The organism is Bacillus sp. FSL K6-0994, assembly GCF_038630815.1.
In the GTDB taxonomy this organism is placed as follows: Bacteria; Bacillota; Bacilli; order Bacillales; family Bacillaceae; genus Bacillus; species Bacillus safensis.
In genome coordinates, this window is record NZ_CP152043.1 from 629,597 (window position 1) to 744,939 (window position 115,343).

Consider the following 115,343-nt stretch of genomic DNA (forward strand, 5'->3'; position numbering starts at 1 on the left):
TAAAGGATGTCCGTATCGGAAAATACATGGAGCTTGTCATTGAAAAATCAGATCGTGATTTAGACACAGTCGTCAAAGAAATGTGCGAAAAATTACTTGCCAACACGGTGATTGAAGATTACCGCTATGAGGTGGAGGAGGTTGTCGCACAGTGAAGTTTGCAGTGATCGTCTTGCCTGGCTCTAACTGTGATATCGATATGTACCATGCGATTCAAGATGAGCTAGGTGAACAAGTTGAATATGTATGGCACGACGAAACGAGTCTTGACGGATTTGACGGTGTACTCGTACCAGGCGGTTTCTCTTATGGGGATTACTTAAGATGTGGTGCGATCGCCCGCTTCTCAAACATCATGCCGGCAGTGAAAAAAGCAGCTGAGGAAGGGAAACCTGTTCTTGGTGTTTGTAACGGGTTCCAAATTCTTCAGGAGCTTGGCATTCTTCCGGGTGCGATGAGACGAAATAAAGACTTGAAATTTATCTGTCGTCCAGTTGAACTCATTGTAGAAAACAATGAAACGCCATTTACAAGCGGTTATCAAAAAGGCGAATCCATTAAGATTCCTGTAGCGCACGGTGAAGGCAACTTCTACTGTGACGAAGACACTTTAGCGAAGCTCATTGAACGCGGCCAAATCGCTTTCACTTATGGAGACGATATTAACGGCAGTGTGAATCGTATTGCAGGTGTAACGAATGAAGAGGGCAATGTACTCGGCATGATGCCGCACCCTGAGCGCGCGGTTGATTCATTACTAGGCAGCGCAGACGGACTTAAATTGTTTCAATCTATCGTGAAAAATTGGAGGGACACTCATGTCACTACTGCTTGAACCAAGTCACAAGCAAATTAAAGAAGAGAAATTGTATCAGCAAATGGGATTGAGTGATGAAGAATTCGCTTTAATCGAATCCATTATTGGCAGGCTGCCAAACTACACAGAAACGGGCATTTTTTCTGTCATGTGGTCAGAGCATTGCAGTTATAAAAACTCAAAGCCTGTTTTAAGCAAATTCCCGACAAAAGGAGAGCACGTCCTTCAAGGTCCTGGGGAAGGCGCTGGAATCGTTGATATTGGAGACAACCAAGCGGTTGTATTTAAAATCGAATCACATAACCATCCATCTGCAATTGAACCGTATCAAGGAGCGGCGACAGGTGTCGGCGGAATTATCCGTGATGTATTCTCCATGGGTGCGCGTCCAATTGCTGTATTAAACTCTCTTCGTTTTGGTGAACTGACTTCACCGCGCGTGAAGTACTTGTTTGAAGAAGTAGTGGCAGGGATCGCAGGCTATGGAAACTGTATCGGAATTCCAACAGTCGGCGGAGAGGTTCATTTCGATCAAAGCTATGAAGGCAACCCGCTCGTAAATGCGATGTGTGTTGGATTAATCAACCATGAGGACATCAAAAAAGGGCAGGCAAAAGGTGTCGGCAACACGGTCATGTACGTTGGTGCCAAAACGGGACGTGACGGGATTCACGGTGCAACATTTGCATCTGAGGAATTTTCTGATGAATCAGAAGAAAAACGCTCAGCTGTTCAAGTCGGTGATCCGTTCATGGAAAAACTGCTACTTGAAGCGTGCCTTGAAGTCATCAAAAACGATGCACTCGTTGGAATTCAGGATATGGGAGCGGCTGGCTTAACAAGCTCAAGTGCTGAAATGGCGAGTAAAGCAGGTTCTGGTATCGAGATGAATCTAGATCTCATACCGCAGCGTGAAACAGGCATGTCAGCATACGAAATGATGCTGTCTGAATCTCAAGAAAGAATGCTTTTGGTCATTGAAAAAGGCCGTGAACAAGAAATCATTGATATTTTTGAAAAATACGATCTTGAAGCGGTATCAGTCGGTCATGTGACAGACGATAAAATGCTTCGTTTACTTCATCAAGGTGAAGTGGTATGTGAGCTTCCTGTTGATGCACTTGCAGAAGAAGCGCCGGTTTATCACAAGCCGTCAAGTGAGCCTGCATACTATCGTGAGTTTTTAGAAACAAAAGTTGAAGCACCTGCTATCGCAGATGCAGCCGACACGTTAAAACAGCTCCTTCAGCAGCCGACAATTGCAAGTAAAGAATGGGTTTATGATCAATATGACTACATGGTTCGGACAAATACAGTCGTTGCACCAGGCTCTGATGCGGGCGTTTTAAGAATTCGCGGAACGAAAAAAGCCCTTGCGATGACAACCGATTGTAACGCACGTTATCTTTACCTTGATCCAGAAGTCGGCGGGAAAATCGCAGTCGCAGAAGCAGCACGCAACATTGTGTGCTCAGGCGCTCGTCCGCTTGCAGTAACAGATAACCTGAACTTCGGTAACCCAGAGAAACCAGAAATTTTCTGGCAAATTGAAAAATCTGCTGACGGTATTAGCGAAGCGTGCCGCAAGCTAAGCACACCAGTTATCGGTGGTAACGTCTCTTTATATAACGAATCAAATGGAACAGCGATTTACCCAACACCAGTCATTGGAATGGTTGGTTTGGTTGAAGACACAGCTCATATTACGACGCAGTCGTTCCAGCAGGCTGGCGATGTGATTTTCATCATAGGTGAGACGAAGGAAGAATTTGCAGGCAGTGAGCTTCAAAAGATGACAGAAGGCCGTATTTACGGAAAAGCACCAGAAATTGATTTGGATGTAGAGCTCACGCGTCAGGAAGCCCTTCTTGCTGCGATTCAAAACGGACTTGTTCAATCAGCACACGATGTGTCTGAAGGCGGTCTTGGTGTCGCACTTGCTGAAAGTACATTTGGAACAGATGGTCTTGGCGCTCATATCCAAATTGATTTAAACAGCGAAGCTTCATTATTCAGTGAAACACAGTCACGTTTTGTCGTCACAGTGAAACCAGAGCACCGCGAAGCGTTTGCTGCGGCTGTCAAAGATGCGAAAGAAGTTGGAACGGTCACAAATGATGGTGTATTCACTGTCAAAAATCAAGAAGGACAACAATGGATTCATGCAGCGGTCAACGAGCTTGAACGCGCATGGAAAGGAGCGATCCCATGCTTGCTGAAATCAGAGGCTTAAACGAAGAGTGTGGCGTCTTTGGGGTTTGGGGACACGAAGAAGCCCCGCAAATCACATATTACGGATTGCATAGCCTTCAGCACCGAGGACAAGAGGGTGCGGGAATCATTGCAACAGATGGTGAAAACCTGACGGCACATAAAGGCCTTGGACTGATTACGGAAGTCTTTCAAAACGGTGAGCTAAAGGATCTGAAAGGCAAAGGAGCGATCGGACACGTTCGGTATGCGACAGCAGGCGGAGGCGGCTTTGAAAATGTGCAGCCCCTCTTCTTCCGCTCGCAAAACAACGGCAGTCTTGCCCTTGCTCATAATGGGAACTTAGTGAATGCAACGCAATTAAAGCAGCAGCTAGAGAACCAGGGGAGTATATTCCAAACATCTTCTGACACTGAAGTGCTCGCTCATTTAATTAAGCGCAGCGGCTATGTTGAATTGAAAGAGCAGATCAAAAATGCCCTGTCCATGCTTAAAGGCGCATATGCTTTCTTAATTATGACGGAAACAGAAATGATTGTGGCACTTGATCCGAACGGCTTACGTCCGCTTTCACTTGGTATGCTTGGGGACGCGTATGTTGTTGCTTCTGAAACATGTGCATTTGATGTTGTCGGTGCCACGTATTTACGAGATGTGGAGCCTGGCGAAATGCTGATCATTAATGATGAAGGCCTGAAATCTGAACGCTTCTCCATGAACATTAACCGCAGCATGTGCAGCATGGAATACATTTATTTCTCAAGACCTGACAGCAATATCAACGGCATCAACGTGCATAGTGCGAGAAAGAACCTTGGCAAAAAGCTTGCCGAGGAAGCGCATGTCGAAGCAGATGTCGTGACAGGTGTACCAGATTCGAGTATTTCTGCAGCAATTGGATATGCCGAAGCAACAGGTATTCCATATGAGCTCGGTTTAATTAAAAATCGTTATGTCGGACGGACCTTTATCCAGCCGTCTCAAGCATTGCGTGAGCAGGGCGTGCGCATGAAGCTGTCAGCTGTGCGCGGGGTCGTCGAAGGAAAACGTGTCGTGATGGTGGATGATTCCATCGTACGCGGAACTACGAGCCGCCGCATTGTGACGATGCTAAGAGAAGCGGGTGCGACGGAAGTCCATGTCCGCATTAGTTCACCGCCAATCGCACATCCATGTTTTTATGGAATTGATACGTCCACACATGAAGAGCTGATTGCTTCTTCTCATTCAGTGGAAGAAATTAGACAGGAAATCGGTGCAGACTCCATTGCATTTTTATCTGTAGACGGTTTAATGGACGGGATTGGCAGGAAGTATGATGATCCGCAGCGCGGTCAATGTTTAGCATGCTTTACTGGGAAATACCCGACTGAAATTTATGAAGATACTGTTCTTCCGCATGTGAAGGAAACAGCACTGACGAAATAATCGAATAAAGGAGCAGCAGTCAAGATGATTTGATATGCTGCTCTTTCATTCTGCTGAAAATAAATGGAATAGAAGCAGCTAAAAGGAGTGAATGGGATGTCAGAAGCATATAAAAACGCCGGTGTCGACATCGAAGCAGGATACGAAGCCGTCAAACGAATGAAAACACACGTAGAACGTACAAAAAGAGCAGGCGTCATGGGTGCTCTAGGCGGATTTGGCGGTATGTTTGATTTATCTGAGCTGCCATACAAAAAGCCCGTTCTTGTCTCAGGAACAGATGGTGTCGGAACAAAATTAAAGCTTGCCTTTTTAATGGATCAACACGATACGATCGGTGTTGATGCCGTGGCAATGTGTGTGAACGATGTGCTGGCACAAGGGGCAGAGCCGCTCTTTTTCTTAGATTACTTAGCAGTTGGTAAAGCAGATCCGATAAAAATTGAATCAATCGTCAAAGGTGTGGCTGACGGCTGTGAGCAGTCTGGTTCAGCGCTTGTCGGCGGAGAAACAGCAGAAATGCCGGGTCTTTACACAGAAGATGAATATGATATTGCTGGTTTTTCAGTAGGCGTCGTTGAAAAGGATGAAATCGTGACAGGAGAGAGCATTAAAGAGGGGCACTTGCTTATTGGACTCAGCTCAAGCGGAATTCATAGCAATGGGTACTCCCTCGTTCGTAAAGTATTGCTGGAAGACGCTGGTCTGGATCTGCATCAAACGTATGAACCTTTTACAAGACCGCTTGGAGAAGAGCTTCTTGAACCGACCAAAATTTATGTGAAGCCTGTTCTCAAACAAGTAAAAGCCGGCAAGATTGACGGCATGGCACATGTGACAGGCGGCGGCTTTATTGAAAATTTACCGCGTATGCTGCCTGAAGGGCTTGGCGTTGAGATTGATAACGGCTCGTGGCCAGTACCGCCAATTTTCTCCTTTATTCAAGAAAAAGGACAGTTAAAGGCAGAAGAAATGTTCAACGTGTTTAATATGGGCATTGGTTTTGTCTTAGCGGTAAAAGAAGATGACCTTGTCGAAGTGATCAGAGGACTTGAAGAAGACGGAGAGAAAGCATTTCTCATCGGCCGTGTTCAAAAAGGAGAGGGTGTCACATTCGGCGGTGGAAGCCTCTCATGAAGAAGTTTGCGATCTTCGCCTCTGGAAGCGGGACGAATTTTCAAGCCATTATGGATACATTAAAAAAAGAACAGTGGCAGGCAGAGGCCGCCATTGTGATTTGTGATAAACCGGGTGCAAAGGTGCTGGAGCGTGCTGAGAAAGAGGGCATTCCCTCCTTTGCCTTTACCCCGAAGGCTTTTCCGAATAAAGCCGCTTTTGAACAAACGATCATTGAACAGCTTAGGCTGCATGAAGTGGAATGGATTTTCCTTGCTGGGTATATGAGACTGATTGGTCCGACATTACTTGAAGCATTCAGAGGGAAAATTGTCAATATCCACCCGTCCTTGCTGCCAGCCTTCCCAGGGCTGGATGCCATTGGCCAAGCCTATCAAGCAGGCGTCAAAGTGGCAGGCATCACTGTCCATTTTGTCGATGAAGGCATGGATACAGGTCCGATCATTGACCAAGCATCGATTTACATCGAACAAGGGGAAGAGCTTGAATCGATTGAAAAAAGAATGCATGAACTAGAACATACACTATATCCAAAAGTGATCAAATCACTTTTAGAATTATCTTAATGAGGTGACGAAGGCATGACGATCAAACGCGCATTAATCAGTGTTTCCGATAAAACGAATCTTGTACCTTTTGTGAAAGAATTAACAGAACTTGGCGTTGAAGTGATTTCAACTGGAGGTACACACAAGCTTCTTCAAGAGAACGGCATCAATGTCATTGGGATTTCTGAAGTCACTGGATTCCCTGAAATCATGGATGGACGACTCAAAACACTTCACCCGAACATTCATGGCGGGCTTTTAGCAGTGAGAGAAAACGATGAGCATATGGCACAGATTGAAAAGCATGGCATTCAGCCGATTGATCTTGTTGTCGTGAATCTCTATCCATTCAAAGAGACGATTTCAAAAGACGATGTGACATATGAAGAAGCAATTGAAAACATTGATATTGGCGGACCGGGAATGCTTCGTGCGGCATCAAAAAACCACCAAGACGTCACAGTGATTGTCGATCCTCGTGACTATGATACAGTCATTCAGCAAATCAAAGAAGGCGGCGTGTCACTCGAGAAAAAACGTGAGCTCGCTGCCAAGGTATTCCGTCATACGGCTGCATACGATGCTCTGATTGCGGATTACTTAACAAACTTTGTGGGCGAAACAGAGCCAGAACAGTTCACTGTCACGTTTGAGAAAAAACAATCCCTTCGTTATGGAGAAAACCCGCACCAAGCGGCGACTTTCTATGAAAATGCTCTTCCAGCCAAAGGTTCTTTGGCTACTGCAAAGCAATTACATGGAAAAGAACTTTCCTACAACAATATCAAAGATGCAGATGCCGCTCTCCAAATTGTACGTGAATTCACGGAGCCGGCAGCTGTCGCTGTGAAGCATATGAACCCGTGCGGCGTTGGTACAGGAGAAACGATTGCAGAAGCATTTGACCGAGCATTCAAGGCAGATGAAACTTCTATTTTTGGCGGCATTGTGGCACTTAACCGTGAAGTAGACAAACAAACGGCTGAGGTGCTGCATACGATTTTCTTAGAAATTGTCATCGCCCCATCGTTCAGCCAAGAAGCCCTTGACGTGTTAACGGCGAAAAAGAACCTTCGTCTATTAACATTAGATGTAGAAGCGGATCTCGGGAAAAAAGAAAAGCAGCTGACAAGTGTCCATGGCGGACTGCTTGTTCAGGATATTGACACGTACGGATTAGAGGAAGCAACCATCTCTATTCCAACGAAAAGAGAACCAACAGAAGACGAATGGAAAGACTTAAAGCTAGCTTGGAAAGTCGTCAAGCATGTGAAATCAAATGCGATTGTCCTTGCGAAAGATCAAATGACAGCAGGGATCGGTGCTGGTCAAATGAACCGTGTGGGCTCAGCTAACATTGCCATTGAGCAAGCAGGTGAAAAGGCAAAAGGAAGCGCACTAGGCTCTGATGCATTCTTCCCAATGGGCGATACAGTGGAAGCTGCTGCAAAGGCAGGCGTCACAGCGATCATTCAGCCAGGCGGATCTATTCGTGATGAAGAATCGATTCAAAAGGCAGATGAATACGGCATCGCCATGGTCTTCACTGGCGTTAGACATTTCAAACATTAAGGGGATGACAGTGTGAACGTACTAATTATCGGCAGAGGCGGAAGAGAGCATACCATCGCATGGAAAGTGAATCAAAGTGAACTTGTCAGCCAAGTATTTGTCGCACCCGGCAATGATGGAATGACAGATGCTGCGAAGCTTGTACCAATCGACGAAGGCGATCATGAGTCATTAATTCGTTTTGCAAAAGAAAACGAAATCGGCTTAACCATTGTCGGTCCAGAGGTTCCTTTAATCGCAGGTGTCGTTGATGCATTTGAAGAAGCAGGTCTAAAAGTATTTGGACCGAATGCAAAAGCTGCGGTCATTGAAGGCTCAAAGGAATTTGCAAAAGATTTAATGAAGAATTACGATATCCCGACGGCTGCTTACGCTGCCTTTACCTCGTTTGAAGAAGCAAAGGCATATGTGGAAGAAAAGGGTGCGCCGATTGTTATTAAAGCAGACGGGCTTGCCGCAGGAAAAGGCGTCACAGTGGCCATGACGCTTGAAGAGGCGGTCGATTGTCTGCATGATTTCTTAGAGGATGAAAAGTTTGGCGATGCAAGTGCATCTGTCGTCATCGAAGAATTTTTAACAGGCGAAGAATTTTCACTCATGGCTTTTGTCAACGGAGAAAAGGTGTACCCGATGGTGATTGCGCAGGATCACAAACGGGCCTTTGAAGATGACAAAGGGCCGAATACCGGCGGGATGGGCGCTTATTCACCAGTTCCGCAAATTTCAGATGAAGTGGTCCAAAAAGCGGTGGAAGATGTCGTCAAACCGGCAGCTCGCGCGATGGTGCAGGAAGGGCGTCCATTTACAGGCATTTTATATGCGGGCTTAATGCTGACACCAGAAGGCTCAAAGGTGATTGAATTCAATGCACGCTTTGGCGACCCTGAAACGCAGGTGGTTCTCCCTCGTCTTGAATCAGATCTAGTCCAAGTATTCCTCGATATTCTTGATGGAAAAGATGTGGACTTACAGTGGAAAGACACTGCGGCTGTCAGTGTGGTTCTTGCATCAGAAGGATACCCAGAAGACTATGCAAAAGGGACGCCGATCGGTGCCTTGCAAACGACTGTCACTGATGTCGTGACCTTTCACGCAGGAACAAAAAAAGAAAACGATCAATTCGTCACAAATGGCGGCCGTGTAGCGAATGTAACCGCATTTGACGACACATTTGAAGCGGCAAGATCAAGAGTGTATGAAGCGGTTGAAGAAATCATACAGCCAGGTCTATTTTATCGCCGTGACATCGGTGCCCGTGCGCTGAAGGCTGCAGGGAAAAACGTTTAATCAAAACACCTTTCTATCTGACGAGATGGAAAGGTGTTTTTTATTCATGAGAAGGGATGATGATTGAATATGAAGAAGTAGTATGGGATGACGAGTTTATGAGGAGGCAGCATGGTCATTCAAGGAATCATTCTATTTGCAATTGTGTTACTTATTTTATTTATACTGTTCTCCAATCTCATCATGTATGAAGCGAGAAAGCAAAACAAAGCCAAAAAAGGCTCAGCCATTAGGTATATGATCATGTCGATTTTTTCTGGTATCGTCATTGTTTCATTTTCCATTTGGATTTTTTTTATTAGCTGATTTATAAGAGAGGATGAGTATATGGTGCAATTGAAGGAACTTGCAAACGAGCGTTTTTCTGCCTCGATCTGTATTGATTCATTTAATGAGCGCATCCGTTTGGATGACTACAGCGGCAGGGTGAGGGATGTGATTCAGTCGGTTCTAAAGGAAGCGGCAGACTGCAAGGCTTCTAAGGTCATTGTGAAAGTCAGGCGTGAGCATATGCCTCTTTTTTTAGAAAAAGGCTTTCGGCTTGAAGGCGTGTTTTCTCATTATTTCCTTGGAAGTGATGCGTACGGCATGTCGCTCTTTCTGACGGAGGATCGGATGAACAGCCCGTATTGGCTGAAGGAAGATGAAATTGTTGCGTCTATTCAGAAAAAGCCTCTCAAAAAAGACCAAGGCACTTGGCAGGATGAGTATGTGATGAGGAAAGCCGATCCGAAGGATATTCACAAGCTGGCAAAGCTCTATGATACCGTCTTCGAAACGTATCCTACGCCAATGAATGAGCCAGATTACATCCAAAAGGTGATGGAGGAAGGGACCGTCTTTTATGCCGTTGAACATGACGGACACATTGTGAGTGCGGCATCCGCTGAAATCAATGCGCCGTATGGTCATGCGGAATTAACAGATTGTGCGACCCTTCCATCATACAGAAAACTAGGATTCATGCATCATTTGATTCTAGCACTCGAAAAAGAACTTCAATCCATGCACATCTATGTCTTTTATTCTCTCGCACGTGCACTGTCCTATGGAATGAACCAAGTGTTTTATCAGCTCGGCTATACGTATACCGGGCGTTTCCAAAACAACTGCTATATTTTTGACAAAATTGAAGATATGAATCTATGGGTGAAAACGCCGAATGAATCATGAAATGGTTCTCATCTGATCAAGCAGACCAGATAGGCGGTACGCCATGATACTGAGCTGCAGCTTCATCCGGTCATCCGTGGATTTGAGGCTGCAGCCTGTTCTCGTTTCAATTTGTTTTAAGCGATAGCTTAATGTATGCCTGTGAATAAACAATTCCCCCGCAGATTTTTGAATATTTTCATTGTGTGCCAAATACACTTCGAGTGTATGGATCAGGTCAGCCCCCTGTTTTTTCGTATAAAGCAAGGGACTTAACAGCTCCACGTAAAAGTCATGCAAATTCATACCCGCTTCATTCATTTCAAGCAGCATCCCGTATAAACCGAGCTTCTGATAATGAATGATGCATTCGTCTGTCTTTAAAAGTGGAAGAAGCCTTGCTGCATACTGTGCTTCCTTCGCGCTTTTTGAAAAGAGACCGATCTGGTCATAGGCTCTCCCGATGCCAATCACAATCGGATGGACGGGAAAAAAATAAGACCAAGTGCTCCGGCACTCCTCTGCTGCGCGATACCACTCCGCTTCTTGAAATGCTTTTTTTCCTGCTGGCGTAAGAACAAAAATGGAATCGAGCCTTGTTTTAAGTAAAAAAGGAATATGTCGGCGTTCAAATATCGACGTGAGCAATTGAGACAGGCGCTGCATCATTTGGTGATCGAGCTGTGTGTGCTGATGCTGAAATTGAAAGTAGATGACCACCTGCTCATCGCTCATATCGTATTGCAGCTTTGTTGCTTGTTCGACCACATAGCTTTCTTCTGTGTATTGCTGCTGCAAAATATCATCTAACAAATGACCTTGCATTTGGTTTTCTGTATCTTGAATGGCTTTTTGCTTCAGCCATTCAATCGCATACACCGCCCCGGCATGCTCGATGGCAATCGCGTCGAGATGATGCCACGCATCCTTTTTCTTTAAAGATACAATAAATCCGAAAATATCGCCCATCGCAATCACTGGACATGCAGCGAGGACAAACGCACCGCACGTGTCATAAACGAGCCTTCCTTTCTCCTCAGCCTGCTTGAGAAGAGGCGTCGTTTCGATTGGTTCATGATCTGTCAGAAAGCCAAAAGCAGGAGCGTACGTCACTTCATCTTTTATGAGATGAGCTGCTGTTTGATGTAAAAAAACATCAAGCACAACGATGTTCGCCGAAGTGAGGTGTGCCAGCTCATCTGTAATTTGTGTGACATTTTTATTGCTGACATTTAAATGGGTCAGTCTTTGGTGAATGGCTGAAGAATATTTAAGCTGATGGAGCTGGCTGCTGACGATTTGCTCTAGGACGGCTTTTGTAATGTCTGAGAAGTTGACATGTGAAGGAATCTCGATGAGTGGAATGCCGCTGTTTTTGGCAGCTTCGATCAGTGATGCCGGAATTTCCGTTAAGTATACGCCTTTATAAATCGCAATGGCCGATAGACGATGAGATTGAATCAGCTCCTCAAGCCGGGTGCGCCTTTCCTGATTGTCTGCAAGCCCAAAGCCGGTTGTGACGAGCAGTTCCCCTTCTGAAAGCCTTGAAGTATCTTCGATAATTTCCACGATGGTCACCCACTGAATGAGACGGTCCAGTCCATTTTCCCCAGCAAGCAGCTTTGTTTCCTTCATGATATCGAGCGAGAGTGCATCTTTGACGAGAATCGCCATAGACTCATGACCTCCTTTTGAACACTCTTATACACGATGTATAAAAAATGCGTGTGAAATTCGGGCATGTGGCGAATGGAGGATGACTGCCCTCTTGATTAAGCTAATCTTATAACAAGTATACAAAATTTTCTTGCGATTCATGAAAAAAGAAAGATGCAGCTGCTGACGAGAGAGGGAGGAATGACAAAGTGGAGACCCGGGATTACTTAATCAAACCGATGTTGAATCAGCATTATCCTGTGGCTGTGAAAGGAGAGGGGATTTATTTATATGATCGGGACGGGAAAAAATATTTAGACGGCTCATCGGGTGCTGTCACGGCGAGTATTGGACATGGCATACGAGACATCATTGATGCCATGACAGAGCAAGCGGAAAAGGTGAGCTTTACGTACAGATCACAATTCACAAATGAACCAGCAGAAGAACTAGCCTATGAATTGAGTACGCTCTGCCCAGGGAACCTGAACTGGTCTTTTTTTGTCGGAAGCGGATCAGAGGCAACAGAGACCGCCATGAAAATTGCCATTCAGCATTGGCAGGAGCAGGGGAAGGCTGAGAAGAATCACATCATTTCAAGATGGATGAGTTATCACGGCATCACACTCGGTGCGCTGTCGATGTCAGGTCATATTGCAAGGAGAGAGCGCTTTGAACCACTGCTCGAAAAACACCCGGTGCTGTCTCCGCCATACAGCTACCGTTCGTGGCTGCCAAAGGAAGAAAGCAAGCAGGTCGAATGGTATGTACAGGAATTTAAAACCGTCATTCAGCGTATAGGAAAAGAGAGGATTGCGGCTTTTATTGCAGAGCCGATTGTTGGAGCAGCGGGCGCGGCGCTTGTTCCGCCAGATGGATATTTTGCGGCGATGAAGCGAGTTTGTGAGGAAAACGATATTTTAATGATTGCAGATGAAGTCATGACAGGCTTTGGACGAACTGGGAAAATGTTTGCCATGGAACATTGGGGCGTCGTACCAGATATTATGGTACTCGGAAAAGGCATGAGCGCCGGCTATTCACCAATTGCGGCAGCTGTCTCAGCGGATCATGTGATTGCACCGATTCTCAGCGGTTCGGGCTCTGTGATGGCAGGCCACACTTATAGCGGCAATCCGCTTTCAGCAGCCGTCTCACTGGCTGTCATTCGATACATGAAAAAACACCAGCTTTCAGAACGGGCTGATCTGTCTGGCCGATATTTAATGAATGCTTTAAAGGATTTGCAAACAAAACATTCCATCATAGGGGATGTGAGAGGAAAGGGACTGCTCATTGGCATTGAGTTTGTCGCAGACCGATTATCGAAAACACCATTTCCTGCCCATGCTCAAATGACGCATTTAGTTGTGGAGACGGCCAAGCAAAATGGTTTGCTTGTTTACCCAGCAAGCGCTGGAGAGGATGGTGTGGGAGGTGCAGCGGTCATGATCGCACCGCCGCTTTCCATTACGCAGCAGGAGATGGATGATCTGATTCATTTATTCGGGCAGACAATGACGCAGGTCGAGCAAGAAGTCATCAATAGAGGGTTTTTCCCATCTGCCATGTAGGGAGGAAAGATGATGAACAAAACAGCGAACTTTGATCAAGTCATCACGCATTTTAGAGACGGAATGACCATCATGTTTGGCGGCTTTGGCGGTGTGGGGTCCCCGCCATCATTGATCGATGCCATTTTAGAAGCCAATATCAAAGACCTGACATTGATCGGAAACGATGCAGGCTTCCCGCAAATCGGTGTTGGCAGGCTGATCACAGAGGGAAGAGTGAAGAAAATCATTGCCTCTCATATTGGCTCAAATCCAATTGCCGGGCAGAAAATGCAGGCAGGTACACTAGACGTTCTTTTTTACCCGCAGGGCATCCTGGCAGAAAAGATCAGGGCAGGCGGGATGGGTTTAGCGGGCATTGTGACAGATGTCGGCATGGATAGCCTCAATCTTGATGAGAAACAATTGGTTCAGCTGGATGGAAAGAAGTATATTATTGAGCCTGCACTGACTGCGGATATCGCGATTGTGAATGCCCTCAAAGCAGATGAAGCAGGCAACCTGATTTTTGATAAAAGTGCACGGAATACAAACCCGATTGTGGCGATGGCAGGAGACTGGACCATTGCGGAGGTAGAAGAGATTGTGCCTGTGGGCGGGCTTCATCCAGAGGAAATCGTCACACCAGGCGTATTTGTGAACCAGATCGTGCAATCAAAAGGAGTGAACTGGACATGGGCATGGGAGACATCGATTTAAGACACCGCATAGCCAAACGCGCGGCACAGGAAATTGAAGATGGCATGATTGTGAATCTTGGGATTGGCATCCCGACCCTTGCAGCTGAGTACATCCCAGCACATTACGAGGTGTGGCTGCATGCAGAAAACGGCATTATGGGAGCAGGCGGTTCACCAGTACAAGGGGAAGAAGATCCGAATTTGTGCAATGCCGGCGGTTTTCCCATTACGTTAACAAAAGGCGGCTCATATATGGACAGCACAACCGCTTTTGGCATCATTCGCAAAGGGATGCTGGATATGACCATTTTAGGTGCACTTGAAGTCAGCAGTCATGGGGATCTTGCCAATTGGATTGTGCCAGGGAAACGAGTGCCGGGTATGGGTGGAGCCATTGAACTTGCGCAAAAAGCGAAAAAGGTGGTGGTCGTGATGAGCCACCTTGATAAACAAGGACAATCTAAGATAAAAGCAGCCTGCACGCTGCCCTTAACTGCTAAGTCTTGTGTAGATCTGATTATTACGGATATGGCAGTCATTGAAGTCAAATCACAGCTGCTCATTTTGCGTGAAGTCATGCCGCCGTTTCAGCCGGAAGATGTCCTGAGGGCGACAGAGGCGCCGCTCATTTTAGCGCCTGATGTCAAATCTGTTGTGTAGAAAGGATGACCGACTTGCAGCCAACCACACGTATCAGAAACTGGATGAAAGAGCATAAGGAGGAAGCCGTGACGCTTCTTCAGCAAATGGTGCAATGTGACAGCACACAAGGAAATGAGCAAGAAGTACAGCAAATCGTAGCAAATAAACTTTCTGCCATTGGCTTTGATGTTGACGTATGGGACATTGGCGGGGATGACTTGCTGAACCATCCGTATTTTTATTCCCCGAGGCGTTCCTTTAAAGGAAGTCCCAATGTCGCCGGACGATTGAAAGGTAAAGGAGGCGGCAAATCTATTTTATTAAATGGGCATGTGGATGTTGTCCCGGCAGGTGATCACAAACAATGGACATATCCGCCCTACAGCGGGCATATCATAAACGGGAGACTTTATGGACGCGGGGCAACAGATATGAAAGGTGGAAACGTTTCTTTACTCTTTGCACTTGAAGCACTGCATGCACTTCAGATTCCGCTGAAGGGAGATGTTGTGTTTCATAGTGTTGTCGAAGAAGAGAGCGGCGGTGCAGGCACCCTTGCAGCCATACTAAGAGGATATACCGCAGATGCAGCCATCATTCCAGAGCCAAGTCATATGAAAATCTTTCCGATTCAGCAGGGATCTAAATGGTTCAGACTGCATATTAAAGGAAGGGCTGCTCATGGCGGAACAAGATATCACGGCGTTTCTGCTATTGAAAAGAGCACGATTGTCCTTTCACATATAGCGGCACTTGAAGAAGAAAGAAATCAGCGAATCACCGAGCCGCTGTTTCAGCATATCCCAATCCCGATCCCAATCAATATCGGGAAAATTCAAGGCGGTGATTGGCCATCCTCTGTAGCAGACCTTGTCACAATGGAAGGCAGGCTCGGGGTGATGCCCGGTGAAACGGTAGAACAGGCAGAGAAGGAATTAGAAAATTGGATGGCAGGACTCGGAGAAAAAGATGAATGGTTCCAAGAGCATCCTGTTGAGGTCGAATGGTTTGGTGCAAGATGGCTTCCGGGTTCAATCGATACAGATCATCCGCTTTTAGGTTTATTGAAGGAACAATATGAAGCGGTCATGAAGCAGCCGCCGAAAATCGAAGCAGCCCCTTGGGGAACTGACGGCGGATTACTGTCACAGGCAGCAGGTATTCCGATCATCGTGTTTGGACCGGGAACAACGGAGCTTGCCCATTTTCCGAATGAATCCATTGACATTAAGCATGTGATTGAAGCAGCAGAAATTATTGCAGGGACAATGGTCGAATGGTGTGAAGCAGCGGAATGAGATGAAAATGATCACAAAAAAGAAGGCTGCCTTACTCAGCCTTCTCTTTATGTGTGTCCTGCTGCTCACACATATATGTCACTGGACAAAAACGAAGAATGCCAGATCCCAGTTTCATACCGCCAAACATGATGCCCAAAAGCAGCATTTTACTCCATGGTTTTCTAGCATATAAGGATCCAGCCACAGTACATATTGTCATTCCGCATGCAATTCTAATGAGCGCTTCCATTAAGCCGAGATTAGGTTTCATTGAAGGTGAATCTCCTTTTTTAAATTATTTTAAGTGTGATTTCAAGAAATTGTAACGTTTCATTAATGCGTAACGTAGTTCGTTATGTTACGATAGGGCTAATACAAATGAAGGAGAGTATGTGAATGTCCGAACGTACTTTTAATTGGAGAAACAATGACATCCGCACACAAATCGATGTAGTCGACTCAAAAATAGTTCCAACACTCCTTTTAACGAATGGACTCGTGCTTAACCCGTTTTTGAAGCAATGGGTGAAGGCAAATATTTGGATACATGATGATCGAATTGTTTATGTCGGAGCAGAGCTTCCTCAAAATAAATCAGCTAAACGTGTGATTGATTGTGAAGGGAAATACATTGTGCCTGGGTATATAGAGCCTCACGCGCATCCGTTCCATATTTATAATCCCCAATCACTTGCAGAATATGTGTCTCAATTTGGCACAACAACAATGGTCAGCGATAACTTATTTCTTCTTTTGCAAAGCAATGAAAAGAAAGCGCTTTCCACACTATGTGAATTAAAAAAGCAGCCATTTCAGTATTTCTGGTGGTCCAGATACGATCTTCAAACGGAAGTCAGATATGAAGATGAGATGCTGCCAGTTAACTACCGGAAGGAATGGATTGATCATCCTGACGTCCTCCAAGGCGGCGAATTAACAAGCTGGCCAAGATTGATGGACGGTGACGATCTCATTTTATATTGCATGCAAGAAACAAAGAAGCAGAGAAAACGAATTGAAGGGCATTTCCCTGGAGCTTCTGAGAAAACGCTAACAAAAATGAAGCTGTTTGGCGCGGACAGTGATCATGAAGCGATGAATGCCGACGATGTGTTAAAACGCTTGTCCCTTGGCTATCATGTTTCATTGCGGCATTCTTCCATCCGCCCAGATTTAGTGAACATTTTAAGAGAACTGCATGAGCGTGACTTTAGACACTATGATCACTTTTTCTATACAACAGATGGTGCTGCCCCTCACTTTTATGAGGAAGGCATGATTAACCGTTTGATTTCGATTGCCCTTGAAGAAGGCGTGCCGATCATTGATGCGTATAATATGGCGACATTTAACATTGCAAAATACTATCAAATTGATGATTTATTAGGCGTTGTTGGCCCAGGCCGGCTGGCATCTTTGAATATTTTAGATGATCCAATGAACCCAAATCCCGAAACGGTCATATCTAAAGGGGTTATCCTCAAATTAGATGGCGAGAACCAGCATCAATTCCAAGAAACAAAATGGGAAAATGGAGGGCTTGCTCCATTAGATTTAAGCTACGACCTCACGATGAGTGATTTGCAATTCTCTATGCCGCTAGGTGTGAAGATGAGAAATGCTGTCATCATGGAGCCTTATACAGTGGAAATTGATAACTCAATCAACCAGCTGTCATGTGACCATGATCAAAGCTTCTTTAGCCTGATTGACCGAAAAGGTGAGTGGCGTGTGAATACGATGCTAAAAGGGTTCGCAAATAAAGTGCAGGGCTTTGTCAGCTCATTTTCGCTCACGGGTGATATTTTAGTGATCGGGAAAAATAAAGAAGATATGATGCTGGCACATAAGCGGATGAAAGAAATTGGCGGGGGAATCGTACTCACAGAGAACGGGAAAATTTTGCACGAAATCCCGCTGCAATTATCCGGCTGTGCATCGGCTGAACCATTTGAGACTGTTCTTCAGCAGGAACAAACATTACGCGAGCTGCTCATTGAGCGCGGCTATCCATTTGACTGCCCAATTGATACACTTGTCTTTTTCCAAAGTACACATTTGCCGTATATTCGAGTGACACCAAGAGGAATATTTGATGTCATGAAAAAAACTGTACTCTTTCCGTCTATAATGCGTTAAAATATAACAGAGTGGAGCTGTATCATCTTTGCCGCATTTCTGACTGCTGTTATAGGGCAGAAGTGAGCCATGGTTCTCTTCACTGCCATGTAAGTGATCATGATCTTATGTGGAGCTGTTGACAAAGCAGAGGGCTTTGACATGACGAATGAAGTACTCTAATTGTAAAATGAATTTGCCGGTTACGCTGACCGGCCAACATATTTTGAATAACCCGAGCAAGGCGGGGCGCATATTTGTGGTCTCGCCGAGCTTTCCGTAAAGCCTGTATATGAGGGCAGAAGACCTAACCAAGCAGAAGTCATCTTTATACCGGAAGCAAACAAGTTTGTCAGATTGTCATACAAGGAAAATGACAGAACTTGTCGAATTTGTTTACGATAAAGAAGCTTCGGCTTACGAAAGAACCTGACGGCATTTTCAGCGTGGAACCAAACCTGTCATGATCTGTTCAAAGCTCATTGCTGAGGTTTTAAAAAAATTAGTCAGGAAAGATACCGCTTTCTTAGAAGAAGATCGTGCGAAGCGGTGTGGCAATAGTAAAGGAGAAGATGTATTAAGATGCAAATTGATAAATTAAGGGGCAAAAGCTTAGATCAGTTATTCAACTCCATCTTATCCCTTAAAGACCTGGAAGAATGTTATCGATTCTTTGATGATTTATGTACCATCAATGAAATCCAATCTTTATCACAGCGTCTTGAAGTAGCGCGTATGCTTCGTGAGGGAAACACGTATCATAAAATTGAGACGGAAACAGGTGCAAGCACTGCAACCATCTCACGTGTCAAACGCTGCTTGAACTATGGCAACGATGCCTATACGATGGCACTTGACCGCGTAGCAGAACAGCAGGAAAATAACGAAACAAAATAAAGCAGCTTTCACTGTAAACAATCCTTTTTACGAAAAATGGACTTGTTTGCAGTTTTTTTATGAAAAGGCGGGCAGGGGCTGATAAAGTGTCCCTGTTTTTTTACTTTAGCTCGCCCCTCCTTCATAGGAGATGCCGTCTTCGCTTGAGATGATTTCCTTAAACTCTACTGTTTGCAAACTTAGTACGCGATTGATCAAATATATTAACAAAAAAGGCGCGTTTCCGCACCTTTTCGAGCTAGACAGATGGCTGTGTGCCTGAGAACATCGGCACTTCGCTTGTCTCGCCATTCTCTTGTCTAAAGATAATATGTTTTTCATTAAAATGAATAGGCGATTCTATTCCCGCAGCTGCGGATAAATTAAACAAACCTTCTCTAAGAGACAGGATATAATTGCACACTCGGTATTTTTTTTCTTCAATCGATAAACCCTTTTGCAGCTTTGGGTCAGTCGTGGCGACGCCGACTGGGCATTTATTCGTGTGGCAGACTTGGGCACGAATGCATCCGACTGAAAACATGAGACCTCTGGCAATATTCACAAAGTCAGCTCCCATTGAAAGGGCGATCGCAATTTTATCAGGCGAGAGAAGCTTGCCAGAAGCAAAGAGCTTCACCTGATGTCTGACACCGTATTCTTTCAATATTTGATGAACCATTGGGAGCGCCGTGAAAATCGGCAGCCCTGCGGAATCCGCCAATTCATGAAAGGACGCCCCTGTACCGCCTTCTCCGCCATCCACTGTAATGAAATCAGGGTGTTTCCCGCTTTTTTTCATATAGCTGGCGAGCTCTTCAATATTTTCTTTATGTCCGACAACAAGTTTGATTCCAACTGGCTTTCCGCCTATACTCCGCAGCTGTTCAATGAAATCAAACATGTCAGGAATGGAGTGGAACATCTCAAAGCGGTTTGGGCTGTCAATGGATTGGTGAGGCGGTAATTTACGGATATTCGCTATTTCTTCCGTGACTTTTTCGCCGTCAATATGACCGCCGCGTGTTTTTGCTCCTTGTGCCAGCTTGAGTTCAAAGGCTTTGACTTCCTCGTGTTCGCTTTTTTTCTTGAATTCTTCAAAGGAAAATGCGCCATCCTCTGTTCTAACGCCAAATAAACCAGGCCCAATCTGGCAAATGATATCTGCGCCGCCTTTGAGGTGATAAGGAGAAAGCCCGCCTTCACCTGTGTTCATCCACGTCCCGCCGGCCATTTTTAATCCTGAAGATAGAGCTGTAATCGCCCTGTCGCCTAAGGAGCCGTAGCTCATGGCAGATTGACCGATCAGTCCTTTCACATGGAAAGGCTTTTGACATGTATGTTCGCCAATGACTTGTACATCCTCTTGATGAAGAAAGTAAGGATTTGCTTCGACTTCTTTGACATGTTCACTTCTTCTCAGTAAATTGTCTTGATCAATCTGATACACTTTCGTTTTGATTTTTTCAGATTGATCGATGCGAAGTTCATTTCGCTGCTTTGGAAACAAAACGTTTCGAATGTAATAGCCTGGCTTGTCAAAATCACGTTTTGATCCAAAGCCCATCGTCCGGCTTTTGTACTTCCCTGACATGACCGCCTGCTCGTATTCTCTTCTTGAGAAGGGCAGTTCCTCTCGGTCATTCAGAAACAGATATTGGCGAAGCTCAGGTCCTATTTTTTCAAAGATAAACCGCAGCTTTCCAATGACCGGATAATTTCGCAGAACTGAATGTTCTTCTTGTTTTTCATCCCTCATCCAAATCCAGATCAATAGAATGATTGGGATGATCAAACAAATGACTAGCAATGCGCCGATGACAATTAAAGTTGTTGTCACGAAGATCCCCTCTTTTCTCTTTCATTGCTGTTGTTATTCCACTTTTTAATGAAAGAGAAACCACACCAGCATATTGTGACGTTTAGAAATGAAAAGGCGGGGTAACTTACAAATAAGATCATAAGGGGAGGGAACATACATGAATAAGCGTCCAAATGCGTATGTACTTGCAGGATTAGGGGTTGGAGGTGCTGTGTTATTAGCGGTAAAAAATAAACAGCATCTGAAAAAATGGGCAAACATGTTCCGGTCAGATGAAAAGATTCCTGAAAAAGCCGGCCACCCAGATCCATTAGATATCCAAGACAACAAAATGGTCGACGAAGGGGCCATGACATCCGTCCATTACTTTAATGAAGTGAGACAATAGTTTGAAAAAACCGTTTTGAAAGATCAAAACGGTTTTTTTCTTGTTTATCATTTGACGTTATATCGAATTGGATCGACAATAGTAAAACCGATCAGCTCATTGTGATCAGGTGTTGAGAATTGGAATTCAACGCCTGACAGTTGATAGGTTGAGAGAATTTCCTGATCCGTCAAACGTAAAGAAAGCTCATCCTCATAAACCGGTACGTTCCGCAGGACCTTGGATTCTTCTGCAAATAACTCCAAGCCAGCCACTCGGCCCTCTTGGTCGATATCTACATTGACACATTCATTGACATCTAATTCAATGGTTTTTTTGATTTTCATATGCTTCGCTTGCGGGGTGATATAGATGTATCCGATGTCTATATTTTGTTCATATGTAATCGTTCTTTTCAACTGAGTCACCTCTGCTTAATAGATGGTTTTTAAATCTATAGTAAAATATTCCTTTATTGTATAATAGTATGTGACAAAGTGCCAAAATAACAACCTCTTTCAGCTCCTCTTCTAGTGGATTTTTTATCTATTCTCCAGCAATTTTATGTAAAGTCACGATCACCCATTTTCAAAAGAATGAAACTTTTAGCTAAAGGAGGTTACCCATTTTTTGCGGCCTTTGATTTTGTTATAATATTTAAATGGAATGAAACGAATGGAGGAACGTTTTTCATGTATGATGTTACCGAGTGGAAGCATGTCTTTAAACTCGATCCAAATAAAGAAATTTCCGATGAACAGCTAGAAGCGATTTGCGAATCTGGGACGGATGCCATATTGATTGGCGGAAGTGATCATGTGACAGAGGACAACGTGCTTCAATTGATGTCAAAGGTCCGCCGGTTTCTAGTGCCATGTGTGCTCGAAATCTCCACACATGAGATGATTGTGCCTGGCTTTGATCTGTATTTCATCCCGACCGTTTTAAACAGCTCTCACCCTGACTGGATTGTTGGGCTGCACAAGGACGCAATGAAGGAATTCGGTGATTTGATGTCAATGGAAGAGATTGTGCCTGAAGGCTATGTGATCTTAAATGAAGATTGTAAAGCGGCCAAGCTTACAGAGGCAAATACAGCGCTGGATATTGATGACGTCAGGGCATATGCAAGAGTGGCAGAGCATTTGATGAAGCTGCCCATTTTTTATCTGGAATACAGCGGAACGCTTGGAGACATAGAGCTTGTCAAAGAAACAAAAGCAGTGCTTGATGAAACAGTTCTTTTTTATGGCGGCGGCATCCAGAACGCTAAGCAGGCAAAAGACTTCTCGCAGCATGCAGACGTTGTGGTTGTAGGAAACGTCATTTATGACAATTTCAAAGAAGCTCTAAAGACAGTCGAAGCAGTCAAAAAGTCATCATAGTCAAATAAGACGAAACGGGTTAAAATAGAACATAAGTTCGAATTGGCGGTGAATGGAATGAATGAAATATCGAATCATCTATTAGAAGGACTGAATGACGCGCAGAAAGAAGCAGTCAAAGCAACAGACGGTCCTCTATTGTTGATGGCAGGAGCAGGAAGCGGGAAGACACGGGTGCTCACACATCGAATTGCCTACTTAATGGCAGAAAAGCATGTGGCGCCGTGGAACATTTTAGCGATTACATTTACAAATAAAGCAGCACGTGAAATGCGTGAACGTGTCCAGGCAATTTTAGGGCCTGGCGCAGATGACATCTGGATCTCTACGTTTCACAGCATGTGTGTCCGTATTTTAAGACGCGATATTGACCGTATTGGTGTGAATCGCAACTTCTCTATTTTAGACACATCTGATCAGCTTTCAGTTATTAAAAACATTTTAAAAGAACGGAATATCGATCCTAAAAAGTTTGACCCGCGCAGCATTTTAGGTTCCATCAGCAGTGCAAAAAACGAACTCATTGACGCAGAGGAATACGCCAAAACAGCGGGTGATTTCTATGATCAAGTGGTCAGCGATGTCTATACAGATTATCAAAAGCGTTTACTCAAAAACCAATCACTCGACTTTGATGATTTAATTATGATGACAATTCGTCTGTTTGAGCGCATTCCTGAAGTATTAGAGCACTATCAGCGGAAATTCCAATACATTCATGTGGATGAGTATCAGGATACGAACAGAGCACAGTACATGCTTGTGAAACTGCTCGCGCAGCGCTTTCAAAATATATGTGTTGTCGGTGACTCGGATCAGTCTATTTATCGCTGGCGCGGAGCGGATATTACAAACATTCTCTCCTTTGAAAAAGATTATCCATCCAGTGAAGTGATTCTGCTTGAGCAAAATTACAGATCGACGAAACGCATTTTGCAAGCCGCAAATACGGTCATTCAAAACAATGCAAACCGGAAGCCGAAAAATCTTTGGACAGAAAATGATGAAGGAGCGAAGATTGCCTATTATCGTGCAGATAATGAATTTGGTGAAGGACAATTTGTCGCAGGAAAGATTCGTCAGCTTCATCAGAGCGGAAAGCGCAAATTATCCGATTTTGCGATCCTTTACCGGACAAATGCTCAGTCTCGTGTCATAGAGGAAACGTTAATGAAAGCCAACATTCAGTACAATATTGTCGGCGGCACGAAGTTCTATGACAGAAAAGAGATCAAAGACATTTTGGCATACTTACGCCTAGTGGCAAACCCAGATGACGATATTAGTTTTGCACGAATTGTCAACGTACCAAAGCGCGGAATCGGGGCGACATCTGTTGATAAAATTGCAGCATATGCTGAGATGAATGACCTGTCTATGTTTGAAGCACTTGGTCAGGTGGATTTCATTGGACTGAGTGCACGGGCAGCCAATGCGCTTGATGAGTTCAAACAGCTCATTGATCAAATGACGAACATGCAGGACTATTTATCTGTCACTGAATTAACAGAAGAAATTCTAGAGAAAACAGGCTATCGTGAAGCGCTGAAGCTCGAAAAAACCATTGAAGCACAAAGCCGCTTAGAAAATATTGACGAGTTTTTATCCGTCACTAAGAATTTTGAAGAACAAAATGAGGACAAGTCACTTGTGACCTTCCTGACAGATCTCGCCCTCGTCGCAGACATTGATAAGCTGGATGAGAATGAAGAAGAAGATCAGGATGCCGTCATCTTAATGACACTTCACGCTGCAAAAGGTCTAGAATTCCCTGTTGTTTTCTTAATGGGAATGGAGGAAGGTGTCTTCCCGCACAGCCGTTCATTAATGGAAGATGCAGAGATGGAAGAAGAGCGCCGCCTCGCTTATGTAGGCATCACACGGGCTGAAGAAGAGCTTTATTTATCAAGTGCAAAAATGAGAACACTTTTCGGCCGGACAAACATGAACCTTGAATCAAGATTCATTCGAGAAATACCAGCCGATTTATTGGACAACCTAAATGAGAAAAAAGAAACAAAAACACCGTTTGGCCAAACAAGAGAAAGACCGCAGAGACGGGGACCTGTCTCGCGTCCGCAAACTCAAACGATTCAAAACACAGGCGGCGGCAGTATTGGCTGGGCTGTGGGCGATAAAGCGGCCCATAAAAAATGGGGCGTTGGTACGGTTGTGAGTGTGAAAGGCAGCGGAGACAGCACAGAGCTTGATATTGCGTTCCCAAGCCCGACAGGCATTAAGCGTCTTCTCGCAGCATTTGCACCAATCGAGAAGCAATAAACTGATAGGACAAAACGGATGAATTGAAAGGAAGAAGCAGATGGATAAAGAAGCAGCGAAACGCCGGATCGAGGAACTGCACCAGATTTTGAATCAATACAACTACGAATATCATACACTTGATCGTCCAAGTGTTCCTGACGCTGAATATGATGCGCGGATGCGTGAGCTGATTTCTCTGGAGGAAGAGCACCCTGATTTAAAAGCAGCGGATTCTCCTTCACAAAGAGTAGGCGGCGCTGTTTTAGACGCCTTCCAAAAAGTACGTCACGGCACACCAATGCTCAGCCTTGGGAATGCGTTTAATGAACAGGACCTTCTTGATTTTGACCGCCGGGTTCGTCAAGCAGTCGGTGACGATATCGCATACAATGTCGAGCTGAAAATTGATGGACTCGCTGTTTCTCTCCGTTATGAAAATGGCGTGTTTGTCCGAGGAGCGACACGCGGAGATGGAACAACGGGGGAGGATATTACTGAAAACCTCAAAACGATTCGTTCCATCCCGCTTAAAATCAAACGCCCTCTGTCGATTGAAGTGAGAGGCGAGGCATTTATGCCAAAACCTTCTTTTGAAGCATTAAATGAAAAAAGAATACAAAACGAAGAAGAGCCGTTTGCAAACCCGCGTAATGCGGCTGCAGGTTCACTTCGTCAGCTAGATACGAAAATTGCAGCGAAACGAAACCTTGATATATTCGTCTACAGTATAGCGGAGCTTGATGAAATTGGTGTTGAAACGCAAAGCGCAGGACTTGATCTTCTCGACGAACTTGGCTTTAAAACAAACAAAGAAAGACGGATGTGCCAAACGATCGAAGAAGTCATCGAGCTCATTGAAACATTAAAAGTAAAGCGTGCCGATTTTTCATATGAAATCGATGGAATTGTCATTAAAGTCGATTCACTGGCTCAGCAGGAAGAACTCGGCTTTACAGCAAAAAGCCCGCGCTGGGCGATTGCGTACAAGTTTCCGGCTGAAGAGGTCGTAACGAAGCTGCTTGATATTGAACTAAGCGTCGGGCGTACAGGCGTGATTACACCAACAGCGATTCTTGAGCCTGTCAAAGTAGCAGGGACGACAGTGCAGCGTGCATCTCTTCATAATGAAGATTTGATCAAAGAAAAGGATATTCGCTATTTTGATCAGGTGATTGTGAAAAAAGCCGGCGATATTATTCCTGAAGTCGCAGGTGTCCTTGTCGATCAGCGTACAGGCGAAGAAAAGCCGTTTCACATGCCAACTGAATGTCCAGAGTGTCATAGTGAGCTGGTGCGAATCGAAGGAGAAGTGGCCTTGCGATGCATCAATCCAGAATGTCCTGCCCAAATACGTGAGGGTCTCATTCACTTCGTTTCCCGTAATGCAATGAATATTGATGGGCTTGGCGAGCGGGTCATTACACAGCTCTTCAAGGAACAGCTCGTTTCTCGTGTGTCAGACCTTTACCGATTAACGAAAGAAGAGCTGATTCAGCTTGAACGAATGGGCGAAAAATCTGTCGACAATTTACTGCGTTCGATTGAGCAGTCGAAAGAAAACTCTCTTGAGCGTTTACTATTTGGACTCGGTATTCGATTTATTGGTTCAAAGGCGGCTAAGACCTTGGCGATGCATTTCGAAAACATCGACCAATTAAAGCAAGCAACGAAAGAACAATTACTTGAAGTCGACGAAATTGGTGAAAAAATGGCTGATGCCGTCGTCACGTACTTTGAGAAAGAAGAAATACTCGATCTGCTGAACGAACTAAAAGAGCTTGGAGTCAATATGACCTATACAGGGCCAAAGCCGGTAAAAGCAGAAGAAAGTGATTCCTATTTTGCAGGAAAAACCATTGTGCTGACAGGAAAGTTAGAAGAAATGGCTCGAAACGATGCAAAAGCAGCGATCGAAGCATTAGGCGGCAAGCTGGCAGGCAGTGTGAGTAAAAAAACAGATCTAGTCATTGCCGGAGAAGCAGCGGGGAGTAAGCTGACAAAGGCAGAAGAACTCAATATTGAAATTTGGGACGAAGCTAAAATGCTCGAGGAGCTAAAGAAATAAGAGGAGTGTTTTCTATTGAAAAAGTTGTTATTGCTGCTGACAATGCTCACACTGGTATTGTCAGCGTGTGCACCTTTTGGGGGAAAGGAAGAGGAAGAGGTCACACAAAAAACGGATGAAACGAAGGAAACAAAGGAAACAGCCATCATCCCGATGTACAATATCTCAGACTCCTATTACAAAATGGTGCTGCCGTTTAAACAAGGAGCTGCGAGAGGTTTAACAGCGGAGCGTCTCAACACACGCTTGGACATTGATGAATTTGAAACAGGACTCATGCGCCTCGCAACAGAGTCATTTAATACAAACGACTATCTTTTCCAAGAAGGACAGCATTTAGATGAGGACACCGTTCTCAGCTGGCTGGCACGCAAAAAAACAGGCAGTGATCTGAAAAAGGCAGAAAAAGAAGATAAAGACTTTAAGAATCTAGGCTTAAATCCTGCTCTTCCAAACTCAGGTTCAACAAAGTCTAAAAATGAAAATAGTCCTATCTACTTAGCTTCGATGCTAGAGCATAATTACTTAATTCGAAAAGACAAAAACAGCTTACAGCTTGGCGGAGTTGTCATTGGTCTTGCACTGAACTCTGTTTATTATTACCGTGAAAAGATCGGTGACCCGCAGCAAGAGGTGACCATCGATTCATCGAAAAATTCAAAGAAACTTTTGGCAGAGGGTGAAAAAATCGCTGAACAAGTGGTCAAGCGCATTCGTCAAATGGACGGACTGCAAAAAGTGCCTGTCATGATTGCCCTTTATAAGCAAGCACCAAAATCATCTATCGTTCCAGGCAACTTTATCGCCAAAACGGATGTGAAGGCAGGCTCTGCTGATATCGGAAATTGGGATACGCTCAATGAGGAGAATGTATTCTTCCCTTCAGATAATGCGAAAAGCAGCTACAAAGATGATTCAGAGCGATTTGACCGCTTCAAGACAAAGGTCGAAGACTACTTCCCGAATTACACTGGTGTTGTAGGAAAAGGCTTTTACAAAAACGGCAACCTGCAAAAAATGAAAATCGAAATTCCAATGCAGTTCTATGGAAAAACGGAAGTCGTAGCCTTCACACAATATTTAACGGGTGAAGTCATGGATTATTACAAGAGTACCAATATTGAAATCAACATCACATCTTCTGATCAACAAGAAGCCCTGATCACGAAAAATGCTGAAGACAAAGAACCGACTGTTCATATATATGACTAAATAAGAGGGATTTCCAAACTCTTGTCAAAATATTAGTAGAAACCAAGAAGAAAGGCAGGTATGTTGATGCTCGTATAATGCTGATTACCGTCAAGAACATTTAAAAAGACGATAAAGGAGAATCAGCATGCATAAAGAAGTAAAAGCACGATACGATGAACAGAAAGTCTTAAAGAAAGCGGCTCACTTGTATAAATTTCAGCTTGACCAAGTCACATTTCTAGCCGATGCAGAAAATTATGTGTATGAATATAAGGCAATGAATGGGGAGAATTATATATTAAAAATCACCCATACCATTCGTCGTTCACCCACATATATTTTAGGAGAAATGGACTGGATTCGATTCCTGTCTCATCATGGTATTTCCGTAGCAAAGCCGATTTCATCAGCAAGAGGAAAAGACGTTGAAACCATTCCTGATCAAGCCGGAGGCGCATTTTTACTCCGTGTGTATGAAAAAGCACCGGGGAGAAAAGTGAATGAAGGAGATTGGAATGGGGAGCTGTTTGAAGCGTTAGGGTCCTATACAGGACGAATGCATCAAATAACAAAACGATATCAAGTAAAAGATCCTCTTTATAAGCGTCAAGAGTGGTATGAAGAGGAGCAATTAAAGCTTGATCAATATATTCCGTCTGATCAAACGGTTGTTTTGCGAAGAAAAGATGAACTGATGCAAAAGCTTCACCAGCTCCGAATTTCGAAGGATGTGTATGGGCTGGTGCATGCCGATTTGCATCACGGGAACTTCCATTATCATCAAGGAGAGATTATCGCATTCGATTTTGATGATATTGGATATCACTGGTTTATCAATGATATTAGTATTTTGCTATACAATGTTCTTTGGTATCCAGTGATTCCATATGATGATAAAGCTGAATTTACGGCAGAATTTATGAGTCATTTTTTAAAAGGCTATCGACAGGAGAATGAGCTTGATGACGCGTGGCTGGCAACAATCCCTGATTTTCTCATGCTGCGTCATATGCTTATTTATGGGCTTTTACATCAAGCATTTGATCTCCAAACAATGACTTCTGACCAAAAAGCCATGCTGTCATGTTTTCGAAAGGAAATTGAGCAAAAAACACCAATTACTCCTTTTGACTTTCAACAGCTGGCCCGATAAAAGAAACCCCTTGCTGTGTCAAACAGCAAGGGGTTTTTTATGACTACACCGTATCACACTTCACGCCAACAACGCCTTCTAGATCTTTAATATCAAAGTACACATCGGTTGTATAGCGGTCTTTATGCACACGTACGCGTACTTCCATGATCGGATAGTCCTTTTCTTTTAAATCATCAATTCGTACAGAATGAATGCGGATATTGAGGGCTTTCATTTCTTTTAAAATATCGGTCATGCGGTTTCGGTCAGAAAGAGACATTCTGATGCGGATTTCTTTTTCCTGCAGGCGAATCGGTCCGATCCGCTGGAAGAGCCATGGCAGGAATTCGACACTAATGAGAATAAAGAAAAGACTGAGGAAGGCTTCTTTATAAAATCCTGCACCTGTTGCAACCCCAAGTCCTGCTGCTCCCCATATCATCGCAGAAGTCGTGAGTCCTGAGATGACATCATTGCTTTTTCGAAGAATCACACCTGCTCCAATAAAACCAACACCAGATATAATTTGCGCCGGTAACCTGAGTGGGTCCATTTGAAGCTTAGAGACTCGAGGGAAATTGTAGGCTGCATCAATGCTGATGATGGTTAAGACGCAGGAGCTGACAGCAATGACAATACACGTTTTTAAGCCGAGGGGCTTTTTCTTCAGCTCTCGTTCAAGCCCGATAATCAGACCGATTAAGGTGGCCACGGCTAATTTTAAGACTGTATCCCATTCAATTGTCCAAAACATGCGTATCGCTCCTTTCACTTCATGTACGTTTCACAACATGTATATGATCTTTTCACAGCCCATATGGCTGCACAACTCTTATTTTATTCAGTTTCTGAAGAAAGAAAAGCTTTTTATTTTATTTAAAAAGAGAGTCATCCGCATAGGGCAGATGACTCTTCAATTCTTTATTTTGTTTCTTCTTCAAGATGATCTTCCATTTTGTGAAATAGCTGTTTTGATGCTTTTGACGGCTTACGTGTCAATAAGCTCACAATAATGGCAGCTAATCCACTAAGGGTAAAGCCTGGAATCATTTCATAAATACCTGTAGCATGGTTGAGGCCTGTTGTAATCCATGTCAAAACCACAACTGCACCAACGATCATTCCAACTAGGGCACCGTGATGATTCATTCGTTTCCAGTATAGGCAAAGCAAGATGACTGGACCAAATGAAGAACCAAATCCTGCCCACGCATAACCGACAAGGTCAAGAATGGTGTCACTTGGGTTAAGTGAAAGGCAGAGAGCAATCACAGCGACAACGAGTACAGACATCCGGCCGATCATGACGAGCTCTTTGTCTGATGCTGTTTTTCTAAAGAACGTTCTGTATAGATCCTCTGTCATGGCACTTGCTGTGACAAGCAGCTGAGACGATATTGAACTCATAATCGCAGCTAAAATGGCAGAAAGTAAAAATCCAGTGATATATGGATGGAACAATACTTTAGAAAAAACGATAAAGATGGTTTCAGGATCAGCAAGATTCATACCTGTTTCATGAACATAGGCAACACCCACTAAACCGACAGACAGTGATCCAATCACTGAAATAATCATCCAGCTCATTCCAATTCGGCGTGCTGGTTTTAAATCTTTAACAGACGTAATGGCCATAAAGCGCACGATAATATGCGGCTGTCCAAAGTAACCTAGTCCCCAAGCAAGGAAGGAAATAATGCCAATGACGCTCGTTCCTCTAAAAATATCAAGCAATTTAGGGTCAATCTGTTGAATATCTTGGAATGTAGCAACAGGTCCGCCTAATTGTGTAAAGGCAACGATCGGCACGAGCACTAATGCTAAAAACATGATAGCTCCTTGGACAAAGTCCGTTAAGCTCACTGCCAAAAATCCGCCGAACAATGTATACAAAATGACAATACTTGACGTCAAAATCAGTCCAAACATGTAGTGAGCACCGAATGCTGACTCAAATAAACGTCCGCCTGATACCATCCCAGACGATGTATACAGCGTAAAGAAAATTAAAATGATGACGGCTGAAACAGCTTTTAATAAAGCAGATGATCCTTTGAATCGTTTATCAAAGAAATCAGGAATCGTAATCGCATCATCCGCAATCTCTGTATAAGAACGTAAACGAGGTGCAAGAATGAGGTAGTTCAAGTAAGCACCAACGATTAAACCAATCGCAAGCCAGGCTGTCGATAAACCTGTTTTATACATCTCACCTGGCACACCCATCAGCATCCATCCGCTCATGTCCGCAGCACCTGCTGAAAGGGCTGTAACGAACGGGCCAAGCCCGCGTCCGCCAAGCATATAATCATTTAAATCATGTGTTTTCCTGAATGCATACCAGCCAATGGCAAGCATCCCGATAAAATAAATAGATAAGGAAATTGTAACTTCAATACTCATTTTGTGTTCTCACCTTTTTCGTATTAATTTGACATCACCTCAATCAAAATATACAGAAGAGCGATGGCAGCTTTTTTGCCTGACTGTCCCGCTCACTGCTATGGTTACTTAACCTAACAGAGTATTCCCAAGTGATCAACCTGCCTAAACCTCTTCATTTTGAAGAAATAATGGACAGATCGGTGATAAGAACCAGTATGTAAGCGATTACAAAAATAAACAAAAGTAAAAATTTTCTGAAAAATAAAGAGTCACTTGATGAACATTTCATTTATTGGTTTGATAAGAAGACGTTTTCAAGAAAACGAACCTTTCACCGCACCTTCGTAAAGTTGCTTTAGAACAGTAAAATTTGATATGATAAAGTGTATATGACTTATGATCATGACCACGAGTACGCATCATTTTTGGAGGTGAACCTGCATGTCAAGAATTTCAATAGAAGAAGTCAAGCACGTTGCCCATTTAGCAAGGCTTGCGATTACAGAAGAAGAAGCTGAGATGTTTACAGAACAGCTTGATAGCATCATTTCATTTGCAGAGCAGTTAAACGAGGTAGATACGGAAAACGTTGAACCTACTACACACGTATTAAAAATGAAAAACGTCATGAGAGAAGATGTTCCGAATAAAGGTCTTTCCATTGAGGCAGTCGTCAAAAACGCGCCTGATCATAAAGACGGTTATATTCGTGTGCCATCAATTTTGGACTAAAGGAGGCCCGAGACATGTCACTGTTTGATCACAAAATTTCTGAATTAAAAGAGCTTTTACATAAAAAGGAACTGTCTGTTTCTGATTTAGTGGACGAGTCTTATAAACGAATCAATGAAGTAGACGGGAAAGTACAAGCATTCCTTGCACTGGACGAAGAAAAAGCACGTGCGTATGCAAAGGAATTGGACGAGGCGGTTGGTGAAAAGGACGAGCTTGGTCTATTGTTCGGTATGCCGATCGGTGTGAAAGATAACATTGTTACAAAGGATTTGCGTACAACAGCTTCAAGTAAAATCCTGCAAAACTTTGATCCGATTTATGATGCAACCGTTGTGAACCGCTTAAGAGACGCAGAAGCAGTCACAATCGGTAAATTAAATATGGACGAATTCGCAATGGGATCTTCTACGGAGAACTCAGGCTACAAAGCGACGAAAAACCCATGGAATTTAAACACCGTTCCAGGCGGATCGAGCGGTGGATCAGCAGCTTCTGTTGCAGCAGGTGAAGTACCGTTCTCACTTGGTTCAGATACTGGCGGTTCTATTCGTCAGCCGGCATCTTTCTGCGGGGTTGTCGGTCTTAAGCCGACATATGGCCGTGTATCCAGATACGGATTAATCGCATTTGCTTCATCATTAGACCAAATTGGTCCGATTACACGTAATGTAGAGGACAACGCATATGTTCTTCAAGCAATTGCAGGTGTCGATCAAATGGACGCAACAAGCGCAAATGTCGATGTCCCAGATTTTCTTTCTTCATTAACTGGCGACATCAAAGGCTTGAAAATTGCTGTGCCGAAAGAATACCTTGGCGAAGGTGTTGGCGAGGAAGCGAAAGAATCTGTTCTTCAAGCGTTAAAAGTATTAGAAGGACTTGGTGCTTCGTGGGAAGAAGTGTCTCTTCCGCATTCTAAATACGCGCTTGCGACTTACTACTTACTGTCTTCTTCAGAAGCATCTGCAAACCTTGCACGTTTTGACGGCATCCGCTATGGCTACCGTACAGATAATGCAGACAACCTGATTGATTTATACAAAAATACTCGTTCTGAAGGCTTCGGAGACGAAGTGAAGCGCCGCATCATGCTTGGTACATTCGCGCTAAGCTCAGGATATTACGATGCGTACTATAAAAAAGCGCAAAAAGTCCGTACATTGATCAAAAAAGACTTTGAAGATGTTTTCGAAAAGTATGATGTCATTGTAGGACCAACAACGCCGACTCCTGCATTTAACATTGGTGAAAAGACAAGCGACCCGCTAACCATGTATGCAAACGATATTTTAACGATCCCTGTTAACCTTGCAGGCGTTCCAGGAATCAGTGTGCCTTGTGGGTTTGCAAATGGCCTTCCGTTAGGACTGCAAATCATCGGCAAGCACTTTGACGAAGGAACAGTGTACCGCGTGGCTCACGCTTTTGAGCAAGCAACAGATCATCATAAAGCAAAACCTGAACTGTAAGGGGTGAATCAGAATGAACTTTGAAACGGTAATTGGACTTGAAGTCCACGTAGAGCTAAAAACACAATCGAAAATTTTCTCAAGCTCGCCGACACCTTTTGGTGCAGCTGCCAACACGCAAACAAGTGTCATCGACCTTGGATATCCTGGCGTACTGCCTGTACTGAACAAAGAAGCGGTGAACTTTGCGATGAAAGCGGCCATGGCGCTGAACTGTGAAATCGCAACAGATACAAAATTTGACCGTAAAAACTATTTCTATCCTGATAACCCAAAGGCGTATCAAATTTCTCAATTTGATAAACCGATCGGTGAAAACGGCTGGATTGAAATTGAAGTAGAAGGCAAAACAAAACGAATCGGTATTACGCGTCTCCATTTGGAAGAGGATGCAGGGAAACTGACGCACACAGGCGACGGTTACTCACTCGTCGATTTCAACCGTCAAGGCACACCGCTTGTTGAAATCGTATCTGAGCCAGACATTCGCACGCCAGAAGAAGCGTATGCTTACTTAGAAAAATTAAAATCCATTATTCAATATACAGGCGTTTCTGACTGTAAGATGGAAGAAGGCTCACTTCGCTGTGATGCCAATATTTCTCTTCGCCCAATCGGCCGTGAAGAGTTTGGTACAAAGACAGAGCTCAAAAACTTGAACTCATTCGCTTTCGTACAAAAAGGCCTTGAATTCGAAGAAAAGCGTCAAGAGCAAGTATTGCTTTCTGGCGGCTTGATCGAACAGGAAACCCGCCGTTATGACGAAGCGTCTAAAAAGACGATCCTGATGCGTGTCAAAGAGGGATCTGATGATTACCGCTACTTCCCAGAACCGGATTTGGTGGAACTATACATTGATGACGAGTGGAAAGAACGCGTAAGAGCATCGATCCCAGAGCTTCCAGACGAGCGCCGCAAACGCTATATCGATGAGCTTGGACTCCCTGCATACGATGCAATGGTACTCACGCTGACGAAAGAAATGTCTGATTTCTTTGAAGCGACCATTTCAGAAGGTGCAGAAGCGAAGCAAGCATCGAACTGGCTCATGGGTGAAGTATCTGCTTACTTAAACTCTGCTCAAAAAGAGCTGGACGATACAAAGCTAACGCCGCAAGGACTTGCTGGCATGATCAAGCTTATTGAAAAAGGAACAATTTCCTCCAAGATTGCGAAAAAGGTATTCAAAGAGCTCATTGAAAATGGAGGAGATGCAGAAACAATCGTCAAAGAAAAAGGACTTGTCCAAATTTCTGACGAAGGTGCACTGCTCAAACTTGTCACAGAAGCACTTGATAACAACCCGCAATCCATTGAAGACTTTAAAAATGGTAAAGACCGCGCGATTGGTTTCTTAGTCGGACAAATCATGAAAGCATCGAAGGGCCAAGCTAACCCGCCGATGGTGAACAAGATTCTCCTTGAAGAAATCAAAAAACGCTAAATCGCAAAAAAACCGCCTGATGAAATAGGCGGTTTTTTTGCTTGAAATGACAGGGTCTTAACATAGATTCAGACCACCGCCGTATATCAATTTAGAGAATCTTTTCTTATAATGAAGCATAAGCGAAAGTGCACATTCGAAGGGGGAAAGGTGAGCTAAATCGAAAAACAGCACGACATGTTACTGAAGAAACAGCTTCAATTGCTCCACTGCTCTTAGAACAGCAGGCTCCTCACACTTTTCTAAATTCGTCAGCATTCCTTGGATGACTGGCTTTCGAGGTTCAGCTTTTGCCAGCTCTTCTTCAATCACTTCAATGGATACAACGGTATCATCTGAAAGCAGATGCTCAAGCTTTAACAAGCGAAGCTCCTCTTGAAGGGAAGCAGCACTCGGCGCTTCATCATCCCAAATGCTTTGCTTCAAAATCGGCTTCGTCTGAGAACGAAGCAAGCCGTGAACAAGATCATCAAACCGTTCGAGTATAAAGGATGAGAGCTCATCAAATGATAATTTCATTTGATCCTGTAAAAGCAGAACCTGCACATATGATTGGATAATTCCTTGAATCATGACTGACAGGTCAGTTATATATGGTTCGATTTCCTGTCCATAAGTGGTCAAGATGGAAATTTGAATTTCATCGTTCATTTGCTTTTTCACAGTTTTTGAATACTTTTTAATCTGCTGGTTTTCCGGAATAATGTTCTCGCTGAGGATCAGAATGATAAAATCCTTGTTCTCAGCAAAATGCTGAAACTGTTCAGCGATTTGTTTCTGAAAGATCTCTCTCGGCGCGAGATGCTGATTCTCTTTTCGAATCATTTCGATAGTTTGCATCGAAGTGTCGATATAATATTCAAACGCTCGGTTGAAAAGCTGTTCTTTTGATTTGAAATGTAAATAAAATGCGCCTTTTGATATTCCGCATTCATCTGCAATTTCCTGAATGGTCGTAGAAGAAAAACCCTTTTTCGCAAACAATTGGATGCTTGCTTTAATGATTTTTTCTTTTTTTTCGTTCATGAAATAAGGCCCCTTCAGCTTTAGAATGTTACGTCAAACGCAAGTGAAATGGTTGACGGCATTGTATATCACCGTTTATTATGATATAGAATGACCAGTCAGTCAATACATAAAGGAAAATGGAGGATATAATGAATTCGATCATCAATTTTGTATTAAAGAATAAGTTCGCTGTATGGCTCATGACGATTATCGTAACAGTTGCTGGTCTATATGCCGGATTGAATATGAAACAAGAATCAATCCCGAATATCAACACGCCAGTCATTACGGTTTCTACAACGTACCCTGGCGCAACGCCGGACGAAGTATCAGATAAGGTGACAGATCCAATTGAAAAATCGATTCAAAACCTCAATGGGGTCAGCGTGGTCACTTCTAATTCATTTGAAAATGCATCATCCATTCAAATCGAGTACGATTACAACAAAGACATGGATGAAGCAAAAAAGGAAATTGAAGATGCGATTAGCAATATCGATTTCCCTGAAAATGCAGAAAAACCTAAAATCGCACGCTTTAGTATTAATGCGATTCCAATCCTAGCTCTTAGTGTCTCTGGTGATAAAGAATCATTACAAGACCTTACACAAAAAGTAGAAAATGATCTCGTTCCTTCACTTCAAGGATTAGACGGTGTCTCTTCTGTCGAAACTTCAGGACAGCAAATCAAAGAAGTAGAATTTTCGTTTAAACAAAAGAAATTGAAAGAATACGGTCTAAATGAAGATACCGTCCAAAACATGATCAAAGGCTCTGATGTGAATGTACCATTAGGTCTATACACATTTGGCAACAAACAAAAATCAGTTGTCGTGGACGGCAATATTTTAAGCGTCAAAGATTTGAAAAACATGCGTATTCCAGTCACACCAAGTGCAGGCGGCGGTGCGGGAAGCGCTGGAGCTGGAGCACCTTCTAACGGCTCAGAAAACCCAGGTGCGCAAGGTGCGGAGCAGCAGGCTGGAAGTGCAAGTCAGCAGCAAGCAGCAGCTCAACAGCAAGCAGGTGGAGGTGCAGCAAGCAGTCAATCTGTAGAGCTGCCGACGATCAAGCTATCTGAGATAGCAGATATTAAAGTCGTAAAAGATGCAGAATCGATCTCTAGAACGAACGGAAAAGACAGTATCGGTCTGCAAATTGTTAAAGGTTCTGATGCCAACACAGTGAGTGTAGCAGAAGAAGTGACAAAAGAGCTTGAGAAATTTAAAAAAGACAACAAAGGCATCAAAGTAAGTACCACATATGATCAAGCAGGACCGATTAAAGAGTCTGTCAGCACAATGCTGAACAAGGCGATCATCGGAGCAATCTTTGCGATCATTATCATTATGTTGTTCCTTCGAGATATCAAATCAACATTAATTTCGGTCATTTCCATTCCGTTATCTCTGTTGATTGCTGTTTTATTATTAAATCAGCTGGATATTACATTAAATATCATGACACTTGGTGCCATGACCGTCGCCATTGGGCGTGTTGTCGATGACTCGATTGTGGTCATAGAAAACATCTATCGACGAATGGCATTAAAGGATGAACCATTAAAAGGCAAGGCACTCGTCAGAGAAGCCACAAAAGAAATGTTTATCCCGATTATGTCTTCGACTATTGTGACTATTGCAGTATTCTTACCGTTAGCATTAGTAGGTGGAATGATTGGTGAACTATTCATCCCATTTGCCCTAACGATTGTGTTTGCGTTACTTGCTTCACTGCTTGTCGCCATTACAATTGTTCCAATGATGGCACACAGTCTATTTAAAAAGAATCTCTACGGCACAGCGAAAAAAGTAAAAGAACATAAACCAAGCAAGCTTGCTGGCGGTTATAGACGTGTACTTAATTGGACACTCAACCATAAATGGATCACATCAGGAATTGCCATTCTTATGCTTGTCGGAAGCTTATTCTTAGCACCACTTGTCGGTGTCAGCTTCTTACCACAGGAAGCAGAGAAAACGGCCATGGTGACATACACGCCAGAGCCTGGACAAACGAGAGAGCAAGCAATTGATGAAACGAAAAAAGCTGAAGATTATTTGATGAAACGTGATCATGTCAATACAGTTCAGTATTCACTAGGCTCTTCAAATGCCATGACAGCAAGTGTTGGCGGTAACTCTAACGGTGCATTATTCTTCGTACAATATGATGATGACACGCCAAACTTTGATAAAGAAAAAGATCGCGTGGTCAAAGCTCTGCAAGATAAAGCATCTAAAGGGGAATGGAAATCACAAGACTTCTCATCTGCTGGTGCAAGCAATACGGTGACGTACTATGTGTACGGGGATAAAGCAAGTGATATTGAAGGCACAGTAAAAGATGTTGAGAACATCTTAAAAGATGAGAAAAACCTGAAAAATGTCAGCACAAGCTTATCTGAGAAATACGACGAATATACGTTTAATGCAGATCAAGAAAAACTAGCGAAACTAGGTCTAACTGCTTCACAAATCGCTCAAGCGATTGCACCTCAAAATAGTGAAACAACACTGACGAAAGTCACCGAGGACGGCAAAGAACTTGATGTGAAGCTTCAAACGGAAAAAGATGAATATAAGAGCAAAAAAGATTTAGAAAATAAAAAGATCACCACACCAACAGGGCAAGAAGTCCGTATTGGTGATGTCGTCAAAGTAAAAGATGGTACGACAGCAAATACGGTGACAAAACGTGATGGGAAAATCTACGCAGAAGTGTCTGGTGACATGACAACAGACGACGTCTCAAGTGTAACGCAGGATGTTCAGAAGAAAGTCGACAAGCTTGATCTAAAATCTGGCGTAACGATTGACACAGGCGGCGTAAGTGCGGATATTGAGGAATCCTTTACACAGCTTGGCCTTGCAATGCTTGCAGCGATTGCCATTGTGTATCTCGTTCTCGTCATCACATTTGGCGGAGGACTTGCACCATTTGCGATTCTCTTCTCACTGCCATTTACGATTATTGGTGCACTGCTTGGATTGTTTATAGCAAAAGAAACCATCAGCTTAAATGCCATGATTGGATTGCTCATGCTGATCGGTATCGTTGTAACAAATGCCATTGTCTTGATTGACCGCGTGATTCATAAAGAAAAAGAAGGTCTCTCAACAAGAGAAGCATTACTTGAAGCTGGAACAACAAGATTACGCCCGATCTTAATGACGGCACTTGCGACGATCGGTGCACTGCTGCCACTCGCATTAGGATTTGAAGGCGGAAGTCAGATCGTATCAAAAGGACTTGGCGTAACCGTAATTGGCGGTTTAACAAGTTCTACACTTCTCACATTGGTCATCGTGCCAATCGTGTATGAAATGTTAAGCAAGTTTAGACGTAAGAAAAAGTACGCAGAAGAAGAATAAGAGGAAGCCCCGCTCATTGGCGGGGCTTTTTTTATTTTGAAATCTGACAAACAGCTTTTCTCATAAGCTCTTCAAATGCGTGGAAAAAGGCATCACGATCTACATGGTCAATCACTTGAATTGATTTTCCATCTGGATGCTCTTCAGTGCGACCTTGTCTAGGCGTCTCGGTATAAACGATCGCATTAACTTCTTTCGAACGGGTAAATGATGTAGATGCAAGAGTAATCGTTGTCAGCACATCCCATAAGTAATACGTCGAGTTCGTTTCATGATGAATGAGCGGCGGGCAAAAGGCGTAGCACTGACCGATAAAATCTATTCCAATATGAGAACGAAGAGAAGCCCAGCGCTGACGTACATCAAGTGTAAGCGGGACTTGATTTGTACTTTCAAGTGCGACCATTTCAATAGGGAACGGTTCCTGAAAGACAGTGCTCACAGCATAAGGGTCCCAAAAAACATTCCATTCTGCTGTCCCGTCATGCTCGGGTTCTTCAACATTGCCTTTTTCAAGGAACGTGCCGCCCATCCACACCAATTTCTCAATTTTATTAGAGATCGAAGGATCTTCTTCTAAAGCGCGTGCAAGATCTGTGAGCGGACCAGTAAAGAGCAGGGTGACAGGTTCTTTTGCCTTCTTAACCGTTTCAATCAGATGAAGGTGTGCTGGCAGCTTGGACACCTTTGTATCAACAGTGCCTTTTTCGTTTAAAATTGGCAGAGCATCTACATAAAAAGCATGCATGCGCCACTCCTTCGGAAATGGATTGACGCCTCTAGAAGTTGAAGCAGCGACTTCAATTTCATAAGGGCTGAATCGATCAATGATTTTTTGAGATGCACTGAGAGCAGGCTCTAAATAACAATCAGCAGGAATCACAGACATTCCGATGACTTTCAGATGTTCCATTTGAAGGAGAAGAAATAAAGAGACGAGGTCATCAACACCGCCGTCATGATTAAAATAGACAGGCTTTTTCATCGCATATCATCCTTTACAGCGTTTTCTTTTATCTTATCAGAATGCTTTCTTGCTGCGGGAAATGTGGTAGGAGATTTCACATATTAGGTGGTTGTTTTGTTGCCATTTTCAAATCTCATAGTATAATTAAAGGTTGTTAGTGGTGAAAATAGATTGCATAATGAATATAGGATGATGATGAATGAAACGTGCTCGAATTATATACAATCCGACATCTGGGCGTGAACTCTTCAAGAAGAATTTACCGCAGGTTTTGCAAAAATTTGAACAAGCTGGCTATGAAACTTCTTGTCATGCGACGACATGTGCAGGAGATGCCACGCAAGCAGCAGAAAAAGCCGCACAGAGAGATTTTGATTTAATTGTAGCAGCAGGTGGAGACGGCACGATCAATGAAGTCGTCAACGGACTAGCACCGCTTGAAAAAAGACCAAAACTAGGAATTATTCCAGTTGGAACAACAAATGACTTCGCAAGAGCACTTGGAATTCCACGAGAAGGTGTTTTGAAAGCGACAGATGCCATTATTGAGGGTGTAGCGAAGCCGCTTGATATCGGTAAAGTCAATGGCCATTATTTTATTAATATTGCTGGCGGCGGCCGGTTAACAGAGCTCACCTATGAGGTGCCTAGTAAACTGAAGACCATGCTTGGACAGCTTGCTTATTATTTAAAAGGCATGGAGATGCTTCCTTCTATCCGCCCGACAGAAGTCGAAATTGAATATGACGGCAAATTGTTTCATGGAGAAATCATGCTGTTTCTTGTTTCACTCACAAACTCAGTAGGCGGCTTTGAAAAACTAGCGCCAGATTCCATTTTAGATGATGGGATGTTTGACCTGATCATTCTAAAGAAGGTCAATCTAGCAGAAGCCATTCGAGTGGTCAGCCTTGCACTCAGAGGCGAGCATATTCATGATAACAATGTCATCTACGCAAAAGCGAATCGCGTGAAGGTAGATGTAAAAGATAAAATGCAATTAAATTTAGATGGTGAATACGGCGGCATGCTGCCAGGTGAATTTGAAAACCTGTATCGCCATATTGAATTTATTGTGCCAAAAGCAACAGCTGAAAAAATAGGGTGAAGACTGAACTTGGTTCCTTATGGCGGCCAAGTTTTTCTTTGCAAATGAGGTGATAAAATTGGTGAAAATGAAACCGCCTGTTGAAAAGAATGAATACTACAATGTAACCTTCGAAGACTTAACGCATGAAGGTGCAGGTGTAGCGAAAATTGAAGGATTCCCTGTCTTTGTACCGAATGCCCTTCCTGACGAACAAGGGAAAATCAAAGTTACACGAGTCAAAAAAGGATTTGCTTTTGGACGACTCATGGAGCTGACAAAGGAAAGTCAGCACAGGCAAGATGCGCCATGTCCCATTTACAAGCAGTGCGGCGGCTGTCAAATTCAGCATATGAGTTATGAAGGCCAGCTGCTATTTAAACAGAAACAAGTAAAGGACGTTTTAGAGCGGATCGGCAAGCTTGATATGAGCCGTGTAAAAGTTCATCCTGTACTCGGCATGGAAGATCCTTGGAATTACAGAAACAAAGCACAAGTTCCAATTGGTGAACGCGAAGGCGGACTTGTTGCAGGATTTTATCAGCAGCGTACCCATGAAATCATTGATATGGAAAAATGTTTAATTCAACAATCAGAAAACGACAAAGTGGTACAGGCAGTAAAAGACATATGCAATGCGTTTGGCATCAAAGCATATAACGAAGAGCGGCACAAAGGCTGGCTGCGTCATGTGATGGTTCGCTACGGTATGGCAACAGGTGAAATGATGGTTGTGTTTGTTACTAGAACGGCTGACTTTCCGCAAAAGCAGCAGGTGATTGAGCAGATTATAGCACGCTTCCCACACGTTCGGTCAATTGTACAAAACGTGAATTCAAAGAAAACAAATGTCATTTTCGGAGACGAAACAACCGTTTTATGGGGCGAAGAATACATTTATGACACGATTGGCGACATCAAATTTGCCATTTCAGCCCGCTCATTTTATCAAGTGAACCCAGCCCAAACAAAGGTACTTTACGACAAAGCGCTTGAATATGCAGAGCTACAAGGCGAAGAAACCGTCATCGATGCTTACTGTGGAATCGGTACGATTTCCTTATTTCTCGCACAAAAAGCAGGCAGAGTATATGGGGTTGAAATTGTTCTAGAAGCAATTGAAGATGCAAAACGCAATGCTGCCTTAAACGGAATCAACAATGTTGAATTCGCAGTCGGTGAAGCAGAAGCGGTTATTCCGAATTGGTACAAAGAAGGCATTAAAGCAGATACATTAGTCGTTGATCCGCCAAGAAAAGGCTGTGACGAAGCACTGCTTGACACCATTTTAAAGATGAAACCAAAACGAGTTGTTTATGTTTCCTGTAATCCTGGGACGCTAGCTCGTGATTTGCGCATTCTTGAAGATGGCGGGTATGTGACAGAGGAAGTGCAGCCTGTGGATATGTTTCCGCATACCAACCATGTAGAATGTGTAGCAAGTCTTGTGATTAATCAGTAATGTATTGTGACATCCCGATTCTGTGAAAAACATCGATATCGGGATGTTTTTATTTTTGTATGTTCAATCGGCCTAAAAAATGATATTTGGAAGTGGAATTAATATTTTTATCCCGCAATTCATCACCAAATGTCCTTTTTTGCAATTTTGCACGGTTCATATTAAAGTATATAATGATAAAAATTGCTGAAAGAATTTACAGAAGGACATGCCCTTTAGGCGCTATGTCATGAGAGGAATTGGATGAAAGATGAGTAAAAATTTCTGGCGTGATTTACCGCGGCCATTTTTTATATTAGCACCAATGGAAGAAGTGACAGATGTTGTGTTTCGTCATGTCGTAAGTGAGGCGGCGAGACCGGATGTGTTTTTTACAGAGTTTACGAACAGTGAGAGTTATTGTCACCCTGATGGTATTCAAAGTGTGAAGGGGCGTTTAACGTTTACAGAGGATGAGCAGCCGATTGTTGCTCATATTTGGGGAGACAAGCCTGAGAACTTTAGACAGATGAGCATTGGAATGGCGGAGTTAGGATTTCAGGGGCTTGATATTAATATGGGCTGTCCTGTCCCGAATGTCACGCAAAACGGAAAGGGCAGTGGATTGATTCTTCGCCCAGATGTTGCGGCAGAGCTGATTCAAGCGGCAAAAGCAGGGGGATTACCTGTCAGCGTCAAAACAAGACTTGGTTTTACCGAAGTCGATGAATGGCGCGGATGGCTTAGACACATTTTGGAGCAAGACATTGTGAATTTATCGATCCACCTTCGCACAAGAAAGGAAATGAGCCAGGTGGATGCGCATTGGGAGCTCATTCCTGAGATCAAAAAACTTCGTGATGAAGTAGCACCTGATACTCTTTTGACAATCAATGGTGATATTCCTGATCGTCAAACAGGCTTAAAGCTCGCTGAACAGTATGGAGTGGACGGCGTGATGATTGGGCGCGGGATTTTCCATAACCCATTTGCTTTTGAAAAAGAGCCAAAGGAGCATACAAGTGATGAACTGCTCGGTCTTTTAAGATTACATCTTGATCTCCATGATCAATACTCATCACTAGGTTTGCGTCCATTCAAGGCACTGCACCGTTTCTTTAAGATTTATGTAAAAGGATTCAGAGGAGCGAGTTTCTTAAGAAATCAATTAATGAACACATCATCAACAGACGAAGTGCGTGCAATGCTGGATGAATTTGAAGCGAGAAATCAAGAACAATCATGACCAAAAAGAGGAGGGGGAACCCTTCTTTTTTTTATTTAATAGGACTATTAAACTAGTTCGCTTAAATGGTAAAATGAGATAGAAATAACAATTGGAGGTATTTTATTTGAGCGGAAAAGAAGCTAGGCGTCATCTTGCCTGATACATATAAGAAACTTATCCTCGAACAAAATGGCGGGTATACCCTGCATAATGCTTTTCCAACGGATCAACCGAATGGATGGGCAGAGGATCATGTGTCATTTGATCATTTAAGAGGAATTGCCAAAAATGAAGGCATTATGGATAGTGATTATTTAATAGAAGAATGGGAATTGCCTGAGGGACTTGTGCTCATTTCTGGTGATGGTCATACGTGGATTGCATTGGATTACAGAGAAACGAAGGAACATCCACCGATTCACTACTTTGATCTAGAAGATGAGACGGATTTCAAATTAGCGGATTCGTTTGATGAACTGATTGCTGGGCATTATACTGCTGAATAACATTCATAGGAAAAGGCAGCCGCAAGTAGATATATTTCATCAAATCCGTTGTTATACAGTGTTTTTTGAGAGAGACAAAAGAGTCTCTCTTTTTTTTTTGCGAAGCAACATTGAATCTCTCTCCAAAACTGTACCTGTTATGTTTAAGTCCTATTATTCAATTGGTTCACTTTCCACTCACTAAATTTTCTGACGATAATATCTGCCACAATGTAAAATGGCAGAAAGCTGGAGTTGTCCACTTTGTTATATAAGGGAAACGGGGTGCTGCTTACATAGATGTTAAACATGGCATTTTGTGCAAGGAGGTTATTCCTTAATGTGGTCATGCTGATAAATTTGATATGTCTTGTTTTCACCAATTGAATGATTTCATCTAAATTCTTCGATTCACCCGATAAAGAAATGATAAATAAAAGGTCATCCTCACCAAATTCAATGATTCCATCTGTTAAGTCTCGCTTGCTTCGTAATACTTGAGATTTTTTATGCAGTGACCATAGCTGCCTCTGTACATCATTGGCCAAATCGAGCTGTGCAGTTCCTGTACCATAAATATAAATATACGGTGCACGATCAATCAGTTGATTTAATTGATGAAAGTCCAGCTGCTCCATATATTTTCTTGTCTGCTGGATATCTTGATCGAGCAGCTTCATTAAATCCTGTGTTGTCTCTTCAGTGAAAGCATTTAATTTCACATAAGACTTTAAGTCACTGTAGCCGTCGAACCCTATTTTTTTGGCAAGCCGATGGATGGATGAGATGGAAGTATGAGCATAACGGGCAAGGTCCTGAATTTTCATTGTCTTCATTTCTTCAAGATGATCATGGATTGTTTTAATAATGTGCAGGTCATTCTTATTTAAATCTTCGAAGTATTCATTTACCAGCTTGTCGAGTATCATGCGATGTGCCCTCCAACATGAAAATATTTTCTTCCTGTGAAAATATAATCTAATGTTACAACTTGATTTCTAAATACGTCAAACCTATTGGTTTTTGTAAGCGCTACCTTTACAGTGGTGTTATGGATCAAGCAAAGGGGTTATGCTTATGAATGCAATCAAGCGGTTTGGCAGTGCTATGGTAGTTCCTGTACTTTTATTCGCGTTTTTTGGTATTGTTGTCGGCCTCGCGACTTTATGTAAGAATCCAGCGATTATGGGGGAAATGGCTGCAGAAGGTACGATGTGGTACAAGGTTTGGTCACTGATTGAAAGCGGGGGATGGACGATTTTCAATCATATGGAATTAGCCTTTGTGATTGGATTGCCCATCTCACTTGCAAAAAAAGCGCAAGCACGTGCGACGCTCGCAGCTTTGATGATTTATCTTGTATTTAACAATTATATTCATGCTATTTTGACACTTTGGCCGTCTACTTTTGGCGTTGATTTATCGCAAGGTGTCGAGAACGTAGCGGGTGTAAAAGAAATTGCGGGAATACCTACACTGGATACAAGTATCATTGGTGCGGTGATGATATCTGGAATCGTCATTTGGATCCATAATCGTTTTTATGATCAAAAGCTGCCTGAAATGCTTGGAATTTTCCAGGGGCTTGTATTTGTTGTCATCATCGGATTCTTTGTGATGATTCCTATTGCTTTTATCGTTGCTTTTGTATGGCCCTATGTTCAGCAGGGGATTCAATCTCTTCAAGGGTTTATGGCACAGTCTGGTTATATTGGTGTCTGGCTGTTTCATTTCTTGGAAAGGGTGTTAATTCCAACAGGACTTCACCATTTTATTTATACACCTTTTGAGTTTGGTCCAGCGGCTGTAAATGGGGGGTTAAAACCATATTGGATTGCTCACTTAAATGAATTTGCGACCTCCACTTCCGATTTGAAGGATCTTTATCCATACGGATTTTTATTGCATGGGAATATTAAGATGTTCGGCTGTTTAGGGATAGCTTTAGCCATGTATTTTTCTACACCGAAAGAAAACAGAAAAAAGGTTTTGGCATTGGTATTACCGGCCACATTAACAGCCATATTTGCCGGAATTACAGAACCGCTTGAATTTACATTTCTATTTCTCGCGCCTTATTTATTTGTGATACATGCACTTCTTGGTGCGACCATGGTGACAATTATGAATATGTTTGGTGTTGTTGGAATGATGGGTTCCGGGCTTATTGAAATAGCTGCATTGAACTGGATTCCGCTTTCTTCAAATCATGGAGGGACTTATCTGATCCAAGCGATGATTGGACTTCTCTTTACAGCAGTGTATTTTGTCATATTTAGATGGATGATTGTGAAATTTGATATTCCATTACCAGGACGAAAACATGAGGAGGAGACGAGGCTATATACAAAACAAGATTATGAGAATGCTCATAAAAAAGGTCATGACCAAAAAGAAGGCCCCGTTTATGCGTCTGAGTATGAAGAGAAAGCCGTTTATTTCTTAGAAGGCCTTGGCGGTAAAGAAAACATTAAAGATGTGACAAACTGTGCCACGCGTCTGCGTATTACAGTGATTGACCCTAGCTTGGTGGAAGATAGAGAATACTTTACAAAAAATAAATGGGCGCACGGAATGGCTAAGAGTGGTCAAAGCATTCAGATCATTGTTGGCTTAAGTGTACCGCAAGTAAGAGAGTCCTTTGAGACAAAACTTTCATTAGATTGAAAAAGGAGCTGGATATCATGAAAAAATTTAATATTACCATCGCTGGAGGCGGAAGTACATTTACACCGGGGATCATTTTGATGCTGTTAGACTATCTAGAGGAGTTCCCAATTCATACAATTAAACTCTATGATAATGATGAAGCTAGACAAAAGACGATTGCAGATGCATGTGAGATTATGTTAAAAGAACGAGCACCAGAAGTGCGATTACTGGCAAGCACGGACCCAGAAGAAGCCTTTACTCAAGTCGATTTTGTGATGGCACATATTCGTGTCGGCAAATATGCAATGCGTGAATTAGATGAGAAAATTCCATTGAAGCATGGAGTCGTCGGACAGGAAACATGCGGTCCAGGCGGGATAGCATACGGAATGCGGTCCATTCCAGGTGTATTAGAACTTGTTGATTATATGGAAAAATACTCACCTGAAGCTTGGATGTTAAACTATTCGAACCCTGCAGCGATAGTAGCAGAGGCAACACGTAAGCTAAGGCCGAATGCCAAGATTTTAAACATATGTGATATGCCAATTGGTATCGAAGAATTAATTGCAAAAAATTTAGGCTTATCTTCGCGGAAAGAACTAGAAGTCGATTACTATGGTTTAAATCATTTTGGCTGGTGGACAGATATTCGAGATAAAGCTGGAAATAGCTTAATGCCTGAGGTAATTAAGCATGTAAGCCAGCATGGTTATGCAACAGATGGAACATCTGAATTAGAACAGCAGAAGAGCTGGAACAGCACATTAAAAAAGGCCAAAGATATTCAAGCACTTGATCCAAAAACGGTACCGAATACGTATTTGAAATATTATCTATTTTCAGATGAAGAAGTGGCACATTCAAATATCGAGTTCACGCGTGCCAATGAAGTGATGGAGGGGCGGGAAGCTTTTGTTTTTAGTGAATGTCAGGCCATCATTGATAAAGGAACTGCAAAGGAAACAAAGCTGACCATTGATGAGCACGCTTCTTATATTGTTGATTTGGCACGAGCCATTGCTTTTAATAAAAAGGAACGGATGCTGATGATTGTAGAGAACAATGGTGCCATTAGGAACTTTGATCCAACAGCCATGGTCGAAATTCCTTGTATCGTTGGCAGCAGCGGTCCAGAAAAATTAGTAGTTGGAGAGATTCCTAGATTTCAAAAAAGTCTCATGGAGCAGCAAGTTGGCGTAGAAAAATTAGTAGTAGAAGCATTTGAAGAAGGGTCCTATCAAAAACTATGGCAGGCCATCACATTATCGAAAACGGTGCCAAGTGCTAAAGTAGCAAAAGATATTTTAGACGACTTAATTGTGGCAAATCAAGCATTTTGGCCAGAGTTAACATAACACGAGAATAAGCAATATGGGCGTGACAGCGCTCATATTGCTTATTTGTTTTTTCAACCGATGTATTGTAATGGAGACAAAAAGCTCCCTTACCAAAAGGGGGCCGCTATTCCTTACTCTGCGCTCTCCTCAACCTCACGGCTATCCTCTGTTTCACCAATATAAATAGGGCCGTTAGCGTGGTCGATTCGGATTGGCCATTCGTATGGGATTTGAAGTCGTCTAGCAATGGCTCTCCAGAATTTTGTGGAATCCAATTCGAATTCTTGGAAGTCTTTTAATAAGTCTTTGTAAGACGAGCCATCAAATCGAATGAACATATCTTGAAGGCGCATGAACGCGACGTGTCTCACTTCAAGTGCTGCTGCGGCTTCCATTTCTTCTTCTGTTGCTTCTCCGATGATTGTACCTGCCGGCGGAAGCATGTCGTATACGTTAAATTCCTCTTCTTCTTCGTGTGCTGCATTGTGCTGCTGATCTGACATTTTTCTTCACTCCTTCTCGTTCTCAATCAAAACTTTATTTCGTGCTTACTTCTATTATCGGAAGGAAATGTGAAATGTGGAATGAAAAGTGGAGCAGATTCACAACTCTTGCTTTTTTCTCTTGAATCATCTATGATCAATTACAGATATAAAAGGTCTATAATAGATAGAAAGGAGTTTCCTCATGAAATATTCTAAAGCAACCAACTATGCGCTGCATACGATGGTGTTTTTAACTCTTGCGCCAAAGGGTAGAGCGATTGGCGTTGAGCCTCTTGCTAAGATACAAGACCTTTCACCAACCTATCTGTCCAAAATTTTAACAAAGCTTGTGAAGGCGGGACTGATTGAATCAACACCTGGTGCAAAGGGAGGATACACCCTTATTAAACGAAAGGAAGACATTTCTTTTTTAGATGTCATTCAGGCTGTAGAAGGACAAACGAATTTATTTCGCTGCTCTTTAGAGCATGACTCCTTCATGCCTCATGATGGCTGTTTGATTGAACAAGTTATGCAGGATGTTGAAACGAAAATGCAGGAGACATTAAGTCAAAAACGGTTAATTGATATTGCGAACCAACTTGAGCAAACAGAAAAAAATCCATTTTTAAACGTGTGATTTTTTTGAACTGATTATAGATATTAAGAGTCTTTAAAGTCTTTAATAAAAAAGGAGAGATTGAGATGTTATTAGATTGTGCCATTATCGGAGGCGGGCCAGCCGGATTAAGTGCAGCACTTGTTGTAGGAAGAGGCAGAAAGCAGGTCGTTGTATTTGATGATGAGCTGCCAAGAAATCGAGTGACGCAGGAATCACATGGATTTATTACAAACGATGGAATGACACCATTTGAGATTAGACAAGCCGGAGAGGCAGATCTTCAAAAATATCCTCATATCCAAATCAAACGAAGTCGAATTGTTGATATACAAAAGAAAGAGGAAAGCTTTACGTTACTAACACACGAGGGGGATGCATTCGAAGCGAAAAAAATCATCTTAGCAACAGGTCTTCAGGATATACTGCCAGAGATCGAAGGAATTCATAATGTGTACGGAAAAACGTTGTTTAGCTGTCCTTTCTGTGATGGATGGGAATTAAAGGACAAAGCACTTGCCCTCATTGCAGAGAATCAGCGAGCCTTGCATATGGCTAAGCTTCTTTCCAATTGGACAAAGGATTTGATCGTGTTTACGAATGGGCACGTGTTGGCTGAAGAGGACAAGACGCTTCTGACGGCACATTCTATTCAAGTCATTGATGTGCCAATTGTGTCGATTGATCATGACAATGGGCAGCTGCGCTCTCTACAGCTTGCGAATGGGGAGATAGTGAATAGGGAAGGCGGTTTTGTCGCAAGTGAATTCAAGCAGTCAGCCCCATTTGCCGAAAAGCTTGGCTGTCAAATGACGAAGAATGCGGGTATTGAAACAGATATTCTTGGACGTACAACCGTCAGTGGAGTCTTTGCATGTGGTGATAATTTAGGCGGTCCTGCTCAGTTAGTTCTCGCAGCAGCAGCTGGAAGCCAGGCAGGAATGGGCGTCATTCATGACCTTGTGCAAGAAGAATTTCAAGAAAAAACATCTCTATGAAAAGAGATGTTCAGCGGAGAGCGATTTTCCGTTTTGCTAAGACGTGAGCTGTCCATTCAAAAAGTGCGTAGATGACAAAGAAGATCAGGATCCAGCTGCTGACATCGACCCATACATTGGTGATCTGTATGATGTTCGCTTGATCAAGTCCAGCCTGTATCCACATGGTGATCAGTGCTGTAAGGAACACTTGTAAAAACCATTTTGATGTTTTCAATTGGCCACACCTCCATCTCTTTCTATCATATAAGAAATGACAGTTCATTTCCAATTGTTTCCCTATATGTTTCAACGGTAAAATGAAAAATAAAACGAGTGAAAGGAAAGCAAATGAGTGATCAAACAAATATGTTTCTAAAAAGTCATTTTCCTCATCTTATCCTCACGCCGCCGCTTTTTTATGAGTGGCCTATTGGGCTTCGTTTTGAAGTGGCAGATTGGTCATTAGGAAAAGAATCGATTGTATTAGAAAAAGCTGGAGATCGTGCTTTAGAAATTGTGAAATATGCTTTTGATCCAGAAGACGAGATGCTGCTTGTAACGGATGTGTATACAGAACATGAACATGAATTAACGAAGCGTCAGCTCTTGGTTTATCAAAAATATGTCAATCGGAAAATGCGTTACCGATTGCGTCATGAGCTTTTGACATATGTACGTCCAGAAATAGAAGAGAGCATGAAGGTAGAGCGGTTTACAATCAACTGCCGTCTGCGAGATATTCGGTTGCGCCCTTTGCTTCATGCGATGTGCCAAGAAGATTTTTTTACACCAAATCAGATTTTGAAGGGAAAACTGGGGTATGAAATCTATCTTATCAATCTCTCAAAACAGATGATTTTTCACTTATATGATGATCGAGGCTGTGATCTTATTGCGGCAGATCCAGAGCGTTTAAGACCAGTCTATGAAGGCTTACAGCACTGGCTATTAGACTATGATCGCCCTCAGATGGACCGCCTGTTTGCAGCGAAATAAGAAAAACCGCACTTTCGACAAGTGCGGCTTCTTTTTATGCTTCTACTTTATTGAAGAACTGCGGCAAATATTCTTTGTGTGCTTCTAGCATTTCATCTAGGATGCTTTTTGCAATGGCATCTGATGGGACAAGCGGGTTGATGGTCATTGCGACAAGAGCTGTGTTGTAATCGCCTGTCACGGCTGCTTCAGCAGCTACACGTTCAAAGGATTTAATTTGAGAAATGAGTCCTTTGACAGCGACTGGCATTTCACCAACAGCAATTGGTTTAGGACCGTCTTTTGTGATAACACAGTTGAGTTCAACCGCAGAATCATTTGGAATGTCACTAATAGCCCCATTATTAATGGTGTTTACAGGCTGAATGTCATGCTTGTCGTTATAAATGGATGCAATTAAGTTACAAGCCGCATCACTGTAGTAGGCACCGCCTCGTTTTTCAAGCTGTGGCGGCTTGATGTCGAGATCAGGGTCTTTGTAAAGCTCGAACAAATCATTTTCTAATGCGCGAACGACTTCAGCACGAGTTCCTTCATTAGCTGCTGCTTTCTTTTCCTCAGCCAGCATATCACTTGTTTTGTAGTAGTAGCGGTGATACGGACAAGGAATGACGCCAAGCCCTTTTAAGAAATCAGCATCCCACGGAATCGCTTGAATGTTGTTCATTGACATGCTGGAGTTTGGATCAGCCATGTCTTCAATGACTTGATCCATGATGCTTTTGCCGTCTAAGAATACATTGAGTCCAAAGACCATATGGTTTAATCCAGCAAAGCTGACTTCGACTCTGCTTGCGTCGACACCAAGCCCTTTGGCGATTCCCATGCGAATGCCGATCGGCACGTTACATAAACCAACGACTTTGCGATGGTTTGAATAACGAAGAACGGCTTCAGTAACCATACCAGCTGGATTTGTGAAATTCACAAGCCATGCATTCGGGCAAAGCTCTTCAATATCTTTGACAATATCAAGAATGACAGGAATGGTGCGAAGTCCTTTGAATAGACCTCCTGGACCATTTGTTTCTTGACCAATGACATCATATTTTAAAGGAATGCGTTCATCCTTCATACGTGCTTCAAGAAGTCCGACACGGAATTGTGTTGTGACAAAATCAGCATCTACAAGTGCTTTCCTGCGATCTAATGTTAAATGAACCTCGATTGGGAGCCCTGCTTTTTTGACCATGCGTTTTGCAAGATTTCCGACAATCTCAAGCTTTTCTTTTCCCGCTTCAATATCAACGAGCCAAAGCTCACTAATCGGAAATTCATCGTATCGTTTAATAAATCCTTCTACAAGCTCTGGTGTATAGCTTGATCCTCCGCCAATTGTGACAACCTTTAATCCTTTTGCCATGCTCTGCACCTCCGAATAATGTAACGCGCAATGTTATAATAGAGAAAAGTCTTTTTTATTTTGTACATCTATAGCTTATCGTGAGAGCATCGCGTGCGTAAATGACTTCAGCGTCTTTAGGCAAGGGTGCCCTATTTAGAGATTTGTTACATAAAAGAAACACATTGTGACATGTTGTTGGAGAAAGGGGAAGTCAGATGTTTTCAAGTGAGGTCATTTCCAGCTTTAATGAACTAGAAAGCGCTTTATACCGATATATCATGGAAAACAGTGAAAAGGTCGTGTACATGAGAATTCGAGACCTTGCAGATGCTGCACATATATCCACCTCGTCTGTCCTTCGCTTTTGCCGAAAAGTAAATTGTGATGGCTTTTCAGAGTTTAAAGTGAAGCTCAAAATGTATTTAGAATCAGAGCAGACACCTTCTTTAAAAAGCACACAGCACTTTCTATATGAATTTATTGAACGAACATTGAAGGGAGACTTTGAGGGGAAAATTAAGGAGGCAGCGAAGCTCATTGCTGAGGCAAAAAATGTGCTGTTTATTGGGACTGGCAGTTCTGGCATTTTGGCGCAGTATGGGGCGAGGTACTTTTCAAGTCTTGAGAAATTTTCATTTTACATCAACGATCCGTTTTTCCCGATGAATATGCAGTATTTAGACAATAGTGTCACCATTGTGCTGTCTGTATCAGGGGAGAATAGTATTACGATTGATCATATTTCGAAGTTAAAAAGAGAAGGCAGCACAATCATTAGTATTACGAATAACCAGCACTGCACGATTTCGCGCATTTCAGATTTAAATATTGCCTACTACGTCACAGATGAACGGGTCCACAGAGCCAATATCACCACACAGACGCCAGTTGTGTATATTTTAGAAGCCATGGCCCGTGACATGTTTGCGATGTTAAAAGAAAAGTAAAAGAGCCGCTGCATACATCAGCTGCTCTCTTTTTTCTGCTTCATAAAAGCAAGGATGGCAATGCCGGAACAGACGAGCACAAACAGACCGCCTAGCAAATACACAGACCTCGCCCCGTATACATCTGCAATCAATCCAACAAAGAAAATAGACAAACCGACCGATACTGAAGAAAGGACGTAGTGAGCCGAATACACCTTTGATAAGTCATGTACTGGCGTTTCCGTTTGAAGAATGGTTTGCTGCGAAACATCTCGGATTTGGTAGGCAGGCCCCATCAAAATACAAAGCAGCAAAGCAAGCCACTGCAGGCTGTTCAGTGAATAGACAATGGTCAGCACTGCATAAATGAATGAACCAGCTGCCATATAGAGGAGAAGCTGTTTTTGAATAAACTGACTCATCCATGCAGCTAAGAGCCCGCCTATGATGGCACCTGTATAATAAGCGGCATTGATAAACCCCCACCATTCCTCATCTTGCTTTAAATCATGGGTGACAAAGGCAAGCGTAATCGCCCCGATCCACACAGCACCCGCAATATTTTCACAAACATCCATAAAGGTCAGGGTGCGCACCGTTTTATTTCTCCAAATGATCGTCCAGCCATCTTTGAAGCTGTTCATCTTATTTGTTTTTCGAACCGTCTCTTCTTGCTTGAGAAGAGGAAAAACAGGGATGAATAATAGATAAGACAACACAATCATGACACAGGTGATCCACATTAAATAAAACGGCCCGATCCATAGGACGAGCATTCCAGTGAACGAATAACCGGCGATTTGAACCATTTGATGAAAAATGGAGGCTGTACTGTTTGCTTTCACAAGCTGATTTGCTGGTACAAGCATCGGCATGATCGCCTGCATTAAAGGACTGATGAACCCGCCTGTGAGGGAAATCAAAATAAGCGCACTAAACAACCAGACCATATGCTGCTGAAAGAAATGAAATTGGGCTGTAAACACGATGAGCATCCCAAGACGTAAAAGCGGGACCCATTTCAATAGCCGGCCAGCTTGAAAGTAATCGGTTAAAACAGGAGAGAAGAGCCCAGCCAATAGCTGGCATATTGTTCTAATCAGCGGAAATACAGCCGCATAGGCAACAGATTGTGTATCTTGATAAATGACAAACGTGATCGTCATCACAAATAAAATATCACTCAGCATGAGAAGGCTTTTACTGCTTGTATAACACCAAAACTTGTTTCCCATATCAAACCGGCTCCTTTTCAAAAACAAGTTCAGTATAGCATGGTGATGGTGTGTCCAGAGGTTTTTCATTGAAAAATACATCTTAAGGATGAGAAGATTGTGATAAGCTAAATGAAGGACATTGTAAGGAAAGGGGTTCAATCGATTGAAAAAATTACCGGCACATGACTTTTTGGACAAACATGGCATCCCATATGAGGTCAAAACATTTTCTGCCGAAACAGAAAAGGGTGCAGCAAATGTAGCAGCAGCTCTTGGTTTTCGTGAAAGACAAATGATTAAAACATTGATTTTTGAAACAGGAGAAGGAGAGCAGCTGCTTGTGATGGTTGGCGCTGACCAGCATATTAAGTCAGGGAAACTCAAGAAAGCGGCCGGCTCTCGTAATATTAAAATGGCTTCACCGGAGAAGGTTCTTGAAGTGACGGGCTATCGAATTGGTTCGATTCCGCCGTTTTGCTGGCAGCCAGAAGGATTCCGCACCATTATTGAGGCTTCGTTATTAGAAGAGGAAATATTAGGTGTTGGGGCAGGCGAATGGGGAAATGAAATCCTCATCACCCCAGAACAATTGGTGAAAGCCTCAAAAGCTGTACCGTTTGACATCGTGCAGCCAGCTGAATAGAGAAAAAAAGTGCCTGTTTCAGAAGCAGGCACTTTTTTAATTGGCAGCAGGCGAAGTAAATGGACCGATACCTTTCATTTGCAGGAAGGCATCCACGGTTCTATTTTCTTCAAGATCATTCGCCCGTTTGCACACAACAACCGGTCTGACGATCTCAATGCCTTCAATGTACACGCGCCCAATTTCTTGCCGCTTGAGACTGCCGTGAACCGCATCACGGGGAACAAGTGTGATGCCATATCCAGCTTTGATCATTTGAATCGCTTCATGAACACCGCTGAATTGTAAATCAACGGTCGGTTTTTTGATTCCTTTCGAGGTAAAAAGAGAGAAGAGTTTATCTCTTGTGGAACTGCCTTCTTCACGCATCAAAAAAGGCTCCTGACTCAGGCGCTCCAGCGGGACGGTTTTTCCGTTTAACGGATGGTCTGCCGGCACAATAAAATCATAGCTTAAATTCGTTAAATGAGAAGTGAGAATCTCCTCATGGTGCAAATCCTCGATCACAGCGATGGCTACATCTGATTCATATTGAAGCAGGCTCTCTAAAACTTGAGCGGAGTTGCCGCTTTTTAATTCAATTTCTGTCTGTGGTGAAGATGTTTTAAAAGCAGCAAGCCAATCTGGCAGTAAAAAGTTGAGTGGTACATAGGTAGAAGCGATGCGGAGCCGCCCCTTTTTTCCGTTTTGTAAAAGCGTGATCTGATATTCTACTTCTTTTTCAGCCTCGAACACTTGCCGGGCATAAGGGTATAGAATTTTCCCCATTTCCGTAAGTGTAATGCCTCTGCCATTTCGTTTAAAAAGACGGAAACCGATCTCACTTTCAATGCTTCTAAGCTGAGCCGTCACAGCTGGCTGTGTCAAAGATAGCACGTCTGCTGTTTGTGTAACGCTTTTTGTCTCTGCGACCTTTGCAAAAATCCGAAGGGCATGTAAATTCAACTTTGCACCACCTATCAATTATTTTGATGGTTTAATCAAAAACATTCATTAGATTTATTATAAGGCATCCCTTATTGTAAAGATAGCGAAGGGGGAAGGGAAAATGGATCATCGTCAAAAGCAAGTGGTGTCAATATCACTTATCACAGCATTTGCACTGATTGGGGATTCAATGCTTTATATTGTTCTTCCGATCTATTGGAAAGAGGTTGGTTTATCATCTATTTGGGAGGTCGGGCTGCTGCTGTCCATTAACCGATTCATCCGCATTCCGCTAACACCTGTCGTTTGGTGGCTTTATCGGTTTGTCCCAATGAAGACTGGTGTATTGATCGCTATTTTGATTGCGTCCGTGACCACAGTGCTTTATGGTGTGAGCGGTTTTTGGCTGCTGCTGATTTGCCGCTGCGCTTGGGGGCTGGCATGGACGTTATTGCGTATGAGTGGAATGAGATTAATTGCTGAGATGGAAGAAAGCTCTCAAGGGCATTATACGGGCATTTATAATGGGCTTTACCGGCTTGGCAGTTTATTCGGCATGTTATTTGGCGGAATATTCGCCAGCCTGATCGGCTTCCAGTCCATGACGCTTGTTTTTGGTTTACTCACATTACTAGGAATTATTTTTTATGTCTCTTTGGATGAGATTGAAAAGGGAGAAGAGGGGCAGGTGTATCAAGTCATCAAACAGAGGTGGCTTGCACGAGATGTTGTAAAAGTATTAATGACAGGAATGCTGATCGCACTTGTGATCCAAGGGTTATTCGCATCAACACTCAGCCATGTCATTGAAGCAAGGATCGGTCATGGAGAATTTGCTCTGTTCGGCTTTGTTATCGGAGCTTCGGCTTTAAGTGGAATCATTCAAGCGCTCAGATGGGGTTGGGAACCATTTGTAGCACCGAAAACGGGCAGATGGTTTGATGGGCTTGTGATGAAGGAACGAACGCTTTGCTGGATGTTTCTTTCATTTGGAGGTCTCAGTTTTCTGGCGGTCATGCTGAAGGTAAGCGGCTGGTTTCTTGTGATGCTGCTTTTGATCCAGCTGCTCTCAACAATCTTAACGACATTAACGGATACGCTTGCTTTTCAAAAAGCGTCTGCTCAAACAGATAAAAACCGCTTCCTCGCAAGCTATTCCTTTGTTCAAGATATGGGAGCGGCTTTAGGACCCTTGTGCGGGTATACGATGATTCAGTTTTTTGGATCAAGCAGCGTCTTTTGGCTGATGCTCATCATAAGCTTATTGCTTGTCAGCATGTGGGCAAGAGGCAGGGAGCTGCATGTTACTTCTGATCCAGCTTAATAAATCAAGCGTTATACAAAGAAACTGCCTCATGCGCTGAATGCAAGAGGCAGTCGTGTTTTTTTATTCTAGATCTGAATCATAGGCTTTTTGCGTCAGCTGGCTGACCACCTCTTTTAACCCATTTGGTTTATGAAACTCAACAGGTGTGCTTCCTTTTTCGAAGACGATTTGATCTGCTTCAACGAGCACGATATATCGATTGTTGAGCTTTGCAATATGGATCGAGTGGCCAAAGTCTGCTAGAAGACCTTTGATTTCCGTTTCGCCTAGACGCATTTTCATTGTGATATCAGGCGTTTGTTCAACAATATGGGAGGCCGCTTGTGTGACCTGCTCTGTATCGAGTGTTTCTCTAATTTCTCGCTTTTCACTCGCTTCCCATATTTCAAGATCCTCTTCAAACTGCTTTAATTCTTCACTTTCATCCTGTAATGTTTCAAAAACCTGTTCCTGTACCATATTCATAACCTGTGATTTCATGATTTCAGGCATGGATTCACCGTATTCGACGAACTTCAAAAAGTCTTCAAAATAACGAGCGTGTGAAGATTGGTGAATTTTCACTTCAGCTTCTTCAGTCATTCCCTCTTCTGGCATAAACGGGTATTGAATCGATTTCATGTTTTTTGTCGTAATAGCCATTTCGACTTTTCTAATCAATGTAGATGTATCAGCGATAGAAGCCACTTTTTGTTCGAAATCGCATTTCATAATAAAGACAAAGGAATAATCGAAATACTTTTTAGGAACAGCAGAAGCAACTAAAAAAACGCCGCCTCTGACAGCACTTGTATCTAAATATGTGCGAACAAACTGTTCACTGCATTCATTAAACAATTCTTTTGTATCTGCAAATCTCGTTTGATGAAATAGGTTGTAGTTTGGATTTGAATCAAGCTCATGACCGGGTTCTACAATAAATCGGCCAATTTTGGTCGGTACTTGTTCAGATTTAGGGTGTCTGTCCACTTTTCGTTTGACGATTTTTTTCAGCTCACCGTCTAAAAAGTCCTTCAGCTCACTTTGTTCAAATTCTTCTTGATCTAGTGTTTGATAATGTTTAAACCGTTTATTTGCTTGTTCATCTTTGCCTTCGATTTCCACGACAAAGAATGAGAGAAAACGTATCGTAAAATCCATTGATTGGTCACCACTTTTTCTTCTTCGGATATGTTGAGTATAGAAAAAGGAGTGAAAATCGTCAACGAATGGAGAAATATCGTGTCATTATTTCCCGAGAAATGTTTATTGAAAAACACTTGATAATAATTATCATTCTTGATAGAATGATAAAAGAAAAGAAGGAACCTGCCAGTTCCTTCATCTCAGAGAAAAATAGGTTATTTTGTTTCAAATGTTTCGCAATCAGTTTCAGTATTACGAGTCACTTCAGTCATCGTGTTTTTACCAATTTTAATGGTAGAAGCGGTACAGCTGTTTTCAGCCCAAAAACGGCAAGAGTTCACTTCACAAAGAACGTTTTGTGCCATGGGAATTCACCTCCGTGATTCATATTGAGAATGAAGCAAGCTGCCACTTGAATTCATTCAATCTAGTAGTCTCTTTGTAGAAAGAGGCTGTTTGTGCTGATTATGCACATGTTTATCATACCATCTACCCTGAAAATATACAATTTAAACTTTGGAAGAGCGAGAATATGAATCTCGCTCTTTTTTTATTTGTAAAAATAGTTAAATGCTAGGTGGCACACTCTCTCATTTCGACATATGAATAGAGTAGATTCAAAACCTGATGTCGGACAAAGTATGAGGGTACATGTACTGATTTTCCGCATAAAGATAGGGTTTTAATCAAAAATCTTCATAGAGAGATGAGGGGAGAAGATGAAAGCAGTCATTCTCTGCGGAGGAAAGGGAACGAGAATGAGTGAGGTCACACAAGCGCTTCCTAAACCACTTGCTATGATCGGAGACCGGCCTATACTATGGCATATTATGAAAATCTATCAGTATTACGGTGTAGACGAATTTATCCTATTGCTTGGATATAAAGGAGAGAAGATCAAAGAGTACTTTCTGAACTACGACTGGCAGCATCACAGCATGCAGCTCGATATGGCGACAGGAGAAATGAAGCTTTTAGGTAAATCGGAAAACTGGAAAATCACCTTTTTAGATACAGGTGAAAATACGATGACAGGCGGACGTTTAAAGCAGGCACAGGATTACATTGGTGATGAGACCTTTATGATGACGTATGGTGATGGACTGGCTAATATCAATATGTTTCATTTGCTGAAACGTCATCAGGATCTTGGAGCAGCTGCGACTGTCACAGGCATTGAAAAGAAGTCCCAGTACGGGACACTGAAGGTGTATAACGGGATGGCACAATCCTTCTCTGAGAAGACAGACAGTATCGGGATGATCAATGGAGGATTTTTTGTGTTGTCTTCAAAGGTATTTGATTATTTGACAGACGATGATCAATGCGTGTTTGAAGCAGAGCCTCTTCAAAACCTGGCGGATGATGGAGAGCTTGCCGTTTATGAGCATCACGGATTTTGGACAGCAATTGATACGTATAAAAACCTGAAGGAAATCAACGACATGTGGACAGATGGAAAACAACCATGGAAGGTTTGGTGACAGCATGAGCGGATTTTGGAATGGAAAGAATGTATTTGTAACTGGATGTACAGGGCTGTTAGGGAGCTATCTCGTCAAGGAATTGATTGATCAAGGGGCAAACGTGACTGGACTTGTGCGTGATCAGGTGCCTAGGTCGAATTTATATCAAGGCAGTCAATTTGAAAAAATGAATGTGGTGCAAGGCGCTTTAGAGGATATGCAGACAATTGAACGTGCGTTAGGAGAATATGAAATTGATACCGTCTTCCATTTGGCTGCCCAAGCCATTGTTGGGGTCGCGAACAGACATCCTGTTTCTACATTTGAAGCGAATATCTTAGGGACATGGAATGTGCTTGAGGCTTGCAGAAGACAGCCGCTCATCAAACGAGTGATCGTGGCATCAAGTGACAAAGCCTACGGTGATCAAGAGCAGCTGCCATACGATGAAGACATGCCGTTAAACGGGAAACATCCGTATGATGTCTCAAAGAGCTGTGCAGATCTCATTTCTCATACGTACTACAACACATACGGTCTTCCAGTTTGTATTACACGCTGCGGTAATTTATATGGAGGCGGGGATTTGAATTTCAACAGAATCATTCCGCAAACCATTCAGCTTGTGTTAGAAGGAAAGGCACCGGAAATTAGAAGTGACGGGACATTTATTCGTGATTACTTCTACATTGAAGATGCAGTGAAGGCTTATTTGCTGCTAGCTGAGAAGATGGAGGAAAAAGGGCTGGCGGGAGAAGCCTTTAACTTTAGTAACGAGATTCAACTGACAGTGCTAGAGCTTGTGGATAAGATTTTAAAGGCAATGGGAAGTGAACTGAAGCCTCGTATTTTGAATCAAGGAACACATGAAATTAAGCATCAATATTTGTCAGCAGAGAAAGCGAGAAAGCTGCTTGATTGGAAGCCTGATTACTCCATTGATGAAGGCTTAGAGAAGACGATTGAATGGTACCGCGAATTCTTTCAAAAATAGAGGTGTAAATAGATGAACAGCATATATTGTACGGTTCTTTCAAGTGGAAGACTTTATCAAGCCATTGCGTTTTTCTTATCGTTGAAGCAAGTAGAAGATGATGCTGTCATCAAGACGTTATGTATGGATGATGCTGCATTTGATTTGCTTCATCAAATGAATTTTCCGCATGTGGATCTTGTTCATGTACGGGAGCTCGAAACACCAGAGCTGCTGGAGAAAAAAGAGGAACGGGATGCATCGGAATATTGCTGGACCTTAAAGCCGATTTGGATTGAGTGGTTATTTGAACAGGAGCAGGCAGAGAGCGTGACCTATCTTGATGCGGATTTGTTCTTTTATGAGAGCCCTCAGGTGATTTTTCAACATCAGCCGAATGCTTCTGTTTTAATTTCGAGAGGGGATATTGTCATTCCAAGCTTTGATGCAGAGGAAGTGAAGATGCTTCAGAAGCTTTTAGGACGCTATAACTCAGGCTTTCTGCATTTTAAAGGAGATGAAGCCGGACGAAAATGCCTCAGCTGGTGGAAAGAAGAATGCTTAAAAGAATGTAGAAATGCACCGGGAGAAGGCAAGTTTGGCGATCAAGGATATCTAGATCATATGCCGAGGCTGTTTGACAAAGTAGAAGATATTGAGACAAAAGGCGTGAATATTGGTCATTGGAACTATGGGCAGCATTCTTATCGGGAGGAGAATGGACGTATTCTTCTGGAGGATGGGCACCCGCTCATTTGCTATCATTACAGCGGCTTTCGGATTGTGAGCAAGGATGAGATGCAGCAAATTCATGAAAAAGGACGAAATGACCTGCCGTTTTTTCAAGAAGCCTATCGGCAAGTGCTTCGCCACGTGATTGAATCTGTGGAGCAGGTCGATCCGCTGTTTAACGGCTATGCCAAACGGGAGGAGGATGACGCATGAATGAAAAGCCAAAGGTAAGCGTCATTATTCCAAGCTATAATGCCAAAGAGCGTTTAGAGGGAAGCCTTTTTTCTTTAACGCTTCAGGAAACAGATATTCCATTTGAAGTCATTGTTGCTGATAATGGCTCAACGGATGGCACGATGGAAATGCTTGAGAATATTGAGGTGAACTTCCCGTTTAAAAAAGTGCGCATTCCTGTCAATCAAGGGATTGCAAAGGGACGTAATCATGCCATTCGCGAGGCGGAGGGGGATCTGCTCATTTTTCATGACAGTGATATGCTGGCAGAACCGAGATTTATTCAAAAGCATGCAGAGGCTCATGCTGACAGGGAGAATCTTGTCATTTGCGGTGTGTGCTGGAAGCGGATTTATCGCTATTTTTACACAGCTTTTGATAAGGATCATATGAAGCGGTTGAAAAAGCAAGGACTGTATAAACGGAAAATGGAGGACAAAACGCCTCTTTTATCATTGGAAGAAGTCGAAAATGGTGCATTTCTAGAGAAAAGCTTCGATTTGCAGTCTGAGTTTATTGATATCCTGAAAGACATTTTGGAAACGTACCACTATGATTTAGGTTCTTATGAGCTGCCATGGCGCTTTTTTATTACAAATAACTCCTCTGTTAAACGTAAGCATGTCATGGCACTAGGGATGTTTGATGAAAATATCGTTCGGTATGGATTTGAGGATTATGATTTAGGAATTCGACTGAATCAGCTTGGTCTCTCCTTTGAATTGCGAGAGGATATTATGAGTGTGCATCAAGAGCATCCAAGTAATTTAACGTCATTTGATGACATCAAATACAACATTTTGTATATGTGTGAGAAGTATAACAATATTGATTCCATTGATGTCCATTTGGCTTTCTCTGGTCCGTTTTCTCACACTGTGACAAATGATATTGTGAAAGAAGTTCGGCAGCTGCGTGAGAATCCAGCATTTGATGACCTGTTATCCTATTTTTTAGAGCTGCTTCATTTGATCACAGAGCGGAATGTAGGCATCAAGCGGGATAAAAAAGATATGCTGACAGCCAAGCATTTTCCTTTGAAAAAGCTGGCAGAAGCGGCGCAGCTTGCACGTGAGGAGTATGGCTGCATGGTGCTTGTAGAAGCCATTCAAGGGCTGACGAAAGAGCTGTTGCGCGTTGATTTGTTCCAAGTGGATGTGTTGTAAATGGCGTCTTATCACTTTACAACCATTGTGTCGAATACCCATGTTTTTAAGCTTTTGGCGCTGATTCATTCGCTTGAACAAAACGCTCATGCCTTTAAGCTGTCCGTTTTATGTGCAGACCCTTTGGCTTATAAGGTATTAAAGGAGTTCCCTCACCCGCATGTTCAATATGAACAGCTTGAGGACATTGAAGATGATACGCTGCGAAAGGCAAAAGAAGATCGAACGTTTCATGAGTATTGCTGGACGTTAAAGCCTGCTTTTCTGCTCAACATTCTTGAGTCCTCAGATGCGGATTATCTTGCCCATCTGGATACGGATTTGTATTTTTATCATGATCCGGAGGCGATTTTTGCAGAGAATCCAAGCGCTCATTTATTTTTGACGGATCATATGAATTCCAAGCGGTTCTATCATTTTTATGAGTTGTCTGGCCGCTTTAATACAGGGTTTGTAGGCTGTCGTAACACAGATGTTGCCATACAGGCAGTCACGCAATGGAAAGAAAATTGTCTTGCCCATTGTACAGTAGAAATGGATACAGAAAAAAAGACGTACGGAGATCAGCGGTATGTGGAAAGATGGGTTGATGATTTTGAAGGGGTTCATATCGTTGCATCTAAAGGAGCCAATGCGGCGATTTGGAACATTGAAAACTACAAGCTTTCAGTTGTAAAAGGAGATATGTATCTCGACGAATGTCCACTCTTGTTCTATCATTTTTCTGCCTTTACGATCATTGACGAGAATACCTTTAACCTTAATTGGTATTACTATATGAAAGAACAGAAGCTTGTGGATCATTTGTATATTCCGTATGCCGACTTGGTTCATCAAAAGATTAAGCAGGTGCAAAAGGTATTTCCAGAATTTAAGCAAGGATTTATTGCGAAGAAGCATGTGCCTGACACGCATTTTTATGAGAGATGAAAAACCGCTCATTGATTGAGCGGTTTTCTTTTTATGATTCATTCCATTTAGAAATGGTTTGGTCGCTGGGAAGTAGGAAGGCTAGGATGCCTAATATCGGTAAAAAGGCAACACCGATCATGGTAGGCGTTAAGCCGAAGGCATCAATGAATGAGCCGAGGGCAACCGATCCGATTGCACCCATACCAAACGCAAGCCCAACAGTTAAACCAGACATTGTGCCAATTTTCCCGGGAAATAGTTCTTGGGCATAAACCACGGTAACAGAGAAGCTTGATGTCAAAATGAGCCCAATCAGCCCGAGTAAAACATAAGCAAAAACCGGTCCGGCAAATGGCAGCAGCAGGGCAAGCGGGAAGGATGCCAATAAGGAAACTAAAATCACGTTTTTCTTGCCAAAGCGGTCTGCAAGCGGCCCGCCTAAAAATGTCCCAATTGCACCTAGAATAAGAAATAAGAAGATATAAGTCTGTGATTCTTTAATCGTCAAACCGTATTGTTCAATCGCATAAAATGCATAGAAATTCGAAATGGCATTTCCATACCAAGAGCGGGCAAAGATGAGAAAGACGATAATGCCAAGTGCAATGAGTGCTGATTTACGATGAATATCAGATCTAGCCGCTTTTGTAGGTGTTTTTTTCGCTTGGGCCCGAATGGTTTGAAGCCTTCCTGCGTACCATCTTGAAATATAAAGAAGGAAACCAACCGCCAACATTCCAACAATCGTAAACCAAGCCACGCCTGTCTGACCGAGCGGGACGAGCATTAATGCAGCGATAAGCGGAGCAAAGGCTTGACCTGTATTCCCGCCTACTTGATAGATGGACTGGGCAAGACCTCGTCTTGGACCAGCTGCCATGTTGGCAACACGGGAGCCCTCTGGATGGAAGATCGCAGAGCCGAGTCCGATAAAGACAACGCAAAGCAGAATGGTGGCAAAGGACGGAGCAAACGCGAGTCCGAATATACCGACAGCACTTGAAAATAAAGCAATCGGAAGTGCATAAGGCATCGGCCGTTTATCTGTGTACCACCCAATAGCAGGCTGCATCACGGAGGAGACCATATTTAATGTAAAGGCAATCAGCCCTAATTGTGTAAAGGTCAGCCCCATTGAGCGTTCCAAAATAGGGAACATCGCAGGAATAACAGCTTGTAATGTGTCGTTCAGCATATGACAAATACCAATAATCAATAAGATGGGATAAACCGTTGAGCCGGTAACAGAATGTTGAGGTTTATCCTTTGTACGAGCAGCAATGGCCAATGAGACTTCCTCCCTTCATTTATCTGTTTTCTGATTTTTGCATTCTTCTCATTTTATTCATAAGGTGAACTATAAAACAATAGCAAATTGTCATGATTTAGAAAAAAAGAGACACAAGCATTTGATTGAGCTTGTGTCTCTAAAGAGTTATTTGTAAAAAGAAGCAATCACAGGCTTCATTTTTTGAACGACAAGCCCACTGCCGCCGCGGTTTTTTACCCCTTCGATCATGCCGACGAGGACGTAATCTTCTTTTTTAGGATTAAACGCAAGTAAAAATCCATTTTCGGTGCCGTCTGTTGCACCTTGTTTGCTTTTTAACTCTGCCGTTCCCGTTTTAGCGGCAATATCCGCTCCTTCGATTTGTAAGGAGTGGGCTGTTCCGTTTGGACTGGTCACGACCTTAGTCAATGCATCTTTCACTGTGTTTGCCGAGCCTTCTTTGATGATTTGTTTTGGTGAAGCTGTTTTTTCATCTTGAATCACTCGAGGATAGACAAGCTTGCCTCCTGTAGCAAATGGAGAATAGGCATGTACTTGTTCAATCGGTGACATGAGTAATTCGCCTTGCCCATACGCCGAGTCAGCCAGTAAGATATCCGATTGAATGCCATCGTTCGATACTTGTGCAGGCTTCATTGTAAATGGCATGTGTAAGTCTTCGCCAAATCCAAATGTTTTCACTTTTTTCTCGTAGGTGTCTTTGCCTATTTCGAGTGCTTCCTGTCCAAAATAAATATTGTCTGAGTACACAAGGGCATCGACCATATTTACTTTTTCTTTATCGTGAACCCGGGTGATGCGATAATTTCCCCAAGATTGATCCTTTTGCCATTTCAGTCCGTGAATGGTGCGCACTTTGTCAGGCTTTGTGACACCTGTTTCCAGCCCAATGGCGGCTGTAATGGTTTTGAATGTGGACCCTGGTGCATACCGGCTCGCATATCGAGCTTGGAATGGAAGGTCTGGATTTTCACTGTATGCCTGATATTGCTTAGGTGTAATCCCGTTTGTCATGAGATTGACATCGTAGGAAGGGGTGCTGACAAGTGCTAATAGATCACCTGATGATGGATTCATGATCGTGACGGCCCCTTTTTCACCTTTCAGCTGATCATAGGCTTTTTTCTGTAAAGAAGCATCAATCGTCAGCTTCACTGTTTTTCCATCTTTTCGAGCTGATTTTTGCAATGTTTCTTCAATGCCTGTTTCATCATGGACGATGAGAATGCTTCCGCCATCTTGTCCGCGTAAGTTTTTGTCAAATGTGAATTCAAGGCCGGTTTTGCCGATGATTTGATCCGCCTTTAATGCTGGATTTCTTTTGATATCATCCGCATTTGCTTTTCCTACATATCCGGTGAGATGAGCGGCGGCTTTGTTATATGGATAGTAGCGCATTTCCTTTGATTGATAGGTAACGCCATTGACGTCCTTTGGAATTGGCTTTTGTTTTAACATCGATTTGAGCGGGACAAACGTGTCGTCTGTGACCCATGCTTGTTTCAGCTGATTGTTGATTAGTTCTTCCTCTATATCAAAAGCCTTGCTGATTTTTTTGATATTGCGTTCTTTTTCTTCTCCTGTTCCGAGCTTGCCCGGGATGATGCCAAGGGCGTTTCCACCAGTTGTTTCTGCCAGAGTACGTCCTTTTCGGTCGACAATGTTTCCGCGGACAGCAGGGTCTGATTTGACCTTGATGGTATCTCCTTTCTCCATTTGCGGGAAGATGAGATTTGGTTTCCAGTCCACTTTCCACTTGTCATCTTCTTCGGAGAGAATGCCCTTGTAAGACAGCTTATGCAGCTTGCCAAGAGACGTTTTCATCGTTACATCATAGGAAAATTGATACCCATTTCCTTTGTCCTGTTTTTCAACGTTGAGCTTTGATATGTTCAGATCATAAGCACCAATGCCGTTGAAAATATTGTCGTATTTTTCGGCTAGTTGTTTTTTTGAAAAGTCATTGGCTTTCAAAGATGCACTTGTCACCTCATCTGCCAGCTTCGTAAAGTCTTTCTTCTCCATATGTTTCGTAAAGCTTTGAGCGGCTTTTAAAGCCTCTTTTTCTTTTGAGAAAAGAGTATCTTTTAAGAAAAAGAAAGCAGCAGCAACGATGATGATGCTAAGAAGAGAGATGATGACTTTTTTCTGTTTCCAAAATGATTTTTTTTGACCCGTATACAATGAAAACACCTCAATTTTTGATTAGATCCTCTATATTTTACAGTGATTGGTCGTGATTTGTATAGTTTCTCATAGAAACCTAGCTAAATAGATAAGAAAAACGACCTGTGATTTATCGTTTAGGATACCCAATTTTATTAATAATATCTAAGTCCTCTATTGAAGAAAAAGGTGAAATCATTTATGGTACAGACCTAGCCCTGTATTACTCACAGTAAAAAGACAAATTTAAAATTCTTAAAAGATACGTAGCTAGATATCAGAAGATAATCCTTACAGCCAATTCTTAATTTACATTTATGGCGGGTGTAAGCCAATTAGAACGTGATATTATCCAATGCTTAAGGTCTGCTTGAGATACCATGATGCAGTAAAACTTTATAAAGAGGAAAATAAAATTGTAAATCAAATGTGTGAAATGACAAATCTGTGTAAAGCTTCAATTAGAAAGATATCGGAAAGAAATTGATGAGTTATACCAAAAATCACAAGTATATCATCGGAAATAAAACTCATATAAAGGTGGAATTATATGCCTAAAGTAGACAATTTGTTATCCATTTTATGGATGCTTCGTTCGGATAAAAAAATAACTGCAAAACAAATTTCAGAAAAGTTAGAGATGAATATAAGAACTGTGTATCGTTATATTGATACACTTTCAACGAGTGGTGTACCTATTATTTCAGAACCAGGACATAACGGTGGATATAGTTTATTGAACAATTTTATAGAGGCCCCTCTATTTTTTGATTTTGAGGAGATGACTTCACTATTTCACGCTGCTGTTTTTGCAGAAGAAGCCGGATATTATGGAGATGAAGCGCTAAAAAGGGCCATTTCAAAACTTAGTAAACACTCAAATCAAGAGCAAGAAACAAAGGTAAACCAACATTTAACTAGTCTTGAAGTAATAAGTCGAACCCCTTCAATCTCTTTGGAACCTTCTTTAAAGAAGTTGGAAAAGGCCATAGCAGACGCATACACGGTGAAAATTCTTTACAATAAAAGTGGAGAAAAGCAATTACATCATAGGTGGGTCGATCCATACAGAATAATCTATTGGAATAATAAGTGGTATGTGATTGGATTTTGTCATCTTAGGAATGATATGCGTAGTTTTAGAGTAGATCGAATTGAAAGTCTAATGCTGACAGTAAATCATTTTGACCAGAAAGAAAATTTTTCAGCACGTGACTTTTTTATAAACAGTCTCCTACCAACTTTAGAAGATAAGGAAGAGATTATTTCTTTGGTGATTCATGGGGATAAAAATGTATTGGCTGATATTTGCCAACATTGGTTTTTAGGACATTATTTACAAGAACGGACTTCAGATCAAGCAGTTTTTCTTCTTCCAAAAGATATGATACATACATATGTACCTTATTTACTTTTACCTTACAATAAATCTATTAAAGTTGTTGAGCCAATTAGTCTTAAGAAAAGAGTTATTGAAGTTTTGTCGGATTTAATAAAATTTTACCAAGTATGATAACTTCCCTGACGTTAACTGTCAGGGAAGTTATTTTATAATAGCTATATCAATTGTGAATGGAAGGTGATTGGATGCAAACAAAAAAAGTTTATCTATATGTATTTGATACGATGTCTGACTGGGAATATGGATATTTAATCGCTGAACTAAACTCAGGTAGATATTTCAAAAAAGATTTAGCACCTTTAAGAGTAATTACAGTAGGAGTTAATAAAGAAATAAAGACTACTATGGGAGGTTTGAGCATAAAACCAGATATTTCCCTTGAAGAATGTAATCTTGAGAGCAAAGATCTTTTGATTTTACCAGGAGGGACGACTTGGGGTGAAAAAATTCACCAACCTATCTTGGGAAGAATTGGTCAAGCCTTAGAGCTTGGCACAATTGTTGCTGCAATTTGTGGTGCAACTGACGGGCTCGCGAATATGGGATACTTAAATACTAGAAGGCATACAAGTAATAACTTAGAATATACTAAAATGGTTTGTCCTAACTATAAAGGAGAGAAGTTCTATGAGTTGGCACCTGCGGTATCTGATGCGAATTTAGTTACTGCATCAGGAATAGCTCCTTTAGAATTTGCAATGGAAGTGCTGAAAAAAATAGAAGTATTTGCACCAGATGCCTTACATTCTTGGTATAACCTAAATAAGACACATCAATCTGAATATTTCTTCCGATTGATGAATTCAATAAATAAATGAGGTAACGGAAAAAGCTCAATTTCACTACTTTGATTTGTAGAGAAGTGGAGCTTTTTATTTTGGACTTGTCTTATCGTTTGTGATACTGCCCCGATTGTACTAAAAAGCCGAGCACATTAAGAAGATGAAGGCTTTGATCGAATCGAGACAACCGGTGTTTTTGTTTCTTTTGGCTTCGGTGTTTGTGTTGATTTTTTGATGCATGTGTCCTTTGGCGTGTAATAGGTTGCCCCAATATTGAGCCTGCCTTGAAGCTGGTCAATAGAAAGCTCCCCAAATTCTAAATGGTAATCAATTTTGTCCACGCGCAGGGATTCGATATGGATGTGTGTATCCTCTGAGACAGGAGCAGCTGGTGCAGACATTTTTTGCTCAAGAGCGGCGAGTCTTTTTTCTAGCTCAATGACAGATGCGGATGGATTGGATTCAATTTTTTTAAAGAGTGATTGAATGAAATGTTTCAAGTAGACCACAACCTTTTCTTCCGCCTTACTCTAGTCTATGGAAAAGCTGCCCCGTATATACTTATAGAGATGACAAGAAAGGGGAGAAGCATATGCTGCCTACTCAGATTCACATTGCCCATATGAAAACGAATTCCATTGGCACAGGATCATCTATGACGTTTGGCTCGACGTTTGTTCGCAATCATTGCAGTACGATCAAACGAAACAATGGCTTTGGGGAACAGAATGCTGATGGCGTGATCACGATCCTGCCAATTGAAACAATTGATGATCGTGATCAAATAGACGCAGTGAGTATCAATATTCGTCATCTATGATGATAGCCGTCGCTTTTCCTTCATCCTTTTGCAGGCGGATGTAAAGTACACCGTCTTTAAAGGCAGCATTCATTTGACCAAGAATCATTTCTGGAAGGCGGATTTTCTTTTCAAACGGACCATACTTCCCTTGCTTTTGGCGAAAGTCCTGTTCGTTAAAAAAGGAAAAACGCTGTCCTTTCACAACCAAATATTCACCATATGATAACACCTGAACATCTTCCTTTCGGTAGCCAGGCAAATAAATTAAATATTGAATTTCTGCATGGGTTTCCACCATGTCGATTGGAGGAAACGACGCATCTGATCCCCGCTGATCCTGCTGTGTGAATGTAAATGGAGATGGACCGTTTGCCATAAAGGGGGATCTTTGCTCATCATCGAAGATCATTTTCCAAAAATCATCTCCATGCATTTGCTGGGCAATATCCATCCACTGCTTCATTTTTTCGAAGTCCATGTGAAGACCTCCCGTTAACATACTTGATGGGTGCTTGCATATACCTATAAAAAGGAGGTTTATCTGTGGTTCAACCAACTCCATATATCAATATTAATATTTTCATGTTAAAAATTAATTCCTTTGAAAATGCGTCGGCGGTGAATGTCGGACAAAATTTGTTAGCAGAGTGGCAAAACTCAGATAAAAAAAATCAGGGTTACGGACAGAATTTTGGAGATGCCAGCGGTTTTGTCGGTACAAAAAGCCATGTAGATGATCGAGATCAAGTGGACTCACCTGCCTCTTTTTCACCAGCAGCTAAACCCATTCAAAGGAAGTGACGTGTGATGTTATTCTCACCCTCAGTCGTCAATGTCGGTGCTTTTAAAATCAATGCAATGGATCGGGGTGCATCACTGACGCTAGGACCTTATCAGCAGATTGATTATTTTCTCTCAATGAAAATGAACCAAGGTTTTGGTGAGGACAATGGAGATTGTTCACCGCTTGTCATTCCGATTTCAAGCGTGCTAGATCCAGATATGGTGGACTCAAATTCAGTCAAAAACAGCGTGATTTAAGCAAAAAAAGAGACCGGGAATCCCCGTGTCTCTTTTCTAATGTGTTTCATTGAGATGGCTTTTTCGTCTTGCATAGGTGAAATAGACAACAACACCGATGGCGATCCAGATGAGGAAGGCTCTCCATGTGACCCAAGAAAGTGTTGTCGCAAGTGTGATACAAATGATCGCGCTGATAATTGGAAGCACAGGCACGAATGGCACTTTAAACGCTGCTTTAACATTCGGGTGTTTTTTTCGCAATATGATGACCGCAATGGAAATCACCGTAAAGGCTGCAAGTGTTCCGATACTGACTAAATTCGCAAGCGTCGATAAATTCACAAAACCTACGATACATGCTGCGACTGCCCCTGTCAGCCAAGTGTTGGCAACAGGTGTTTGTGATTTTGGATGAACCTTTGAGAAAACTTTTGGCATAAGTCCATCGCGACTCATCGCAAAGGTTAAGCGAACCTGTGCATAGACCAAGGCAATGAGTACCGTTGTAATCCCAATAATGGCACCGGCTGATATGATACCCGCCACACTATTCAGACCGACCACTTGAAGAGCAAATGCAACAGGATCACTGACATTCAGCTTCGTATAGTGAACCATGCCTGTTAAGACAAAGGAAACTCCGATGTATAAAATGGTACATACACCGAGCGCTCCCATAATCCCAATCGGCATCGCCTTTTGCGGATTTTTGACCTCCTCCGATGCATTGGCGATTGCATCAAATCCGAGGTAAGCAAAAAAGACTGTTGCTGCGCCTGCGATCACGCCCTCAAATCCCATTGGCATAAACGGTGTCCAGTTTTCAGGTTTGACGTAAGCAAAGCCTGAAATGATAAAGAGAAGGACGATGGCAATTTTGATCAGCACAATAATGTTATTCAGCTTTGTGCTTTCTTTGACGCCTCTTGAGACGATAAAGGTGATGAGCAAAATAATGAGTGCGCCTGGAAGGTTAAAGACGGCCCCGTCAGCGGCTCCAGGTGCAGCTGATAAAGCCTTCGGTATGTGCAGGCCAAATCCGCTGAGCAGTGATTGAAAATAGGACGACCATCCACTTGCTACAGCAGAGAGCGCAATGACATATTCAAGCATGAGATCCCAGCCCATTAAAAAGGCGAGAAATTCTCCAAGTGTTGCGTAGGAATACGTATAAACGCTGCCTGACACAGGAATGGATGAGGAGAATTCAGCGTAGCAAAATGCAGCAAGGGCGCATGCAATCGCAGCCAAAATAAAAGATATAATAATCGCAGGTCCCGCATCATTTGCCGCAGCAACCCCCGTAATGACAAAGATTCCAGTCCCGACCACACAACCAATGCCAAGCAAGATTAAATCAAACGTATTTAACGAACGGCTGAGCCGCTTTGTTTGACTTTCAAGCATGAGCTGGTCGAGAGATTTTTTTCTAAATAAAGAACTCATGTTGACCTCCTAATGGATAAATCTTTTCGTAAGACGAATGTTAGTATATGCGCAAATGACAATTTAGTCAATTGGTTGAAAAACGCTTTAAATCACTAAAGTGTTAAACGTCACAACCGAATAAGTGTATAAAAAGAGACATCCGCCGTGAGATCGAAGGCGGATGTGGTGTCAGACGATCTATGTCTGATCAGCAAATATTTTTTCATTGTACATGACACTTGGATGAGTCGGATGATGGGCGGAGGAGGCATGGTGATGTATTTTGGCTTGCTCCAGGTCGCCGAGCTGATAATAACAGTAGCAAAGCTGAAGGTGAGGATACCATGTTTTATATTGTGTAAGTGTGAAGGCTGTTTCGTTTTCAGGAGCCTTCAGCGCCTGCTCATACCAAAAGATGGCTGCCTGATGTTTATTTTGTATTTTTAGATGATCCCCGATCCGGCAGCAAAATTCTGGCCGGGGCTGATCATATAAGAAGGAACGTAATAAGGAGGATAAGGCCGCTTCCTCAAAGCCTGCCGCATAATAGCAGTCCGCTAAATATTGGCATGTGCGAATTTCATCCTCAATCCAGCACTGTTTTGTGTTTAAAAATTCATGATAAAAACGAATCGCTCTGACATGCTGCCCATTGTCTCTTAATTCATTGGCAAAATAAAAGAGATCACGGGGCGTCATGTCCTCTCCTTTTGCCAGCATGTCTTCATAAATTCGCAAGTTGCGCCCAGGCTCACCAGCAGTTGTTTTCTTGCGTTTTTGATGTGTGACGGCGATATCTGCTGGAAAGATGTTTCCATACACTTGAAGAAACTCATGAACGGCCCCGTACCACTGAAAGTTTAAGGAACGCTTCACAAGGCGATTTCTTCTATATTTGAAATTGACTTGACCGCTTTCATCGAAGCCCACATGATAAAACATCGAAACGGCATCCACTGAGGGATCAAGTGTCTGCTTGAGTTGAAGCAGTTTTTGGCGGTCTTCTTCAAGCAGAACATCGTCAGCATCGAGCCATAAAATATACTCTTTCGCTGCATGTGAGAAAGCAAAGTTACGTGCTTTTGCAAAATGCTGCACCCATTCAAAATCCAGCACCTTTGCTGAAAAGGAATGAGCGATCTCTTTTGTTTGATCTGTTGATCCCGTATCAACGATGATTATCTCATCGACAATGTCTTGAACAGAAGAAAGGCATTCCGCCAGCACTTCCTCTTCATTTTTCACAATCATACATAAGCTAATGGTTATCATCTTTAGATCACCTCTTCATAGTGTATCGAGCATCAAAAGGAAACATTCTTTTCAGCAGCGGGTTTTTTAAAACTAGTTTTCTGCTACTGGCTGATTTAAAATAAAGGAAGAATCTATGTAAGGGCTGATAAAATGAGTTTATTGAATGTTGAAGGATTATATAAAACCTATGGCGAGAAAACGCTGTTTGATCATATTTCGTTTCATATAGAACCGAAGGAACGCATCGGATTGATTGGACCAAATGGTACAGGGAAGTCAACACTTCTAAAGGTCATCGCGGGACTTGAATCGTTTGAGGAAGGTGACATCACGAAAGCAGGGACACTTGATATCGAATTTCTTGAGCAAGATCCTGAAATGACCGGAAATGAAACGATTCTTGACTACATTTTTTCTGGAACGGCACCAATGATTCAAACGATGAAGGCGTATGAACAGGCACTCGCCGATTTAGAGCATGACCCGCAAAATGAGGCAAAACAAGAGGCGCTGATGCGCATGCAAAATCGAATGGATCAGGAAGATGCTTGGGATGCAAACCTTTCAGCTAAAACGGTTTTGACAAAGCTTGGCGTGAAAGATGTGAGCCGCTCTGTACATGCATTGTCAGGCGGACAGAAAAAACGTGTCGCCATTGCTAAAAATTTAATTCAGCCTGCAGGTTTGCTGATTTTAGATGAGCCAACCAACCACCTTGATAATGCCACCATTGAATGGCTTGAAGGATATTTGAGTCAATACAGCGGTGCTGTCATCCTCGTGACGCACGATCGTTATTTCTTAAACCGGGTGGCCAATCGGATTTATGAGTTAAATCAAGGGCAGCTTTATACGTATAAAGGAAATTATGAAGTCTTTTTAGAAAAAAGAGCGGAGCGGGAAGCAGAGGCTCAGGTGAAAGAAACGAAGCGTCAAAACTTGCTTAGACGAGAGCTTGCATGGCTGAGACGAGGAGCAAAAGCAAGAACGACAAAGCAGAAAGCACGTATCGGCAGAGTCGAAGAGCTGAAAGATCAAAAAGGACCTGATGCGAAGGGAGAGCTTGATTTTGCCATCGGCTCGCACCGCTTGGGGAAACAAGTGATAGAGGCAGAAGACTTATCAATTTCATTTGCTGGCCAGACCCTTGTGGAGCGGTTTACAGATTTAGTCGTGCCGGGTGATCGTATCGGATTCATCGGACCGAATGGAGTCGGCAAAACCACTCTGCTGAACTGTCTAGCGGGTAAGATTGAACCGACCTCAGGACAATTGACCATTGGACAAACCGTTCGTATTGGCTATTACACGCAGGATCACAAGGAAATGAATGATGAGCTGACCATCATTGAGTATATCAAGGAAACAGCTGAAATCGTCAAGACGTCTGATGGCGTTATTGTCACAGCAGAGCAGATGCTGGAGAGGTTCCTTTTTCCAAGATCGATGCAGCGGACGTATATTCGTAAGCTGTCAGGGGGAGAACGCCGCAGATTGTATTTATTGAAGGTCTTAATGGAAGAGCCGAATGTTCTCTTTTTAGATGAGCCGACGAACGACCTTGATACAGAGACCCTCAGTATTTTAGAGGATTATTTAGAGCAGTTCCCTGGCGTCGTCATCACCGTGTCCCATGATCGTTATTTCTTAGACCGAGTGGTTCACCGTCTGCTTGTCTTTGAAGGAAATGGGCGCATTTCACACTTCCAAGGTGCTTACAGCGATTATATGGAACAGGAAAAAGAGCAGAAGCGGACAGAGACAAAGCCTGCTGAGAAACAAGTAGAAGCCGCACCTAAAAAGAGAAAAAAACTTTCTTATAAAGATCAGCTTGAATGGGACGGGATTGAAGACCGGATACAGGCATTAGAGGAAAAACATCAGCAGCTCGAAACCAGCATTGTAGAAGCAGGAAGTGATTTTGGAAAAATTCAAGAGCTGATGGACGAACAAAAAGCCGTTGCGGAAGAACTAGAACAAGCAATGGACCGCTGGACAGAATTGTCGCTTATGATTGAGGAATTGAATGAATAAAGATGTGGAAATAAAAAACCTGTAGAATCGCTCTACAGGTTTTTTTGATAGGAGCATTTGGCATACGCATCATGCTGGTGAATGGATTCCTCATTACGGCACTCGATTTGAAAGCTTTTAATCCATGGCTGCTCATATAATTCGATGGCAATTAATCTTGTGATATCTTCTACAAAGCGCGGATTTTCATAAGCCTCTTCCGTCACTTTCTTTTCATCAGGTCTTTTGAGCACGGGATAAAGCGGTGCGCTCGCATTGGACTCGATGATATGTAAAAGAGCGGCCTTGATATCGTCAGGATGCGATGCTTGTTCAAATAACCCTACTTGAATGGAAACAGATCCGCGCTGATTATGTGCACCATATTCACTGATTTCTTTGGAACAAGGACATAATGTCGTGACCTGTGCATCGCAGCCAACGTGACAGGTCCATCCGTCCTTTTCATGAAAATGGACGTCATATTGGACAGTCGCATGCATCAAGCCTGACTGACCGGTGACTGGGCTCTGTTTTTCCATGTACCATGGAAAGGCAACTTGAATGGAAGCAGAGGGCTGATCCATTTTCCGGGCGAGCGCTGCCGTCCATTCTTTTAGGGCATTCACATTAAGCGGCTTGCTGCTCTCATAAAACGAGTGCAGCTGTTCAGTGAGACGGCTCATATGAATGCCTTTTTGATGAGCTGGCAGGGATGTACTCAGTGTAAACTCAGCTGTAGTTGTCTGGCGTTGTGGTGCTGTTTTAGATACGATATGCACCGGATAGGACATGCGGCAGATCCCGACTTGTTCAAGATGAAAATAAAAGTTTTGCTCTGTTTTTTGAATGTCCGTCATGTCCTCTTTTTGCCAAGGCTTTGTGCCAAGACTTGGCGGTACAGATCCGAATAGCTGATGCCGTTCTTCTTTAGATGGAAAAGAGCGCATATAGTACCTCCTTTAAATCGTAATTATTCCTATTTATTTTGCGATAAAACAGGAAGGAAATCAAGGGTTAAAACTTTGACGTTTACGTTAAGGTTATAAAGGTGTATAATAAAACATGAATTGATGAGCAGGAGGCACTGGTGATGGAATGGATGAAAATTGATCAAGTGGCGAAAAGAAGCGGACTGACAAAACGGACGATTCGTTTCTATGAAGAGATTGGTTTATTATCAGCACCAAAGCGGACAGAGGGCGGAGTCAGACTTTACTCAGAGGACGACATGGAAGAGCTAGAGAAAGTGATGCAGGCAAAAGAGGTACTCGGCTTTTCTTTACAGGAGCTTCAATCGTTTATGGAAATCGGAAAGCAGCTAGAGCTGAATAAAGAAGGTTACTTGCTGTCGCTTGATCCGAAGGAACGATTAGAGAAGCTGTTAGATATTGAGGCGCAGCTGACTGTGCAGCATCAATTGATTTCAAAAAAGCTTGAAACCATTCAATCCTTTAAAAAGGATCTTGAAGCGATGAAAGAAAGAGCGGCTCATGCAATTGAGCAATTACAAAAATAAACACCTCTGCGTGTTTATTTTATTTTGTCAACATTTGAAGGAAAGGTTCTGATGGAATGAAGGAAGAAGAAGTGTTGAAACAGCGTACAAGTCTGCTTAGGCAGCCAAAAGCCGTTTGGGCTGTTGCCTTTGCATGTGTGATTTCGTTTATGGGAATAGGACTCGTCGACCCGATCCTGCCAGCCATTGCATCGCAATTACACGCATCTCCAAGCCAGGTGTCTCTTTTATTTACAAGCTACTTACTTGTGACCGGCTTTGTGATGTTTTTTACCGGTTTTATTTCTAGCCGGATTGGTGCGAAATGGACGTTATTAGTAGGACTCATTTTTATTATTGTTTTTTCTGCTTTAGGAGGTACTTCGTCAACGATTAATGAATTAATTGGCTTTAGAGGCGGATGGGGCATCGGGAATGCTTTATTTATTTCAACTGCACTCTCTGTCATTGTCGGTGTGTCTGTTGGAGGAAGTGCGAAGGCCATTATTTTATACGAGGCAGCACTAGGTCTTGGGATATCGGTTGGACCGCTGCTTGGCGGTGAGCTTGGAACAATTTCTTGGCGCGGGCCTTTCTTTGGCGTTGCCGTGTTAATGCTTATTGCTCTTTTAGCCATTACCTTTATGCTTCCACCTATGCAAAAGCCTGAGAAAAAAGTGAAATTATTTGAGGCTGTCGGGGCGTTAAAATATAAAGGACTTTTAACGATGGCATCTGCCGCTTTCTTATACAATTTCGGTTTCTTTGTGCTTTTAGCGTATTCACCATTTGTGCTCCATCTTGATGAGCATGGACTTGGTTATGTCTTTTTTGGTTGGGGGCTATTTTTGGCTGTGACCTCCGTCTTCTCCGCGCCGGTCATTCATCGCAAACTTGGGACATTGACCTCGCTGGTGGTTTTGTTTGCTTCGTTTGCTGTGATTTTATTCGGCATTGGAATATGGACGTCTCATGTTGTGGTCGTGATCTGCGGAATTGTCATTGCTGGGGGAATTCTCGGTATGATCAATACGGTGCTCACGACAGCTGTGATGGGGTCAGCACCGGTTGAACGTTCAATTGCTTCATCCTCTTACAGTGCTGTTCGGTTTATTGGGGGCGCGATTGCTCCTTGGATTGCCGGAGTTCTCGCTGAATCCTATACAGCAAGTACACCTTATTATGTCGGGGCTGCTGTTGTTCTTCTAGGCATGATTATTCTGCTCCTTGGACGTAAGCATTTGGTGAATATCCAAGCAGGTCATTAATTAGAAAAAGGCCTTATATCTTTTGAAGATATAAGGCTTTTTTGTCGTTATAATACTTTTGTCGTCCAAGATTCGCAATTCCAAGTTTCGGTTGCCACATCTTGATAAAATTCAGGTTCGTGAGAAATCAATAAGACGCTGCCTTTATATTCTTTTAACGCGCGTTTTAGTTCTTCTTTTGCATCGACATCTAAATGGTTTGTCGGCTCATCGAGAACAAGTAAGTTGGTTTCTTCGTTGATCAGCTTGCAAAGACGGACCTTTGCTTTTTCTCCTCCGCTTAATACAGACACACGGCTTTCAATATGTTTTGTCGTTAATCCGCATTTTGCAAGAGCGGCTCTGACTTCGTATTGCGTGTAAGAAGGGAAGGTGCTCCATACTTCTTCAATACAAGTATTGCTGTTTTGCTCTTTTACTTCTTGCTCAAAGTAGCCAATATGCAAGAATTCTCCACGTTCCACCTCACCAGAAATAGGTGTGATTTCCCCAAGAAGACTTCGGAGCAGCGTCGTTTTTCCGATACCGTTAGCACCGTACAGCGCAATTTTTTGCCCGCGTTCCATTTTCAAATTCAATGGGCGGGAGAGCGGTTCATCATAACCAATGACCAAATCTTTCGTTTCAAAAATCAGTTTCCCAGACGTACGTGCCGGTTTAAAGTGGAATTCTGGTTTTGGCTTTTCTGCTGCCAGTTCAATCATATCCATCTTATCCAATTTCTTTTGACGGGACATCGCCATATTTCTTGTGCTGACACGTGCTTTGTTTCTTGCGACAAAATCCTTTAGTTCAGCCACTTCCTGCTGCTGTCTTTTATAGGCTGCTTCGAGCTGCTGCTTTTTGACTTCGTACACTTGTTTAAATTGGTCGTAATCACCAACATAGCGCGTGAGCTCTTGATTTTCAACATGATAAATCAAGTTAATAACACTGTTTAAAAACGGAATATCATGTGAAATGAGGATAAACGCATTTTCATATTCCTGTAAATAACGCTTCAGCCACTCAATATGCTGCTCATCCAAATAGTTGGTCGGCTCATCGAGAAGGAGAATTTCTGGCTTCTCTAACAGCAATTTCGCTAGCAGGACCTTCGTACGCTGACCGCCGCTGAGCTCCGTCACATCACGGTCCAGTCCAAGATCCGTTAAGCCAAGACCTCTTGCAATCTCCTCGACCTTAGAATCAATGATATAGAAATCATTGTTTGTCAGTGCGTCCTGAATGACGCCAACTTCCTCTAACAGCTTTTCCAGCTCATCAGGATCGGCTTCACCCATTTTGCCATAAATGTCATTCATCGCGGCTTCCATGGAGAATAAATAATGGAATGCATCCTGAAGGACTTCACGGATCGTTCTGCCCTTTTCTAGCACGGTATGCTGATCAAGGTAGCCGACACGGACATTTTTCGCCCATTCGACTTTTCCTGCATCTGGCTCCAGCTTGCCAGTAATAATATTCATAAACGTTGACTTTCCTTCACCGTTGGCGCCGATTAAGCCGACATGCTCGCCTTTTAATAAACGGAAGGACACTTCGTGGAAAATGGCTCTGTCGCCAAAGCCATGACTTAAATCTTTAACAGATAATATCATTTTTTACACCTCAAATAGATTCAAAACGGCTAGTGCCTCTCATGATTATATCGAACTGTCCGGCTCGATAAAAGCATCAAAAGAAAAATTGCGTTTCAAAGCTGATTTTGAGATACTAAAGGATAGATTGAATGAGGATAAAGGAGATCGACATGACGGAAAATTGGGCATTTTTGAAAGAAGCAAAGCCATTTATTCAGGAAAACTTTCAAGCGGCTGGCTTCGAAAAACCAACAGCTATACAAGAAAAAACAGCAGAGTGGATTACGGAGAAGCGTGATGTGATCGCAGAATCGCCAACTGGAACGGGGAAGACACTTGCGTATGTTCTGCCGCTTTTAAATAAAATTGATGTCAATATTAAGCATCCGCAAGTCTTAATCTTGGCACCTTCAAGAGAGCTTGTGATGCAAATCTTTGATGTCGTGCAAGAGTTCAAACAAGGATCAGACATCAAAGCGGTTTCCTTGATTGGTGGAGCGAACATCAAGAAGCAGCAAGAAAAACTAAAGAAACATCCGAACATCGTTGTGGCGACACCTGGCCGAGTACAAGAATTAATCAAAATCAAGAAACTGAAAATGCATGAAGTCAAAACGATTGTATTAGACGAAGCAGATCAGCTTCTTGTGCCAGAGCATATGAAAACGATCCAAGGGATCATTAAGTCTACATTAAAAGAAAGACAAATCCTTTGTTTTTCTGCAACGTTGAAAGAAGAAACCGTTCAGCTGATCAAAGAAATGACATCTGAACCAGAAGTATTGAAAATTGCTAGAAGCGAGGAAGAAGCGCAGAAAGTGGGTCACTATTATCTGTTATGTGATCAGCGTGACAAAGTGAAACTGCTGCAAAAGCTATCACGGCTTGAGGACATGCAGGCGCTCGTTTTTGTGCGTGACATTACGAACTTAAGCATTTATGCAGAGAAATTAGCGTACCATCATGTCGACCTTGGTGTCCTTCATAGTGAAGCAAAAAAAGCTGAACGTGCTGTGATCTTGAAATCATTTGAACAGCGTGAATTCCCGCTCCTCCTTGCAACAGATATTGCAGCAAGAGGAATCGATATTGATGATCTGCCATATGTGATTCATGCAGATATGCCAAATGAAGAGGGCTACATCCACCGTTCAGGCAGAACCGGACGAGCAGGCAAAGAAGGCGCAGTCATCAGTCTTGTCACACCTCAAGAGCAATCAATGCTGAAAAAAATGGCGAAAAAGCTGAATCTTTCGCTTGAAGAAATTGTGTATAAGCAAGGCCAGCTGCACCTTGCGCCCAAGCAGGCATAAGAAAAGGACCCTCCACATGGAGGGTCCTTTTTGTTATGAAATTTTGACAAGCTGTTTTCCGACATTTTCTCCTTTGAATAGTCCAAGGAATGCGTCAGGAATGTTGTCAAAGCCTTCTATGATTGTTTCTTTATATGTGAGTTTGTCTTCTTTTACCCATTGTGCGAGATCCTTCGCTGCCTCTCCAAAACGATCTGAATAGTTGGCAACGATGAAGCCTTGCATCAATGCGCTTGTTTTGATGAGTTTTGTTTGCACACGCGGTCCGATGTCCTCGCTTGCGCTAATATTATAAGAAGAAATGGCGCCGCACACTGGAATGCGTGCAAAACGGTTTAAATGATTCATCACCGCATCTGAAATCTCGCCGCCTACATTGTCAAAATACACATCAACGCCGTTAGGGCAGGCTTTTGCAATGGCATCATCTAAATCATTTGTTGTTTTATAATTAATCGTTTCATCAAAGCCCAATTCTTTTAAATAAGCGAGTTTATCGTCAGATCCGGCAATTCCCACGACGTGTGCGCCCTTGATCTTAGCGATTTGTCCCACAACAGAACCAACGGCACCTGCTGCTCCAGAAATGACAACCGTCTCGCCTTCTTTTGGCTGGCCAATCGCAAGCAGGCCGAAGTAAGCGGTTTGCCCTGGCATGCCCAAAATCCCTAAATAATAGGACAATGGCGCAATGGACGGATCAATTTTAGTCAGAGATTCAGCTTTGGCAGTGGAGTATTCTTGCCATCCAAGGAATCCAAGGACAAAATCACCCTTTTCAAATTGAGGCGATTTCGACTCAATGACTTCTCCGACAACACCGCCCTGAATCACTTCATTTAGCTTGAACGGAGGTGTATAGGATTTTGTATCCTGCATTCGCCCTCTCATATAAGGATCTACAGAAACATATTTCGTTTGAATCAAGACCTCCCCATCTTGCGGCACAGGTATATCGACTGTTTCAAAATGAAAAACATCTTTTGTAGGTAATCCTTTAGGACGTTTAGCTAATTGAATTTGCTTTTGTTGACTCATGTCAAATCCTCCCTTTCACTTACAGCCTAGATTTACATTAACATGATGCTTCTTTTCGTTCAAAACATACGGTCTTTTCAAAACACATACAAAAAAGCAGCCGCCATCTTATCGAAGGGGACTACTTTTTCTGAAAAGATACAGAGAGAAGCGGCGGGAGACAGCCAAACAGCTGATACACATCCGCGTCACGTTCTTTTAACAAATATTCGTTTGCATTTTGCATGGAGGCTTTCATCATATCGCGCGTCACAAAAGGAAAAAGGATATTCAAGTATGAGGACAACATGTCTTGTGGATCTTGTTCAATTGACTCAATATCTCCAATGTTAATAATGATGGAAAAGAGATAATCAATTGAGATGCGAAAGTGCTGTTCGGCAAACAATGTAAGCGGCTTTGTATTTGCTTCTTCAGGATTCCACTTTTGAAAAAGCTGTTTCACCAAATCACTGACAACCCAAGCATTAAACTGCTGCTCCGCTGAAAAGTAATACATCAGCTCTCCCTCATTTCTAGCCTCCAGTATAAGAATTGTACAACAAATCAACAGGATTGAACATGATAATTCAGAAAATTTAGTCATTTTTACAGGCTTTTTGTCAAAAATAAGTCGATAGACATGGTACGTCTTTCAAGAAAATTGGATGTGCTCGTGGAAGGTTTAATGTCAAAAGTGACGGGTAAAAGATTCGTAAGACGTTAAAGGAGGAATATAAAATGAAACCTGTTGTAAGAGAGTATTCAAATGATGAAACACTTCAAAAAGATGTAGAGCAATTAAAGGCACTCGGTGTTGCAAGAGAGGACATTTATGTTCTGTCCCATGACGATGATCGAACAGAGCGTATTGCAAATAATGCAGATGCCAATACGATTGGCTCAAGAGAAGTTGGACTCAAACATGCGGTTGGAAACATCTTTAGTAAAAAGGGTGATGAGCTCCGCAATAAAATTCATGAAATTGGTTTCTCAAAAGAAGAAGCTGAGACATTTGAAGAACATTTAGACGAAGGGAAAGTCCTTCTCTTTGTCACAGATCATGAAAAAGTGAAAAACTGGGCGTAAACGCCAACCGAAAAAGCCTCTTACTTTTGTAAGGGGCTTTTTTTCATGCTTCCATGTCTGAAAGAGAGACATATATCTTTTTTACGATAATAAGTAAATACAGAAGTATGGAATAAATAGTAAACTCTCTAATTGAAAATGCCGTTATACCAATGAAAATCATGGAGAATCAAAAAAAATAGTCGAAATATCACAAAAAACCATTCGGGAAATAATCATTGTATCTTTCTATTTTGATTTAAAATTAAATAAAAAACTTGTGTAATTTAGTAGATAAATTTCTTAGTTCTATTGGTTTAAGTTGTATTTTTGTGTAGAAATAAGTGTTTTAAGGTCAAAAAACCACGAAAAATACCTGTATTTTCAATTAGAAATTCATTTTAATGTTTAGGAAATAATTTGTTGACAAAATAAACTAAAAACAATATATTTGGCTTAATCCAGTCATTATGGAATTAGTTGTTAAATTTCTGGCGGGTTTATTCCAAGCATAATCTAGTGAAAGGAGGTGGCAAGAACAAAGGCGTAAGCGCCTCTTAGATACAAAAATGTCTACTAGAACAGAACAAATCATCGTTTACTTGAAGAAAAAATGATCGCCATTCTAAACAGTAGATTGATCTTTCTACTAAAAGCATAGTGTAAGAGATTGAAAAAGACGTTAAGTCCTTATAAAAAAGAGAAAGCGGTTTCACTAAGAAATGTGAGTTGATCGAACGGTAAAGGAGGTGAACTCATATGAAAAAAAGAGAGAACAAGCTGAGGCGATGCGGCCCTCGAACGGCTGCATATGAGGATGAATGCTGAAAAAGAAGAGTGAACATGTGGGGTGCTTCTCTCCTTTTTCAGAAAAACAGATTTTCCTAAAAAATCCATCTTTCATTTTAACATAAGGTTTTTGGCTTGAAAACCACCTTTGCCCGAAAAGAAGATTGTGAATTGAAGGAGGTTTCATGATGAAAAAGGCTTTGTACCATGAAGACAGTGGATTGTATTTAGAAAAGATGCGCATGGCATTCCAAGAGCATTATGAGCAAAGAACAGATATGTGGTCTACTGATCCATCCTTAACAGACGCAGCAGTGATGTCATTAAAGGCATGGCGTTCAAGGGAAAAGAATGCACTTGCTTCTGTGCTGGATATCGGGTGCGGCAACGGCCGTGCACTAGAACATTTAAGCGGGCTTTCCGGATATGTCGGTATCGACCTGTATGAGCATGAGGAGTGGGAAGGGTTACAGAAAAGAGAAACAGTTCCTGTCCATTTTGTTCATCAAGATTTTATGTCATGGTCCATGGATCAGGGACGCGGGATGCAGTTTGATTTAATTTTAGATCATGGCTGCTTTCATCATCAACATCCTGATGATCATGAACGTTATTTAAAACAGGTCTCTTCTTTACTTCATGAAGGCGGTGTCTTTTCACTTGTTGTCTGGGGAGAACAGTGGAAAACAGGATTAATCGGAGAAGATGGCCGTTTCCATTTTTCATTTTCAGATTCTCAGCTTGGCGAAAAAATTTGTACATCAGGTCTTGAGCTTGTATCCATATCACCGTTACAAGCGAAGGCCGGAATAAGCCAGCATCATGTCATTGCCGTCAAAATCTAGTACAAAGGTGAGTGATTCAAAGCTAGCAGAGGTGTTCATGGGAAGAAAGAGCATCTATCAATCAAGGACGTTTGCTGCTCTGACAGAAAATAAAGCATATGAACCAAGATTTCTGCTCCTTTGTACTGGAAAAGGACAAGGTCTAAAGCGATGAGAGACACTGCACATCCATTTCTTTCTGCGGGAGCACACAAGCTGAGGGAGTGCGTACACATATTCATCACTCCATCACTGCGCTATGGGAGTCGATTTGGGTGCAGTGATGAATAGGGGGGAGACAAATGAACAAGTTTGTAGATGAATTACAATCAATGATTCATCATTTTACCTTTCAAGAAAAACACTATTTGCTCGTGGGGCCTGTGAATCTGCCAATTTCCATTCAACATGAAGAAGTGCCATTTAAGTGGTATGCCTTTGCGCCTGTTGAACGGGATACAAAACCAACGATCGAATCTATTGTCCAAATGAGTACCGCGCAGCAAACCTTTTCCTCTTGTCTCTTATTTGGCGACTTTGAAAATGAACGGCCGCCGCTTGTGCGAATCCATAGTGTCTGCCAAACAGGGGATGTGTTTGGGTCACTGAAATGTGATTGTGGTCCACAGCTTGCATTATCGCTGAAGAAAATCACCGATTACGGAAAAGGCATGCTTGTGTATATGGCCAATCAAGAAGGTCGGTCTATTGGGCTGATGGCAAAAGCGTTGACGTATAAATTACAGGAGATGCAGCTGGATACTTTTGAAGCCAACCGCCTGATCGGCTGCGGGGATGATGATCGGCATTACGAGGAAGCAGCAGCTGTTTTGCACTATTTAAACAAAGGGAAACCATTGCATTTACTAACAAACAATCCAGATAAAGTCGATTCTATTGCAGCTTACGGTCTTCCTGTTTTGCGGTTTGATCATACGGTCGAAGCCTCTCTCTACAATGAAGCCTATTTAAAGGCAAAAGCAGCCTCAGGGCATATGGTCGATGAGAAGAAATTAATTAATCAATAGACGAGTTTATTGAAAGAAGGCGGGAGAAAAGCGTGAAACCTGATATCAATTGGATTCAAATCCCAAGCGGCTATGCAACGATTGGAAGTAATGAAGAAGATATGAAAAAGGCAGCAGAATTCTGGAAGGACAAGCTGCTCAATCCAACCTACGGCCGTGAGAAAAAATTTCAAAAGTGGCTGTACAAAGAATTTCCATCCTATCAGCCGTATATCAACGAATTTTTTATCTCAGATACGGTCATCAGCAATGAATTGTATCAAAGCTATTGTGATGAAACAGGCCAGACATACCCAGAGAGTTTAACGAACGAAGAGCTTGGCGGGGGAAAAGATCATCCAGCTTGGGGCATGGACATTGAGGATGCCTTCTCGTTCTGTCAGTGGCTGAGCGGGAAACTTGGGATTGATGTTTCGATTCCTACTGAAGAAGAATGGGAGTATGCTGCCCGGGGAAACACGAGAAATCAATACCCGTGGGGAGATGAGTTTGATCCTTCTTACTGCAATACGCACGAATCAAATATTGAAAAAACGACGCCTGTCCGTCATTACGAAAAGGGCCGATCCTTATTTGGTCTTTATGATATGGGGGGCAACGTCGAGGAATGGGTCAATACCAAATATCACGTATATGAAGGCGGCATCGAGGTCGTCGATGATTTAACGGAAACACTCGGAAATGATTACTACATTTTAAAGGGCGGCTCCTTCGCAAGAGGCGGAGATTTATGCAGAGTCGCAAGAAGACACGGGAAGCACCCAGATCCCGTTTTTCGATTTACTGGTTTTCGTTTAGTGACTCGTCAAAAACAACATATAAAGGTGGGAGTGTAAAACCATGCATAGAGGACCAATTACATCTGTTTTATCAACTCAGCACGACCAAATTGTTTACACTGGCGGCTATGACCGCTGTATTTATCAGTGGAACCGGGCGACGGGAGAAGGAACGTTTATTGGCAGTCACGAGCATATCATTAATTCTATATCTCTTTCAGAAAACGGAAAGTATTTAGCGAGTGCATCGTCAGACTATACGATTCAATTGTATGATACAGGCACAAATACCCGAATCCGCACGTTGTTTGGTCATGCAGATGATGTAGAAGCCGTCGCTTTTGCGAAGCAGGATACTTTGCTTGTATCCGTGTCCAGAGATAGAAGATGCTTAGTCTGGGATATCGAAACGGGCGCTATTTTAAGAGAATTCCATGGCCATAGCAAAGATGTATTAGCTGTATGGATACATGGTGATAAAGCTTATACAACAGGTGATGATGGATATGTCCTTGTATGGCTGTATGAAACCGGAGAAATTGTAGGGGAAATCGGCCCGTTTGATTATGAGCTCGATACGATCAGCGGCAGCAATCAAAAAGAAGTATTCGCACTTGGCAGAGATGATGGCACCGTCATTATTTATGATGCGGGTACTTTACAGGAGAAGAAAATCATTAAAGCCCATTTACAGGGCGTCAAGCGCGTGAATTTTTCCCCAAGCGGCAATTACTTGCTGACAGCAGGCTACGACCATTTAATTAAGCTGTGGAATTATGAAACAGGTGATTTAGTCGATACACTGCTGCCTCATAAATATCAGTGGGAGCGCTCACTTGTCTGGACAGAGGATGAGAAGTCAATACTAGGAGCCAGCTTTGGAAAAACATATTGTGAATGGTCGATCGAAAAGGGCAAAGTCGTATCAGATGAGATCGAAATGGCGACACCATCTATCAATGATATTGCGCTGACTGATGCAGGTGATATTATTACCGCATCCGATGATGGAAAATTCAGAAAAAATGGGATTGAAATTGCCAAATCGACGGGCGTTTTAACAAATGGAGTAGCTGTTGCACGGGATGGAAGCTATTATGCGTGGGGAGACCATGCAAGTCAGGTGCATATTGTTCATGAGTCATTACAGCAAATGGTTTCGTTTGATCTTAACACAGGTCCGGTCAACAGCGTGTATTTCCACGAGGAGGATCGTCAATTTTATATTGGAACTTACGGCGGTTATGTACATGTCATTTCGACAGAACACTTAAAGGAAATCGGCCGTTCCAAAGCACACGATTGTGCAGTTAAAGCATTAAAGGTAGAAGGAGATCTTATCATCACAGCAGCAGTTGAAGGAACCATTTGTCTTTTAGATAAAAAGAGTTTGTCCTTAAAAGCGGAGTACATTGGTGCGACAGAGCTGTTAAATGATGTCTTTATTGATAGTAAACGAGACCGTATCGCCATTGTCAGCCGCGACAAGAATGTGAGATTGTTTGATTTGCATACAGGAAGAATTTTAGGCCAGCATAACGAACACCAGTATTCGATTAAATCGGTCACAGTCACAGACTCAGGCTATATTGTAAGCGGTGATTATTGGGGCTATATCGTTGTGTGGAATCCAGAGCTGGATGTCAACACCGGCCCAATTAGAATTGCCCAAAATGGGATTAGTGCCATCAGACAATTAGGCAATGATGTATACGCAAGCTCATATGACGGCGGGATTTATCACGTTCGAGAAGATGGGACGCATACCGAAGTACTACGCTTATTTGAACAATTTCCGAAAGAAGTAATCTCTCATTAAGAAAAAGAATGTAAGCGGGGGATTCTCATGATAAGTGTTTGCAAGGAACATATGAAAAAAGGTCTGTCTGTACTCAATTGTCCGCATGTGCTCCTCATTAATAAATATGAATGTCGCAAATGCTGTTTTTGTAAACAACGAGCATCTTATAAACTTTTTTATTCCTTGCCTTACTATGATCGATCTGAAAAGAAACGGATGGAAAAAATATAGCACATGAGAATAGAACTCCTTCATTCCCTGAAGGAGTTCTTTCCCTTGAAAGAGAGGAAAGGAGACTTACATGAAAGACGATGTTTTTTATATGAAGCTAGCGATTGCCAACGCAAAGGCCATGAAAGGACAAACCTCGCCAAATCCGCTTGTCGGGGCAGTGGTAGTCAAAAAAGGTGAGATCGTTGGAATTGGTGCTCACATGAAGGCGGGCGAGCCGCATGCTGAAATTCATGCACTGCAAATGGCAGGAGATAAGGCGAAGGGGGCTCATATGTATGTGACGCTCGAACCTTGTTCGCATCATGGAAAAACAGGCCCTTGCTCAGAAGCCATTATAAAGAGCGGGGTGAAACGTGTGGTCATTGCCACTGGGGACCCAAATCCACTTGTAGCAGGTAAAGGGGTCACGATGTTGAAACAGGCAGGGATAGAAGTAGAAGAAGGGGTATGTAAGCGGGAAGCAGACAGCTTAAATCTTCCTTTTTTTCATTCGATACAATCAGACCTTCCGTATGTCATATTAAAAACAGCCATTTCATTAGACGGGAAAATTGCAACAGCTTATCAAGAAAGCAAATGGATTACAGGGACAGAAGCGAGGAATGAAGTGCAGCAATTACGTCAAGAAGCAGATGCTGTGATAACAGGCGTCGAAACCATTATTCAAGATGATGCAGGTCTTATTGTGAAAGATTCAATCGTGACACAGCCTATTCGTGTCATTTTAGATTCCACCTTAAGGATTCCGCTTCATGCGAAATGTTTAAATGATCATATGGCAGAAACCATCATTTGTACCTCAAACAAGTACGATCAAAAAAAATACCATCAACTGGTGCAAAAAGGACATCAAGTATTTGTCACAAGCGGAGAAAATCGGACAGATCTTCATGCGGTGTTACGTATGCTGAAAAGGCGCTCTGTGATGTCGGTGCTTGTAGAGGCGGGAGGCAGTGTGAGCGCATCCTTTTTAGAAGCGTCCCTTGTGAACGAAGTCATTATTTATATGGCACCATTATTAATTGGAGGGAAAGATGCACCTACTTTCTTTGAAGGAGAAGGTACGAAAACATTAAAAGAAGCCATCCGGCCGGTAGATATGGATTATAGTATGGTAGGAAAAGATTTAAAAATGACGATGAGACTTTAATGAAAGAAAGACCTTGTGCAAGAAAGTGCAAGGTCTTTTGATTATTTTAAAAAAATAAAAGTGTACATACACCATTCCCAGTCATGATGAATACGATGGATGGGGGTGATTCCATGAAAAAATGTAGGCAATGTGGTAAGACATATCCCACTCATTCGACAGACCACTACCAAAAAGGAAGCTGGTATGATGCGTACAAGGACGATGGCTGGGAATGTGATAGTTGTAAGAAAGGGATATCAGAAAAGCCAAGGAAACCAGTGAAAAATCCTTGCTGCGGAAAAGATCCTTGTGTTTGTGTGATTCAAGGTCCGCCAGGCGGGAGAGGAAGAAGAGGCCCAGCCGGTCCGGCGGGTGCAGCGGGTCCGGCAGGCCCAGCAGGTCCAGCGGGTCCAGCAGGTCCAATCGGTCCAACGGGCGTAGGTTTAACAGGCATCTTGGCATTTGATCCAGCAGTAGCACCAACCTTCCCAGTAGGTCAAGTGGTGACATACGATGGCAGTACGTACGTGGTCAATTCAGCACCGCCATTAGGTACGCCGGATACGTCGGCGGATTATACATTATTAGCTGCAGCGGGGGAAACAGGTACAGGGCCAACAGGTGTCACAGGAGATCCAGGTCCAACTGGAGCCACAGGCGCCACCGGCGTGGGTTTAACGGGAGTCGTACCGTATGATGCTGCAGCAGCGCCAGGATACCCATTGGGGCAAGTGGTGACATATGAAGGCGGAACATATCTTGTGAACACAGCACCACCAACAGGAACACCAGATACATCACCAGATTATACGTTATTAGCAGCCGCAGGCGCGACTGGCGTTACAGGTGCAACCGGTACAGGAGCGACGGGAGCAACAGGCGTTACAGGAGCAACGGGGGAAATTGGTCCAACCGGAGTTACTGGCGTCACGGGAGCAACGGGGGAAATTGGTCCAACCGGAGCCACCGGCGTCACGGGAGCGACGGGAGAAATTGGCCCAACCGGAGCCACCGGTGTCACAGGTGCAACTGGTGATACGGGCGCAACCGGAGCCACCGGGATCACAGGAGCGACGGGAGTAGGCTTAGCCGGCGTCGCAGCGTTTGATCCAGCGGCAGCACCGACATATCCAGTAGGTCAAGTGGTCACGTATGAAGGTGGAACCTATATCGTGAATACGGCACCGCCAACAGGCACACCAGATACGTCACCAGATTATACGTTATTAGCAGCCGCAGGCGCGACTGGCGTTACAGGTGCAACCGGTACAGGAGCGACGGGAGCAACAGGAGAAATTGGCCCAACCGGAGCCACCGGCGTCACGGGAGCAACAGGAGAAATTGGCCCAACTGGAGCCACCGGTGTCACGGGAGCAACAGGAGAAATTGGTCCAACCGGAGCCACCGGCGTCACGGGAGCGACGGGAATCGGCTTAGCCGGCGTCACAGCGTTTGATCCAGCGGCAGCCCCAACGTATCCAGTAGGTCAAGTGGTCACGTATGAAGGTGGAACCTATGTCGTGAACACAGCACCACCAACAGGGACACCAGATACATCACCAGATTATACGTTATTAGCAGCCGCAGGCGCGACTGGCGTTACAGGTGCAACCGGTACAGGAGCGACGGGAGCAACAGGCGTTACAGGAGCAACGGGGGAAATTGGTCCAACCGGAGTTACTGGCGTCACGGGAGCAACGGGGGAAATTGGTCCAACCGGAGCCACCGGCGTCACGGGAGCGACGGGAGAAATTGGTCCAACCGGAGCCACCGGTGTCACAGGTGCAACCGGGATCACAGGAGCGACGGGAGTAGGCTTAGCCGGCGTCACAGCGTTTGATCCAGCGGCAGCACCGACATATCCAGTAGGTCAAGTGGTCACGTATGAAGGTGGAACCTATATCGTGAATACGGCACCGCCAACAGGCACACCAGATACGTCACCAGATTATACGTTATTAGCAGCCGCAGGCGCGACTGGCGTTACAGGTGCAACCGGTACAGGAGCGACGGGAGCAACAGGAGAAATTGGCCCAACCGGAGTCACTGGCGTCACGGGAGCAACGGGGGAAATTGGTCCAACCGGAGTTACTGGCGTTACAGGAGCAACGGGGGAAATTGGTCCAACCGGAGCCACCGGTGTCACAGGTGCAACTGGGGTAACTGGTGATACGGGCGCAACAGGTGCAACCGGGATCACAGGAGCGACGGGAGTAGGCTTAGCCGGTGTCACGGCGTTTGATCCAGCGGCAGCCCCAACGTATCCAGTAGATCAAGTGGTCACGTATGAAGGTGGAACCTATATCGTGAACACAGCACCGCCAACAGGCACACCAGATACGTCACCAGATTATACGTTATTAGCTGCCGCAGGCGCGACTGGCGTTACAGGTGCAACCGGTACAGGAGCTACGGGAGCAACAGGGGTTACAGGAGTGACTGGAGCGACCGGTGCAACTGGATTAACTGGAGCAACGGGAGCAACAGGCGTTACCGGAGCCACCGGAGCCACCGGAGTCACAGGAGTCACAGGTCTAACCGGCGCCACCGGAGCAACAGGAGTGACCGGTGTAACGGGTATTACAGGTTTAACTGGAGCAACGGGTGTAACCGGTGCAACAGGAGCCACCGGTCCAACAGGAGTGACAGGATCGAGTGCGATCATTCCGTTTGCATCAGGTACACCTGCTGTCCTGACAACAATTGCGGGCGGTCTTGTTGGAACATCCAGCTTGATCGGATTTGGTAACTCAGCGACAGGTGTCAGTATTTTAGGCGGAGTAATTGATTTAACCGGCGCTGCAGGCACTTTACTCAACATGGCGTTCTCAGTTCCGAGAGCTGGAACGATCACGTCATTTGCCGGCTATTTCAGCACAACAGCAGCTCTTTCTTTAGTCGGCACGAGTATTACCGTAACGGCTAGTCTATTCGCTTCACCGACACCAAATAACAGTTTCACTCAAGTAGCGAGTGTCACATTAGCACCAGCTTTAACCGGTGTTTTAACGCTGGGTGCGATTGCAAACGGTATTGCGACTGGTCTAAATGTACCAGTCACACCGGAAACACGATTGCTTGTTGTATTCTCCGCATCAGCTACAGGTCTATCCTTAGTGAATACTGTAGCAGGCTATGCGAGTGCTGGTTTATCGATCACGTAATAGGTATACAGGGACGACTCGATGCCTGAGTCGTCTTTTTGTTTGAAATAATTTTCTCTTAACTTAGTCAGAAAAAATGATATCATTTTCTTAGAGTCTATTCGGGTGAATCTACTGAATTAGGGGTTGTAGCGGTGAGGATGGGCAAAAGGAAAGTCACTTTACAAACGAAAATTTTGGGGTTAATTATCGGGCTTTTGCTTGTTGTCATTGCGTTATTAACCATTTGTTTTGGTTTTCTGCAGACATCAGAAAGGCAGGGACAAGCTGAACAGCTGGCGGTGCAGACCGCTAGAACAATATCATATATGCCGCCCATTAAAGCATCGGTGGCTCTATCAGCGTCCCAAAATGAAGAACAGGCAGTGCTTGAGCAAATGAAGGAGCAAGTAAGAGCACATGCCATCTTCATTACCAATCGAAAAGGAAAGGTCCTTGTTCATACGAATCATGAGGACGTAGGAAAGACCATCAGTGTATCGGAAGGAAGAAGTACTCTCTTATTTGGAGGAACTTCCATATCAACTGATGATTCTAATGGTGAAACCGTTGTCAGAGGCAGTGCACCCATTATGAAAGAAACAGAAGGGCATGAAGAAATTATCGGCACAGTCACCGTCGAATTTTTAAAAAAAGAAATCGATCAAGCGACAGCTCATCAGCTATTGAAGCTTAGCTATATTGCCCTTCTTGTGCTCTTGCCAGGCATATTCGGTGCGATTTTTTTAACGAAGAGTATTCGCAAAGATACATTAGGGCTTGAGCCGCATGAAATAGCTTCGTTGTATCGAGAAAGAGAAGCGATGCTGCTCGCTATAAAAGAAGGGATCATTGCGTTTGACCAGAAAGGCGCGATTACGATGATGAATACATCAGCTGAGCACATGCTGCGCGTCTCATCAGAGCTGCCCCTTCATATTGATCAAGTCTTGCCAAATGCCAAACTTCTTCTCTATTTAAAGTCAGAGACGATTGAACCTAACATCGAAACCGTCGTCAATGATAAAACCTATGTCTTAAATGTGAAAAAAGTAATGCAGGAGAATCGAGTATTCGGAGGGATTGTGAGCTTCAGGGAGAAAACAGAGCTGACGAAGCTGCTGGATACATTAACAGAGGTCAGTCAATATTCAGAAGACCTGAGGGCACAAACGCACGAATTCTCAAATAAGCTGTACGCCATCTTAGGCCTGCTTGAGCTGAAGCAATTCGATGAAGCCATCGACTTAATTAAAGAAGAATATCATCTGCAAAACCGTCAGCACGATTTACTCATGAAGCAGATTCGTTCTCCTAAAATACAAGCCATCTTACTTGGCAAGTTAGGGAAAGCATCTGAGAAAAAAGTCCATTTCCACATTGATGAAAATAGCTCACTAGAGCCGCTCCCAGCTCATTTAAGCCTATCTCACTTTATCACCATCATTGGCAATCTCGTAGATAATGCTTTTGAAGCTGTATTAAATAAGGAGAAGCGCGAGGTAGACCTGTTCATCACAGATATTGGGTTTGATATTATCATAGAAGTGTCAGATTCAGGTGATGGAGTGAATGAAGAGGAGCTGTCACAGATTTTCACAAGAGGCCATTCGTCAAAGGGAGAAGGACGAGGCTATGGGCTTGCAAATGTGAAAGAAGTGTTGGACGAGCTTGGGGGCTGGATTGAAGTTGCGAACCAAAAAGAAGGCGGTGCCATCTTCACTGTATACATACCGAAAGGCACAAAGGGGGAATAGATGGTGATTAAGGTACTCATTGCGGAGGATGATTTTCGAATCGCTGCCATTCATGAATCTTATATACAAAAGATAGAAGGATTTAAGGTCGCTGGAAAGGCAAAGAGTGCAAAGGATATGTGGGAGGCGCTCCAGAGGGAACAAGTGGATCTCATCTTGCTTGATGTCTATATGCCTGATGAGCTCGGTACAAACCTGCTGCCGCTTTTAAGAGAACGCTATCCTGAAGTAGATGTGATCATTATCACGGCTGCAACGGAAACGACGCTTTTAAGAGATGCGCTTCATTACGGAGTGGTTCATTATTTAATCAAACCGGTGACCGCACAAAAGTTTGCACAAGTTTTAACCGAATATAAAGAGAAGAAAGACATCATCAATTCAAAGGATGAAGTCAATCAAACGATGATCGATCTGTTTTTTGGGCAGATGCAGGAAGAGCCAAAACAAAGGGATGACAGAGATCTTCCTACAGGCATCAATTCACTGACCTTGGATAAAGTGAAAACATTGATGGCATCAGAGAATAGCGGAATTACAGCAGAAGAACTCGGGGAAAAGATGGGCGCATCACGTACAACGGCGAGACGGTACGTAGAGTATCTCGTGACAACAGGGGAATGCCGGGCAGAGCTTGCATACGGAATCATTGGCAGACCTGAACGTAAATATTACCCTGCCAAACAAGCGGAGTCATAAAAGATGAAAAAAGGAATACTTTTTGTAATCGTGCTCTGCCTTTGTATGACGCTCACCTTTAATGAAAAAAAGGCCGGTGATTCTTTCCTGCAGCAAAGCTCCTTATATATTGTGGTGTCGGGTGTACCAAAGGGGGGATTTGACCAAACGGCTCAGGTGATGAAATCAGTGCTTGAACAAGAGAAGCTGGTGAACCGGCCTGTGAACATTCTTTATCAAAGAGGCGGAACGGTGGATAAAGGATGGACATACATGATGGAGCGAGAAGCCAACTATATCAGTTTAAATTCAAGCTTATTGTTAAGCCGTAATTTGCTTGGCAGCAGTAACGTGACGATGAATGATGTGACACCGCTGGCAATCCTTGCAGAAGAGTGGCAGGTCGTCGCAGTCCCAGTGGATTCTCCTTTTTCAAATGGGAAGGAGCTGTTACACGCACTTAAGAAAAAACCAGATTCCTTAAAAATTGGGTTTGCCCCTGATTTTGGAAATGATGATCAAATCTCATTCGCCCGGGCAGCAGAAATGGCAGGAATTGATCCATATCGCATTCAATTTTTGAAATTTGACAGTGCAGATGATTTATTTCAGGCGCTCATCGACCATGAGGTGGATGCAGCAACGACTACCATTACAGAGGTTCGTCATGATTATGAAAAAAAGAGGCTGAAGCTCGTAGCGACGACAACCAGCCAGCGCTTAGATGGATTTGAAGATGTGCCGACATGGAAAGAGCAGGGCATTCCGCTCATCTTTTCCCATTGGCGCGGTGTGATGGGCCCAAAACAAATGAGTCAGCATGAGGTTCGTGAATGGGATCAGCTTCTTCAAAAAATGACGAAAACGAAGTCCTGGAAAAAGCGATTAAAGCAAAAGGGCTGGACAAGTCGTTATATGAACAGCAAAGAGGCAAAGGTCTTTATGGAAGATCAATTAAGGCAATATGAGCAATTGATACAAGGAGAACAAGCGGTCGAGTGAGACCGCTTCCAGCGTGTAGACAAACCCTTGCATTCGGTGCCGGTTCTGTGTGCTGGTGCTCACGAATCTCATATTCGCTCCGCTCCAGTACTCATCCTTCCTAGACTGCAAAGGTTTTCTATCACACTGAAAAGAAGACAAAGGGCTTAAATAAACCCTTTGTTTTTTTCATGGTATTAAAAAGCCCAATGTTTGAACAAAATGAACAAAAAGCATTTATCGACCGAAAAAGAATTAAAATTCATAATATTTACTTCAATTCTCACCTCAGATATGATGACAAAAAGGGTTGGAAATGGGATACCAACACATTAATGAAAGCGTATACAACATAAGGGGTGAACAATATGTTAGCAATCTTAGGATTTCTTATGATGATTGTATTTATGGTTTTGATTATGACGAAACGTATGTCTGTTTTAACGGCATTGGTGTTAACACCAATTGCATTTGCTCTTATTGCAGGTTTTCATTTTACTGAAATTTCAGACATGATTGTCAAAGGTGTGCAGCAAGTCGCACCAACAGCAGTCATGATCATGTTTGCGATTTTGTACTTTGGCATTATGATTGATGCGGGTTTATTTGACCCAATGGTGGCGAAAATTTTAAAAATCGTTAAAGGCGATCCATTAAAAATCGTTGTCGGAACAGCTGTCTTGACGATGCTTGTTGCACTTGATGGTGATGGAACGACAACGTATATGATTACAACAACAGCGATGCTTCCACTATTTACGCTGCTTGGCATCCGTCCAATTATTTTAGCGGGTATTGCCGGGGTCGGCATGGGAATTATGAATACAATTCCATGGGGAGGAGCTACACCTAGAGCGGCGAGTGCACTTGGCGTTGATCCTTCACTTTTATTTGGACCAATGATTCCAGTCATTGGTGCAGGGGTTCTCAGTATGATTATTGTTGCTTATTTTCTTGGAAAAGCCGAGAGAAAACGCCTTGGTGTGATTGAACTTGACCAGCCGATTCATGCAAATGAAATGGCAGCGGCACTGCAAGATGACATCAAACGGCCGAAGCTTTGGTGGTTTAACCTGGCGCTGACTTTGTTATTGGTGCTGCTGCTTGTATCAGGTAAAGTCAGCTTAACTGTTCTATTTGTTCTTGCTTTCTGTGTGGCGATTATCGTGAACTATCCGAACTTGGACCAGCAGCGTGAGCGAATTGCGGCTCACTCAACAAACGTTTTAGCCATTGCTTCGATGATTTTTGCGGCAGGTGTTTTTACAGGTATTCTAACTGGAACGAAAATGGTCGATGAAATGGCGATTTCGATTGTATCTGCAATTCCAGAGCAGCTGGGCGGCTTTATTCCAGTCATTGTCGCATTAACAAGCGGGATCTTTACTTTCTTTATGCCGAATGATGCATACTTTTACGGCGTACTGCCGATCCTATCAGAAACAGCGGCAGCATACGGTGTCGATAAAATTGAGATTGCCAGAGCCTCTATTATTGGTCAGCCGATTCATATGTTAAGTCCACTTGTTCCATCGACTCATTTACTTGTTGGACTTGTTGGCGTATCACTGGATCAGCATCAGAAATTTGGGATGAAATGGGCTGTGCTGGCAGTCGTCGCTATGACCGTCATGGCGGTTCTCATTGGGGCCATTTCCATCTGGTAAATAAAAAAGTGTCTGCTGCGGGCAGGCACTTTTTTTAGGTCATATTGCCGACCAGGCTCCATTCATTTGCCCTAGACAAAGACAAGCCTGTTCCTCCAAAAGATTTATTTTTGAAAAATACTGACACTTTTGCTGTTTTTTTCTTTATAATGCAAATCAACGAAGGGAGAGGATAGCATGTCCAAACGAAAAGGCACGATTCTTTTTGCTGCTGCATGCCTCTTAGCAGGCAGTTTGTCGATGGTGAGCCCAGCTTCAGCTCATGCAGAAACTCCTTATTATGGAAAGAGTTATGAACAGCCGGCTTCAGTGAAAAAGCTATACCCTGAGCCTGACGAGACGTTTGATACCCCTGCCTTTCAGAAAAAAGGAGAAGCATTTACGACCCAAGAAGAGCTACAAACTTTCTTACGAGACATTGTCCGCAAAAGTCCTTACGCCACGCAGAGACAGATTGGAACATCCATTGAAGGCAGATCTATTCCGGCTCTGTACTTTACAAAGGATCGCTCCATCACGCCACTTTCAAAAAAGCCAACCATCTGGCTCCAAGCACAAATACACGGAAATGAACCAGCCTCCGGTGAATCTGCTCTCGTCATTGCAAAACGATTAGCAGGTGAAGAAGGAGAGCGTATACTCAATCATGTCAATATCATCATTGTCCCAAGAATCAATCCTGATGGTTCTTATGCGTTTGACCGCAGACTGGCAAACGGATTAGACGGAAACCGTGATCATATGACATTAGAATCTCCAGAACTGACAGCCCTGCATCAAGAATTTAATCGGTATGCGCCAGAAGTGGTCATTGATGCCCATGAATACGATGTGGGTCAAAAGCAGTTTGAAAATATCGGTTCATCAGGCGCTCTCAAATATCATGATTTGCTTATTCTTTCAGGGAAGAATCTAAATATTCCAGAAAGCATCCGGCTGACATCAAATGAGTTGTATGTAAACGGAGTTCGTGAAACGCTGACAAATAAAGGGTTTTCTAACGATTTGTATTATACAAACACAAGAGGAAAGGATGGAAAGATCGACATCTATGAAGGTGGAACGGATGCGCGAATTGGCCGTAATGCCCTTGCACTTTCGCCAGCCCTGTCATTTCTTGTAGAAAGCAGAGGGATTGGGATTGGAAGAGAGGATTTTGCCCGCCGCGTCGCTGCACAAGTAGCTACTCATGAAAAAATCATTGAAACTACAGTGAAACATGCCAAACAGGTGAAGCAGCAAATGGTGACGGAGCGGCTGAAGCTGGTCAAAAAAGGACTGCAGTCAAATGATGATGATCAGGTAGTCATTCAAGACGATTTCAAAGCATCTGTCAATGACTCGCTGGAAATGGTTGATATTGAGAAGGGACAAACGACTCAAGTTCCTGTACGCTTTCACAGTGCGAGCGATGCTGTTCCCGTCTTAACAAGAGAACGGCCGACAGCTTATCTCATTCTTCCGGGGCATGAAGGAGTAGAAAGGAAACTCAGAACATTAGGATTAAAAAGTGTCACATTGCCGGCTGGCATGAAAGTGCCGGTACAAGCCTATCAAGTGACAAAGCGAGAGGAAAAGAGCAAAACAGATATTCAGCTTGAAACAAAACTCGTTGACAAGAAACGCCAGCTGCCAAAAGGAACAAAGGTATATGTCACGGCACAGCCGCAAACCAATTTGCTCTCACTTGCCCTTGAACCAGAATCAAAGGACAGCTATATGTCATCAGGGTTTATTGCTTCAAAAGCAGGTGATGAACTGCCAGTCTATCGTTTCATGCTTCCAAAAAAGACGTTAGGCATTCAATAAAAAGGACTAAAATGATAGCCCTTTATCAAATGTAAAAGCGGCACTAGGCGTGCCGCTTTTTTTATTTTCGTCCAGCTCTTATTTCATCTGTCATGCCTTCATATGGTGCTTCTGCGATAATGGTTTCGTCATTCACACCTGCATGATGGATATACGTAATGTCCGCAAATTCTGGGACAACATATTTTGGATAGGTTTCGTATTTTTCACGAGATTCTTTCATGAGATCGATGTAGTCATTTTGATAGCAGACGGTGATGTCTGGACGTTCATGCACCCATTTTGGGAAGAAGATGACGCCATGCATGCGTTTTTCTTCAGGCATAAAGTTCAGAGAGACGTCTGTACCAGTTGGTTCTGTCCAAGAGACTTTGTATACGCCTTTTGTCAGCTTCACAATATTTACTTCTTGATCACGGACCCAGCGTCCTCCAACCATTCCGCTATGAATGCGGTAATCAATGGTGTGATCGTTTTTAATGTAAATCTCATATTCCCAGCCATTTTCATACGTATAAATCATATGAAGTCCAACGAATTGATCCATGTTTATTCCTTCTTTCATTAGAATGATGTTTTTTCAAACATGTTGTGATTTACATATTTATTTTAAAGTCTATGGTATACTATTGTCAAAGAATAAGCGTTGGAGGCACATCATGAGAGTACTAAAATATGCCATTCTTGGCTTGCTGGATCAGCATGAGCTGACGGGATACGATATCACGAAACATTTTAAGGATTCCCTTGGACAGTTTTGGAGTGCGAAGCACAGTCAGATTTACCCTGAGCTGAAGCGTCTTACAGAGGAAGGATTTATTGAATTTGATATTCACATACAAGGAAAAAAGCTGGAGAAGAAGGTCTATCAAATCACAGCGGCAGGAAAAGAAGAATTGCGTCAGTGGTTAAAAACAAAAGATCCGATTCCGGAAACAACAAAGGATGAATTCATGCTCAAAACCTTTTTCATCTCCTCCATGGACAAAAAAGAAGCGGCTGACCTGTTTGCCTATCAACTGTTAGAGCGCACCAAGAAAGTAGATGTGCTGGAACAAAAGCTGCACGCTTTGACAGAGGAAGACCCTTCTGCTGAATCGCTACATTCAGCTCAATTTGGGCATTACTTAGTGCTGACAAGGGCAATTGAAAGAGAAAAAGGCTATGTCCGCTGGCTCCAAAAGACCCTTAAACGTATTGATTCATCTATGGTCTAAGGACAATGGTCGGATGATATGATAAAAAATGGTTTGAAACGAGTGAATTTATCAATAGAAACCGCTACAATGGATATATTCGTATTAAAGTGAGGCGAGTATGTTTGAGTAATCAAGAAGCGTTGTGGAATGAAGCAGAAGCTTTTATTTCTGTATGCTATGAAGAATTAAACAAGTCAAATGAAGAGAAAGCAGCACGTCTGCATGAAATAAAAAAAGAAATTGAGTCTGAAGGAATTTATACGCATACACTAGAGGAATTAGCTCACGGGGCGAAAATGGCATGGCGCAACAGTAACCGCTGCATTGGCCGTTTGTTTTGGTCGACCCTGCAAGTGCATGACTGCCGGCATGTAAAGACAGAGGATGAGGTGAAGGAGGCGCTCTTTCATCATATTGAGTATGCGACAAATGGCGGGAAAATCAAACCGTCCATTACGATCTTTCCCCCAGAGAAGAACAGGCAGAAGGAAGTCGTCATTTATAATCATCAGCTCGTTCGTTATGCAGGCTATGAAACTGAATATGGCATCATCGGCGACGAGGCATCTCTTGAATTAACAAAATTATGTGAAGAACATGGCTGGAAAGGGGAGGGCACACATTTTGATATTCTGCCTCTCATGTTTCAGCTAAAAGATCAGCCGCCTGTTCTGTATGAGCTTCCGAAAGAAATCGTCCAAGAGGTAGAGATCACCCATCCTGAATACGATGAATTCCGTGATTTAGGACTGAAATGGTATGCGGTTCCGATTATTGCTGATATGAAATTAGAGATTGGCGGTATTCATTACAATGCTGCACCGTTTAATGGCTGGTATATGGGCACAGAAATTGGCGCACGCAACCTAGCGGATGAAAACCGCTACAATATGCTGAAAAAAATCGCTTCTCTTTTAGGACTGGACACAACCAAGAATTCGTCCCTTTGGAAGGATAAAGCCATTGTCGAATTGAACGAGGCGGTTCTCCATTCTTATCGCGAAGCAGGGGTGACCATTGTTGATCATCACACAGCAGCACATCAATTCAAGCAGTTTGAAAAGCAGGAAGAAAAGGCTGACCGCAAGCTGACTGGGGACTGGACATGGCTGATTCCCCCAGTATCACCAGCTGCTACCCACATATTCCACAAGAATTACGACAATACCATTGTGAAACCAAACTATTTTTATCAGGACAAGCCCTATCACGGGACAGAAAAAGCCTAGCGAAAGCTAGGTTTTTTTATTATCTTATTCGAAAATCCTGATAATGAGCCAGCTCAGTGAGCGGCTCCATTTGCATGTCGGTGACTTTTGAAAAAGGACTTCCTTTCCGGACAGTCTCTAAGAAATCAATCACTTTCTGCTGCTCACCCTCTACCTTTAACTCGACATGACCTTCATCTGTGTTGCGTACCCAGCCTTTCATTCCACGATTGACAGCTTCTCCCTGAACAAAATAACGAAAGCCGACTCCTTGCACACGTCCTTTTACAATGGCGTGATAATGAATCATGATCATCACTCCTTTTTTCACATCGTACCATAGCCTGCATCTGATCTTCACGCCTCGACTATGATTTGATTGTCAAACGATGTAAAATAAAAGCCAGTAGACAACCAAAGGAGATGGCCATCGTGGGACAAAAGAGATACGACATAGAAGGAATCCAAGTAGGACAGCCTATCATTACCTATGCGAATGGAAAAGAAATCAAAACAGCCATCAACAAAAGGCGCATTCATGAGCCTGTGTATTTAAGTCAGGTCAATTTTGAAGGAGATGGTCAGGGGGATTTGGTTCATCATGGGGGTTATGATAAAGCCGTCTGCGTCTTTCCGTATGATCATTATGCTCACTTTGAACAATTTTTAGGGGTTCCATTACAGGAAGCTGCCTTTGGCGAGAATGTAACAGTACGCCAGCTAGTCGAAACGAATGTGCATATTGGCGATGTGTTTCAGCTTGGAGATGCATTTGTTGAGGTGAGCCAGCCAAGACAGCCTTGTGTGAAATTATCTCTTAAGCATGGCAACATGAAGCTTGTAAAGGAAGTGCAAAAAACAGGGTATACAGGCTTTTATTTACGTGTATTGAAAGAAGGCATGGTGCCGCCTGATGCATCGCTAGTACTAGTAGAAAAAGCGTCCCATCACATTACGGTCCATGAGGTCAATGAAGTCAAATATCGTCAAACAAGTCCAGAGAGACTGAAAGCCGTTCTTGAAGTAGATGCCTTAGCAGATGTGGTCAGGAAGTCTTTAGAAAAACGAATTCAGCACATTTAAAAAAAGCCGTACATCAGCTTAAGATGTGCGGCTTTTCTAAGCTTATGAGCTGCGTTTCTTTTGCTCAAGAAGATTTGCAAGGAAATATGTTTTTAAGCTTTGAAGCTTTCTTCCTTCATGCTTGGTCACACCAAGCTTCTTTAATTCTTCGACATACCAGCCTTTGCTACCATAATGCATGATAGAAAACTCCTTTCAATTGAAACTGCCTGCATTGTAACATCTCAAAAAAGAGGTGAAAAGCGTGCAGGTGTCAAGAAATGAAAACTGATTCTATCTGCCTATGATCCATGTATATGCTGGAAATATTGATTTATGAATTTGGCGGGTTGAGGGTAACGAGGATCATGCCGACCGTCATAATCATGATGATAACACCAAGATAGGTCATCATGGATTGTTTTTTCTTAATCCCTACAACCGTTAAGATAATACTTTCGATGAAAAAGATAACACCTATGATGATGAACCACATATCAAATAAGACCCCTTTCGCATATCTTTGCCTATTTTACCACAGGCTTTTTTGTTTAGTCGTGACAGATTCGTGAAACGGGCATGAAAAAATCCCCTCCAGTGAAGGAGGGGATACAGCGTGTAGACAAACCCTCGCATTCGTTGTCAGGTCTGCGCTCCGGTGCTCACGAATGTCAAATTCGCTCTGCTCCGCTGCTCGTCCTTCCTAGACTGCAAAGGTTTTCTATCACGCTGAAAAGAAGACAAAGGGCTAAAATCAACATCATTTTAGCCCTTTGTCAACAATCTGAATCCCCACCTGTGAAGGAGGGGATAGCTGGCTTACAGCTTTGTTAAAATAATCGGTTCGTCTTTAGTAATCACAATCGTATGTTCAATCTGTGCCACTAGACTTTTATCTGGTGTTTTAAATGTCCAGCCATCATCAGCTTGATAAATTGATTCAGCATTTGTTGAAATAAAAGGTTCAAACGCAATGACTGTGCCATTTTTAAACAAAGCATTATCGAATGGATCATAGTAGTTCAAAATATGATTGGGTGCTTCATGCAGATTCTTCCCAATGCCGTGTCCTGTCAGGTTTTTAATGACAGTAAATCCTTGTTCTTTCGCTGTATTGTAGACCGCACGGCCAATTTGGTTTTGTCTTTTACCGGCTTTTGCATGCTTTAATCCTTCAAGGAACGCATCCTCCGCACACTTACATAATGCTTCAAGACGAGCATCACCTGTTCCTAAAACGAATGAAATACCTGTATCGGAATAATATCCGTCAAGCTCTGCTGAGATATCAATGTTCACGAGGTCGCCCTCTTGTAAAATGGTTTTTTCACTAGGGATACCGTGTGCAACTTCATCGTTTACGCTGATACAAGTGGTACCAGGAAAGTCATATTCCTTTTCAGGTGCTGAATTGGCACCGTGCTCTTCTAATATTTTTTTCCCAATCAAATCTAATTCTTTTGTAGACATGCCTGGTTTCGCTTGGCTTTTCATTTCTTCTCTTGCCAAAGCGACAATTCGGCCGACTTTTTTTAAGGCTTCTAACTCATGATCATGTTTGACAATCACTGTTCATTCCCGCTTTCTATATCTTCATTCTATTCAATAGCTTACCACATTTTACGCAAAAAGAGTAAAGAGCGGAATTCAAATGGATGTGGACAAATTGGTATAGATAACTAGACGTGCATATGATATATTTTTTATGAACATCATGAATGATTTTGGTCATGATGATGACAAAGGGGGGAAATCAGATGGTGTTTCAGTTTTTTCAAAAGCTAGGAAAATCATTTATGCTTCCAATCGCTGTACTTCCAGCAGCAGGGATTATTTTGGCCATTGGGCGGGAGGATGTATTCAATATCCCGTTTATTCATGCGGCAGGGAATGCAATTTTTGCGAACTTGGCTTTAATTTTTGCAATGGGTGTAGCGATTGGTATTTCAAAGGATGGAAACGGGGCAGCGGCATTATCAGGAGCGATCTCTTATTTTATTTTGTCAGCCGGTACAACGTCGATTAACTCAACCAACAATATGGGGGTATTGGGCGGTATTTTATGCGGGCTTTTGGCAGGTTATGTTTACAATAAATTTAAGGATACGAAACTGCCGGAATACTTAGGTTTCTTTAGCGGAAGGCGGCTTGTGCCTATTATGACCGCACTTTTCACCATTCTATTAGCAGCCGTTTTCGGATATGTATGGCCTCCGATTCAAAGTGTGATCAATGATTTAGGAGAATGGATTTTAAGTCTTGGGGCAACAGGTGCAGGGCTGTTTGGTTTCTTTAACCGATTGCTCATTCCATTAGGACTTCACCATGTCTTGAATAACTTATTTTGGTTTCAATTCGGGGAATTCAGCGGGGCAACAGGGGATTTAGCGCGATTCTTTAAAGGAGATCCAAGCGCGGGTGTCTTTATGACCGGATTCTTCCCAGTGATGATGTTTGGTCTGCCAGCGGCATGTCTAGCCATGGTTGTGACTGCAAAACCTGAGAAGCGAAAAGCAACAGCGGGTCTGATGATTGGGATGGCACTTACATCATTTATAACAGGGATCACTGAACCAATTGAATTTTCTTTTATGTTTTTATCTCCACTTTTATATGGTGTCCATGCTATTTTGACGGGGCTTTCGCTTTTTATTGTAAACACTCTCGGGATTCATAGCGGCTTTGCCTTTTCAGCAGGTGCGATTGATTACGTCTTAAGCTTCGGAATTGCGCAAAAACCGATCTTGCTTCTTGTAGTAGGAATCATTTATGGCGTCGTGTACTTTGTCGTTTTCTATTTCCTCATTAAACTATTAAAGCTGAAAACACCAGGCAGGGAAGATGATGACATGGAAGATATCGCAGCGGATGATACGGTGATGGCAGGAGGAGCGAGTATGCTCGTAGAGGGACTTGGCGGCAAAGACAACATCACCACCATCGATCATTGTGCAACGCGTCTTCGCTTAACAGTAGAGGATACAAATTTATTAAATGAAGGTACATTGAAGAAAGCAGGTGCCAAAGGGGTCCTGACTTCTGGAAAAACAACCGTACAAATCATCATTGGAACGAATGTAGAATTTGTCGCAGATGATCTCCGTAAGGAAGTCGATCGAGATTAAAAAAAACGTTCAGCCAGGTCAAATGGGCTGAACGTTTTTTTGTTTACGCTGTTCGATCACCAGTACAATGCTGATGACAACAAGTAAAAACCACGAACTGATTTTACCAAGATGGACGAGAGACCAAGCATGCTGCTGATTTGGATATTGCCATGCGCCTAAAAAGGTCGTGACATTTTCGGCCACCCAAATAAAAAAGCCAATCAGGAGAAATGAAACAACAAGCGGCATTCGAAAGGAAGATGGACCAACCTGAAACGAAACCGACGTTTTCCGAAACACAACAACAAGCAGACATGTCAGCCACCACCTGACATCATAGAGCCAGTGATGCGTAAAGAAATTGAGATAAATGCACAAACTGATGCCAATTGAAAGAAATGGATGAGGCCAGTCGGCCACTTTTACATGAAGTCGTGAAAGTGCCTGATAAATATAACTAGCCACACTCGCATACATAAAGCCGCTATAAAGTGGAACCCCAAATATTTTTGTATAAGCTTCTTCAGGGTAGGACCAAGAGCCCATATGTACTTTATACACTTCTAAACAGATTCCTATGAGATGAAATAGACAAATGACCTTTAGCTCCGCCCAAGTCTCCAGCCGCAGCGTCAGCATCAGGATCTGAGCTGCGATGCAAAGCAGTAGAATGAAATCATACCGGTGAAGAAAAGGAATAGACACCGTCTTTGATAGGGCAAGCGCCGCAAAGATCATGACGGGGAATAGACATGAGATGGCTTGTAAATAAGCAAAATGAAATAGTGTTTTCATACAAAATTAAACCCCTTTTTACTGTCTGAAATGACTTAGACGGTTTTAGCAAGGGAAAAGTTTACCTCAACTAGATATTCATGAACAATTTGTGAATATATATGTGAAAAAGATCACAAATAACATTCCGCATAGTATAATAAGATCATAAAGAAAATGTGAAATATTTCACATAATTTAAAAGGAGGCATCATCATGTTTACAAAATTCTTACAAACGAATGTATGGGCAGCCGTTATCCTTTTGGCAGCAAGACTTTATATCGGATGGACTTGGCTGACATCTGGTATTGGAAAACTAACAGGTGGATTTGATGCATCAGGCTATTTACAATTTGCAATATCTGAACCTGTCGTCAAGGATGGTCATCTAGTGTATCCGTTCTATGTATGGTTTTTAGAAAATGTCGCTTTGCCAAATGCCGGACTATTCAGTGCCATGGTCATGTGGGGAGAAATCTTAGTAGGCCTAGGATTAATTGTTGGATTGTTTACAACAACGGCAGCCTTTTTTGGAAGCGTGATGAATGTCTCTTTCTTACTAGCTGGAACTGTCTCTGTGAACCCGCTGCTTCTTCTGATCGCAGTCTTCATAATGGCAGCGAAAGGAAATGCCGGAAAACTTGGTCTTGATTATGTAGCAGGTCCAGTCCTCAAACGAAAATTGAAAAGAAAGCCGCAATTAGAAGTGGCATCATAATAAAAGAAAAGCATCCTGAGTAAACGCTCAGGATGCTTTTTTATTTAAGAATCGGCTTTAATAAGGTTGATATGCAGGACGGTGAGCTCATGCTGACTCATATCTGGATCATGGCCTACGATAAATTCGAGTTCATAATCACCGGTTCGATACACATATTTTTTCTCTTTTGTCTGCGGAATGGTACTCACTGAATCCGCTGGTCCAAGCTGTTTCTTTAGTAACGAAGGGGTCATACCGCCGATATTTGTTTCTTTTTCTACATTTGTACCGAAATAACGGATTTCATCAATTTTGCCTTTCGCATCATAGTGAAAAGCAAATCCAGGATTCCCCATTTCCGCATGATACAAATCAAAGCTGCTTTGACCTGTTTCTGGATATGGATGTCCGAGCTGATGATGAACGTCTTTTTTTGTTTGAACGCCTATTTTCAGTCCCTTCGCATAGTAGGGCATTTGTCCTTTATGTGCCAGCTTATAAATGCTGTTAAGCGCGGCTTTTGGACCTTGAGGAACGGATTGCTCTGCTGCTGGTTTAATCATGGCGTGTGCTGAGACCGCAGGGCTGAAACCGAATAGGGCCGATGAAGCAAGTGAGGCAGTTACGACAAAAGCTGCTGTTTTCTTCATGATAAATCCCTCCTTCTTCTCCTATACCCGGGGCCATCATGATCAAACGTGAAAAGAACCAGCTGATCAAGGATCGGCTGGTTCTTAGCATGAGAACGTTATTTTGAAGAAGAGCTGGATTCATCTTTGGCGGAAGAGGAATCCTTTTCATCCTGTACTTTCTTTGTATAGTCATAATCGTTGCGGTCAATCGGTGTAAAGCCTTTAGGCTTGTAGAAACGGAGTAAATCTTCGGTGACAATCTTATCAGATGTCTCCAGCATCTTTTTCACCGTTTCATTTTCTTGCGATGCCTTGTCAGTTGGCTCGATTTTCTCGCCTGTTTTGTTGCTGTAATAGTTATTGCCTACTTTCGTGTAGTCCTTAGAGACGAAGTCACCGTTTCTAAATGGCACAAGCTCTTTAAAGTTCTTCGATAAGATATCAGAACCAGACATTAAATAGTTCTTCGTATCATCGCCAAGCAGGTGCAGAAGAGTTGGTGCGACATCGACTTCACCAGAGTATTTATGAATCTGTCCGCCTTTTACGCCAGGAACATGAATAAAGAGCGGCACACGCATGAGCTGCGCATTTTCATAATCTCCAATTTTTTGCCCTGTCACTTTTTCCATCGCTTCATTATGATTTTCAGAAATACCGTAATGATCGCCGTACATAATAACGACGGTATTGTCATAGAGACCTGACTTTTTCAAATCGTTGAAGAACTGTTCAATCGCTTCATCTAAATAATGAGCCGATTGGAAGTAGTTATCGACGACAGAGTCTCCGAAGTCACCAGGTTCGAAATCAGTATCACCTTCGTCCATTCCAAATGGGAAATGGTTCGATAAGGTAATGAATTTCGAATAAAACGGCTGCTTCATGTTTTTAAGAATTGGCATCGATTCTTTGAAGAACGGTTTGTCTTTCAGTCCATAGTTCTTCGTATCCTGCTCGTTCATATCGTAGTACTCAGAATCGTAAAATCTGTCATATCCAAAGGATTTAAACATTTCATTACGGTTCCAGAAGGTTTTCGTATTTCCATGGAATTCTGCTGACGTATATTGATCCTTCTTCAAAATACCAGGAAGTGCTTGATATGTGTTTTGCGCCTTGTTAATAAAAACAGAGCCCTGTGATAATGGGAATAACCCAGTATCCATCATAAATTCAGCATCAGACGTTTTTCCCTGTCCTGTTTGATGGAAGAAGTTATCAAAGTAAAACGTTTTGTTGTCGTGTGCCAATGAATTAAGGAATGGCGTTACTTCTTTTCCATTGACCTTATAATCAATGACAAAGTTTTGCAGAGATTCAAGAGAAATTGTAATGACGTTCATGCCTTTCGCTTTCCCGTAATAAGCAGGGTTAGGATCAGCGCTGTTCGCTTTTAAATAGTTCTCTACATCTGTCACGTCATTTGAATTTGCCAGAGCACGCTGGCTGTTTGATTTTACATTTTGAATGGCATCAAACACAGTAAAGTTATAAGCGCCTAAATATTTAACTAAATAATTGCGGTCGAACGATCTTGATAAAAGCTCTGGACGATCGATCTCTGCAGCCACTAAGTTTAAAACAAAGATCACAACAGAGGACACAAGGACGAGTCTAAACGATTTTGACTTTTGAACAGGTACAGTGGCTGTACTTGTTTGCTGCTGCCTTTTCATGCGGACTGCAAGTACGATCAAAATGATTGTATCAATAAAGTAAAACACATCAGTCCAACGCATGAGTGAAAATGCACTATCACCTAATTGTCCGCCATTCGTTCCTGCCTGCATCACTGTAGGCAGCGTGATAAAGTCATTGAAGAATCGATAGTACACGATGTTTGCGTATAGTAAAAAAGACATGAAAAAGTGAATCACAATGATAGCGGCAGGCTGCCATTTTTTCTTGAACAATAAAGCAAAGCCAAGAAAGAACAAGCTGGAGCTAATAGGATTCACGAAAAGCAAAATATGCTGAAGCACATTTGATATACCAAGTTTAAATTCGATTAAATACGCTGAATACGTTTTGAGCCATAGTAAGACGGCTGCAATCAGAAAGAAGCCGAGACCTCTTTTTTGAATAAATGTTTTCATATAAACACTCCTTTTCTCCGTTAAACGGAAGAGGCGGAACGAAAGAAAACGAACCATTAGAATATACCACGAAATGCACAAATAGAAAAGTCATAACCAGTGAAGAGCCTTTGGAAGCCTGTCCGAGCAATAAAAGGGGAGAAAATGAAAATATTCGCCCATCGAAAAACTTTTTATGAAAATCGACCTATTAATGACAGAAAATTCAGTAATTTTCCAGTTGCTATATCAATAAAACAGGTAAAAAGACACAAGTCTAAAGAATTAATTTGATTTCTACAATGGTCATTTAGAGAGTATTTCCATTGTTTCTTAATGTTTATGCAGGTTAAGCAAAAAAAATGAGCCATGGAATGGAATAAGACGGTGGATAAAAATTCCTCTCATAAAATATATCAATATATTTTTGTGTTTCACGAAAATAATGGCTTTCATGTGTTTTTTAAGGGTTTTATTTATTTTAATAAGTGAACAAATTATCTAAATATACTTAAGTGAACATATTGAGACTATAAACTTCTGAATTGGGGTCGATATAGACAGTGACAGGAAATCTTCCATTGAAAGGATTGATAGTATATGACTGTACGAGCAGAGAACCTCGTTCAGAACTGGTTTCCGAGTGAGGACGGAAATGCAGGAGAGCGTAAAGAACTCATCAAATTGATGGAGCAGATCATTTCAGGGGTCGATGACCTGAAAGATCCCAACCGTGCACACCTTAAAGGTGAAAAGAATCGTGGGGAGGACTTTTACAAAAAGCTTACTGAAACAAGTCAAATTCCGATGAACGGCCAGCAAGCGGAACTTGTGAATGAAGAATTACTGAAGCTTTTACATAACCATCCATACCACACCAAGTATTTCTTCACGAACATTTTGCCAATGGCAAGTACACCAGGAATTTTAGGCATGCTGACAGCTATGCTGGTAAACGGAAACAACCTATGGGATGTTTATGGACCAGCAGGTGCGGAAGCTGAGGTCAGAGTGGTCTCAATGATGTCTAAGCTCATCGGATATGATCCAAATGTGAGCGGGGGATACACAACATGGGGAGGTCAAGGAGCGATTTTTTCAGGACTTCGTTTAGCGATCGCAAAAGCTGCGCCGGAGTCACTGCGAAAAGGAGTTCCGCAAAATCTTTATGCGTTTTGTTCTGATGCTGCACATTACAGCCTATTTAAGTCAATGGAAGCAACAGGACTTGGCACAAACAACTTAATCAGAATTAAGACGAATAAAGATCATTCAATGGATATGGAAGATTTGCGTTGTCAAATGGAACGTGTTGCACAGGGTGGCGGGATTCCCGTTTATATTGTTGCAACAACCGGAACAACAGATGCCATTGCAATTGATGATGTAAAAGGGGTACGTGAAACAGCAGAAACGATTGCTGAAAAGTATGATCTGAAGGTGCCGCATATTCATGCAGATTCGGCGCTGGGTGGATTCTTTGCTTTCTTTAATGAGTATGATGTATCGGAAAATCCGCTGCAATTCTCAGACGGTGTTCTTCGTATGCTAAAAGAAATCAAAGCGAAATTCCAGCATCTGTCTCTTGCAGACTCGATGTGCTTTGATTTTCAAAAGCTTGGCCAAACACCTTACACATCCAGTTTATTCCTAGTGAAAAACGCTGCTGACTTAAAGCGTTTGGACCTGGAAGAACAGGAGACACCATATGTTGGCCATAGAGGCTACGGGGAATACCATACGGGTTATACACTGGAATGCTCAAGAATGGGAAGCTCGATCAGTATGCTGAGTGTGCTGTTAACGTTTGGGATTGAAGGCTATCAGCGCTTGCTCGGTCAATTCTTAGAAGTGAACCTTGCCTTCAGAGAAGCACTTAGTCGGGAAATTCCGCAAGCAGAAGTCGTGAATGATGACAACGTCGGAATGGCTACATTATTTAGAATTTACCTAGACGGCTCACCGCGTTTTCAAGAAGAGATTTCTGGCGAAGCGACTTCAATCGAAATTGAGCGGAACAATGAATTGAACAAAATGCTGTTTGAAAAGCTTGGAGAGAAAAGAGATGAGATGTTCTTTGGCGATACAACGAAGTTTTTACTTGTCAACTCGAAAGAAGGCCAAGAATTCTATCTAAGTGTTAGTAAGTTTTTTGTCATCTCACCTTATACGTTACCAGAGCATATCCCTCATATCGTATCTTATTTAAAAGATGTGATTGCATCTGTTTGTGGACAATTTGAAAATGTACATGCTTAAATCAAATCTGAGAGTGGAGATGTAGGAAAAAATGGCGAAACAAAGGAAATTTGGAGGATACACGATATCCTCTAAAATCATGTCAGTCGTTACCGTAACATTACTCGCAACCGTTGCATTATTCGTTCTAACCTTTTATCTAGTGAGCCAGGATTTATCATCCCAGTTATTAAAGCAATTTGATTATCGATTAACAACAGATATTGATACTGCCAAAAAAGAAATCGATAACATCGATGGAAACGTGCTCAGCATTAGCGGGAAGGATGATCCCATTTATGCCGAGATTAAAACGAAATTCACAGAGCTTCAAAAAGATCATACGCTTGAGAACTTATACGTGTTATCTAATAAAGGCGGTAAAGAAAGAATTATCGTATTAACTGGAGAAGACAATGATTTTGACCAGGATTATGCATTTTCAGATGAGATGAAACAAGCTCTTTCTGAAGATAAAATGGTCAAAAGTGATATTTACAAAGATTCATTTGGTACACATAAATCAGTCTTTTTGCCAATCAAGGATTCAGGCGGTGAGCTGACAGGGATTTTAGGCATTGATTTAGATGCGTCTGTCGTGCCTCAAACAACGCAGAAGCTGACGATCTATATCACAGTGGCATCTGCCATTGTGCTCATCGGTGGATTACTCTTCTCATACTTTATGGGAAGAAGAATTGCGAAACCAGCACGTTCATTGATGGAATCAGCGAACCGAATTGCTGACGGTGATTTAACTGGTGTGGTAGAGGTTGAAAGTAAAGACGAGATCGGCCAGCTTGCCGCATCCTTCCAAAAGATGCAGGGGCGGATCAAAGAGCTCATTTCGAAAATCTCACACTCATCTAGTGAAGTGTCGAAAATGTCTTCACAGCTTCGTACGGTGACGAACG

Annotated in this window: 104 protein-coding genes and 2 pseudogenes (2 of these 106 running past the window's edge); 72 read left to right on the forward strand and 34 right to left on the reverse strand. The window is 42.7% G+C overall.

Annotated elements, in window-relative coordinates:
- From purS to ablB, 10 genes are all read left to right on the forward strand, one after another.
- Positions 1 to 155, forward strand: the 3' portion of a protein-coding gene (purS, locus tag MHB69_RS03195; RefSeq protein WP_003214349.1) for a phosphoribosylformylglycinamidine synthase subunit PurS. 100 nt of this gene lie to the left of the window's left edge; 155 of the gene's 255 nt are visible here — the last part of the coding sequence; its start codon lies off the left edge, out of view; it ends in the stop codon at positions 153 to 155.
- Positions 152 to 835, forward strand: coding sequence for a phosphoribosylformylglycinamidine synthase subunit PurQ (gene purQ / locus MHB69_RS03200; protein WP_034282840.1), 684 nt, complete (start codon positions 152 to 154; stop codon positions 833 to 835). The genes purS and purQ overlap by 4 nt, the downstream gene beginning before the upstream one ends.
- Positions 819 to 3,050 (forward strand): phosphoribosylformylglycinamidine synthase subunit PurL, encoded by a 2,232-nt coding sequence (purL, locus tag MHB69_RS03205; protein ID WP_034282838.1) that lies wholly within the window; start codon positions 819 to 821, stop codon positions 3,048 to 3,050. The genes purQ and purL overlap by 17 nt, the downstream gene beginning before the upstream one ends.
- Positions 3,026 to 4,456: an amidophosphoribosyltransferase gene (purF, locus tag MHB69_RS03210; protein WP_024424615.1), complete on the forward strand. Its 1,431-nt coding sequence runs from the start codon at positions 3,026 to 3,028 to the stop codon at positions 4,454 to 4,456. The genes purL and purF overlap by 25 nt, the downstream gene beginning before the upstream one ends.
- Before the next feature lie 96 nt (positions 4,457 to 4,552).
- A complete protein-coding gene (purM, locus tag MHB69_RS03215; RefSeq protein WP_024424511.1) occupies positions 4,553 to 5,593 on the forward strand; it encodes a phosphoribosylformylglycinamidine cyclo-ligase in 1,041 nt (346 codons plus the stop codon).
- Positions 5,590 to 6,159, forward strand: coding sequence for a phosphoribosylglycinamide formyltransferase (gene purN / locus MHB69_RS03220; RefSeq protein ID WP_041108687.1), 570 nt, complete (start codon positions 5,590 to 5,592; stop codon positions 6,157 to 6,159). The genes purM and purN overlap by 4 nt, the downstream gene beginning before the upstream one ends.
- Before the next feature lie 15 nt (positions 6,160 to 6,174).
- A complete protein-coding gene (purH, locus tag MHB69_RS03225) occupies positions 6,175 to 7,713 on the forward strand; it encodes a bifunctional phosphoribosylaminoimidazolecarboxamide formyltransferase/IMP cyclohydrolase (protein ID WP_251232665.1) in 1,539 nt (512 codons plus the stop codon).
- Positions 7,714 to 7,725: 12 nt separating this feature from the next.
- Positions 7,726 to 9,000: a phosphoribosylamine--glycine ligase gene (purD, locus tag MHB69_RS03230; protein WP_024426696.1), complete on the forward strand. Its 1,275-nt coding sequence runs from the start codon at positions 7,726 to 7,728 to the stop codon at positions 8,998 to 9,000.
- 111 nt (positions 9,001 to 9,111) lie between these two features.
- Positions 9,112 to 9,306 carry a hypothetical protein gene (locus tag MHB69_RS03235; protein ID WP_024424515.1) on the forward strand — a complete coding sequence of 65 codons (195 nt, stop codon included), beginning with the start codon at positions 9,112 to 9,114 and terminating at the stop codon, positions 9,304 to 9,306.
- Positions 9,307 to 9,327: 21 nt separating this feature from the next.
- Positions 9,328 to 10,173, forward strand: coding sequence for a putative beta-lysine N-acetyltransferase (ablB, locus tag MHB69_RS03240; RefSeq protein ID WP_101676669.1), 846 nt, complete (start codon positions 9,328 to 9,330; stop codon positions 10,171 to 10,173).
- On the opposite strand, the gene MHB69_RS03245 is transcribed toward ablB, so the two are convergent.
- On the reverse strand, positions 10,168 to 11,826 hold the full coding sequence (locus MHB69_RS03245) for a PucR family transcriptional regulator (protein ID WP_101676670.1): 1,659 nt from the start codon (positions 11,824 to 11,826) through the stop codon (positions 10,168 to 10,170). The genes ablB and MHB69_RS03245 overlap by 6 nt on opposite strands.
- A 191-nt stretch (positions 11,827 to 12,017) precedes the next feature.
- Here MHB69_RS03245 and MHB69_RS03250 point away from each other — a divergent pair, with 191 nt between their 5' ends.
- Genes MHB69_RS03250 through MHB69_RS03265 form a run of 4 tightly spaced genes read left to right on the forward strand, consistent with a single transcriptional unit; the run spans position 12,018 to position 16,002 of the window.
- Entirely contained in the window at positions 12,018 to 13,382 is a 1,365-nt protein-coding gene (locus tag MHB69_RS03250; protein WP_342495998.1) for an aspartate aminotransferase family protein, read from the forward strand.
- Positions 13,383 to 13,394: 12 nt separating this feature from the next.
- A complete protein-coding gene (locus MHB69_RS03255) occupies positions 13,395 to 14,081 on the forward strand; it encodes a CoA transferase subunit A (protein ID WP_101676671.1) in 687 nt (228 codons plus the stop codon).
- Positions 14,057 to 14,722 (forward strand): 3-oxoacid CoA-transferase subunit B, encoded by a 666-nt coding sequence (locus MHB69_RS03260; RefSeq protein ID WP_101676672.1) that lies wholly within the window; start codon positions 14,057 to 14,059, stop codon positions 14,720 to 14,722. Before MHB69_RS03255 ends, MHB69_RS03260 begins: the two co-directional genes overlap by 25 nt.
- A 14-nt stretch (positions 14,723 to 14,736) precedes the next feature.
- Entirely contained in the window at positions 14,737 to 16,002 is a 1,266-nt protein-coding gene (locus tag MHB69_RS03265) for a peptidase (protein ID WP_101676673.1), read from the forward strand.
- 31 nt (positions 16,003 to 16,033) lie between these two features.
- On the opposite strand, the gene MHB69_RS03270 is transcribed toward MHB69_RS03265, so the two are convergent.
- Positions 16,034 to 16,255: a DUF2892 domain-containing protein gene (locus MHB69_RS03270; protein ID WP_024424522.1), complete on the reverse strand. Its 222-nt coding sequence runs from the start codon at positions 16,253 to 16,255 to the stop codon at positions 16,034 to 16,036.
- 125 nt (positions 16,256 to 16,380) lie between these two features.
- Here MHB69_RS03270 and MHB69_RS03275 point away from each other — a divergent pair, with 125 nt between their 5' ends.
- Complete coding sequence (locus MHB69_RS03275; RefSeq protein ID WP_024426688.1) at positions 16,381 to 18,123, forward strand: adenine deaminase C-terminal domain-containing protein; 1,743 nt, start codon at positions 16,381 to 16,383, stop codon at positions 18,121 to 18,123.
- Positions 18,124 to 18,684: 561 nt separating this feature from the next.
- Positions 18,685 to 18,999, forward strand: coding sequence for a YerC/YecD family TrpR-related protein (locus tag MHB69_RS03280; RefSeq protein WP_024424524.1), 315 nt, complete (start codon positions 18,685 to 18,687; stop codon positions 18,997 to 18,999).
- Positions 19,000 to 19,237: 238 nt separating this feature from the next.
- Here the strand turns inward: MHB69_RS03280 and MHB69_RS03285 are convergent, their stop codons facing one another.
- Positions 19,238 to 20,818: an FMN-binding glutamate synthase family protein gene (locus MHB69_RS03285; protein WP_098676689.1), complete on the reverse strand. Its 1,581-nt coding sequence runs from the start codon at positions 20,816 to 20,818 to the stop codon at positions 19,238 to 19,240.
- Positions 20,819 to 20,957: 139 nt separating this feature from the next.
- Between MHB69_RS03285 and MHB69_RS03290 the strand changes: the two genes are divergently transcribed.
- Complete coding sequence (locus MHB69_RS03290; protein WP_070326820.1) at positions 20,958 to 21,188, forward strand: hypothetical protein; 231 nt, start codon at positions 20,958 to 20,960, stop codon at positions 21,186 to 21,188.
- 47 nt (positions 21,189 to 21,235) lie between these two features.
- On the opposite strand, the gene MHB69_RS03295 is transcribed toward MHB69_RS03290, so the two are convergent.
- On the reverse strand, positions 21,236 to 21,595 hold the full coding sequence (locus tag MHB69_RS03295) for a DUF2283 domain-containing protein (RefSeq protein ID WP_342495999.1): 360 nt from the start codon (positions 21,593 to 21,595) through the stop codon (positions 21,236 to 21,238).
- A 264-nt stretch (positions 21,596 to 21,859) separates the two neighbouring features.
- On the opposite strand from MHB69_RS03295, the gene MHB69_RS03300 reads away from it, so the two are divergent.
- From MHB69_RS03300 to MHB69_RS03320, 5 genes are all read left to right on the forward strand, one after another.
- On the forward strand, positions 21,860 to 22,552 hold the full coding sequence (locus MHB69_RS03300; RefSeq protein WP_041108669.1) for a heptaprenylglyceryl phosphate synthase: 693 nt from the start codon (positions 21,860 to 21,862) through the stop codon (positions 22,550 to 22,552).
- A gap of 57 nt (positions 22,553 to 22,609) precedes the next feature.
- Complete coding sequence (gene pcrA / locus MHB69_RS03305; RefSeq protein ID WP_041116090.1) at positions 22,610 to 24,832, forward strand: DNA helicase PcrA; 2,223 nt, start codon at positions 22,610 to 22,612, stop codon at positions 24,830 to 24,832.
- Between the two features lie 40 nt (positions 24,833 to 24,872).
- Entirely contained in the window at positions 24,873 to 26,879 is a 2,007-nt protein-coding gene (ligA, locus tag MHB69_RS03310; RefSeq protein ID WP_326136742.1) for an NAD-dependent DNA ligase LigA, read from the forward strand.
- A 42-nt stretch (positions 26,880 to 26,921) separates the two neighbouring features.
- Positions 26,922 to 28,091, forward strand: coding sequence for a CamS family sex pheromone protein (locus MHB69_RS03315; protein ID WP_231122822.1), 1,170 nt, complete (start codon positions 26,922 to 26,924; stop codon positions 28,089 to 28,091).
- Positions 28,092 to 28,218: 127 nt separating this feature from the next.
- On the forward strand, positions 28,219 to 29,226 hold the full coding sequence (locus tag MHB69_RS03320; RefSeq protein ID WP_034282815.1) for a phosphotransferase: 1,008 nt from the start codon (positions 28,219 to 28,221) through the stop codon (positions 29,224 to 29,226).
- Positions 29,227 to 29,269: 43 nt separating this feature from the next.
- Here MHB69_RS03320 and MHB69_RS03325 read toward each other — a convergent pair whose 3' ends face one another.
- Both MHB69_RS03325 and putP read right to left on the reverse strand, forming a co-directional pair.
- On the reverse strand, positions 29,270 to 29,968 hold the full coding sequence (locus MHB69_RS03325) for an MgtC/SapB family protein (protein WP_169510856.1): 699 nt from the start codon (positions 29,966 to 29,968) through the stop codon (positions 29,270 to 29,272).
- 161 nt (positions 29,969 to 30,129) lie between these two features.
- On the reverse strand, positions 30,130 to 31,611 hold the full coding sequence (putP, locus tag MHB69_RS03330) for a sodium/proline symporter PutP (protein ID WP_326254447.1): 1,482 nt from the start codon (positions 31,609 to 31,611) through the stop codon (positions 30,130 to 30,132).
- Positions 31,612 to 32,034: 423 nt separating this feature from the next.
- On the opposite strand from putP, the gene gatC reads away from it, so the two are divergent.
- From gatC to gatB, 3 genes are read left to right on the forward strand one after another with little or no spacing between them, the layout of a single operon-like run.
- Positions 32,035 to 32,325 carry an Asp-tRNA(Asn)/Glu-tRNA(Gln) amidotransferase subunit GatC gene (gatC, locus tag MHB69_RS03335; RefSeq protein WP_024424549.1) on the forward strand — a complete coding sequence of 97 codons (291 nt, stop codon included), beginning with the start codon at positions 32,035 to 32,037 and terminating at the stop codon, positions 32,323 to 32,325.
- A gap of 14 nt (positions 32,326 to 32,339) precedes the next feature.
- Complete coding sequence (gatA, locus tag MHB69_RS03340) at positions 32,340 to 33,797, forward strand: Asp-tRNA(Asn)/Glu-tRNA(Gln) amidotransferase subunit GatA (protein WP_024424550.1); 1,458 nt, start codon at positions 32,340 to 32,342, stop codon at positions 33,795 to 33,797.
- A 13-nt stretch (positions 33,798 to 33,810) separates the two neighbouring features.
- Positions 33,811 to 35,241: an Asp-tRNA(Asn)/Glu-tRNA(Gln) amidotransferase subunit GatB gene (gene gatB, locus MHB69_RS03345; protein WP_024424551.1), complete on the forward strand. Its 1,431-nt coding sequence runs from the start codon at positions 33,811 to 33,813 to the stop codon at positions 35,239 to 35,241.
- 180 nt (positions 35,242 to 35,421) lie between these two features.
- Here gatB and MHB69_RS03350 read toward each other — a convergent pair whose 3' ends face one another.
- A complete protein-coding gene (locus MHB69_RS03350; RefSeq protein ID WP_034282806.1) occupies positions 35,422 to 36,267 on the reverse strand; it encodes a TetR/AcrR family transcriptional regulator in 846 nt (281 codons plus the stop codon).
- Positions 36,268 to 36,398: 131 nt separating this feature from the next.
- Here MHB69_RS03350 and MHB69_RS03355 point away from each other — a divergent pair, with 131 nt between their 5' ends.
- Positions 36,399 to 39,623, forward strand: coding sequence for an efflux RND transporter permease subunit (locus MHB69_RS03355; protein ID WP_342496000.1), 3,225 nt, complete (start codon positions 36,399 to 36,401; stop codon positions 39,621 to 39,623).
- A gap of 31 nt (positions 39,624 to 39,654) precedes the next feature.
- Here MHB69_RS03355 and MHB69_RS03360 read toward each other — a convergent pair whose 3' ends face one another.
- Complete coding sequence (locus tag MHB69_RS03360; RefSeq protein WP_342496001.1) at positions 39,655 to 40,608, reverse strand: nucleoside hydrolase; 954 nt, start codon at positions 40,606 to 40,608, stop codon at positions 39,655 to 39,657.
- A 181-nt stretch (positions 40,609 to 40,789) separates the two neighbouring features.
- On the opposite strand from MHB69_RS03360, the gene MHB69_RS03365 reads away from it, so the two are divergent.
- The 4 genes and pseudogenes from MHB69_RS03365 to MHB69_RS03380 form a co-directional block, all read left to right on the forward strand.
- A complete protein-coding gene (locus MHB69_RS03365; protein WP_024424554.1) occupies positions 40,790 to 41,698 on the forward strand; it encodes a diacylglycerol kinase in 909 nt (302 codons plus the stop codon).
- Positions 41,699 to 41,759: 61 nt separating this feature from the next.
- Positions 41,760 to 43,139 (forward strand): 23S rRNA (uracil(1939)-C(5))-methyltransferase RlmD, encoded by a 1,380-nt coding sequence (gene rlmD, locus MHB69_RS03370; RefSeq protein ID WP_342496002.1) that lies wholly within the window; start codon positions 41,760 to 41,762, stop codon positions 43,137 to 43,139.
- 250 nt (positions 43,140 to 43,389) lie between these two features.
- Positions 43,390 to 44,364 carry a tRNA-dihydrouridine synthase gene (locus tag MHB69_RS03375; RefSeq protein ID WP_017366774.1) on the forward strand — a complete coding sequence of 325 codons (975 nt, stop codon included), beginning with the start codon at positions 43,390 to 43,392 and terminating at the stop codon, positions 44,362 to 44,364.
- A 110-nt stretch (positions 44,365 to 44,474) separates the two neighbouring features.
- A pseudogene (locus MHB69_RS03380) lies at positions 44,475 to 44,849 on the forward strand (SMI1/KNR4 family protein); the annotation flags it as partial.
- A gap of 146 nt (positions 44,850 to 44,995) precedes the next feature.
- Here MHB69_RS03380 and MHB69_RS03385 read toward each other — a convergent pair.
- Positions 44,996 to 45,760 carry a MurR/RpiR family transcriptional regulator gene (locus tag MHB69_RS03385; RefSeq protein ID WP_046314093.1) on the reverse strand — a complete coding sequence of 255 codons (765 nt, stop codon included), beginning with the start codon at positions 45,758 to 45,760 and terminating at the stop codon, positions 44,996 to 44,998.
- Between the two features lie 148 nt (positions 45,761 to 45,908).
- Here MHB69_RS03385 and MHB69_RS03390 point away from each other — a divergent pair, with 148 nt between their 5' ends.
- On the forward strand, positions 45,909 to 47,498 hold the full coding sequence (locus MHB69_RS03390) for an alpha-glucoside-specific PTS transporter subunit IIBC (protein ID WP_342496003.1): 1,590 nt from the start codon (positions 45,909 to 45,911) through the stop codon (positions 47,496 to 47,498).
- 17 nt (positions 47,499 to 47,515) lie between these two features.
- Positions 47,516 to 48,841 carry a 6-phospho-alpha-glucosidase gene (locus MHB69_RS03395; protein ID WP_342496004.1) on the forward strand — a complete coding sequence of 442 codons (1,326 nt, stop codon included), beginning with the start codon at positions 47,516 to 47,518 and terminating at the stop codon, positions 48,839 to 48,841.
- A gap of 113 nt (positions 48,842 to 48,954) precedes the next feature.
- On the opposite strand, the gene MHB69_RS03400 is transcribed toward MHB69_RS03395, so the two are convergent.
- Positions 48,955 to 49,326: a hypothetical protein gene (locus MHB69_RS03400; RefSeq protein WP_101676679.1), complete on the reverse strand. Its 372-nt coding sequence runs from the start codon at positions 49,324 to 49,326 to the stop codon at positions 48,955 to 48,957.
- Positions 49,327 to 49,510: 184 nt separating this feature from the next.
- Between MHB69_RS03400 and MHB69_RS03405 the strand changes: the two genes are divergently transcribed.
- Positions 49,511 to 49,948 (forward strand): Rrf2 family transcriptional regulator, encoded by a 438-nt coding sequence (locus MHB69_RS03405; RefSeq protein WP_342496005.1) that lies wholly within the window; start codon positions 49,511 to 49,513, stop codon positions 49,946 to 49,948.
- A 65-nt stretch (positions 49,949 to 50,013) separates the two neighbouring features.
- Positions 50,014 to 50,925: an NAD(P)/FAD-dependent oxidoreductase gene (locus tag MHB69_RS03410; protein WP_342496006.1), complete on the forward strand. Its 912-nt coding sequence runs from the start codon at positions 50,014 to 50,016 to the stop codon at positions 50,923 to 50,925.
- Positions 50,926 to 50,935: 10 nt separating this feature from the next.
- Here the strand turns inward: MHB69_RS03410 and MHB69_RS03415 are convergent, their stop codons facing one another.
- The gene (locus MHB69_RS03415) at positions 50,936 to 51,142 is read right to left on the reverse strand and encodes a hypothetical protein (RefSeq protein WP_034282782.1); all 207 of its coding nucleotides are present in this window, start codon (positions 51,140 to 51,142) and stop codon (positions 50,936 to 50,938) included.
- Between the two features lie 113 nt (positions 51,143 to 51,255).
- On the opposite strand from MHB69_RS03415, the gene MHB69_RS03420 reads away from it, so the two are divergent.
- Positions 51,256 to 51,903 (forward strand): DUF3885 domain-containing protein, encoded by a 648-nt coding sequence (locus MHB69_RS03420; protein ID WP_342496007.1) that lies wholly within the window; start codon positions 51,256 to 51,258, stop codon positions 51,901 to 51,903.
- A gap of 34 nt (positions 51,904 to 51,937) precedes the next feature.
- Here the strand turns inward: MHB69_RS03420 and MHB69_RS03425 are convergent, their stop codons facing one another.
- Positions 51,938 to 53,266 carry a 6-phospho-beta-glucosidase gene (locus MHB69_RS03425; RefSeq protein WP_024424565.1) on the reverse strand — a complete coding sequence of 443 codons (1,329 nt, stop codon included), beginning with the start codon at positions 53,264 to 53,266 and terminating at the stop codon, positions 51,938 to 51,940.
- 197 nt (positions 53,267 to 53,463) lie between these two features.
- Here MHB69_RS03425 and MHB69_RS03430 point away from each other — a divergent pair, with 197 nt between their 5' ends.
- Entirely contained in the window at positions 53,464 to 54,195 is a 732-nt protein-coding gene (locus tag MHB69_RS03430) for a MurR/RpiR family transcriptional regulator (protein WP_034282778.1), read from the forward strand.
- A gap of 17 nt (positions 54,196 to 54,212) precedes the next feature.
- Here MHB69_RS03430 and MHB69_RS03435 read toward each other — a convergent pair whose 3' ends face one another.
- A complete protein-coding gene (locus MHB69_RS03435) occupies positions 54,213 to 55,412 on the reverse strand; it encodes an MFS transporter (protein ID WP_342496008.1) in 1,200 nt (399 codons plus the stop codon).
- 145 nt (positions 55,413 to 55,557) lie between these two features.
- Between MHB69_RS03435 and MHB69_RS03440 the strand changes: the two genes are divergently transcribed.
- Complete coding sequence (locus MHB69_RS03440) at positions 55,558 to 56,037, forward strand: YbaK/EbsC family protein (protein ID WP_024426664.1); 480 nt, start codon at positions 55,558 to 55,560, stop codon at positions 56,035 to 56,037.
- A 36-nt stretch (positions 56,038 to 56,073) separates the two neighbouring features.
- Here the strand turns inward: MHB69_RS03440 and MHB69_RS03445 are convergent, their stop codons facing one another.
- Positions 56,074 to 56,982 carry a LysR family transcriptional regulator gene (locus MHB69_RS03445; RefSeq protein WP_024426663.1) on the reverse strand — a complete coding sequence of 303 codons (909 nt, stop codon included), beginning with the start codon at positions 56,980 to 56,982 and terminating at the stop codon, positions 56,074 to 56,076.
- Positions 56,983 to 57,085: 103 nt separating this feature from the next.
- On the opposite strand from MHB69_RS03445, the gene MHB69_RS03450 reads away from it, so the two are divergent.
- Entirely contained in the window at positions 57,086 to 58,288 is a 1,203-nt protein-coding gene (locus MHB69_RS03450) for an MFS transporter (protein ID WP_125587235.1), read from the forward strand.
- Between the two features lie 63 nt (positions 58,289 to 58,351).
- Here MHB69_RS03450 and MHB69_RS03455 read toward each other — a convergent pair whose 3' ends face one another.
- Both MHB69_RS03455 and MHB69_RS03460 read right to left on the reverse strand, forming a co-directional pair.
- Entirely contained in the window at positions 58,352 to 59,431 is a 1,080-nt protein-coding gene (locus tag MHB69_RS03455) for a DUF3900 domain-containing protein (RefSeq protein ID WP_342496009.1), read from the reverse strand.
- Between the two features lie 200 nt (positions 59,432 to 59,631).
- A complete protein-coding gene (locus MHB69_RS03460) occupies positions 59,632 to 59,781 on the reverse strand; it encodes a DUF1540 domain-containing protein (RefSeq protein WP_072367870.1) in 150 nt (49 codons plus the stop codon).
- Between the two features lie 354 nt (positions 59,782 to 60,135).
- Here MHB69_RS03460 and rfbF point away from each other — a divergent pair, with 354 nt between their 5' ends.
- Genes rfbF through MHB69_RS03485 form a run of 5 tightly spaced genes read left to right on the forward strand, consistent with a single transcriptional unit; the run spans position 60,136 to position 64,917 of the window.
- The gene (gene rfbF, locus MHB69_RS03465) at positions 60,136 to 60,900 is read left to right on the forward strand and encodes a glucose-1-phosphate cytidylyltransferase (RefSeq protein WP_034282763.1); all 765 of its coding nucleotides are present in this window, start codon (positions 60,136 to 60,138) and stop codon (positions 60,898 to 60,900) included.
- Between the two features lie 4 nt (positions 60,901 to 60,904).
- A complete protein-coding gene (locus tag MHB69_RS03470) occupies positions 60,905 to 61,876 on the forward strand; it encodes a GDP-mannose 4,6-dehydratase (protein ID WP_025092661.1) in 972 nt (323 codons plus the stop codon).
- A 12-nt stretch (positions 61,877 to 61,888) separates the two neighbouring features.
- Positions 61,889 to 62,800 carry a putative nucleotide-diphospho-sugar transferase gene (locus tag MHB69_RS03475; RefSeq protein WP_342496010.1) on the forward strand — a complete coding sequence of 304 codons (912 nt, stop codon included), beginning with the start codon at positions 61,889 to 61,891 and terminating at the stop codon, positions 62,798 to 62,800.
- Positions 62,797 to 63,987 (forward strand): glycosyltransferase family 2 protein, encoded by a 1,191-nt coding sequence (locus MHB69_RS03480; RefSeq protein ID WP_326135387.1) that lies wholly within the window; start codon positions 62,797 to 62,799, stop codon positions 63,985 to 63,987. Before MHB69_RS03475 ends, MHB69_RS03480 begins: the two co-directional genes overlap by 4 nt.
- Positions 63,988 to 64,917, forward strand: a complete 930-nt coding sequence (locus tag MHB69_RS03485; RefSeq protein WP_046314059.1) for a putative nucleotide-diphospho-sugar transferase — start codon at positions 63,988 to 63,990, stop codon at positions 64,915 to 64,917.
- A gap of 31 nt (positions 64,918 to 64,948) precedes the next feature.
- Here MHB69_RS03485 and MHB69_RS03490 read toward each other — a convergent pair whose 3' ends face one another.
- Together MHB69_RS03490 and MHB69_RS03495 are read right to left on the reverse strand one after the other, a co-directional pair.
- Entirely contained in the window at positions 64,949 to 66,187 is a 1,239-nt protein-coding gene (locus MHB69_RS03490; RefSeq protein WP_034282755.1) for an MFS transporter, read from the reverse strand.
- A gap of 147 nt (positions 66,188 to 66,334) precedes the next feature.
- On the reverse strand, positions 66,335 to 68,374 hold the full coding sequence (locus MHB69_RS03495) for a penicillin-binding transpeptidase domain-containing protein (RefSeq protein WP_065215105.1): 2,040 nt from the start codon (positions 68,372 to 68,374) through the stop codon (positions 66,335 to 66,337).
- Between the two features lie 216 nt (positions 68,375 to 68,590).
- On the opposite strand from MHB69_RS03495, the pseudogene MHB69_RS03500 reads away from it, so the two are divergent.
- From MHB69_RS03500 to MHB69_RS03510, 3 genes and pseudogenes are all read left to right on the forward strand, one after another.
- Positions 68,591 to 68,843 (forward strand): annotated as a pseudogene (locus MHB69_RS03500) (recombinase family protein); the annotation flags it as partial.
- Positions 68,844 to 68,906: 63 nt separating this feature from the next.
- A complete protein-coding gene (locus tag MHB69_RS03505) occupies positions 68,907 to 69,869 on the forward strand; it encodes a YafY family protein (RefSeq protein WP_041116138.1) in 963 nt (320 codons plus the stop codon).
- Between the two features lie 74 nt (positions 69,870 to 69,943).
- Complete coding sequence (locus tag MHB69_RS03510) at positions 69,944 to 70,576, forward strand: type 1 glutamine amidotransferase family protein (RefSeq protein ID WP_034282747.1); 633 nt, start codon at positions 69,944 to 69,946, stop codon at positions 70,574 to 70,576.
- 116 nt (positions 70,577 to 70,692) lie between these two features.
- Here the strand turns inward: MHB69_RS03510 and MHB69_RS03515 are convergent, their stop codons facing one another.
- Positions 70,693 to 71,040 (reverse strand): hypothetical protein, encoded by a 348-nt coding sequence (locus tag MHB69_RS03515; RefSeq protein WP_342496011.1) that lies wholly within the window; start codon positions 71,038 to 71,040, stop codon positions 70,693 to 70,695.
- 92 nt (positions 71,041 to 71,132) lie between these two features.
- Here MHB69_RS03515 and MHB69_RS03520 point away from each other — a divergent pair, with 92 nt between their 5' ends.
- A complete protein-coding gene (locus MHB69_RS03520; RefSeq protein ID WP_039177063.1) occupies positions 71,133 to 71,360 on the forward strand; it encodes a hypothetical protein in 228 nt (75 codons plus the stop codon).
- Here the strand turns inward: MHB69_RS03520 and MHB69_RS03525 are convergent.
- Entirely contained in the window at positions 71,341 to 71,820 is a 480-nt protein-coding gene (locus MHB69_RS03525; RefSeq protein WP_024424582.1) for an Hsp20/alpha crystallin family protein, read from the reverse strand. The two genes, MHB69_RS03520 and MHB69_RS03525, sit on opposite strands and share 20 nt — an antisense overlap.
- A gap of 65 nt (positions 71,821 to 71,885) precedes the next feature.
- On the opposite strand from MHB69_RS03525, the gene MHB69_RS03530 reads away from it, so the two are divergent.
- Entirely contained in the window at positions 71,886 to 72,143 is a 258-nt protein-coding gene (locus MHB69_RS03530) for a hypothetical protein (protein WP_003213975.1), read from the forward strand.
- Between the two features lie 6 nt (positions 72,144 to 72,149).
- The gene (locus MHB69_RS03535; protein WP_034282744.1) at positions 72,150 to 72,383 is read left to right on the forward strand and encodes a hypothetical protein; all 234 of its coding nucleotides are present in this window, start codon (positions 72,150 to 72,152) and stop codon (positions 72,381 to 72,383) included.
- Positions 72,384 to 72,419: 36 nt separating this feature from the next.
- Here the strand turns inward: MHB69_RS03535 and MHB69_RS03540 are convergent, their stop codons facing one another.
- Together MHB69_RS03540 and MHB69_RS03545 are read right to left on the reverse strand one after the other, a co-directional pair.
- On the reverse strand, positions 72,420 to 73,811 hold the full coding sequence (locus tag MHB69_RS03540; protein ID WP_024426650.1) for an amino acid permease: 1,392 nt from the start codon (positions 73,809 to 73,811) through the stop codon (positions 72,420 to 72,422).
- A gap of 180 nt (positions 73,812 to 73,991) precedes the next feature.
- On the reverse strand, positions 73,992 to 75,065 hold the full coding sequence (locus MHB69_RS03545; RefSeq protein WP_041116142.1) for a glycosyltransferase family 2 protein: 1,074 nt from the start codon (positions 75,063 to 75,065) through the stop codon (positions 73,992 to 73,994).
- Between the two features lie 132 nt (positions 75,066 to 75,197).
- Here MHB69_RS03545 and MHB69_RS03550 point away from each other — a divergent pair, with 132 nt between their 5' ends.
- On the forward strand, positions 75,198 to 77,081 hold the full coding sequence (locus tag MHB69_RS03550) for an ABC-F family ATP-binding cassette domain-containing protein (protein ID WP_041116144.1): 1,884 nt from the start codon (positions 75,198 to 75,200) through the stop codon (positions 77,079 to 77,081).
- A 32-nt stretch (positions 77,082 to 77,113) separates the two neighbouring features.
- On the opposite strand, the gene folE2 is transcribed toward MHB69_RS03550, so the two are convergent.
- Positions 77,114 to 78,010, reverse strand: coding sequence for a GTP cyclohydrolase FolE2 (gene folE2 / locus MHB69_RS03555; RefSeq protein WP_041116146.1), 897 nt, complete (start codon positions 78,008 to 78,010; stop codon positions 77,114 to 77,116).
- Positions 78,011 to 78,153: 143 nt separating this feature from the next.
- Here folE2 and MHB69_RS03560 point away from each other — a divergent pair, with 143 nt between their 5' ends.
- Both MHB69_RS03560 and MHB69_RS03565 read left to right on the forward strand, forming a co-directional pair.
- Positions 78,154 to 78,579 carry a MerR family transcriptional regulator gene (locus MHB69_RS03560; protein ID WP_024424586.1) on the forward strand — a complete coding sequence of 142 codons (426 nt, stop codon included), beginning with the start codon at positions 78,154 to 78,156 and terminating at the stop codon, positions 78,577 to 78,579.
- A 56-nt stretch (positions 78,580 to 78,635) separates the two neighbouring features.
- A complete protein-coding gene (locus tag MHB69_RS03565) occupies positions 78,636 to 79,826 on the forward strand; it encodes an MFS transporter (protein WP_342496012.1) in 1,191 nt (396 codons plus the stop codon).
- Positions 79,827 to 79,873: 47 nt separating this feature from the next.
- Here MHB69_RS03565 and MHB69_RS03570 read toward each other — a convergent pair whose 3' ends face one another.
- Positions 79,874 to 81,427 (reverse strand): ABC-F family ATP-binding cassette domain-containing protein, encoded by a 1,554-nt coding sequence (locus MHB69_RS03570; RefSeq protein WP_024426645.1) that lies wholly within the window; start codon positions 81,425 to 81,427, stop codon positions 79,874 to 79,876.
- A gap of 152 nt (positions 81,428 to 81,579) precedes the next feature.
- On the opposite strand from MHB69_RS03570, the gene MHB69_RS03575 reads away from it, so the two are divergent.
- Positions 81,580 to 82,722, forward strand: coding sequence for a DEAD/DEAH box helicase (locus tag MHB69_RS03575; RefSeq protein ID WP_024426644.1), 1,143 nt, complete (start codon positions 81,580 to 81,582; stop codon positions 82,720 to 82,722).
- A 33-nt stretch (positions 82,723 to 82,755) separates the two neighbouring features.
- Here the strand turns inward: MHB69_RS03575 and MHB69_RS03580 are convergent, their stop codons facing one another.
- Positions 82,756 to 83,760, reverse strand: a complete 1,005-nt coding sequence (locus MHB69_RS03580; protein ID WP_081124081.1) for an NADP-dependent oxidoreductase — start codon at positions 83,758 to 83,760, stop codon at positions 82,756 to 82,758.
- A 121-nt stretch (positions 83,761 to 83,881) separates the two neighbouring features.
- Entirely contained in the window at positions 83,882 to 84,259 is a 378-nt protein-coding gene (locus tag MHB69_RS03585) for a YfmB family protein (RefSeq protein WP_041108602.1), read from the reverse strand.
- A gap of 221 nt (positions 84,260 to 84,480) precedes the next feature.
- Between MHB69_RS03585 and MHB69_RS03590 the strand changes: the two genes are divergently transcribed.
- The 12 genes from MHB69_RS03590 to MHB69_RS03645 all read left to right on the forward strand — a co-directional run bounded on the left by MHB69_RS03590 (position 84,481) and on the right by MHB69_RS03645 (position 101,429).
- Complete coding sequence (locus MHB69_RS03590; RefSeq protein WP_034282732.1) at positions 84,481 to 84,828, forward strand: general stress protein; 348 nt, start codon at positions 84,481 to 84,483, stop codon at positions 84,826 to 84,828.
- Between the two features lie 956 nt (positions 84,829 to 85,784).
- On the forward strand, positions 85,785 to 86,441 hold the full coding sequence (locus tag MHB69_RS03595) for a methyltransferase domain-containing protein (RefSeq protein ID WP_034282731.1): 657 nt from the start codon (positions 85,785 to 85,787) through the stop codon (positions 86,439 to 86,441).
- Positions 86,442 to 86,722: 281 nt separating this feature from the next.
- Entirely contained in the window at positions 86,723 to 87,448 is a 726-nt protein-coding gene (locus MHB69_RS03600) for a GTP cyclohydrolase II (RefSeq protein WP_034282729.1), read from the forward strand.
- A gap of 32 nt (positions 87,449 to 87,480) precedes the next feature.
- Complete coding sequence (locus MHB69_RS03605) at positions 87,481 to 88,284, forward strand: SUMF1/EgtB/PvdO family nonheme iron enzyme (protein WP_342496013.1); 804 nt, start codon at positions 87,481 to 87,483, stop codon at positions 88,282 to 88,284.
- A 4-nt stretch (positions 88,285 to 88,288) separates the two neighbouring features.
- Positions 88,289 to 90,046: a WD40 repeat domain-containing protein gene (locus MHB69_RS03610; protein ID WP_342496014.1), complete on the forward strand. Its 1,758-nt coding sequence runs from the start codon at positions 88,289 to 88,291 to the stop codon at positions 90,044 to 90,046.
- 283 nt (positions 90,047 to 90,329) lie between these two features.
- Positions 90,330 to 91,412 (forward strand): bifunctional diaminohydroxyphosphoribosylaminopyrimidine deaminase/5-amino-6-(5-phosphoribosylamino)uracil reductase RibD, encoded by a 1,083-nt coding sequence (ribD, locus tag MHB69_RS03615; RefSeq protein ID WP_342496015.1) that lies wholly within the window; start codon positions 90,330 to 90,332, stop codon positions 91,410 to 91,412.
- A 113-nt stretch (positions 91,413 to 91,525) separates the two neighbouring features.
- The gene (locus MHB69_RS03620) at positions 91,526 to 94,558 is read left to right on the forward strand and encodes an exosporium glycoprotein BclB-related protein (protein WP_342496016.1); all 3,033 of its coding nucleotides are present in this window, start codon (positions 91,526 to 91,528) and stop codon (positions 94,556 to 94,558) included.
- A 140-nt stretch (positions 94,559 to 94,698) separates the two neighbouring features.
- The gene (locus tag MHB69_RS03625) at positions 94,699 to 96,294 is read left to right on the forward strand and encodes a sensor histidine kinase (protein ID WP_034283664.1); all 1,596 of its coding nucleotides are present in this window, start codon (positions 94,699 to 94,701) and stop codon (positions 96,292 to 96,294) included.
- 3 nt (positions 96,295 to 96,297) lie between these two features.
- Positions 96,298 to 96,993 (forward strand): response regulator, encoded by a 696-nt coding sequence (locus tag MHB69_RS03630; protein ID WP_024424602.1) that lies wholly within the window; start codon positions 96,298 to 96,300, stop codon positions 96,991 to 96,993.
- A gap of 3 nt (positions 96,994 to 96,996) precedes the next feature.
- Positions 96,997 to 97,974, forward strand: a complete 978-nt coding sequence (locus MHB69_RS03635; protein WP_342496017.1) for a tripartite tricarboxylate transporter substrate-binding protein — start codon at positions 96,997 to 96,999, stop codon at positions 97,972 to 97,974.
- A 347-nt stretch (positions 97,975 to 98,321) separates the two neighbouring features.
- Positions 98,322 to 99,620: a citrate:proton symporter gene (locus MHB69_RS03640; protein WP_034283666.1), complete on the forward strand. Its 1,299-nt coding sequence runs from the start codon at positions 98,322 to 98,324 to the stop codon at positions 99,618 to 99,620.
- Between the two features lie 177 nt (positions 99,621 to 99,797).
- A complete protein-coding gene (locus MHB69_RS03645) occupies positions 99,798 to 101,429 on the forward strand; it encodes a M14 family metallocarboxypeptidase (protein WP_342496018.1) in 1,632 nt (543 codons plus the stop codon).
- 61 nt (positions 101,430 to 101,490) lie between these two features.
- On the opposite strand, the gene MHB69_RS03650 is transcribed toward MHB69_RS03645, so the two are convergent.
- Complete coding sequence (locus MHB69_RS03650; protein WP_008341777.1) at positions 101,491 to 101,976, reverse strand: phenolic acid decarboxylase; 486 nt, start codon at positions 101,974 to 101,976, stop codon at positions 101,491 to 101,493.
- 112 nt (positions 101,977 to 102,088) lie between these two features.
- Between MHB69_RS03650 and MHB69_RS03655 the strand changes: the two genes are divergently transcribed.
- Positions 102,089 to 102,646, forward strand: a complete 558-nt coding sequence (locus MHB69_RS03655) for a PadR family transcriptional regulator (RefSeq protein WP_034283668.1) — start codon at positions 102,089 to 102,091, stop codon at positions 102,644 to 102,646.
- A 104-nt stretch (positions 102,647 to 102,750) separates the two neighbouring features.
- Entirely contained in the window at positions 102,751 to 103,857 is a 1,107-nt protein-coding gene (locus MHB69_RS03660; protein ID WP_061110557.1) for a nitric oxide synthase oxygenase, read from the forward strand.
- 19 nt (positions 103,858 to 103,876) lie between these two features.
- Here the strand turns inward: MHB69_RS03660 and MHB69_RS03665 are convergent, their stop codons facing one another.
- Positions 103,877 to 104,146 carry an acylphosphatase gene (locus tag MHB69_RS03665; protein ID WP_034283670.1) on the reverse strand — a complete coding sequence of 90 codons (270 nt, stop codon included), beginning with the start codon at positions 104,144 to 104,146 and terminating at the stop codon, positions 103,877 to 103,879.
- 122 nt (positions 104,147 to 104,268) lie between these two features.
- Here MHB69_RS03665 and MHB69_RS03670 point away from each other — a divergent pair, with 122 nt between their 5' ends.
- Positions 104,269 to 104,919, forward strand: a complete 651-nt coding sequence (locus MHB69_RS03670; protein ID WP_034283671.1) for an MOSC domain-containing protein — start codon at positions 104,269 to 104,271, stop codon at positions 104,917 to 104,919.
- 42 nt (positions 104,920 to 104,961) lie between these two features.
- On the opposite strand, the gene MHB69_RS03675 is transcribed toward MHB69_RS03670, so the two are convergent.
- The 3 genes from MHB69_RS03675 to map form a co-directional block, all read right to left on the reverse strand.
- Positions 104,962 to 105,099 (reverse strand): YflJ family protein, encoded by a 138-nt coding sequence (locus MHB69_RS03675; protein ID WP_064497716.1) that lies wholly within the window; start codon positions 105,097 to 105,099, stop codon positions 104,962 to 104,964.
- A gap of 133 nt (positions 105,100 to 105,232) precedes the next feature.
- Positions 105,233 to 105,394: a hypothetical protein gene (locus tag MHB69_RS03680; protein WP_087976421.1), complete on the reverse strand. Its 162-nt coding sequence runs from the start codon at positions 105,392 to 105,394 to the stop codon at positions 105,233 to 105,235.
- A gap of 323 nt (positions 105,395 to 105,717) precedes the next feature.
- Positions 105,718 to 106,467 (reverse strand): type I methionyl aminopeptidase, encoded by a 750-nt coding sequence (map, locus tag MHB69_RS03685; RefSeq protein WP_024424611.1) that lies wholly within the window; start codon positions 106,465 to 106,467, stop codon positions 105,718 to 105,720.
- Between the two features lie 188 nt (positions 106,468 to 106,655).
- Here map and nagE point away from each other — a divergent pair, with 188 nt between their 5' ends.
- A complete protein-coding gene (nagE, locus tag MHB69_RS03690) occupies positions 106,656 to 108,023 on the forward strand; it encodes an N-acetylglucosamine-specific PTS transporter subunit IIBC (RefSeq protein ID WP_342496019.1) in 1,368 nt (455 codons plus the stop codon).
- A gap of 18 nt (positions 108,024 to 108,041) precedes the next feature.
- On the opposite strand, the gene MHB69_RS03695 is transcribed toward nagE, so the two are convergent.
- The gene (locus MHB69_RS03695; protein WP_034283674.1) at positions 108,042 to 108,800 is read right to left on the reverse strand and encodes a DUF817 domain-containing protein; all 759 of its coding nucleotides are present in this window, start codon (positions 108,798 to 108,800) and stop codon (positions 108,042 to 108,044) included.
- A gap of 195 nt (positions 108,801 to 108,995) precedes the next feature.
- Between MHB69_RS03695 and MHB69_RS03700 the strand changes: the two genes are divergently transcribed.
- On the forward strand, positions 108,996 to 109,499 hold the full coding sequence (locus MHB69_RS03700) for a DoxX family protein (protein ID WP_024426621.1): 504 nt from the start codon (positions 108,996 to 108,998) through the stop codon (positions 109,497 to 109,499).
- Positions 109,500 to 109,543: 44 nt separating this feature from the next.
- Here the strand turns inward: MHB69_RS03700 and MHB69_RS03705 are convergent, their stop codons facing one another.
- Both MHB69_RS03705 and MHB69_RS03710 read right to left on the reverse strand, forming a co-directional pair.
- Positions 109,544 to 110,131, reverse strand: coding sequence for a YjgB family protein (locus MHB69_RS03705; protein WP_034283677.1), 588 nt, complete (start codon positions 110,129 to 110,131; stop codon positions 109,544 to 109,546).
- Positions 110,132 to 110,229: 98 nt separating this feature from the next.
- Complete coding sequence (locus tag MHB69_RS03710) at positions 110,230 to 112,212, reverse strand: LTA synthase family protein (RefSeq protein ID WP_046314243.1); 1,983 nt, start codon at positions 112,210 to 112,212, stop codon at positions 110,230 to 110,232.
- 579 nt (positions 112,213 to 112,791) lie between these two features.
- Here MHB69_RS03710 and MHB69_RS03715 point away from each other — a divergent pair.
- Both MHB69_RS03715 and MHB69_RS03720 read left to right on the forward strand, forming a co-directional pair.
- Positions 112,792 to 114,450, forward strand: a complete 1,659-nt coding sequence (locus MHB69_RS03715; RefSeq protein ID WP_046314247.1) for a pyridoxal-dependent decarboxylase — start codon at positions 112,792 to 112,794, stop codon at positions 114,448 to 114,450.
- Positions 114,451 to 114,481: 31 nt separating this feature from the next.
- Positions 114,482 to 115,343 carry the 5' end (the start) of a methyl-accepting chemotaxis protein gene (locus tag MHB69_RS03720; protein ID WP_041116177.1) on the forward strand. Its footprint extends 863 nt past the window's final position, so only the first 862 of its 1,725 coding nucleotides appear in the window; its start codon is at positions 114,482 to 114,484; the stop codon falls past the right edge of the window.

What these genes read in the sequence shown, in the direction of transcription:
- purL (WP_034282838.1), top strand. Translation starts at nt 819, where the DNA reads ATGTCACTACTGCTTGAACCAAGTCACAAGCAAATTAAAGAAGAGAAA.
- purF (WP_024424615.1), top strand. Translation starts at nt 3,026, where the DNA reads ATGCTTGCTGAAATCAGAGGCTTAAACGAAGAGTGTGGCGTCTTTGGG.
- purM (WP_024424511.1), top strand. Translation starts at nt 4,553, where the DNA reads ATGTCAGAAGCATATAAAAACGCCGGTGTCGACATCGAAGCAGGATAC.
- purN (WP_041108687.1), top strand. Translation starts at nt 5,590, where the DNA reads ATGAAGAAGTTTGCGATCTTCGCCTCTGGAAGCGGGACGAATTTTCAA.
- purH (WP_251232665.1), top strand. Translation starts at nt 6,175, where the DNA reads ATGACGATCAAACGCGCATTAATCAGTGTTTCCGATAAAACGAATCTT.
- MHB69_RS03235 (WP_024424515.1), top strand. Translation starts at nt 9,112, where the DNA reads ATGGTCATTCAAGGAATCATTCTATTTGCAATTGTGTTACTTATTTTA.
- ablB (WP_101676669.1), top strand. Translation starts at nt 9,328, where the DNA reads ATGGTGCAATTGAAGGAACTTGCAAACGAGCGTTTTTCTGCCTCGATC.
- MHB69_RS03245 (WP_101676670.1), bottom strand. Translation starts at nt 11,826, where the DNA reads ATGGCGATTCTCGTCAAAGATGCACTCTCGCTCGATATCATGAAGGAA.
- MHB69_RS03255 (WP_101676671.1), top strand. Translation starts at nt 13,395, where the DNA reads ATGAACAAAACAGCGAACTTTGATCAAGTCATCACGCATTTTAGAGAC.
- MHB69_RS03260 (WP_101676672.1), top strand. Translation starts at nt 14,057, where the DNA reads ATGGGCATGGGAGACATCGATTTAAGACACCGCATAGCCAAACGCGCG.
- MHB69_RS03270 (WP_024424522.1), bottom strand. Translation starts at nt 16,255, where the DNA reads ATGAAACCTAATCTCGGCTTAATGGAAGCGCTCATTAGAATTGCATGC.
- MHB69_RS03275 (WP_024426688.1), top strand. Translation starts at nt 16,381, where the DNA reads ATGTCCGAACGTACTTTTAATTGGAGAAACAATGACATCCGCACACAA.
- MHB69_RS03280 (WP_024424524.1), top strand. Translation starts at nt 18,685, where the DNA reads ATGCAAATTGATAAATTAAGGGGCAAAAGCTTAGATCAGTTATTCAAC.
- MHB69_RS03290 (WP_070326820.1), top strand. Translation starts at nt 20,958, where the DNA reads ATGAATAAGCGTCCAAATGCGTATGTACTTGCAGGATTAGGGGTTGGA.
- MHB69_RS03300 (WP_041108669.1), top strand. Translation starts at nt 21,860, where the DNA reads ATGTATGATGTTACCGAGTGGAAGCATGTCTTTAAACTCGATCCAAAT.
- pcrA (WP_041116090.1), top strand. Translation starts at nt 22,610, where the DNA reads ATGAATGAAATATCGAATCATCTATTAGAAGGACTGAATGACGCGCAG.
- ligA (WP_326136742.1), top strand. Translation starts at nt 24,873, where the DNA reads ATGGATAAAGAAGCAGCGAAACGCCGGATCGAGGAACTGCACCAGATT.
- MHB69_RS03315 (WP_231122822.1), top strand. Translation starts at nt 26,922, where the DNA reads ATGCTCACACTGGTATTGTCAGCGTGTGCACCTTTTGGGGGAAAGGAA.
- MHB69_RS03320 (WP_034282815.1), top strand. Translation starts at nt 28,219, where the DNA reads ATGCATAAAGAAGTAAAAGCACGATACGATGAACAGAAAGTCTTAAAG.
- putP (WP_326254447.1), bottom strand. Translation starts at nt 31,611, where the DNA reads ATGAGTATTGAAGTTACAATTTCCTTATCTATTTATTTTATCGGGATG.
- gatC (WP_024424549.1), top strand. Translation starts at nt 32,035, where the DNA reads ATGTCAAGAATTTCAATAGAAGAAGTCAAGCACGTTGCCCATTTAGCA.
- gatA (WP_024424550.1), top strand. Translation starts at nt 32,340, where the DNA reads ATGTCACTGTTTGATCACAAAATTTCTGAATTAAAAGAGCTTTTACAT.
- gatB (WP_024424551.1), top strand. Translation starts at nt 33,811, where the DNA reads ATGAACTTTGAAACGGTAATTGGACTTGAAGTCCACGTAGAGCTAAAA.
- MHB69_RS03350 (WP_034282806.1), bottom strand. Translation starts at nt 36,267, where the DNA reads ATGAACGAAAAAAAAGAAAAAATCATTAAAGCAAGCATCCAATTGTTT.
- MHB69_RS03355 (WP_342496000.1), top strand. Translation starts at nt 36,399, where the DNA reads ATGAATTCGATCATCAATTTTGTATTAAAGAATAAGTTCGCTGTATGG.
- MHB69_RS03360 (WP_342496001.1), bottom strand. Translation starts at nt 40,608, where the DNA reads ATGAAAAAGCCTGTCTATTTTAATCATGACGGCGGTGTTGATGACCTC.
- MHB69_RS03365 (WP_024424554.1), top strand. Translation starts at nt 40,790, where the DNA reads ATGAAACGTGCTCGAATTATATACAATCCGACATCTGGGCGTGAACTC.
- MHB69_RS03375 (WP_017366774.1), top strand. Translation starts at nt 43,390, where the DNA reads ATGAGTAAAAATTTCTGGCGTGATTTACCGCGGCCATTTTTTATATTA.
- MHB69_RS03385 (WP_046314093.1), bottom strand. Translation starts at nt 45,760, where the DNA reads ATGATACTCGACAAGCTGGTAAATGAATACTTCGAAGATTTAAATAAG.
- MHB69_RS03390 (WP_342496003.1), top strand. Translation starts at nt 45,909, where the DNA reads ATGAATGCAATCAAGCGGTTTGGCAGTGCTATGGTAGTTCCTGTACTT.
- MHB69_RS03395 (WP_342496004.1), top strand. Translation starts at nt 47,516, where the DNA reads ATGAAAAAATTTAATATTACCATCGCTGGAGGCGGAAGTACATTTACA.
- MHB69_RS03400 (WP_101676679.1), bottom strand. Translation starts at nt 49,326, where the DNA reads ATGTCAGATCAGCAGCACAATGCAGCACACGAAGAAGAAGAGGAATTT.
- MHB69_RS03405 (WP_342496005.1), top strand. Translation starts at nt 49,511, where the DNA reads ATGAAATATTCTAAAGCAACCAACTATGCGCTGCATACGATGGTGTTT.
- MHB69_RS03410 (WP_342496006.1), top strand. Translation starts at nt 50,014, where the DNA reads ATGTTATTAGATTGTGCCATTATCGGAGGCGGGCCAGCCGGATTAAGT.
- MHB69_RS03420 (WP_342496007.1), top strand. Translation starts at nt 51,256, where the DNA reads ATGAGTGATCAAACAAATATGTTTCTAAAAAGTCATTTTCCTCATCTT.
- MHB69_RS03425 (WP_024424565.1), bottom strand. Translation starts at nt 53,266, where the DNA reads ATGGCAAAAGGATTAAAGGTTGTCACAATTGGCGGAGGATCAAGCTAT.
- MHB69_RS03430 (WP_034282778.1), top strand. Translation starts at nt 53,464, where the DNA reads ATGTTTTCAAGTGAGGTCATTTCCAGCTTTAATGAACTAGAAAGCGCT.
- MHB69_RS03435 (WP_342496008.1), bottom strand. Translation starts at nt 55,412, where the DNA reads ATGGGAAACAAGTTTTGGTGTTATACAAGCAGTAAAAGCCTTCTCATG.
- MHB69_RS03450 (WP_125587235.1), top strand. Translation starts at nt 57,086, where the DNA reads ATGGATCATCGTCAAAAGCAAGTGGTGTCAATATCACTTATCACAGCA.
- MHB69_RS03455 (WP_342496009.1), bottom strand. Translation starts at nt 59,431, where the DNA reads ATGGATTTTACGATACGTTTTCTCTCATTCTTTGTCGTGGAAATCGAA.
- MHB69_RS03460 (WP_072367870.1), bottom strand. Translation starts at nt 59,781, where the DNA reads ATGGCACAAAACGTTCTTTGTGAAGTGAACTCTTGCCGTTTTTGGGCT.
- rfbF (WP_034282763.1), top strand. Translation starts at nt 60,136, where the DNA reads ATGAAAGCAGTCATTCTCTGCGGAGGAAAGGGAACGAGAATGAGTGAG.
- MHB69_RS03470 (WP_025092661.1), top strand. Translation starts at nt 60,905, where the DNA reads ATGAGCGGATTTTGGAATGGAAAGAATGTATTTGTAACTGGATGTACA.
- MHB69_RS03475 (WP_342496010.1), top strand. Translation starts at nt 61,889, where the DNA reads ATGAACAGCATATATTGTACGGTTCTTTCAAGTGGAAGACTTTATCAA.
- MHB69_RS03480 (WP_326135387.1), top strand. Translation starts at nt 62,797, where the DNA reads ATGAATGAAAAGCCAAAGGTAAGCGTCATTATTCCAAGCTATAATGCC.
- MHB69_RS03485 (WP_046314059.1), top strand. Translation starts at nt 63,988, where the DNA reads ATGGCGTCTTATCACTTTACAACCATTGTGTCGAATACCCATGTTTTT.
- MHB69_RS03505 (WP_041116138.1), top strand. Translation starts at nt 68,907, where the DNA reads ATGCCTAAAGTAGACAATTTGTTATCCATTTTATGGATGCTTCGTTCG.
- MHB69_RS03510 (WP_034282747.1), top strand. Translation starts at nt 69,944, where the DNA reads ATGCAAACAAAAAAAGTTTATCTATATGTATTTGATACGATGTCTGAC.
- MHB69_RS03520 (WP_039177063.1), top strand. Translation starts at nt 71,133, where the DNA reads ATGCTGCCTACTCAGATTCACATTGCCCATATGAAAACGAATTCCATT.
- MHB69_RS03525 (WP_024424582.1), bottom strand. Translation starts at nt 71,820, where the DNA reads ATGGACTTCGAAAAAATGAAGCAGTGGATGGATATTGCCCAGCAAATG.
- MHB69_RS03535 (WP_034282744.1), top strand. Translation starts at nt 72,150, where the DNA reads ATGTTATTCTCACCCTCAGTCGTCAATGTCGGTGCTTTTAAAATCAAT.
- MHB69_RS03540 (WP_024426650.1), bottom strand. Translation starts at nt 73,811, where the DNA reads ATGAGTTCTTTATTTAGAAAAAAATCTCTCGACCAGCTCATGCTTGAA.
- MHB69_RS03545 (WP_041116142.1), bottom strand. Translation starts at nt 75,065, where the DNA reads ATGATAACCATTAGCTTATGTATGATTGTGAAAAATGAAGAGGAAGTG.
- MHB69_RS03550 (WP_041116144.1), top strand. Translation starts at nt 75,198, where the DNA reads ATGAGTTTATTGAATGTTGAAGGATTATATAAAACCTATGGCGAGAAA.
- folE2 (WP_041116146.1), bottom strand. Translation starts at nt 78,010, where the DNA reads ATGCGCTCTTTTCCATCTAAAGAAGAACGGCATCAGCTATTCGGATCT.
- MHB69_RS03560 (WP_024424586.1), top strand. Translation starts at nt 78,154, where the DNA reads ATGGAATGGATGAAAATTGATCAAGTGGCGAAAAGAAGCGGACTGACA.
- MHB69_RS03565 (WP_342496012.1), top strand. Translation starts at nt 78,636, where the DNA reads ATGAAGGAAGAAGAAGTGTTGAAACAGCGTACAAGTCTGCTTAGGCAG.
- MHB69_RS03570 (WP_024426645.1), bottom strand. Translation starts at nt 81,427, where the DNA reads ATGATATTATCTGTTAAAGATTTAAGTCATGGCTTTGGCGACAGAGCC.
- MHB69_RS03575 (WP_024426644.1), top strand. Translation starts at nt 81,580, where the DNA reads ATGACGGAAAATTGGGCATTTTTGAAAGAAGCAAAGCCATTTATTCAG.
- MHB69_RS03580 (WP_081124081.1), bottom strand. Translation starts at nt 83,760, where the DNA reads ATGAGTCAACAAAAGCAAATTCAATTAGCTAAACGTCCTAAAGGATTA.
- MHB69_RS03585 (WP_041108602.1), bottom strand. Translation starts at nt 84,259, where the DNA reads ATGTATTACTTTTCAGCGGAGCAGCAGTTTAATGCTTGGGTTGTCAGT.
- MHB69_RS03590 (WP_034282732.1), top strand. Translation starts at nt 84,481, where the DNA reads ATGAAACCTGTTGTAAGAGAGTATTCAAATGATGAAACACTTCAAAAA.
- MHB69_RS03595 (WP_034282731.1), top strand. Translation starts at nt 85,785, where the DNA reads ATGAAAAAGGCTTTGTACCATGAAGACAGTGGATTGTATTTAGAAAAG.
- MHB69_RS03600 (WP_034282729.1), top strand. Translation starts at nt 86,723, where the DNA reads ATGAACAAGTTTGTAGATGAATTACAATCAATGATTCATCATTTTACC.
- MHB69_RS03610 (WP_342496014.1), top strand. Translation starts at nt 88,289, where the DNA reads ATGCATAGAGGACCAATTACATCTGTTTTATCAACTCAGCACGACCAA.
- ribD (WP_342496015.1), top strand. Translation starts at nt 90,330, where the DNA reads ATGAAAGACGATGTTTTTTATATGAAGCTAGCGATTGCCAACGCAAAG.
- MHB69_RS03620 (WP_342496016.1), top strand. Translation starts at nt 91,526, where the DNA reads ATGAAAAAATGTAGGCAATGTGGTAAGACATATCCCACTCATTCGACA.
- MHB69_RS03625 (WP_034283664.1), top strand. Translation starts at nt 94,699, where the DNA reads ATGGGCAAAAGGAAAGTCACTTTACAAACGAAAATTTTGGGGTTAATT.
- MHB69_RS03635 (WP_342496017.1), top strand. Translation starts at nt 96,997, where the DNA reads ATGAAAAAAGGAATACTTTTTGTAATCGTGCTCTGCCTTTGTATGACG.
- MHB69_RS03640 (WP_034283666.1), top strand. Translation starts at nt 98,322, where the DNA reads ATGTTAGCAATCTTAGGATTTCTTATGATGATTGTATTTATGGTTTTG.
- MHB69_RS03645 (WP_342496018.1), top strand. Translation starts at nt 99,798, where the DNA reads ATGTCCAAACGAAAAGGCACGATTCTTTTTGCTGCTGCATGCCTCTTA.
- MHB69_RS03650 (WP_008341777.1), bottom strand. Translation starts at nt 101,976, where the DNA reads ATGGATCAATTCGTTGGACTTCATATGATTTATACGTATGAAAATGGC.
- MHB69_RS03655 (WP_034283668.1), top strand. Translation starts at nt 102,089, where the DNA reads ATGAGAGTACTAAAATATGCCATTCTTGGCTTGCTGGATCAGCATGAG.
- MHB69_RS03665 (WP_034283670.1), bottom strand. Translation starts at nt 104,146, where the DNA reads ATGATTCATTATCACGCCATTGTAAAAGGACGTGTGCAAGGAGTCGGC.
- MHB69_RS03675 (WP_064497716.1), bottom strand. Translation starts at nt 105,099, where the DNA reads ATGCATTATGGTAGCAAAGGCTGGTATGTCGAAGAATTAAAGAAGCTT.
- MHB69_RS03680 (WP_087976421.1), bottom strand. Translation starts at nt 105,394, where the DNA reads ATGTGGTTCATCATCATAGGTGTTATCTTTTTCATCGAAAGTATTATC.
- nagE (WP_342496019.1), top strand. Translation starts at nt 106,656, where the DNA reads ATGGTGTTTCAGTTTTTTCAAAAGCTAGGAAAATCATTTATGCTTCCA.
- MHB69_RS03695 (WP_034283674.1), bottom strand. Translation starts at nt 108,800, where the DNA reads ATGAAAACACTATTTCATTTTGCTTATTTACAAGCCATCTCATGTCTA.
- MHB69_RS03700 (WP_024426621.1), top strand. Translation starts at nt 108,996, where the DNA reads ATGTTTACAAAATTCTTACAAACGAATGTATGGGCAGCCGTTATCCTT.
- MHB69_RS03705 (WP_034283677.1), bottom strand. Translation starts at nt 110,131, where the DNA reads ATGAAGAAAACAGCAGCTTTTGTCGTAACTGCCTCACTTGCTTCATCG.
- MHB69_RS03710 (WP_046314243.1), bottom strand. Translation starts at nt 112,212, where the DNA reads ATGAAAACATTTATTCAAAAAAGAGGTCTCGGCTTCTTTCTGATTGCA.
- MHB69_RS03715 (WP_046314247.1), top strand. Translation starts at nt 112,792, where the DNA reads ATGACTGTACGAGCAGAGAACCTCGTTCAGAACTGGTTTCCGAGTGAG.